This is a genomic window from Eggerthella lenta DSM 2243 (assembly GCF_000024265.1).
Lineage (GTDB): Bacteria > Actinomycetota > Coriobacteriia > Coriobacteriales > Eggerthellaceae > Eggerthella > Eggerthella lenta.
Genome location: NC_013204.1, coordinates 1,438,334 through 1,553,018 on the forward strand (window position 1 = coordinate 1,438,334; position 114,685 = coordinate 1,553,018).

Sequence of the window (114,685 nt, forward strand, 5' to 3'; positions counted from 1 at the left end):
CCGCGTACCGCGACGGCGCAGGGAACCCGGTGGAGAGTCTCGGCGTGCACGAGCACTGGAACAATTCCGTGGAGCGCCTGTACAGCCGCGACCGCGGTGAGTCGGAGGGCATCGAGCTCGTCCGCATCCTGCGTTGAGGTCGCTGCACGCGATCTCCATTTGACTTGGAGCCGACTCCAAGTCGTAGACTCGAAGGACGGAAACGAGAGGAGAATCAGCATGAGGCAAAACGGATTGGACAGGCGCACCTTCGTGATGGGGTCGTTCGGCTTCTGCATGGCGGTGCTCGGCGGCGGCATGCTCGCCGGATGCGTCGCGGCGGAGGAGCAGGTTGCGGAAAACGATGCGCGCGAACAGGGCGAAAGCGGATCGGCCGAGTCCGTGGCGCCCGAATCGGCGCCTGAGCCCGCAGGTCGCGTCGGGCGGGCGCTCGTGGCGGTGTTCTCGTACTCGGGCACCACGCTCTCGGTCGCCGAGCGTATCGCGGAGGCGACGGGCGCCGACCTGTTCCGCATCGAGACGACCGACGCGTATCCCGACGACTACGACGCTATGATCTCTCAAGTGCAGCGCGAGCAGGACGAGGGCTATCTGCCGCCGATCGCGGCGACGGTGCCGGATTGGGACGCCTACGATGCGGTCTACCTGGGCCATCCCATCTGGTGGGGACAACTGCCGCACGTGATGCGGGCGTTCCTGTCGCAGCACGACTTGGCGGGCAAGGTTATCGTGCCGTTCTCCACGAGCAGCTCGAGCGGCAACGCCGAAGCCCTCGACGCCATCCGCGAACTCTGCCCTGCGGCCGACCTGCGCGAAGCTCTCCACCTCACGCGCGGCAGTCTCCCCGTCGCCCTCGATGAGGTGCAGCCGTGGATCGAGCGGTTGGGGCTGTAGCCGTCATGCCAAAGCGGGCTCGATAGGCGCACGCTCCTGGCGGGGTCGGCATTCAAAGGCGCGCTCGTCCCAATTCCGCTATGAACGCATTCTAGCCGGCCGCTCCCGTTTCGTCGCGCTTGAAGACGCCGGTGGATTCAAGCACGGCGGCGAACACCAGGGCGACTTCTTCGCGCATGACGGGGCAGAGCGCGCCGCCCCCGACATCGCCGCCTGCGAGACAGGGGGAGGGGGTTGTCGTCTCATGGTCGAACTCCCCGGCGCGGCGGGCGTAGACGTCGGCGGCCCAAGGGGCGTGGGGCGCGGTGGCCTCGCGGGCGAGCAGGCGCGCCTCCACCTCCTGCGGCGTGCGTCCTTCTCGTGCGGCGCACGCGAGCTCGTCCTGCACGGCCGGCAGCTCGCGGGCGAGGCGGGGCGGCAGGACGGCAAGCCCCATGATCTCGATGAGGCCGATGTTCTCCTTCTTGATATGGTGCAGCTCTTCGCCGGGATGGAAGATGCCCCAGGGATGCGCGGCGTCCGTGCGGTTGTTGCGCAGCACGAGGTCCAGCACGTACTCGCCGTTCTCCCGGTGCACGATGGGGTTGAGCGTGTTGTGGCGCACGGGCGCGCCGTCGGCGTCTCGGCCGCACGCGCGAACGCCGCACGGCTCGAAGGAGAAGCCCTGCCACGCGTCCAGCACCCGCTTGGCGCCGCGCGCGAGCGCATTCCGATCGTGAGAGATCAAACGGAGCACCGATGCGGGCCAGCGCACGACGCCGCCGTGCACCTGAGGACATCCCGGAAGCGCCACAGCGCGCTCGATAGGCGCGCGCATCAGCGGAAACACGTGCCGCCCTCCCTGGAAGTGGTCGTGGGAGAGTATGGAGCCGCCCACGATGGGCAGATCGGCGTTCGAGCCGACGAAGTAGAACGGGAACGCGTCGACGAAGTCGAGCAGCCGCTCGAAGCAGGCGGCGTCGATCTTCATGGGCCGATGCTCCGCGGAAAGCGCGATGCAATGCTCGGGAAAGTACGCGTACGGCGAGAACTGCAGCCCCCACCGCTCGCCGCCCAGCTCGATGGCGGCGATGCGCAGGCCGGGCTTGGCAGGGTGCTCGGGCGTGCCGGGGAATTCCTCGTTCTCCCAGCAGAGGTCGCACTGCGGCCCGCGCGAACGGCCGGCGGCCGGATGCCGTCCCTCGCTTGCCGCAGCCTTCGCGTGCGCCGGCGGTGCGCCAGCCGCCGCGTTCGCGCGCATGCTTGCGGGATCGTCCATGCGCTCCGGCGAGGGCGTGCCTTTCGAGGCTGCCGCCGTGATGGCGCGCGGATCCTTCTCGGGTTTGGCCAGGTTGATGGTGCATTCCAACGTGCCGTAGGCGCTCTCGCCCGTCCAACGGATGGCACGCGCCGCGTCTGCCTTGAGGTAGCCGCTGGCCGTGCCCAGCGCGTGCAGGTAGGCGACGGCCGCTTCCCCGTCGCGCGCGTGCAGGCGGGAGAAGGCGGCGCGCACTTCGTCGGGCGGCGGAAGCGGTGCGCCCATCAGGCCATCCGCTCCGCGTACGCGCCGCGGCCGTCTACCTTCGCGCGCAGGCAGGCGTCGTAGCCCAGCAGCGCATCCATCGACTCGCAGAACGCGTCGATGTCCTCCGCCGGCACGAAGGCCAGCGCGCTGCCGCCGAACCCGCCGCCGTGGATGCGGTACGCGCCGCGCCCGTCCAGGAGGTGCGCGCACAGCGCGAGGACCATCATGGCCGGCTGCCGTGCGCCCAAGCCGTCGCCGCGCGGCGACACGTTCTGCAGGAACTGCGCCGACGACGCGCCCGATTGCCGCACGCCTTCGAGAAACCCTTCGATGTCTCCGGATTCCAACGCCCGCTGCTGCGCGGCAACGCGCCGCGTCTCCTCGAAGTAGTGGAGCGCGCGCAAGGCCGCACGGTCGCCCAGGTGCGCGCGCACGTCGGCCAGCCGGGCGAGGAAGACGGGGTAGGGAACGTCTTCCAGCCGCTCGCATCCGAAGCGCCGCGCGACCGCGCGCATGTCGGCGGGAACGGCCGCGTACTCGTCCGCGTGGACGGAGTGGTCGCATCGGCTGTCCACCAGGCAGAGCGCATAGCCGCACGCCTCCCAGTCGAAGGCGATGGGCTCGACGCGCGGCAGGTCGCCCGCGAAGTCGAAGGCCGCCGCGCCGCCCTGCGCGCTGGCCAGCTGGTCCTGCACGCCGCAGGGCTTCCCGAAGTAGGCCTGCTCGACCTGAGCGCCCTCCAACGCCAGCGCCACGGGGTCGCACGGCACGGCGCCCGTCGGGTCGCACAGCACGCGCAGCAGCACGCCGACCAGCATCTCGAACGCGGCCGACGACGAGACCCCGGCGCCTGCGGGGATGTCGGAGCAGGTGGCCGCATCGAACCCGGAAAGCCTTCCGCCCGCGCGCACGAAGGCGGCCGCCATGCCGCGCACGAGCGCAAGCGACGTCCCGCGCTCGCTTTCGCGCGCGTCCAAGTCGCCGCAGCTCAGCGCGATGTCGCCGAAGCTCTCCATGCTCACGCGCATCTCGTCGGTGCCGTTCGGGGCGGCGAGCGCGTAGATGCGGCGGTCGATGGCGGCCGAGATCGTGCGCCCGCCCTGATGGTCGGTATGGTTGCCGGCCAGCTCCACGCGCCCGGGAGCGGATGCGAATGCGAGCGGCCGTGCGCCCGCGTTCCCGAAGCGCTCGGCGAACCGCTTGCGCAGGCGCGCCGGCGCAGGAGTGCGGGCATCCTCCAGGGTCGTCATCGCGCATCCTCCTCCGCCGGATCGGCCAGCTTGTTGACGCGCCGGTCGTAGGTGAGCAGCCCGTTCGTCTCCTCTTCCACGTCGGACAGCTGCGTGTACACGTAACCCGCAAGCCCTTCCGCCTCCAGCGCGTCCGCCTGCGCGAGCGTCTTGTGCACGGCATCCCGAAACGATGCCGGGTCGGGGCAGGCGGCGTATCCGTACGATGTGGCCAGCGAGCTGTGGTCGGCCAGATGGCACGACGATCCGCCGAACTCCGATATGACGAACGCTCGCGCCGGGCGCGCCTCGTCCCGGTACACCTCGAGCGGCCGGAAGTAGTTATGCACGCTCAGGAAGTCCCCGCAGGCCTGGTCGTACCAGCCGCTGACCGCGTCGACGGGCCGCGAGGGGTCGATCGCGCGCACCCGCTCCACGGCCCTGCGCGCGTCGAACTGCCCCCAGGCCTCGTTGAACAGCACCCAGGTCACGATGGACGGATGGTTCCCCAGGTAGCGCACGGTGTCCTCGCATGCTTCGGTCCACTCGGCGCGAAACGCCGCGCTGTCGGAGGCGAGCCCGGGGAAGTGGCGCGGGTCGTCGTCGGCGTAGCGGCCCCACGAGCCGCGGAAGAAGGTGGGCTTGTAGCTGGAATGCCAGGGGCTGGGCGCCGCGCCGCCGCTCACCATGTCCTGCCACACGAGCATGCCCAGCCTGTCGCAGTGGTAGTACCAGCGATCGCTCTCCACCTTGATGTGCTTGCGCAGCAGGTTGAACCCGAGGTCCTTCATCGACCGGACGTCGAAGGCCAGCGCCTCGTCCGACGGCGCGGTCATGAGGCCGTCGGGCCAATACCCCTGGTCCAGCACGCCGCGCAGGAAGAGGGGTTCGTGATTGAGGAACAGCCGCCTCGCGCCGTGCTCGTCCGCTTCCACGCTCACCGTGCGAAACGCGCAATAGCTGGTCACGCGGTCGCTTCCGTACGTCAGCTCCAGATCGTACAGATGTGGGTCGTCGGTGCTCCACCGGTGCGGACGCGCCACGTCGAGGATCGGCTCGCACGTCCCGTCGGCTGCGGGCGCCGCGGATGCGCGCGCAACTTCCGCGCCTTCGTCGAACACCCGCACGGTCAGCTCGCCGCCGTCCACCGCCGCGCCGCGCACCACCGCTCGCAACGTGAGCCGCCCTTCGACGCTCGCGTCGACGGCCAACCGTTCGATGCGCGCTTCCGGAACCGCTTCCAGCCACACGCTCTGCCAGATGCCGCTTTGCGCGGTGTACCAGATGCCCCCGCGCTTCAGCCGTTGCTTGCCGCGCAGCTGCACGCCCGCGTCGCTCGGGTCCCACACGCATATGGACAGCTCGTTCTCGCCGGAGACCAGCGCATCCGTGACGTCGAACGCGAACGGCAGGTAGCCGCCTACGTGCTCGCCTACGCGCACCCTGTTCACATAGCATGCGCATGCGTAGTCCACGGCTTCGAAGTGCACAACGAGGCGCCGACCGCCCTCCACGTCCATGCCGTCCGGCACGGCGAACGGCCGTCGGTACCACAGAAGCTCGTCCGGCTGCAACTGCCGCTCCGCGCCCGACAGGGGCGCTTCCGGCGAGAACGGCACGAGGATGCACCCGTCCCAGGCGTTCGGAGGGGCGGCATCGCGCCAGGCCTGCGCGGCGCTGTCGGCGTCGACGATGGCGTAGTCCCACCAGCCGTCGAGCAGCTCGAACCCCGCCCGCGCGAACTGCGGATGCGGATGCAGCCCCGCACGGCCCTTGCCTGCGGCCGCCTGCTCGCTCCACGGCGTGGTCAGCGGCCGCAGCTCCGCTTGCTCCGGCTTGCGCGGAGCGCTCGCGATGACGCGCTTGATGTCCAGCATGGCCGCTTGTCCTTCCTTGTCTTCGAAGCGCCCTAGAAGCGCTCGTCCTTTCAGGACGCTTCCCGATGCTCGCGTTCACGCTGCGCGCGGACGAACGGCAGCACGGCGAACGTCAGCGCTCCCACGACGGCGCCTCCCAAAAATATCAGCGACGACGGCGTGAACCCGTCGCCCACCACGCCGAACCCGACAGCGCCCGACGTGGCGCTCAGAGTCGACCCGATCCACGGCCCCACGAGCATGGGGACGAGCACCGCCATGAAGATGCGCACGCCCTGAAACATCCCCACGTGCCCGGCGGGCGTGTTGTTGCGCACCTCGGCGCCGAAGCACGCCACCGCGCCCAGGTAGCCGCACAGCATGAGCACCGATCCCGCGAACACGCCTGCGGCGCTGGTCAGCAGCGTGAGCACGAGGCATCCCGCGACGAACAGCGCCAGCGGCACGATCACCGAGCGCAGGAAACCGCGGCGGTCCACCCTCTTGCCGTACAGGATGGTGAACACGGCGGCAATGACGATGCCCGGTGCCATCACGAACACGTAGCTCTCTCCCAGGATGTAGGGAAGCCGCAGGTACAGCACGTAGCAGGGCATGAACACCTGCAACGCGGTGGCGAACACGAGGTAGGCCAGCAGCACCAGGTACAGCATCCGGTTCTCGGCCACCGCGCGCGGCCGGAAGCCGTACAGCACGCTTGCCAGGTAGCCGCCCTCCTCGCGCCGCTCGGGCGCGGAGTCGTCCATGAGCAGCAGCACCGCGATGCCGAGCGCCACCACGGCGGCTCCGATGACGATGAAGAACAGCGGGTAGTCGTAGGTCACCGTGCCGTCAGGCCGCACGATCATGAGGAACATCGCGCCGCCGAACACGGCCAGCATCGCCAGCAGCGGCATGGCCGAGTTCACGCCCTCCACCTTGCCGCGGTTCTTCTCGGTGGTGATGTCGGTGACCCAGGCGTTGAAGCACGAGTCGTTCGCCAGGCTGCCGAAGAACGTCATGATGCAGTCGAACACGATGGTCAGCGTCACGCCGAACGCCATGGCCGCCGCAGTCGAGCCGGCCAGCGCCAGCGAGATGGTCTGCAAGTAGGCGAACACGATGATGGACAGGCCCCAAAGGACGGTGCCGATGCCGATGAACGCCTTGCGCTTGCCCGCGCGGTCCGACCACGCGCCCACGAACAGCGTGGTGGCCGCCGCGGTCAGCGCCGAGGCCGATACCATCAGCGCCACGTCGGACAGCGACGCGTCGAACACGTCCTGGATGAACAGGTTGAAGAAGTTGTTCTCGAGCGCCCAGGCCACCTGCCCGAAGAACGACAGCAGGATGATGAGCGCCCACGACTTCTTCGTCAGGCCGGGGCGGGGAGGGGCAGCAGGTTCGGCAAGCATGGCCACGTCGATTCTCTCGAGGAAACGCAACCTGCTGCCATCCTACCGGATTCCCGCCCGTCGCGCACGCGTCGAAGCGCCGCGTTTCGCTTTCAGCTCATGAGCAGGATCCCTCGCGATCGGCGCTTTGCCGGCCTGATCGGGGAGGCGAGCCGAAGGACCCTGCTCTACCTGACCGAGGCGCATGCGCTCGGCACCGTGTTTTTGGCAGAGATTTAGAGGTGTGTGATTATTCGTTCGGCGAGGAGTCATCGAAAAGAGGGATACGTGTGCAAAATGCCAGGTTGCTCTTCGCCATCCGAGCGATTCTGACTGAATGCGTCGAACGGAAAATCACACACCTCGAAATCTCTGCCATTTTCGAGATCATTGCCGCAGATGTCTCATGCGCCCTTAAGAGGGCGGCCAAGTCGAAGATCCGCCGCCTTACTTCCACCATCCTCGGCCGCTTGGCCGACGACGACCTGTTCGCAGCCTCGGTGGTGCTGAACACGCAGCTCATGCTCGAGCAGGGGCAAGGGCGAGACGGCCGTCCGGCACCGTACGGTTCCGAGCTGTACGCGCTCACGGCGCGCATCGTCGAACAGGGTCAGCGCGAGGGCAGCGTGGTGGAGGGCGATCCGCTCAAGCTGGTCGACTACTACTGGGGCGTCGCGTACCTGTATGCGCTGAAACGGCTGTTCACTTTCGGATACGACATGATCGACGCGGCCGATATGGAGCGAACGTTGCTGAAAGGCGGGCGCTAGCATGGGCGCGCGCATCGCGCTGGTCACCGGTGCGACCGGCGGATTGGGGCGCGTCTTCGTGGATCAGCTGCTCGAGGAGGACGGCCTCGACGAACTCTGGGCGGTGGCTCGCACCGCGCAGAAGCTCGAACGCCTGCGCGACGAGCTGGGCTCGCGCGTGGTTCCGCTTCCGGTCGACTTGGCTAACGCATCGGGACTGCGAACCGTCGCGCGCATGCTCGAGGAGGAGCGCCCGACGGTGGCCTATCTGGTGAACAACGCCGGGACGGCCAAGATGGGCGCATGGGACGAGTTCTCCGTCGGAGAGATCGAGCGCACGGTGGCGTTGAACTGCACGGCCGTCACCGCGCTCTGCCGGACATGCTTGCCTTTCATGGGAAGGGGGAGCCGCATCCTGAACGTGTCGTCGGCTTCGGCCTTCCAGCCAACGCCGTACCTCTCCCTGTACGCGGCGACGAAGGCGTTCGAGCTCAGCTACTCGCGGGCGTTGCGCGCTGAGCTGGCGGGCACCGGCGTGACGGTATGCGGGGTATGCCCCAGCTGGGTGGACACCGACCTGCTCGTGCGCGAGGTCAACGGGCGTCGCGTGGCCTTCCCCGGGCTCGTGCCGCCCGAGAAGGTGGTCGCCCGCGCACTGCGCGACGCGCGGCGGGGGCGGGAGCTTTCGGTGTACCCGCTGTACGCGAAGTACCTTCACGCAGCCGCGAAGGTGGTGCCGCAACGCGTCGTCATGGCCACCTGGCTGCGCATGCTGAAGCGTTACGAAGGTTGAAGATTCGGGGAAGCGATGCTCGCAGCGTTTTCGCTTGCGGCCTTTTTCCTCCTATGGTATAAACGACGGCGTCAACACGACCTGAGGAGCATGACTTCTGTTACACGTACGCACGGAGATTGTCGTAAACCGGGAGGTTTGCGAGCTCTAGTCTCCGCACGAACCTCCCAAACAAGGCAACGACCATCATCGTTTTGGGAGAACCACCGTGGAAAAATTCAAGAGAGGCAGCGCCTTCTATCAGGCTCATGCCTGCATGGACAGTTTCGTCTGCAAACAGTGCGGCCGGATCGTCACGCCCGACGGGGCGGGAAGCCGCCATCGCAACCATTGCCCCCAGTGCCTGCACAGCCTGCACGTCGACGAGCGGCCCGGCGATCGCGCTTCCGTGTGCGAAAGCGTCATGGAGCCTATCAGCGTGTGGGTACGCAAAGACGGGGAATGGGCCATCGTGCACCGCTGCAAACGTTGCGGGCACCTGAGCTCGAACCGCATCGCAGCCGACGACAACCCCTTAAAGCTTATGTCCATCGCCGTGAAGCCGTTGGCCGAGCCGCCGTTTCCCCTCGAAGAGCTCGGGCCGGACGCATGCGGAGGGCAAGCGAGCGAAGGGGGCGATGCGCGATGACGGCCGTCGACTTACGTGCGTACGGTGTGACCGACGCGATCATGCGGCAGGCGCGCGAGGCGTCTGGTATCCACGACCCCGTCGTAGGGCGGATCCTGTCCCAGGCGCACGAGCTGTACCGTGTCGTCGGCGAGCAAGGCGAGCTGTTCGCCGAAGCGTCCGGCAAGCTGCGCCACACGGCGTGTTCGGCCGCCGACTTCCCGGCGGCGGGCGATTTCGTCTTACTGGATCGTGCGACCGATACGGCGGGGCGCGCCGTCATCGCCCAGGTGCTTCCGCGCACGAGCGCCTTCGTGCGCAAAGCGGCCGGCGCGGCGCTCGAGCAACAGGTGGTTGCGGCGAACATCGACGTCGCGTTTCTCTGCATGTCGCTCGTCGGGGATTTCAACCTGCGGCGTCTCGAGCGCTACCTGACGCTTGCGTGGGAGAGCGGGGCGGTGCCCGTCGTCGTGCTGACGAAGGCCGATGCATGCGACAGCCTGGAACGGCGGCTCGCCGCCGTGCAGTCGGTGGCCTTCGGCGTCGATGTGCTGGCTGTGTCGTCGATGGGGGAGTGCGGCTGCGAGGCCGTGCGCCCCTACCTGCGGCCGGGCAGAACCGCCGCCCTTCTGGGATCGTCCGGCGTGGGAAAGTCGACGCTGGTCAACCGCTTGTTGGGCGAGGAAGTTCTCGAGACGCGCGACGTACGCGCCGACGGGCGCGGCCGTCATGCCACCACGCGCCGCCAGCTCGTGCTGCTGCCGGGCGGCGGCCTCGTGATGGACACGCCCGGCATGCGCGAGCTGGGGCTCGGGGAGGCCGCCGGGGGCTTCGAGCAGGGGTTCGCCGACGTGGAGCGCCTGTTCGCCTCGTGCCGGTTCTCGAACTGCACCCACACGTCCGAGCCGGGGTGCGCCGTCTACGAGGCCATCGCGGACCGCGAGCTGTCCGAGCGCCGCTGGCAGGCGTACCGCAAGCTGAGGGCCGAGGCCGCGTTCGCCGAGGACAGGGCGGGCTACCTGGCTCGAAAGGAACGGAAGTTCAAGGATATCTCGAAAGCCGTCAAGCGTCTGCCCGCAAAGCGCTGATACGGGCGGGCGACCCGCCCGCCGCGCCCGCCCCGCCCGGGCGTGCGCGGCGCTTCCGGGCTCCTACATCGTGTCCCAGGGGTGGTCCTGCCTGTACTCGTGGATGTCGGCCCACATGCCCGAGCAGATGGAGTAGCCGCCGTCGCACACCACGGCCTGGCCCGTGATGTTGCAGGCCAGCGGGCTGACCAGGAACAGCACGGTGTTCGCCACGTCGTCGGCCGTGCCGAAGCGCTTGAGCGGCGCGTGGCGCTTCAGCATGTCGAACTGGAACTGCACCGACTCGTTGGTCTTGGCGTATGCGAGGATGCGGTCGTTCAAGATGGAGCCCGGCACCACGGCGTTGCAGCGCACGCCCCGGTCGCCGTACTGGACGGCCACCGAGCGGGTGAGCGCGTTGATGCCGGCCTTGCAGCATGCGTAGGCCGCCGTGGTGTCCTCGCCCACGAGCGAGGCCACCGAGCTGACGTTGACGATGGCGCCGCCCTGCTTCAGCAGATGGGGCAGGCTGTGGTGGATCATGAGGAAGTCGCCGCGCATGTTCACGGCGAAGATGCGGTCCCACGCCTCGACGTCCGTCTCGTGGACGTACCCTTCTTTGAGCTGCATGAATCCGCAATTGACGACGATGTCCAGCGCGCCGTAGCGCTCTGACGCGCCCTCGATCAACGCGACGATCGTCTCCTCCTGCGCAAGGTCGAACTCTGCGAACGTCGTGTCGAAGCCCTGCGCGTTCAGCTCGTCGGATTGCCGCCGTCCCGCGGGGTCGATGTCGGCCATGACCACCTTCGCGCCCTGCTGCGCGAGCTTGGCGGCGATGGCGAACCCCGTGCCTCCCGCGCCCGATCCCGCTGCTCCGGTGACGATGGCAACCTTGCCGTCCAATCCGTAATCGACCATGATCAACGCCTCCTTCTGCAGGCGCGTGCAGCGCCCGACGCGGGTTTGCCGTCCGACTCGCAGTATAGGCGAAAAAAGAACCCGGCGCATCGCGGCGCCGGGTTCGTTACCTGCAGGGAAGGGATGCCGGAGGCGGCGCTGCCTTACAGCGTCTCGAAGTTCCAGGAGCTCATGTACTTGACCTGCTCCTCGGTGAGCTCGTCGATCTCGATGCCCAGCGTTTCCAGCTTCACGCGCGCCACGTGCGTATCGATGGCGGCGGGCACGTCGTACACTTTGTTCTCCAGCTCGCCGGCATGGAGGTACAGGTACTCGGCGGCCAGCGCCTGGTTCGCGAAGCTCATGTCCATCACGGACGCGGGGTGGCCCTCGGCGCACGACAGGTTCACGAGGCGACCCTGCGCCAGCACGATCACCGTGCGGCCGTCCGGCAGCGTGTACTCTTCCACCAGCGGTTTGATCTCCTCTTTCTTCGTGGCGTGGTCTTCCAGCCACTCGAGGTTGATCTCGGAGTCGAAGTGGCCGGAGTTGCACACGATGGCGCCGTCCTTCATGTTCTCGAACGCCGGGCCGTCCACCACCTTGCAGTTGCCGGTCACGGTCACCCACACGTCGGCGAAGCGCGCCGCCTCGGCTGCGGGCATCACCTCGTAGCCCTCCATGTGCGCTTCGAGCGCCTTGAGCGGGTCGACCTCGCACACGATGACGCGCATGCCCATGCCCTTCGCGCGCAGGGCCAGGCCGCTGCCGCAGTAGCCGTAGCCCGAGATCACGATGGTGCGGCCGCACAGGAGGCGGTTCGTGGCGCGCACGATGCCGTCGAGCGTGGACTGGCCCGTGCCGTAGTGGTTGTCGAAGCAGTGCTTCGTGTTCGCGTCGTTGATGTTGAACACGGGGTAGGCGAGCGTCCCCTCGGCGGCCATGGACATGAGGCGCACGACGCCCGTCGTGGTCTCCTCGGTGCCGCCCACCACGTGCGCCAGCTTGTCGGTGAACTTGGTGTGCAACGCGGTGTCGAGGTCGGCGCCGTCGTCCATGACGATCTGCGGGTCGCAGGCGATGACGGCCTCGATGTGGCGGTTGTAGGTGTCGGCGTCCTCGCCGGCGACGGCGAACACGTCGATGCCGAAGTCGCGCACGAGGGAGGCGGCCGTGTCGTCCTGGGTGGACAGCGGGTTGGAGGCGCACAGCGTCACCTTCGCGCCCGAGGCCGAGAGCGCGTGCATGAGGTTCGCCGTCTCGGTGGTCACGTGCATGCAGGCGCCGATGCGCACGCCGTCCAAGGGCTTCTCGCGCTCGAAGCGCTCGCGGATGGACGCCAGCACGGGCATGTCGCGGTCCGCCCACAGGATGCGGGCGAGGCCCTCGTCGGCCAGGGCGATGTCTTTGATATCGTGGTTCAAGGGTATGCCTCCATTGACATATAAGGGAACGTGCGATTCTCGATCTCTCAGATTATCATAGCCGAACCGACCTAGTTATGAAGTTCGTATGCAGAACCTTTGTGAATACCGGTGATTTATGACCTCGAATTCGGAAGAAACGGTAACGAACGGACTCGTTGTTGCCCCGAACGGCTGCTCACCCGCTATAATCTGTCCAGCTTGGAACGCGTTACAGCCAGAGCGCCGCATGGGCGGCGAACAGGCGGCGTTCCGCACAACCCTCAGACGAAACCGAACAACACCAGGGGGGCGGAGCGCGACCCGCAGGACGGGTGCGCGATGGCACGGCCGCAAGGAGCGTTCGCGGCCCGACAAAGGAGCAAAGGTGCTGGACCAGTTTTTTTCGCAGATCTCGTTCGTTGACATATTCAACTTCTGCGTGTTTCTCACGTTCACGATCTGCTACACGTATCAGCTCTACTACGTGTTCGTGGTGCTGACGCGCAAGCCCAAGGAGCTCACGGCGAAGAAGAACCACAAGTTCGCCGCAGTCATCTCGGCTCGCAACGAGAGCGCCGTCATCGGCGACCTCATCCACTCCATCAAGGTGCAGAACTATCCGTCCGAGCTCATCGACGTGTTCGTCATCGCCGACAACTGCACGGACGACACCGCGCGCGTGGCCCGCGAGGCAGGCGCCATCGTCTTTCCCCGCAGCAACGACAAGGAAGTTGGCAAGGGCTACGCGCTCGACTACGGCTTCCAGTGCATTCGCGAGCGCTACGCCGACAAGGGTTACGAGGCGTACTTCGTGTTCGACGCCGACAACGTGCTGGATGTGAACTACTTCCGCGAGATGAACAAGACCTTCGACAACGGAGCGAAGGCCTCGACCAGCTATCGAAACTCCAAGAACTACGACTCCAACTGGATATCCGCGGGCTACGCCGTGTGGTTCCTGCGCGAGGCGAAGTTCCTGAACCAGGCGCGTCTCACGCTGAACACCAGTTGCGCCGTGTCGGGCACGGGCTTCTTCATAGCCGCCGACATCATCGAGAAGAACGGCGGTTGGAAGTGGCACCTGCTCACCGAGGACATCGAGTTCTCTGCGAACAGCATTCTCGAGGGCACGCGCATCAGCTACACGCCCACGGCCATCCTCTACGATGAGCAGCCCATCACGTTCCGCGACTCGTGGAACCAGCGCTTCCGCTGGGCGAAGGGCTTCTACCAGGTGTTCTGGCACTACGGTGCCCGCCTGGCGAAAGGCATCGCCGTGAACCCCAAGGGCGCGCGCTTCGCTTGCTACGACATGCTCATGACCATCGCGCCGGGCATGCTGCTTACCATCGTGTCGGTGCTGTTCAACGCCATCATCGTGTTCCTCAGCCTCACCGGAGCCATGTCCACGGGCATCATGGTTGCCTCCTCGCTGTCGTCCATCTTGTTCTGCCTGCTGAACTACTTCATCTTCATGTTCATGTTCGGCGTGCTGACCACGTTCGTGGAATGGGACTCCATCCGTTCCACCACGGGCAAGAAGGTTCTGTACATGTTCACGTTCCCCGTGTTCATGATGACCTATATCCCCATCGCGCTGGTCGCGCTCGTGAAGAAGTGCAACTGGAAGCCCATCAAGCACAGCATCTCGGTTGATGTGGCCGAGCTCTCCGACGCGGCAAGCGCCGCACCCCAAAAGCAGCGTGAGCGCACCATGTAGCACGCGGTGTCAAGTCGATATGCGAAAGCGGCGGGCCTCCGGGCCCGTCGCTTTTTTGCGCCCGGTTGGCGCACGTCTGCATCCTCGCCCGAAAAACACGCCTCGATGCATGAGGCGTGTTTTTCGGGCGAGGATGGCTTCCGACGGCGCCGATGTGCTTGCGAGTCGGGGGGGGGTTACCACACGCGGGCGAAGGTGAGGCAGCGGACGGTGGCGGCTCCGGCGACGCGGACGGCGTCGGTCGCGGCGAACAGCGTGGCGCCGGTGGTGTACACGTCGTCGACCAGGATGACCGAGGGGAAGGCGCTTGCGCCGGGCAGCGGGATGAAGCGGCCTTCCATATTCGCCAATCTGTCGCGGCGCGCGAGGGCGCGCTGGTCGCGGCTGCGGGGGCGGGCGAGCACGGGCGCGACGGCGAGGCCCAGGCGGTCGGCCAGCGCCTGGGCCAGCTCCTCGCCGTGGTCGAAGCCGCGCCGTCTGCGGGCGGCGGCGGTGGCGGGCACCGGCACGATGCAGGGATGGTCGGCGAGCCAGGAGGGCGGCGCCATCGGCGCCATGAGCGTCGCCATGGCGCCTGCCAATCGCCGCTCGCCGGCATCCTTCCAAGTGCGCACGATGCGGGCGGCGGCATCGTCGAAGGCGACGGCGCTCGTGCAGGCGTCGAAGGGCGGCTCGTCGCGTCCGGCAACGCTCATCAGCACGTCGTTGCACTCGCTGCACTGCACGCGGCCGAACGGCGCGCCGCAGCGCGGGCAGGCGCGCCACCAGTCGATATGGCTCAGGTTGAGGCTGCAAGGCGCGCACAGCACCTCGCCCGGGGTGTCGCATACGGCGCAGCGCGTGGGCCACAGCGTCTCGGCGATGGCCTCGGCGGCTCCGCGCCCGTAGAGGCCCGCCGTCCTCAGCAGACGCTCGCGGCGGGGAACGCGCGGGCATGCGCCTGCTTCCCGTGCGGTCGGGCGTGCGGGGGCGAGGGCGAGGGTTGTGCGGGCGATCGTCATCCTACGAGGATAGCACGGAGCCTTCCACGCGCCGCACACGGCGCTCTCATGTCCGGCACCCGCCGTTCTCGCGCGGATTCCACGCCGATTCAGCGTCGTTTCCACGCGCTTTCCCCTCGTTTCTCGCGCGCTTCTCGCATGTGCGCCGCAGGCCTGGCCGGCATCGCGAAAGCATGCGCGCTTCACAGGGCCTTGCAGGCCTTTCGACCCGCGGAGCCTCGAAGGAGCGGCGTCCCCTCATCGTGTCCGGCGTTCGGGCGGCGTGCCCGCCTGGAGCCTTTTCGGCGGCGTCCGCGCGTTTCTCGCGGATTGTGCGGCTCGGCTTTCAGGCGTTTTCATGATCTGGTACACTGAGTGACGCTTCTTTCGAGTCTGTAGTTGCGGGTTTTTCAACCTCAGTCCACGGCAGATGCGGTCGAAAGGACCCACGTAAGCCGCGCGGTCTCCGCGCGACGATCATGGCGTATCCTAGAGGTAAGCCGCACCGCCTGAGTATCGCGACATCCGGTTGCGACGGGCGAGAGGGCAAGGCGCAAGCTGAGTTCCAGTGCGCGAGTGTGGGGGCAAAGACTAGGTCAGTCGAAAGAGGCAGCATGAACATCAAGCTAGATGGAGGCTCACCGGTTATGAAGCGTTATAAAACGCTCGCGTCCTGCTGCATGGCGGTCGCGTGCATGGCGGCCCTGCTCGTCGTTCTGACGGGCTGCTCATCGCAGCAGAGCTACACTCCCCCCGAGAAGACGCCCACGCTATCCTCGCCGACCATCGGCAAGGACGGTACGCTGCGCGTCGGTGTGAACACCGACAACCAGCCCCTGGCGGGACAGCCTTCCTCCTCGTCCAAAATCGTCGGCATCGACGTGGACGTGGCGGCGGCGCTGGCTGACAGCTTCGGGCTGAAGCTCGAGGTCGTCAACGTGGGATCGGATGCCGAATCGGCTCTCAAAGAGGGAACGGTCGACATCGTCATGGGCATCGACAAGTCCGACAGCAGCACCTCGTTCTGGAAGTCTGACGCGTACCTGCCTACGGCCGTGGCGTTGTTCTCCGCGCCGTCCAACACGCAGGTTCCCACGAACGTCGTCGAGACGAAGATCGCCGCGCAGGTGTCGTCGAAGAGCGCTTGGGCGGTGACGAACGAATTCGACAAGGCAACCTTCTCCACGACCGACGACCTCAAGAGCGCGTTCGCCGAGCTGGCCTCGGGCCAGGTGCAGTACGTGGCGGCCGATGCCATCATCGGGACGTACGCGGCGCACAGCGCGGGCGACGACGTGCATATCGTGGCGCTCATGCAGCAGGCGGGCGGCTACGGCGTGGGCGTGTCGGATGCGAACACCGATCTCAAGCAAGCGGTCTCCGAAGCCCTCGCCACGCTGACCGGCAACGGCACCATCGGCGTCATCGAGACGAAGTGGCTGGGTACCGCGCTCGACCTTTCGTCCACGCCGCTGACTGCCGGCGCCACCAAGTCCACGGACGCGGGCGCGACCGTTGCTTCGAAGGAGCCGAAAGACGAGAGCGAAGGCGAGAACGCTGACGGGGACGCTGCTCCTGCCGACGAAGGCACGGGCGCCGGCGACGAGGTGAACGCGGGCGAGAACGCCGTGCAGCCTGGAGACGTCGCTGCTTAGAGCCGAGATCCTCCCGAACGTTCGAAAGCCCTGGAACGCCGACACCGCGCGTCCGGGGCTTTCTTTATGGCGGGGAAGGAAAGGCGCTTGACTTGGAGTGCGCTCCAAGTGGTTCAATGGTCGACGATCGGTATCATGACGGAGGTTGAACATGGAGCAACGACAACTGCGCGAGCTGCTCGAGCGCGTCGCGGCGGGCGAGACCGCCGTCGACGAGGCCGAGCAGGCGCTGCGCATCGCTCCGTTCACGGAGCTGGGCTACGCGACGGTGGACAACCATCGCGGCATGCGCCAGGGCGTGTCGGAGGTGGTGTACGGTGCGGGCAAGACGGCCGAGCAGATAGCGGGCGTGTGCCGCGCGCTCGTGGAGAACGGGCAGGAGCGCGTGCTGGTCACCCGGCTCGACGCCGAGAAGGCCGCCGCGGTCGAACGTGCCCTGGAAGGCGCGTGCCCTCTCGCGTTCGCCTACCGCCAAGGCCCGCGTCTCGGCATCCTGGGCGAGGCGCCCGAGCCCGACGGCAACGGGCCTATCGTGATAGCCGCCGCCGGCACGAGCGACCTTTCGGTGGCGGAGGAAGCCGCCGTGACGGCCGAGATGCTGGGCAACGACGTGGTGCGCCTGTACGACGTGGGCGTGGCCGGCATCCATCGCTTGCTGGCGCATGCCGACGACATCGCGCGGGCCAGCGTCGTGGTGGCGGTGGCGGGCATGGAGGGCGCGCTGGCCAGCGTGGTGGGCGGTCTCGCGTCGTGTCCGGTGATCGCCGTGCCCACGAGCGTGGGCTACGGCGCCAGCTTCGGCGGCGTCGCGGCCCTGCTGGCCATGCTGAACTCGTGCGCCTCGGGCGTGTCCGTCGTCAACATCGACAACGGCTTCGGCGCGGGCTACCAGGCCCATATGATCAACCATGTGAAAGCGAGGACGGCATGACGACGTTGGTTTGGAACTTGGAAGAGAACGCCACGAGGCGCCACCTGCTGGCCGTGGCGTTGCTGCAGCTGCCCGAAGAGCGGCGCGCGCAGGTGCTCGAGGCCGCCGAGGCGGCCGGCGTTTCCGACGGGCATCATCACGACCTGGGCGAGGTGAACGCCGCCATCGACGCGCTCGCCGCGAGCGAGCGGGCGAAGGGCGACATGCGCGCCGTCTACCGCATCCTCGCCGAGGCTGAGGCCGCGGCGCACGGCTGCACGGTGGAGGAGACGCACTTCCACGAAGTGGGCAACGGCGAGGCGCTGCGCAACGTGCTCGCCATCTGCCTGGCCGTGGAGGCGCTCGACCCGGACGAGATCGCGGCCACCCGCGTGCAGACCGGCAGCGGCACCGTGCGATGCGCCCACGGCGAGCTGCCCATCCCCGCGCCGGCCACCGCCGCCATCATCGCCCGCGGCATCCCCACGTGCGAGCGCAAGCTGGAAGGCGAGCGCTGTACCCCCACGAGCGCCGCCGTCATCCTCCACTTCGTGCAGCGCTACGATGCGTAGCAACCCGCTCCGCCGCTCCGCGTCGTAGCGCTTCGTCAGAGTGTTTCACGTGAAACACTCGTTCGAGCAAACAAATGTTTCACGTGAAACATCCGCGCGGCATTTGGAGGGAGAACAACGCCTCGCGGGTTGGCGTAGTGAGGCAGCGAGAAGGCCCCCGGCGTTCGGAGTTGTCCCGCTGCGCTGCCAAGCGTACTTCGGTACGCGCCGAGCGGCGCACAAGGGGCAACTCCGAACGCCGGGGGCCTTCGCAGTGTCGAGTCGTTCCGCCGGCCGTGAGGCCGACGGAACCGGCTAGTTCAGGAAGTCTTCGAGGATCTCCTGCTCGGCTTCCTCTTCGGTCAGACCCAGGGTCATGAGCTTCGTGATCTGGTCGCCGGCGATCTTGCCGATGGCGGCCTCGTGCACCAGCAGGGCGTCCTCGTGGGCGGCCTCGATGCCGGGGATGGCGGTCACCTTCGCCGTGCCCATGAGGATTGCGTCGCACTGCACGTGGCCGCGGCACTGCGCCTCGCCGATGACCAGCGGGTTGAAGATCTGCTTGGAGTTGTCCTGCGCCACCGAGCGCGAGATTACCTGCACGCTGGAATCGTCGCCCTTGAGCTCCACCTTCATGTTCGAGGTGGCCACCTGGTCGTCGTGGGTCAGCAGCTTCTCGGTCAGCACCAGCTTCGCGCCCGCGCCCAGCTCGGCGTTCGTGTCGCGCACGGTGGACGACACGCCGCGCAGCTGCGTGAGCTCCATCTCGCAGCTGGAATTCTCGTCCATGATCACGTTGGTCACGGGGTTGAGGATGCGCTCGCCGGTGCCGGTGCCTTCACCGTAGTGCTTCTCCACGTACTTCACGTGGCTGTTCTTGCCGCAGTAGAACGTGTGGATGCCGTCGTGCTCGGAGGCCTGGTGGCTCTCGTTGTGGATGCCGCAGCCGGCGATGATGGTCACGTCGCAGTCGTCTTCGATGTAGAACGTGTTGTACACGACGTCCTTCAGGCCCGACTGCGTGACGATGACGGGGATGTACACCGTCTCGCCCTTCGTGCCCGCCTTGATGCGGATGTCGATGCCGGGGTTGTCCGTCTTCGTGGCGATCTCGATGTTCGCCGAGGAGTGGCGCTCGACGAGCTCGCCGTCCTTACGGATGTTAAACGCGCCTTTCGGCATGCCGTGTATGTTGGCGATCTCGGCGAGCAGGCTCTCGTCGATGGGGGAAAGATCAACAGCCATGATGGCCTCCTTCTGGGTTCAAAGCGGCGGCTTCGTGCAGCTGCCGCGTGCGTGAAAGCGAACGAATGTTTCACGTGAAACATTCGCAGCGCGGCGTGGGCGGGTTAGCAGGTGGTGGCGATCTCCGTGAGGTGCAGCTCGGTGGGGGTGCTCAGCTGGCAGCCGGGGATGCCCTTCGCCACGAAGCCCAGCTTCGGCATGAGCTCCTCGGGCGTGCCCGTCTCGGCAACCTTGCCGTCGCGCAGAAGCACGATCTCGTCGGCCAGCTGGATGATGCGCTCCTGGTGCGAGATGATCACGATGGAGCGGCCGTCGCGCGCCTCGTGGATGTCGCGGAACGTCTCGGTCAGGCGGTCGAAGCTCCACAGGTCGATGCCCGCCTCGGGCTCGTCGTAGATGGCCAGCTTCGGGTCGCGCGCGAGGATGGTGGCGATCTCGATGCGCTTCACCTCGCCGCCGGACAGGTTCTTGTCCACCTCGCGCGTGAGGTAGCTGGCCGAGCACAGGCCCACCTTCGCCAGGTACTCGTTGCACGCGAGCATCGGCAGCTTCTTGCCGGCCGCGATGTCCAGCAGCTTCTTCACCTTCATGCCCTTGAAGCGTGCGGGCTGTTGGAAACCGTAGCCGATGCCCTTCTTGGCGCGCTCGGAGATGGACAGGTCGGTAATGTCCTCGCCGTCCAGCAGGATCTGGCCGCTCGTCGCGCGCTCGACGCCCATGATGAGCTTGGCCAGCGTCGACTTGCCCCCGCCGTTCGGGCCGGTGATAACCGTGAAGCGGCCGTCGGGGATGGTGAGCGACAGATCGTCGATGATGCGCTTCGTTTCCTTCGATCCGTCCGCAAGCGGCACCTCGAAGGTGAGGTTCTTGAGTTCCAGCATAACAGCAGCTCTCCGTATTCTTCTCGTCTATTTGATACTGTATTACTATCATTATTGCGGCGCTCGGTCAAGCGCGGCCGCATGCTCGGCGACAGGCGCGTCCGCCTCGGCCGTCAACGGCCGGGACGACCCCCGGATCCAATCGCTTCGCACGCACTCGGTTCCAACCGCTTATTCTAGCTCAAGCGCGAGGACGTGTGCTTCGGAAGTGCGATTTTCAGGGCTTGCCAGGCAAAGGCCGGGCGTGCGAGCATCCGGCAGGGGTTCGGGTGGCGATAATGCATCGAATTCGGAACTCTCAGGGCTGCGTTGCGGAGAGCCCGAGGGGTTCCTTTCGACGGAATACCTGGTCGCAAAATGCGCGACACCATAGCAGGGCCGCTATTCGCGCTTTCGGCCCCCGCGCGTATTCCGAATTCGATGCATTGTTGCCATTCCGGCCTCGGTCCGTGATCGCCGTGACGCGCTGTCGCGGTTGCGTGCGAAAGGGGCTGGGCGCGAGGCGGCCCCGGCGTCTGCGTCGGGGCCGCGGTCGAAGCGCTCTGTTTACGTCGCGGGCCTACTCGTTCAGCAGGTCGATCACCGCGAGGCCGGCATCGGACGCCTCGATGATGTCCTTGCTGCCGAACACGCACACGGCGTCCATCGCGACGGCTTCGGCGATGGGCCCGGCCAGCGCGCGCAGCGCAGCGGCGTCCGCGTCGATCATCTGGGCGCGCGTGGCGGCACGGCTCTCGGGCGTGCGTCCGCCGAAGAAGTCGCCGTCCTGGCGCCGCACGAGGGCGCGCGCCTTGAGCGGGGTGTCGAACCCGGCCACGGTGCTCACCACGTAGCCTTCCATCGCCTCGGCGGCGGGGTCGAACTTGGCCAACCACTCGGAAGCCCTGGCGAAGCGGGCCAGCGTGTCGTCGAGGTGCGGGTCGCGATACGAGTAGAAGCGCAGATTGCCGGTGCGCGCCGTCTGGAAGCCCGCCCCGTACGCGCCGCCCTTCACGCGCACCTCGTTCCACAGGTAGTCGTAGGAAAGCGCCCGCGCGGCCACCTGCCAGGCGCCCGTGTAGCCCGCGTCGAAGGCGCGGCGGTCGAAGCCCTGGGCCGCATAGCACACGTCGGTGGGCACGATGAACGCCTCGTTGAGCGCCACGGGGTCGGGCGCGATCAAGCGCACGCCGTCTTCGGGGCGCGTGCGGCCGAGCGCGGCGCCTGCGGCCAGGAAGCGTTCGTAGTCGTCGTCCGTGCCGGTGAAGCTCAGCGTCAGAGCGTCGTCGGCGAACAGACGCACGGCGAGGTCGGCCAGGCGTGCGGACACCTCTTCGGCGCGCTCGTCGAACGAGGCCAGCAGCTGCTTGAGGAAGCGGTAGAACCCGACGCCGCCCAGCTGCTCGCGCACCACGCCGGCCGGCAGGTAGTACGAAGCCAAGTGCGCCATAGCGCTAGCATGCCCCGCGTTCGCGAAGCCCTGCTCCATGCCGATGCGGCGCTGCTGCAGCACGTCCTTGATCTTGCCCGTGTCGGAGAAGTCGGTCTCCAGCATGATCTCGCGGGGCAGCTCGGCCAGCTCGCGGACGTTCTCGGTCAGAGCGCTCGAGCTGACGACGAACTTCGGAGCCAGGGCAGCGGGGTCGGTCTCGCTCTCGTAGATCTCGGCGAAGAACGTGAGGTTGCCCAGCTTGCCGTTGACGAGCGTGTCCAGCTCGGAGGCGGTATGTCGTGCGGTTCCCAGCTTGCCCAGCACGAGGCCCAGAACGGCCACGTAAGGTAGTTCGTCGAACGCGACGCGGTCGAGGTCGAAGTAGCGGTAGGCGTAGGCGATGCCGTGCGTCGGCACGTCGTGGCGCAGCGTAGGAACGGGCGCGCCCTCCACTAGGCCGTACGCGGGCTCCTCGGGAGCGTCCTTTATGTCGGCTACCGACAGGCGCGGCAGCACGGCCAAAGCTTCGGGCGAGTCGGGCTCCTCCTGCAAGCGGCGCAGCGCGGCCTCCTCGTCGGCCACGCGAACGTAGTCCTCGGGAGTCATGGCGGCTTCGACGGCGGCCAGGCGTTCCTCCTCGTAGGCGTCCTCGTCGCCGTCGACTGGCACGATCTCCACCTCGGCCATATGGTCGCTGTCCAGGAACGCCTCGCGGATCAGCCGCTCGAAATACCCCTCGTCCAGCGCTTTGCGCAGAAACGCGAAGTCGTCCTCGTACTTGAGGTAGGACGTGGCCGCATCGTCGTCGTACAGCCAGCCCGCCAGCGAGCTCATCGCCAGCGCCACGCCGTCGGGCATGCCGTACTCGCGCTCGCGCATGACGAACTCGGCGCGCGACAGCGACGCCTCCACGAGCGCGCGGTCGAGCCCTCCGTCGGCCAGCTTGCGCAGCGTTTTCTCCACGACCGGGCGGAAACGCTCGGCACCGCCTTCCTCCAGTCCGCGCAGCTGGATGACCGCGAACGGCTGCAGCAGCGAGTCGGCGAAGAACGCCGTAGCGTCGGCCGCCAGCCCCGCGTCCAGCAGGGCGCGCTTGAGCGGCGCCTCGTTCGAGCCTGCGATGGCGTCGATGAGGATGTCCACGGCCGTCATGCGCGTGCGCTCGCACGCGTTGCCGATGACGTAGCCCAGCCCGGCGCACGCGTTCTCGGGCGCGGTAGCCATGTTCCTCTTCACGCCCAGCGCGCGTACGGGCGCCTGCTCGCGCAGCTCGTGGGGGCCGAGAGGCGCGCCCTCGGAGCCGATGCCCGTCGCGGCCGCCTGCTCGTCGGCGACGGGGGACAGATAGCGTTCGTCGAGGAAGGCCAGCATGCCGTCCAGGTCGAGATCGCCGTACAACGTGAGGTAGCTGTTGTCCAGGCGGTAGTGGCGGCGGTGCTCCTCCAGGAACTGCTCGTAGGTGAGGTCGGGGATGGCGCGCGGCGTGCCGCCCGACTCGAAGCGGTAGGCCGTGTCGGGGAACAGCGCCGCCTGCAGCTCGTCGTACAGCACCGAATTCGGATCGGACAGCGCGCCCTTCATCTCGTTGTACACCACGCCGTTCAGCACGAGGCGCGCAGACCCGTCGGCGGCTTCCGTGGCGGCCACGGCGTCGCCTGCAACGGAGTCGCCCGCTTCGGCTTCCGTGTCGCCGCCCAGCTCGTAGTGCCAGCCCTCCTGTTCGAAGATGGCGCGTTTACGGTAGATGGCCGGGTGCAGCACCGCGTCGAGGTACACGTCGGCGAGGTTCAGCAAGTCCTGGTCGTTCGTGCTGGCCACCGGATACATCGTCTTGTCGGGGAAGGTCATGGCGTTCAGGAACGTCTGCATCGAGCTTTTCAGCAGGTCGACGAACGGCTCCTTGACGGGAAACTTGTCCGAGCCGCACAGCACCGAGTGCTCCAGGATGTGGAACACGCCCGTGTCGTCGGCGGGCGGCGTCTTGAACGCGATGGAGAACGCCTTGTTGTTGTCGTCGTTTCGCAGGTACAGCAGCTGCGCGCCGCTCTTGTCGTGGTCGAGCACGTACGCCGTGCCGTCGATCTCGGGAAGTTCTTCGCGCGTGCGCACGGTGAATCCGTGCAGCTTCTGCTCGGGAGCAAGGTCCATGCAATGCCGCCTTTCCGGATGAGCTCGATACCGATAATCGGCCGTCGAGCGCGAGTTCGTGTGTCGACGTCTATGATAGCGCGAACAGGTCGCATCGTCGTCAGGGTTCGCCGACGATCCGGAGAATCGTTGCACACCGGTTAAGCCCAAGGCGCTCATGCGGGGCGAGAGGCCCGCCCAAGCAGGCAGGCCTCTCGAAGGGGAGGGGGCGATTGTCCGATGCCGCTAGGCTGCGGAGGCCTCCGCAGCGGCGCTTCGACCCGCGATGCGACCGAGCGTCATCGCGCTGAGTACCGTGGCTCCGGCGGCGCAGTTCCACTCGCATACCACGCCGGCGGCGTACAGGCCGGGGATCGGTTCGGTCAGCGAGCCGCTGGAAGCCAAGGCGAGCCTGAGGGCCTGAGCCTGCTCGTTCGTCTTGAAGCCACCGACGGTGACCGAGGTGCTCACAGCGATAGGAGCTGCGTAGAAGGGGCCGGTCATGGGCACCATCTTGTCGGCGGGAGTTCCGCAGTCCTCGTCCTTGCCCGCTTCGCAGAAGCCGTTATAGCGCTCGACGGTGGCCTTCGCCTTCGCGCCGTCGAGGCCCACCATGCCGGCGACTTCCTCTACGGTGTCGGCGGTGGCCCATTTCAGCGGGTACGTGGCCTGCATGGCGTCCAGCTCGGGCGTGGTTCCCAGCAACGCGATGACCGGCGATCCCTGCTCGTTCTGCTTGCGCACGATGGCGCGGTGCCCGTTGGGGTTTTCGTAGGGGGTCGATTCGTCGAAGAAGCGTTGGCCTTCGGCATCGAGCCAGAGCCCCGGCAGGCGCATCCCGTAGTTGATGTTGACGATGCTGCCCGATTCAAGGCCTGCCAACGAGCTCATCAGCGGCATGTCCGAGACGCGCGTGGTGTAGGCGCCCAGCTCCATGGCCATGACCAGGCCGTCGCCCGTGGCTCCGGGGTTCGAGCCCGGCAGCAGGTTGGCGCATTCGGCGTTCATCTGACCGATCATGGCCGTGCTTCCGGCGAAGCTGCCTGTTGCCATGACCACGCCTTTGTTCGCCTTGATGCGCACGGGGTTCTTCTTCTGAACCGCCTCCACGCCGATGACGCGTCCGTCGGCGTCGGCGACCAGCTTCGTTGCCGAGGTGTCGGTGAGCGTGCCCACGCCGGCTTTTTCGGCCGTCTCGGCGAGCACGCGCACCATCTCGGCGCCCTTGCCATCGACATGGTGGATGACCGGCAGTTCGGTGTACCCGAACAGCGGCCCTACTTCCTTCAGGAAAGGCACGCCCATCTCCTGCAGCCAATCGATCGTCTCTCCGCTCTTGTCGGCCAGCACGCGCGCGATGGCGGGATCCTTCGGTCCGTACCATTCGGGATGACGCGTGAACCAGCGGTACACGTCGTCGGCGTCGGCGTCGATGCCCTGCTCTTTCGCCAGTTTGGTGCCCCAGCCGCCCAAGATGCCGTCGCTCAGCGCGGAGTCGCCTCCGACGGCGCTGGCCTTCTCGAGCAGCAGCACGCTCGCACCCGCGTTCGCGGCTTCGATGGCGGCCGCGAGTCCGGCCCCGCCTGCTCCCACCACCACGACATCGGCTTCCTGATCCCACTCCTGCGAATCGCTCGAGGACGTCGGTGCGCTGCATCCGGCCAAGAACGAGGACGCCGCAACGCCCATAGTCCCGGCGAGCGCCGCTCCTACGAATCCCCTTCGCGTCATGCGCTTTCCATCGCTCATGATCCCACTCCCTTTCATGATGTTGTCGATTGTTCCTCCCTTTCGGCTTGCGCCTGGCGAAAAGGGTACGCGGCCATCGATTTAACTGTCAATATCTGGAAAATTGATAGTTATCTGAGGCTTTCCCGAAGTGCGAAAAGCGGGGAAGCCCCGAAGAAATACCAGTTCAAACCTCTTGCCACCGTTGTCCGTTCCCTTGTTGGCATTCGAACGAGAAGCACGTATCATGAACTATCAAAATCTATCAAATCGAGGAGGGGCGATCTGGTGGAGACGAAGACGGCCGCCATGTCCGATGCGACGGTGCGGCAGATGATCTCGCTTTTGAAGGATCCGGTGTTCTGCGGCCTGCGCGTGTTGGCGGACGAGCGTCCGCTGACGCGCGAAGAGTTCGAAATGCTTGCCATGCCGGAGGGCGTCTCGCGCGAGCAGGCGTGGGACATCCTCAACGCGCTGCGGCGCCAGACGGCCGTCGAACTGCCGTTTCGCGATGGGGAAGGGCGGCGCGGTTGGTACTATCCCACGCGCTCGATCGTGGCGAACCTCGACGATATCGACAAGCGCTGCCATGCAGGGTCGTGGCTCGATTTGGCCGTGCGTTCGCGCAACGCCACGTACTTTCTGGTAGAGGCGCACGTGGACGAGGCCGTTGCGACGCTGAAAGAGGACGGTTTGTCCATCGGTTACGAGAAGGCGCGCGAGGTGCTGCTTTCCGAGCGCGACCCGGAAACCTCGGAAGAGCGCCTCCTTTTGAACTGGCATCGAACCGCCTGGCATCTTGAGGAGCTTGCCGGAAGGCCTTGCACGCCCGAGATCGTCCTCGAGGTGTACGAACGGGTTTCGCGCGGCGTGGAGCGCCAGGTCACCCGTTCGTCGCGACAGGGTTCCCGCTTGTGGAAGCGCAAGCCGCTCGATCGCTCTGCGGCGCTCGCGCTCGTGTCGAAGATCATCGAGGAGAACAGCGAAACGTATGCCGAGCATCCGCTGTTGCTGGCCTTGGGCGTCCGCCACCTGTTCATGAGCGTGCACCCGCTGCCGGATTGGAACGGCGCCGTGTGCTCGCTCATGATGAAGCTGTTGTTCAGGAAGACGGAACGGCCCGTGTTGGCGTACGTGCCCATCGTGAAGCCTATGGGCGCCTGGGAAAGCGGCATCCTTCGCCCGCCCGCCGTCATGTCGCTGGTGAAAGACGCCGCTGTCCTCGTTGACGGCGAGGTCGACTACACCATCCACATCGACGTGGCGACGGGTTTGGTGCGCAAGAAGCTGGACGAGGTCGAAGCGGAGCTCAAACGCATGCTCAAACGTGATGAGGCGTTCGTGCGCGCGCTGCGAAACGACGTAGACGTCAATCATCGGCAGCGCTCCGTGCTGCAGATGGCCCTCAGCAATCCTGAGGCGGTGTTTCGCATCGAGTCGCATCAGAAAACCCACAAGGTCGCTTACGCCACGGCGCGTGCCGACCTGTACGGTCTCGTCGACCTTGGGTTTTTGAAGTGCGTCCGCACGAAGCGCGCCTTTGAGTTCCCCGTGACCCCCGGCCTTCGCCAGCTGTTGACGCGCTCTTGACGTGCATTCGCAAAGAAAGCGCCCGGTCATGAAAAAGCCTCCCATTTCTCATGTCCGAGAAATGGGAGGCGGTTCGATCGCGCGGGGGCGGCGAGGTTCTCGTTGTCAGATCACGGCCGTCCCGGGGCCGCCCTTGTCGTAGCGGTGGCAGGCCACGCAATGATCGGGCTTCACCTCGACCAAAGGAGGCATGACCTCGTCGCAGCCGTTCACCTTCGCGAAGCAGCGGCTGGCGAAGCGGCAGCCCGGCGGCGGGTCGATGGGCGAGGGCACGTCGCCTTCCAGGATGATGCGCTCCTTCTTGGCGGCGGGGTCGACCGACGGGATGGCCGACAGCAGCGCCTGCGTGTACGGCGACAGCGGATCGGCGTACAGCGCCTTCTTGGGGGCGATCTCCATCATCTTGCCCAGATACATGACGCCTACACGGTCGGACACGTGCTTCACCACGTTCAGGCCGTGGGCGATGAACAGGTACGTCAGGCCGAACTGCTCTTTCAGCTCGTCCAGCAGGTTCAACACCTGCGCTTGGATGGACACGTCCAATGCCGACACCGGCTCGTCGCACACGATGAGCTTCGGGTTCACGGCCAGGGCGCGCGCGATGCCCACGCGCTGGCGCTGGCCGCCCGAGAACTCGTGGGGGTAGCGGTTGCGCATGTAGTTCGCCAGGCCCACGCGCTCTAACAGCTCGTTCACGCGATCCTCCACCTGGTCTTTCGGCAGTATGTTGTTCGTGATGATGGGCTCGGCGATGATGTCGCCGATGCGCATGCGCGGGTTGAGCGACGCGTAGGGATCCTGGAAGATCAGCTGGATGTCTTTGCAGTACTGCTTGCGCTCGGCCGGCTTCATCGCCGTCAGCTCTTTGCCGTCGAAGACGATTTTGCCCGACGTGGGCTTCAGCAGGTTCACCAGCATCTTGCCTACGGTGGTTTTGCCGCAGCCCGATTCGCCCACCAGGCCGAACGCCTCTCCCTTGCGGATTTGGAAGCTCACGTCGTCCACGGCCTGCACGTAGGAGGTCGCCTTGCCGAAGAAGTTCGTGTCTGCAGCGAAACGCTTCGTGAGGTGCTGGACGTCGAGCAGGATGTCCAGCTCGACCGCGCCCGCTTGCGCGGACGCGGTCGCGTTGCTCGCGGTGTTCTCGCTCATCGGCTCGCCTCCTCTTCCTTCTCGATCTCCTCGATCTCCGCCTCGCGCAGATCTTCGGCAGCCAACAGCGCCTCGGCGGTCTCCACCTCGCGCGCCGCTTCGACGTCGGCCAGCGCCTCGGCCTCGGCTCGGGCGATGGCTTCCTCGCTCTTCACTTCGCCGTCGGCGCTCTCGTACAGGAAGCAGCGCACCTTATGGCCGTCGACGTCCACAAGCTCGGGAACCTTCGTGCGGCAGATGTCCATGCAGGAGTCGCAGCGGTCTGAGAAATGGCAGCCCGGCGGCATCTCCAACGGGTTCGGCACCATGCCCTTGATCATGTACAGGCGCTTCGAATCGTCGTCCTCCAGGCGGGGGATGGACTTCAGCAGGCCCAGCGTGTAGGGGTGCATCGGGTGGTCGAACAGCGTGCGGACCTCGGCTTCCTCCACCACCTGGCCGCAGTACATGACCACCACGCGGTCGGCCGTCTCCGACACCACGCCCAGGTCGTGCGTGATCAGCAGCACGGCCATGCCCGTGTCGTCGCGCAGGCGGCGCAGAAGATCGAGGATTTGCGCCTGGATGGTCACGTCGAGGGCCGTCGTCGGCTCGTCGGCGATGAGCAGCTTCGGGTTGCAGGCCAGCGCCATGGCGATCATCACGCGCTGGCGCATGCCGCCCGACATCTGGTGCGGGTAGTCGTTGATGCGTGCCTCGGGGCTGGGGATGCCCACCTTGCGCAACAGGTCGACGGCACGGTCCTTCGCCTCGGCCTTCGACACCTTCTCGTGGGTGCGGATGGCCTCCACGATCTGGTTGCCCACGCGGTACACCGGGTTGAGCGAGGTCATGGGCTCCTGGAAGATCATCGCCATGTCGTTGCCGCGCAGTTCGCGGTACTGCTTCTCGGACAGGGTTGCGAGGTCCTTGCCTTCGAACTCCAGGGAGCCGCCGGCCACGTGTCCCGGCTCGGCCAAAAGACCCATGATGGAGAGGCTGGTCACGGACTTGCCGGAACCCGACTCGCCCACGATCGCCAGGATCTCGCCTTGGTCCACGTCGAAGCTCACGTCTTCGACGGCGCGGACGATGCCCTTCTTGACGGGGAACTCCGTTGAGAGGTTCTTCACCGAAAGAAGCACGGGATCACCTCTTCCTTGCTTTGGGGTCGAGACCGTCGCGCACGCCGTCGCCCAGGAGGTTGAACGCGAGCACGGTCAGCGTGATGGCCAGGCCGGGGAATATCATGAGCCAAGGCGCGCGGAACAGCTCGTTGCGCCCGCGGCCCAGCATGTCGCCCCATTCGGCGGCAGGCGGCTGCACGCCCAAGCCGAGGAAGCCGAGGGCGGCTGCGTCGAGGATGGCCGTGGAGATGCCCAGCGTGGCGCGGACGATGATGGACGGCAGCACGTTGGGAAGCACGTGCTTGAACACGATCTTGAAGTTGGAATCGCCGATGACGCGCGCGGCGGCCACGTAGTCGTTCTCCTTGATGGAGAGGATCTCCGAGCGCACGATGCGGGCGTACTCGGGAATGGCGACCAGGCCGATGGCCACGACCGCCTTCTCGATGCCGGGCCCGAGCGCCGCCATGATGGCGATGGCCAGAAGGATGGAGGGGATGGCCAGCATCATGTCCATGATGCGCATGATGACGGTGTCCCACTTGCCGCCCTTGTAGCCGGCGATGGAGCCAAGGATGACGCCCACGGTGAGCGAGATGGCCACGGCGGCCAGGCCCACGGTCAGCGTGATCTGCGTGCCCACGAGCACGCGGCAGAAGATGTCGCGGCCTTGGATGTCGGTGCCGAACCAGTGCTGCGCCGAGGGCCCCAGCAGCGATTCGCCGAGGTTCTGCGCGTACGGGTCGTAGGGCAGGATGCCGGGAGCCAGCTTCGTGACGATGGCGATGGCGGCCAGGATCAGGATGAAGATGCCGCTGACGAGCGACGCCTTGTTGGACACGATGCCCGCGAACACGTCTTTCCAGATGCTCTCGTGCTTCTCCTTGACCGGTTGGCCGTTCAGCAGCGCGGCATCGCCGGCCGGCTCCGTGGCGAGCAGCTTGTTCTTCGCCATGCGGATCACCCCTCTTCCTTCGCGCCGTACTTGATGCGGGGATCGAGGTAGGCGTACACGATGTCGACGACGAGGTTCATGATGACGAAGATGACCGCCACCAGAAGCACGATGCCCTGGACGACGGGGAAGTCGCTCTTCAGCACGCAGTCGACGGCGAACTTGCCGATGCCGGGCCATGCGAACACCGTCTCGGTGAGCAGCGCGCCGCCCAAGAGGCTTCCGAACTGCAGGCCGATGACCGTGGACACGGGCAGCATGGCGTTGCGCAGCGCGTGCTTGATGTTGACGGAGCCCTTCGACAGGCCTTTGGCGCGCGCGGTGCGGATGTAGTCGGCGTTCAGCGTCTCCAGCATGCTGGAGCGCGTCATGCGCGTGATGATGGCCATGGAGTACAGCGACAGCGCCAACGTGGGCAGGATGAGGTGCACCAGCACGTCGGCGAGGCCGGCCCAGTTGCCCTGCATGATGGTGTCGAGAATGAAGAATCCGGTTCCTCCCGACGGTTGCAGGAGGGGGGACACGCGGCCGCTCGACGGCAGCCAGTGCAGGATGCCCGAGAACAGCAGGATAAGCAGGATGCCCGACCAGAAGATGGGCATCGATACGCCGACGAGCGCGATGAGCATGCTCACGTTGTCGGCCGCCTTGTTCTTCTTCACTGCCGCCAGCACGCCCAAGGCCACGCCGACGATCGACGCCACGATGATGGCGCAGATGGCCAGCTCGGCGGTGGCGGGGAAACGCGCCGCGATCTCAGCCGTGACCGGCTGGTGGGTGTAGTACGACGTGCCCAGATTGCCTTGGAGCGCGCCGACGATGAAGTTGATGTACTGCAGCCAGATGGGATCGTCCAGCCCGTTGTCGGCGCGCCATGCCGCCATCGCCTCGGTCGTTGCGTGCTCGCCCAGAACCACCGGAGCCGGGTCCGGGGCCAACACGCGTGTGATGAGAAAGATGATGACTGTCACACCCAGCAAAACGGGAATCACCATGAGGATTCGTTTGAGGATGTATTTGAGCAACTGCTGCTCCTTTCTTTACCGGGATCCGTCCGGGCGGCGTGTCGGCGCCGAGCGAACAGGAATGAAGCCGGAGGCAGTGCCTTCGGCTTCGAGCGCGCGTCCGGTTTCGCCCGAACGTGCAGTCGTGGATCGAAAAAGATCGCATGACAGTGTAGCGCACTTGCTCTCGTTTGACGGCAAGAACGCCATGCCGAGCGGTAATAGAACCCAAAAAAGGGGCCGCTCGACGCCGAGCGGCCCCGTCCGCGCGAAGCGAGAGGCTTACGCTTCCTTGGACACGCCCTTGAAGAAGGCGACGCCCGTCGGATGGTAGTAGAAGTCCTTGACCTTCGGGTTGATGCCCAGCAGGTTCTTGGAGTGGGAGATCAGCACCCACGGCTGCTTCTCGGCAACCATTTCCTCGCACTTGAGGTAGATGGCGTCGCGTTCATCGCCGTCGGGCGTGTCGACGCCCTGAGCGATGAGGGCCTTGTACTCGTCGTCCTGGAAGTGCGCCACGTTCATGGACCAGTTCGTGTCGGCCAAGAGGTTCATGAAGTTGTCCGGATCGCCGTTGTCGCCCGTCCAGCCATAGAAGCAGATATCGTAGGGATCGGTCTGCACCTTGGTCTTGTAGGTGGTCCAGTCGTACTCGGTGATGCTCACGTCGACGCCTACCTCGGACAGGTAACCTTGGATCATGTTGGCCAGCTGGCTGCCGCCCTTCTGGTTGTAGGGGCGCGCGGTGGTGTACGTGATGCACTGCAGCGAGGTGATGCCCTTGTCGGCCAGGGTCTTCTTGGCGGCCTCGGGGTCGTACGCCGTCTGCTTGACATCCTTGGCGTACGGAGCCATCCAGGTGGGCATGACCGAGTTGGCAACGGTGGCGTAATCGCCGTAGATGGCCTGCACCATCTCTTCGACGTTGATGGCCTGGGCGACGGCCTTGCGCACTTCCTGATCGGTGCACTGGCCGGTCTCGGTGTTGAACGCCATGTAGTTGATGGTCATGCCGTCCTCGGAGAACAGCTCGAAGCCGTTGCTGGTCACCTGGTCGGCCGACGAGGGGTCGACGCTCGAGATGATGTCGCACTCGCCGTTCATGAGCGAGGTCAGGCGCGTGTTGCCCTCGGCGATGATCTTGAACACGAGGTTCTTGACCTTCGGGGCTTCTCCCCAGTACTCGTCGTTAGCCACGAGGGTGACCGAAGCGCCCTTCGTCCAGTCGACGAACTTGTAGGGACCCGTGCCCTTGGGCTCGGCGATGGGCTGGCCGGGGGTAGCGGCATCGATTGCCGCAGGGGACACGATGGGGGAGGCCAGCGCCATGGCCAGGTTCTTCAGGAACGGGGTGGACGCGGCGCGCAGGGTGATCTTCACGGTGGTGGGATCGACGGCCTCGACGGTTTCGACGCCGTTGCCCGCCTCCTTCTCGCCGAACACGAACGACGCGTAGGGCATGTCGGAGTTGCGGTTGGGCTCGAGCTGGCGCTCGATGGACTTCTTCACGGCTTCCGCGTTGAACTCGGCGCCGTCGTGGAACTTGACGCCTTCGCGCAGCTTGATGGTGTACACCTTGCCGTCGTCCGAGATCTCGGGCAGATCGACTGCCAGGCACGGGGCGACCTTCGCATCCTTGGCGCCGTACTGGTACAGGCCCTCGTGGATGTTGCAGCTGACCACTGCGGACTCGCCGTCGTCGAAGTACGCCGGGTCGAGCGCGCGCGGATCGGCCGTAAGGCTGTACGTGATGGCGTCGGCCGCGCCGCCGCCCGTCGTGTCGCCGCCGCTCGCAGCCGGCGCGCTCGTGTCGCCGCCGCTGCAGCCCGCCATGCTCACCAGGCCGAAACCTGCGGCAGACACGCCGAGCAGCTCGACGAACTGGCGTCTGCTGAACGTGTTCTTGCTTTCTTCCATTTGTCGTTCTCCTTCCCTCGCACCCCGCGTCGAACGGGGCCCTCCAGCGAGTCGTGCGACTTTGCTGACGCTTTCGCGCATGCTAGCAAAAAAGCGTATCAACATACTCTAGTGCAATAAAGCACTGTGCACCAGGTAATTTACCCCATGGAAACAAATATCGGCCGTCTGCGGCGCGAAAAACCGCCCAAAGGCGCCTGCGGCAGCGCAACAGGCGGGCGCGAGCGGCACGATTATCGGCGCATTCGGGCCAAAATCGCGTTTTGCATTTCGCTGCGCGGCGCGCTATACTGGCGGGCGTACCCGGAAACCGAGCATGAAAGGCTCCCCTTTGCAACCTGTCGCCAACATCGTTTGCGCTGCCAGCGTCCTCGCGACGCCGGGTATCGGCGCATGGTGGTGGAGCAGAACGCATTAATCCCGGGTCCCCTGGCTTCTGTTCACGCACACATACTTGTCAGAAGAGCCCTCGGAGATCCGGGGGCTCTTTTCGTGCGAGCTGCACGAACCGAAGCCGACTGCGAACATCCGCGGCGGGCAAGCCGCGGGACCGACCGATTGGAAAGGAAACGACCATGACCGAACAAGCACCGCATCGTCTGTACCTGCGCGAAGACCAGATCCCGACGCAGTGGTACAACCTGCGGGCCGACATGCCGGAGAAGCCGGAGCCCATCCGGCTGCCGAACGGCCAGGTCGCGGCACCTGAGGATCTGGCACCTGTGTTCTGCGACGAGCTGGTGCGCCAGGAGCTGGACGACGACACGGCCTACGTCGACATCCCCGAACCGGTGTTGGAGATGTACCGCATCTACCGCCCGTCGCCCTTGTGCCGCGCGTACAACCTGGAGAAGGCCCTCGGCACGCCCGCCAAGATCTACTACAAGTTCGAAGGCAACAACACGTCCGGCTCGCACAAGCTGAACTCTGCCATCGCCCAGGCTTATTACGCGAAGGCTCAGGATCTCGACGGCATCACCACCGAGACGGGTGCGGGCCAGTGGGGCACGGCGCTCGCCGAGGCGTCGGCGCATTTCGGGCTCAATCTGGACGTGTTCATGGTGAAGTGCTCCTACGAGCAGAAGCCGTTCCGCCGCAACATCATGGAGACGTTCGATGCGCACGTGACGCCCTCGCCGTCCGATACCACCGAGATCGGCCGCAAGATGCTCGCCGAGCATCCCGACTCCTCGGGCTCGCTGGGCACGGCCATCTCCGAGGCCGTGGAACGCGCGCTCAACATTCCCGGCAACAAGGGCCGCTACACGCTGGGGTCGGTGCTCAACCAGGTGGTGCTGCACCAGTCGGTCATCGGCTTGGAGAGCTACGCTGCCTTCGAGGAGCTGGGCGAGTACCCCGACGTGGTCATCGGCTGCGCGGGCGGCGGCTCGAACCTCGGCGGCCTCATCGCGCCGTTCATGCGCGACAAGATCAAAGGCGTCCGTCCCGACACGCGCTTCGTCGCCGTCGAGCCGGCCAGCTGCCCGAGCCTCACGCGCGGGCGCTACGCCTACGACTTCGCCGACACGGGCCGCACCTGCCCGCTCGCGAAGATGTACACGCTGGGCAACGGCTTCCTGCCCAGCCCCGACCATGCTGGCGGCCTGCGCTACCACGGCATGAGTCCCATCGTGTCGAAGCTCAAGCACGACGGCTACCTGGACGCCGTGGCCGTGAAGCAGACCGACGTGTTCGCGGCGGCCGTGGAGTTCGCGCGGCTCGAGACCATCCTGCCGGCTCCCGAGAGCGCCCACGCCATCTTCCAGGCCGTGGAGGAGGCCAAGCGCTGCGCCGAGACGGGCGAGGAGAAGACGATCCTCTTCGGCCTCACGGGCACGGGCTACTTCGACATGAAGGCCTACGACGCGTACAACCGCGGCGAGATGAGCGACCATGTCCCCACCGACGAGGAGCTGGAGGCGGGCTTCGCCAGCATCCCGCACATCGAGGGCGTGCAGTAGGCCGCTCGCGCATTCCCGCTTCGCGCCGCCCCGCCGCAGGTTCCCGCGGCGGGGCGGCGCGTGCGTCGGGGGCGCATGCGCCCAGCTCGATGGATATTATTTGGACGGGGGCATCCGCCTGGATTATCATCTATAATCGCATTGACGTGAAAGGATGAACCGTGGCTGCAGGCGACCCCAAGTTTTCCCATATAACCGTGACGCCCGATGACGAGGACGATGTCGTCATCCAGGCGGGCGCGCGCCCGGCGCGAACCGCGGCCCCGACGCCGGTCCCGGCTCCGGCTCCGACGGCACCTAGCGCCGACGACGCCGTCGTCGAGCCCGACGACGCTGCGAGCGGGGAGCCCGAGGCGGTCGAGGAGCGGGAGGAGCCGTCCGCCGAAGACGAGGGCTACCAGGGGACGACCTTGGACGACCTCGAGGCCGCTCCCATGCCCATCGCCCAGAAGATCGTGCTCGCGCTCGGCGCGGTGGCCGTGATCGCCGTCGTCGCGTGGTACCTGTTCTTGCGCTAGCCAGCACCTCCGTTCCACCTGTCAGGAAGGCTCTACGATGCCCAAACATGCTCCCAACGTACCCAAAGGCACCCCCTCCGACCGCTCCGACGAGCGCATCGGCCTCACCGAGGCGTTCTCCCCGGTGGGCGACGGCGCGCACGCGGGCGGCTTCAGCTACCGCGGCGACAACGAGGACGAGTACCCCGACGCCATCGAGGCCCTCGAGCCGGTGGACGCGCCGCCCCTGCTGTTCGGCGACGAGGCCGTCCCGGTCGAGCCCGAAGAGCCCCAGGGCCGCCACGGCAAGAAGAAGAAGGAAAAGAAGCAGAAGCAGCAGATCCCCGCTTACCAGCGCAAATCCCGCCGCATGCGGCGCGTGCTCATCGCCATCGTCGTGCTGCTCGTCCTGCTGATCGGCGCGCTGGGCTACTTCGCGTGGCAGTGGTTCGAGGAGAGCCAGCTGATCGCCTCGCAGCAGACCCAGGAGCAGCAGAGCTCCCAGGAGGTCGGGTCCATGCAGACCGACGAGACGAAGGACGCCACCACCGCCACCGCCAAGAAGACCGACGTGCCCGACCTGGCCGCCGTGCTCGGCATGACGAAGGACGAGGCCATCACGGCGCTCAAGCACGGCGCCACCGAGACCACCTCGAAGGAGGTGAACGAGGAGGGCAACCCGGTCAAGACGAACGTGACGGTGGCCCTCACCGACGAGCCGGCCGACACGCGCTCCGGAACGCCGACGGTGTACCTCGGCCTGAACGAGGACGGCGCGGTCGTGCAGGCGGGGTATTCCGCCGCCACCGCCTCGCTCGGCTACGGCTCGCTCAGCTTCGTCGACGCGGTGAAGAACGAGCACCTCATCGAGAAGACGCTGCAGGAAGCCGGCGTCGACGTGCCCGAGGGTTCCGCGGAGCTGCCGGCCGACAAGACCGCGTACTCCGAGTACGCGAGCGACGGCACGACGCTCGTCAAGGAGTCGTACTCGTTCTCCGGAACGGTCGACCTGGACGGCGCGGCGCACGAATGGTCGGCGGTGCTGCTGTACAACTACTCCACCGCGAACACGTCCGGCAACCTCGCCGACACCATCCGCATCGTCTACGTCTACATCAACGCGTAAGGTTCGCCCCCTCCACGGAGGGGGCGTTTTTTTCTCATGGCGCGGCGGAGGGCTCGGGATCCGTGCGTCCTTCTCCGCGCCGGTTCGCGCGCCGCGCGCTGCGCGGATCGGCGCGCGGCGCGCGTTCCCGCCCGCCAGCCCTCTTCGCGCCATGAAACCCGCACGTCTCCTGCCGCCGCCCCGAGGGAACGGCGCTTTTCGCCCATTGACCTTCTCGAACGTTGCGGGTAGAGTTGACCGCGAAGCAATAACCGACGAAAGAGGGGCACCTATGATCGATCGGGGCACGTGCAAGACCATGCTGCGCGAGAGCGCGCGACTCATGCTGGAGCATGCCGAGCGCTTAAGCGACATCGACTCCCGGTTCGGCGACGGCGACCACGGCATCACCGTTACGAAGATCGCCAAGCTCGTGAACGAGCGCATCGAGGCGTGGGACGACGCCTCCATCAAGGACTTCCTCGACGATCTGGGCATGGACGTCATGGCCGTGCGCGGCGGCTCCGCGGGCCCGCTGTACGGCACGCTCATCGGCGGCCTGGGCGCCCAGCTCGGCGACGACGAGAACGAGCTTTCCGCCGACGCCGTGCGCCGCATGTTCGCCGGCTGCCTGGCCGAGATGCAGGATATCACCACGGCGCAGGTGGGCGACAAGACCATGATGGACGCCCTGATCCCCGCCGTGAAGGCCGCGCAGGCGTGCGCCGCCCCGGACGACGGCCCCGTCGACGTGCTCATGGCCGCGGCCGAGGCCGCGGAGGAGGGCGCCCGGGCATCCGAGGGCTTCGCTTCCAAGTTCGGCCGCGCGCGCAGCTACGGCGATCGGACCATCGGAACGCCCGATGCGGGAGCCGTGTCCACCTCGCTGTTCTTGCGCGGGCTGGCGAACGGCGCCTCGCTGCCGCGCTCGTAGGGAACCCGGCCTGCCGCATCGCGCGGCGGGCCTTTCTTTTCCGGCTGTCAAACGACTGAGGAGGAGCACCATGCAGATGAAGAAGTTCATCAACGACCCCGACAACCTCACCGCGGAGCTGCTCGAGGGCCTGGCCCTGGCCAACCCCGACATTCTCGAGCTGGGCGAGGACAACATGGTCATCAACAAGAAGCTGGCCGAGGCCGACCGCGTGACCATCGTGACGCAGGGCGGCAGCGGCCACGAGCCGGCCATCGAGGGCTTCGTGGGCGAGGGCATGGTGGACATCGACGTGGTGGGCGACATCTTCGCCGCGCCCGGCCCGCAGGCCTGCGTCGACGCCATCAAGCTGGCCGACAAGGGCAAGGGCGTGCTCTACATCGTGCTCAACCACGCCGGCGACATGCTGACGGGCAACATGACCATGAAGCAGTGCAAGAAGCAGGGCCTCAACGTGGTCAAGGTGGTCACGCAGGAGGACGTGTCGAACGCCCCGCGCGAGAACGCCGACGACCGCCGCGGCCTCGTGGGCTGCATCCCCACCTACAAGATCGCCGGCGCCGCGGCCGCCGAGGGCAGAAGCCTCGAGGAGGTGGCGGCCGTCGCACAGCGCTTCGCCGACAACATGGCGACGCTGGCCGTGGCCGTGCGCGGCGCCACGCATCCGCAGACGGGCACGCTGCTGGCAGAGCTCGGCGACGACGAGATGGAAATCGGCATGGGCCAGCACGGCGAGGAGGGCGGCGGCCGCCAGCCCCTGAAGTCTGCCGACGAGACGGCCGCCATTATGGTGAACGCGCTCGTGAAGGACATCGGCATCGAGCCGGGCGAGCGGGTCATGCTCATCATCAACGGCTCGGGCGCCACCACGCTCATGGAGCAGCTCATCGTGTACCGCGCCGCGGTCAAGGAGCTGGCGAAGCAGGACATCGAAGTGGTGGCGAACTTCGTGGGCGAGATGCTGACCGTGCAGGAGCAGGCCGGGTTCCAGATGTTCATGGCGCGCATGGACGACGAGCTGCTGCGCCTATGGAACGCCCCCTGCACCACGCCGTACCTGAAGAAGTAGGGGAGGCCCATGCTCGTATCTTTGAGAACCGTCCTCGCCTGGGCGGAAGAGAACGACTGCGCGGCCGCCGCCTTCGACACGCCGAACCTCGAGCTTTTGCTCGCGGCCATCGGCGCGGCCGAGGAACGCGACGAGCCGGTCATCATCCAGCACGCGCAGCTGCACGAGGAGGAGACGTCCATCGACGTGATCGGCCCCATCATGGTGGCGCGCGCCGAGGCCTCGCGCGTTCCCGTGTGCGTGATGCTCGACCACGGCGAGGATATCGACTACGTGCGCCGCGCCCTCGACCTGGGGTTCTCGGCCATCATGATCGACGGCTCGCAGCTTCCCTACGAGGAGAACGTGGCGTTGACGCTGGGCGCGGTGGAGCTGGCCCACGAGTACGGCGCCGACGTGGAGGCCGAGATCGGCTTCACCACGGGCCACGAAGGGCTCGAGAACGCCGACGACGACCGGGAGAACGTGTACACCGACCCCGACGAGGCCGCGCGCTTCGTGGCCGACACGGGCATCGACGCCCTCGCGGCCAGCGTGGGCACGGTGCACGGCTTCTACCGGGCCGAGCCGAACCTCGATTTCAAGCTGATCGAGGAGCTGCGCATCCGCTGCGGCGTGCCGCTCGTCATGCACGGGGGCAGCGGCCTGTCGTGCGAGGACACGCGGGCGGCCATCCGTGCCGGCATCCGCAAGATCAACTACTTCAGCTACATGAGCAACGCGGGCGTGCGCGCCGTCGAGGCGCTCATCGCCGAAGAGCACCCGAAGTACTTCCACGCCCTGGCCAACGCGGCGACCGCCGCCATGCAGGCCGACGCGGAAGCCGCCATGGACATGTTCAGTATGGTTCCGTCGGCCTGACGGCCGTCGGAACCAGCCGACGCTGCGGCTGGCTGTGGCACCCGATCTTCGCGCGATCCCGGATACTCGCGTACCAAAGTACGCTTCGCCTCTGCGATCCCACGAATCTCGGGCACCGCAGCCAGCCTCGCTGACTTACTACGCCAACCTGGAGACGAGAGGAGATCGGTATGACCGCAACCTATATGCACATCGGCATCCCCATCACGGAGAAGAAGCCGAACATGATCTACAACGAGGCCATGAAGTTCTGGGTGTCGAACGTCGACGACTACGACTACAAGGTGGAGTACCTCAAGTTCGAGGAGGGCACGCCCTTCCCCGAAGAGCTGCATCGTCGCTGGCACGTGGCCTACGCGGTGGACGATCTGGACCGGTACGTCGACGATGCCGACCGCGTCATCTGCGACCCCATGGACGCGGGTCCCGGTGTGCGTCTGGCCTTCGTCGAGAAGGACGGCGCCGTGATCGAGCTCTACGAGGACAAGAACTAGCGATTGGCGGTTGAGCGCGGCCCCGAAGACGGGGCCGCCGCTTTTCCGGATCGGCTTGACGGCGAAACCCCCGATCCGCGGCAGGAATCGATCGGTTTGGTAATCCCGCAGATTCGCTTTGTTTTACGCTTTGAACATGCGACCTGGAAAAACGCCTTCGATCACGCTCGGCAGACCCGAAACGCCGCGGCCGGATCCTCTCCAAGATTACCAAACCGGTCGATTATTGCCGTTCGACGACGTTCCCGCTTCCTGGCTGATTCTTACTCGGCCTTTTCGACCTGGCGGATCAGCTGGACGCGCTCGGGGGTGATGGTGGGGATGCGCACGAACATGAGATACAGCAAAAACGCGCTGACGCATCCGAGGATAGCCCAGACGAGGGGCTTCTGCACGAACCAGGCGGACAGGCCCATGAGCGTGAACGACACGGCCAGGATGCGCACCTTCGTGCCGAGCGGGATGCCTCCGGCTTCTTTGAACGCGGCGACGTAGGTGCGGTACACCCGGGTCGAGATGATCCAGGCGTGGCAGCGCGGCGAGGATTTCGCGAACAGGAACGTCGCGAGCAGCAGCAGCGGGGTGGTGGGCAGCACGGGCACGAACACGCCGATGCAGCCGATGATGCAGGCCGTCCAAGCGCCGGCGAGCATGAGGTAACGAACGATGCGATTCATGACGTCCTTTCCGTCGCGTAAGGCGGTACAGGCTGCAGCCAGTATACCGAAGAGGCTCGCATCGCGATCGTGCGATCGTCGGAACATGGGAAATTAACGGGTTTTGCCCACCTTGCTGAAGATGCGGATCCAAAACCCGGACGAAAAACCCTCATGATTTTCTTGCATCTTAAAAATCCCGTGCTACAATAAGCAAGTTGTTTGTTCAAGCGAGGGGAGACCCTCCACCTGGTTCGGCGCTTTGGCTGCTGATGGGTCGCTCGAATACCGGCTACAAAGCCTGAATACGAATGCGAAACCCGTATGCTCCCAAAGCTACGGGTTTTTATTATGGCGCGGAAGCGCGATGGATTGGGAGGTGAGCGCGATAGCTGCTCAGGAGCCTCGGCTCAACGAAGAGATCACGGTTCGCGAATGCCGTTTGATCGGCTTCGATGGCGAACAGATGGGTATTTACGTGACGGCGGAAGCCCAGCGGGTGGCCGACAACCAGGGGCTCGACCTCGTGGAAATCGCGCCGAACGCGGAACCGCCCGTGTGCCGCATCATGGATTACGGCAAGTTCAAGTACGACCAGGCCATCAAGGCCAAGCAGGCTCGCAAGAACCAGAGCAAGGTCGAAACGAAGGAAATGAAGTTCCGGCCGAAGATCGACGTGGGCGACTACACGACGAAGAAGAAGCACGTCATGCGCTTCCTCGAAGCCGGCAACAAGGTGAAGATCACCATCATGTTCCGCGGTCGCGAAATGGCGCACCCGGAGCTGGGTCTCACCATCCTGGAGCGTCTGGCCGACGACCTGAAGGACGAAGCGGTCATCGAGAACCAGCCCAAGATGGAAGGCCGCAACATGCACATGCTCATCGCCCCGCTGCCTGCGGCAGTCGCGGCGAAGAAAAAGAAAGAGAACGAGAAGAAAGAAGAAGGGAACGACCATGCCTAAGATGAAGACTCATCGCGGCACCGCGAAGCGATTCCGCGTTACCGGTTCCGGCAAGATCATGCGCTCGAAGGCGTTCAAGAGCCACATCATGACGAAGAAGAGCCAGAAGCGCAAGCGCAACTTCCGCCATGAAACCGAAGTGGCCACGGCTGACCAGAAGGTCATCGCCCGTAACCTCGGCCTCCGCTAATCGAAAAGGAACAGTGATAGAACATGCCTCGTGTCAAGCGCGCAGTCAGCGCCCATAAGAAGCGTCGTACCGTCCTCAATCGCGCCAAGGGCTACTACGGTGCGAAGTCCCGTTCTTACCGTGCCGCGAAGGAGCAGGTGCAGCATTCGCTCCAGTACATGTACCGCGACCGCCGCAACAAGAAGCGCGAGATCCGCCGTCTGTGGATCACCCGCATCAACGCGGCCGCCCGCATCAACGGTATGAGCTACTCGGTGCTCATGAACGGCCTCAAGAAGGCAGGCGTGCAGCTGGACCGCAAGGTGCTGTCCGACATGGCCATCAACGATCCCGCGGCGTTCACCGCCATCACCGAGGTCGCCAAGAAGGCTCTGTAGGCTTCGCGTCTATGCAAAAACAGCGCCCCGTCGGATAAGCCGGCGGGGCGCTTTCGTTAGGGGAGGATTTTCCTGCCGGCTTTCCTGCTACGACTCGATGGCTCCGAGGACTTCTTCGTCGTTATGCCATTCGTCCGTGCCGATGAGAGTGTGGGCGAGATACGCCTCGGCTGCATCTCGGGCGCTTCCTGCTTGGTTGGACACTACTTCGATATCGGCTGCTTGCAGCGCTTCCACGGCGTCGCGCTCGATGATGCCGGTGATGACCGCCGTCACATCGAGCTCGCGCAGCACCGCGGCGATGCGGGCAGGGGTCTGATGAGGGTTCGGCATGTTCTGGCACTCGACGATGATGCCCCGTTCGATCCTATAGCAGGTGAAGCTTGCGCAATGTCCGAAATAGGGAGATACGGCCAGTCCTTCGCTCGCCACCGCTATTCTCATGTGATTCCTTTCGTCGCTTCGTGGAAATAACGATACCGCGCTTGGCCGATTGTGTATCCGCTCTTTCGCTCAACGGGGATAAATAGTAAGCTGAACGACATGGATACCGAACCTCTGCAGAGCATCGACGTTGCGATCGTGGGAGCCGGCGTTGCCGGCGCGACGACGGCGCGTGCATTGGCGCGCTGGCGTCTGAACGTCGTGGTGCTTGAGGCAGGCAACGATGTGGCCTGCGGCGCGACGCGAGCGAACTCTGGCATCGTGCATGCCGGCTACGACCCTTTGCCTGGAACGCTCAAGGCTCGCTTCAACGCGGCCGGGTCCAAGCTGTTTCCGCAATGGGCCGACGAGCTGGGATTCTCCTACGTCCGCAACGGCTCGCTCGTGCTCGCGTTCTCCGATGAGGAGCTGGCCAGCATACGGCGCCTCGTGGCGCGCGCGGCGGAGAACGGCGTGGAAGGCGTGCGCGAGCTGGACGCCGCCGAAGTGCGCGCGCTCGAACCGCATGCGAGCCCGCACGTGCGCGGCGGCCTGCTGGCCGAGACGGGCGCCATTTGCGACCCGTACGAGGTTGCCCTGTTCTCGGCAGAGCAGGCGGCGCTGCACGGCACGGCGTTCCGCTTCAACGAGCGCGTCGTGTCCGTCGAGCGCCTGGCCGCGGGCTCGCCCTCGTCCGCGCGCTATCTGCTGTCCACCTCGACAGGCGCGCGGTACGCGGCGCGCGCGGTGGTGAACGCCGCCGGCGTGTTCGCCGACGAGCTGAACAATGCCGTGAGCGCGCATCGCCTGCGCATCGCGGCGCGGCGCGGCGAGTACTGCCTGTACGATTCCGAGTACGGCCCGCTGTTCTCGCATACCGTGTTTCAGGCGCCGTCGTCAGCGGGCAAGGGCGTGCTCGTGACGCCCACCGTGCACGGCAACCTGCTGGTGGGGCCGAACGCCGTGGAGCAGGCGAGCAAGACCGACCTGTCCACGAGCGCGGAGGGGCTGCGCTTCGTGCTGGACGCCGCGAAGAAGACGTGGCCCGACGCCGGCGCGCGCGGCATGATCGCGAACTTCGCAGGGCTGCGCGCCTCGAACGCCGACGGCGACGACTTCGTCATCGGCGAACCGGACGACGCGCCCGGGTTCTTCAACATCGCCTGCTTCGACTCGCCGGGGCTCACCTCGGCTCCGGCCGTAGCCGAGCACGTGGCGCAGGCGGTGGCGGAACAGCTGGGCGCGGAGGCGAACGGGGAATTCCAGGCGAGTCGCGAGCGCTGCAAGCCGTTCGCCGAGCGCGACGAGGCCGAGCGTGCGCGCGCCATCGAGGCCGACCCGCGGTGGGGGCACATCGTGTGCCGCTGCTGCGAGGTGACCGAGGCCGAGATCGTGGCCGCGCTGCACGCTCCGCTGCCCGTGCTGTCGCTCGACGCGCTGAAGTGGCGCACGCGCGCGATGATGGGGCGCTGCCACGGCGGGTTCTGCTCGCCGGAGATCGCGCGCATCGTGGCGCGCGAGACGGGCGTGGCGCCCGACGTGCTGGACAAGCGCCTGCCGGGATCGCCCGTGGTGGCCGCTTCGCGCCCCGATTACGCGGAGCTGGCGCGCAAGGGCGAGCGGTCGGAGGCGCAGGACGCGGAGCGCGAGCGCGCGCATGTCTACGACGTGGCGGTGGCGGGCGGCGGGGCAGCCGGCATCGCCGCAGCCCAGGCGGCCGCGCAGCAGGGCGCGCGCGTGCTTTTGCTCGACCGCGAGGAGAAGCTGGGCGGCATCCTCAAGCAGTGCGTGCACAACGGGTTCGGGCTGCACCGCTTCGGCGTGGAGCTGACGGGTCCCGAGTACGCGCAGCGCGAGATCGACGCGCTTGCGGACGCGGGCTCGGTGGACGTGCTGGCGGGTGCCAGCGTGACGTCCGTCGATCCGGGGCGCCCGGACGACGGAGCGCCGCTCACGGTGCACGCGGTGGACGCGCGCGGCGCGCATGCCATCGCGGCGCGCGCCGTGGTGCTGGCCACCGGCTCGCGCGAGCGCGGGCTGGGCGCGCTCAACCTGGCGGGCTCGCGTCCGTCGGGCGTGTTCTCGGCGGGCAGCGCGCAGAACTTCATGAACCTCCAAGGGTGCCTGCCCGGACGTCGCGCGGTGATCCTCGGGTCGGGAGACATCGGGCTGATCATGGCGCGCCGTTTGGCGTCGCAGGGGGCCGAGGTGGTGGGCGTGCACGAGCTGATGCCGCATCCGTCCGGTCTGCGTCGCAACGTGGTGCAGTGCCTGGACGACTTCGGCATCCCGCTGCACCTCAGCTCCACGGTGACGCGGCTGGAAGGGGAGGGTCGCCTGAGCGCGGTGTACGTGTCGCAGGTGGATCCCGAGACGATCCAGGTGATCCCCGGCACCGAGCAGCGCATCGCGTGCGACACGCTGCTGCTGTCGGTGGGCCTCGTGCCCGAGAACGAGGTGGCGAAGTCGGCCGGGGTGGGGCTCGATCCCGTCACCGGCGGAGCGCGGGTGGACAACCGTTTGGCTACCGACGTTCCCGGCGTGTTCGCCTGCGGCAACGCGCTGCACGTGCACGATCTGGTGGACCATGCGTCGCAAGAGGGCGAGCGCGCGGGCGCCGCCGCGGCCGCTTATGCGCGGCAGGCGGCCTCGGGCGCCTCGGCCGCGCGCGATGCGCATGTCGCCGTTCCCGTGATGGCGGGCGAGGACGTGCGCTACGTGGTGCCGCAGAGCATCGACGCCGCCACGCCGCCCGACGAGAAGCTCATGCTGTCGCTGCGCGTCGCGCGCACGGTGAACGAGCCGCGCTTCGTGGTGGAGGGGATCGACGAAGCCGGCCGGGTGCGCGAGCTGAAGCGCGCGAAGACGATGATCGCCGTGCCCGCCGAGATGGTGCTCGTCGTCCTGCCCGCGGGCGCCGCGGCGGGGTGCTCGGCCGTGCGCGTGCGCGTCGAGGGCCGCGACGAGGCCGCGCGCGTGGCCGACGAGACCGGCATGGCCGGAGGAGGCGCCGACTGATGCAGTTCGCTACCGACATCGCCGCCTACACGTGCATCTGCTGCCCGCTGGGCTGCCGTATAGAGGTCGCGCTCGACGAGAACGGGCAGGTGAGCGAGGTTTCCGGCTATACCTGCAAGCGCGGGGCCGACTACGCGGCGCAGGAGGCCGTCGCCCCCGAGCGCATGGTGACCGCCGTGCTGTGCGTGTCCGGCTGCCTGGAGCCGGTCAGCGTGAAGACGCAGCGTCCCGTGCCGAAAGCCGCTATGAAGGACGTGCTGGCCGCCGTCGCCGCGCTGCGGCTCGACGCGCCGGTCGCGGCCGGAGACGTGCTGATCGAGGACGTATGCGGCACCGGCGTGGCCGTCGTCGCCACGAAAAGCGTATGCTGAGCGAACGCGACCCCCGTCGGGCCGTTGTCGATGGGAAGGGCTTCCGATATGAACGATGAATCCGAGCGGATCGAGCAAGGATCCCATCCGGAGCGCGAGGAGGGAAACGGCGCCCGCACGGCCGCTACGGCTCTGGTCGCCTTCGGCACGCTCGTGCTGCTGTTCGCCGCGGCCGTGGTGGTGTTCCTGCTGATCGCGGAGTTGACGCGCGGCCAATGGATGCTGGCCGGCAGCGCCGTCGTCGTGCTGGCGTTCCTGCTGTGGCTGGGCAACCGCCTCGTCCACGTGGCCGCCAACCAGAACAAGAACCCCTTGGGCTAAGAGGTTGCCGCGCGCGGGTGTCGGCCTCGACGAGGCGGCGCTGAGGTTGCAGCCGGCGTTCGGCGGCGCGGACTCAGCGGCGAGCACGGTTTCACGAACCCATATGCGGCAAAATCGGGGTTTTGGCAGTTTTCGCGCCCTTCGCCGAACAGCTTCCAAGCAAACCCCCAGTTCACGGTTTGCCGAAACGGGAACATGGTCGTCATGGGCACCTCGAGACTGCCAAACCCCCGGTTTTGCCGCACGTTGGACCCGAAGTTCGCGCTGCCGGGTCTTCTCGCATGCCTTACAACGCAGAAGGAGTAATGCGGCGGGCGGCGGGAACCGGGGATGCTTCGCTTCCCGCCGTCCATGACGTCTATTTGCGCTTGCCGCCTCTGCTGCGCTGCTGGGCGAGGCTGGCGCGATGAGCGCGGCCCGGACGGAGATCGGGACCGCCCTTCTTCGCCGAAGACTGCGCGGGGCGCGCGCCTCCGGACGCGGGCTTGCCGCTGCGCTGGCCGGGCTGCCCTTGCTTCGCGTTCGCCCGGCCCGGCTGCTGGCGGTTCGGCTGGGCGCCCTTCGACGCGACGGGCTTCTTCGGCGCCTTGCGCTTCGGGGCGTTTTTCGGCGCGTCTTCGGCCTGCGCCTGCTCGCGGGCCTTGGCCTTCTTGCGCTCGCGCGCGGCCATCTCCTTGGCGGCCTGCTTGATCTCGGGGTCGCGGCGCGCGTCGGCGCGGGCGGCCTTGCCCGCGGCCTCTTCGGCGGCCTGCTCGGCATCGAACGAAGGCACCTCCATCTCGGGAATGGGGCGCTTGATGAGCTTCTCGATGTCGCGAAGCGCGTCGGCCGTCTCGGGGCTTACGAACGACACGGCGAAGCCCGCGGCGCCCGCTCGACCCGTGCGGCCGATGCGGTGGACGTAATCCTCGGGCTGGGTGGGCAGGTCATAGTTCACGACGTAGTCCACTTCCTCCACGTCGATGCCGCGCGCCAGCACGTCGGTTGCCACGAGCACGCCCGTCTTGCCGGCGGCGAAGTTGTCGAGCGCGCGGCGGCGCTGCGCCTGGCTGCGGTCGGAGTGGATAGCCTCGGCGGTGTAGCCCGCGCGCTTGAGGCGGCGGCACGTGGAATCGGCGCGGCTGCGCGTGCGGGCGAACACGATGACGCGGTCGGAGCCCTTCTCGGCCAGCACGGCCTTGAGCAGCGCCGGCTTGAGGGTCTGCGCCACGTGGACGATGTACTGCTCTACGGTGTCGGCCGTCTCGCCCTTGTGGGCGATCTCGACGAACGCCGGGTCGTGCAGCAGCTTGCCCACGCTGTTCTTGATGGACGCGTCGATGGTGGCCGAGAACAGCAGCGTCTGGCGCGAGGCGGGCGTGGCGCCGATGATCTTCTTCATGGCCGGCCAGAAGCCCATGTCCAGCATGCGGTCGGCCTCGTCCAGCACGAGCACCTCCACGTCGCCGAGGCGCACGGCGCCCTGTTCCATGAGGTCGACCAGGCGGCCCGGCGTGGCGATGAGGATGTCCACGCCGTGCTTGAGCTTGTTGATCTGCGGGGTGTAGGACAGGCCGCCCACCACGGTGAGGATGCGGTGATGCGTGGAGGCGGCGATGGCGGTGCACACCTCGCCGATCTGCTGGGCCAGCTCGCGCGTGGGGGTGACCACGAGCATGAGCGGGCCCTGCCCGCCCTTGGCATGGCCCAGGCGGTCGAGCGAGGGCAGCGAGAAGGCCGCGGTCTTGCCGGTGCCGGTCTTGGCGGCGGCGATGAGGTCGCGCCCTTCGAGCGCGAGAGGGATGGCCTGCTCCTGGACGGGCGTGGGCGCTTCGTAGCCCAGGCGCGCGACGGCTTCAAGAGCCTGGTCGGACAGGCCGAGTTCGTTGAATTGCTTCATTTGTCTCTGTTTTCTGTGTCGGTGCGGCACGGGTGCCGCTGATTGCAGGTGCGGGGTCGATCCGCCGCGTCATGCATTTCGGAAGATCGAGGCGCAACCGAGCGAACGTCGGGCGCCGAACAACCAGTATACGCTCATCGGTCGACCTCCGGTCCGATGAGCGCATAATGCACAAACCTGGTACCAAGCCGACGCGAAACCCCGTCTGCGCCCTTAGCGGATGTGGGCGGGCTTCTTTCCCCAGTAGAAGTGCAGCAGGTGCTTGCGGTAGCGCGGGTCGTCGGGGTTCTTCGGCGCGGCTATCAGGCGCAGCGTGGCGTTCGCGATGTCCTCGGCGGCGTTCGGGTGGCGCAGGAAGCTGCCGTTGATCAGCATGGCGTGGGCGCTTTCGGGGTTGCGCGCCACGTGGCGCAGCGTGTCCAGCAGCTCGCGCGCCGTGGTCACGTGCATGGCGGCGCCCAGCGAGGTGAGCATCTGCACGTTCACCTTCTCCTGGCCGTACGCTTTGCCCAGAAGGATCATCGGGACCTGCGCGCACAGGCACTCGGTAACCGTGAGGCCTCCCGACTTGCAGATGACCAGGTCGCTGGCCGCCATGAGCGCAGCCATGTCGTCCACGTAGTCGAGTACGGTGGCGTTGGAGAGCCCCAGATCGTCGCATTCCTGGCGCAGGTGGCGCGCGTAGTCGGCGTCGCTTCCGGCCACGAACACGAAGTGCAGCGTGTCGTCGAAGCCGTGCAGGTAGGGCAGCAGCTTGTCCAGCGCGGTGCGGAAGTGCACGTAGGGGCGGGGCAGGTACGCGCCCGCCAAGGCCAGCACGATGCGCCTATCCTGGGGCAGCTCCAACTGCTCGCGCACGGAGGGGCGGTCGTAGGCGCGGCGGAAATCGTCGCGCGTGGGGATGCCGGTGATGAGGATGCTCTCCTCGGGCACCTTGCGCGGGCGCAGCGTCTCGGCCATCGACTCGTTCGCGACGCAGAACAGATCGGCGGCCTTGTGCGGCCAGAGGCCCTCGGTCTCGTAGTCGGTGGGAACGCACACGATGGGGTAGTGCTGGCCGGTCAGCATGCGCGCCGCCACGGCCACGTTGGCGGCGGTGATGTGCGTGCACACGATGGCCAGCGGCTGCCTGTCGCGCACGTAGTCGGTGAACTTCGAGTACATGAGGTGCGACCAGATGGAGCCGCCGCCCCACAGAAGCCGTCCGGTGAGCGTGAAGCGCCAGGTGAGGTCGTAGATGGGACGCGTGGCGCCCGTGAACAGCGACGCAGCGTTGTTTCCGTCGAACACGATGCGGCCGTAATCCAGCACGTCGATCACCTCGATGTCGAGGTCGTCGGGGATGGGAGGCTGGCCGTCCGTCCGCTCGCCGTCCGCGTCGCGCATGAGCTCGAACGCCTGCGCGACGGCGTAGGCAGCGCTGCGGTGGCCGGAGCCCACCGATGCGTGCATCACGATGACCAGGGGCTTCTTCAGCTCGTCTTCGGGAGGCGCGAGCGCGCCGTCGTCGGCGTCCGCCAGCTCGATAGAGGCGGGTTCGTTTTCCGGCGCGAGCGGGCGCGCAGTGTTCTCGTCGGTGTCCATGTCATAATCATACCGCAAACGGGCGGCGTTCGGTGCGAGCGTGCGGGGCGCCCATCGCATCGCCGCATCTGGGAGCGGCTCGACGGCGATGCGCGGGAGCGGGTTGATCCGGCAGGCTCTCCGGCGTCCGACGTTCGCCGGCTCGCCCACGCGGCGGCGGGTCCGATGAAGCGCGAACATGTCGATTGCGGCACATGTTGGCACACGAAAGACGCAGGCAAAGAAAAAGGCCGGAAGCGATGAGCTTCCGGCCTGGCATTTCGTGGTGCCCCCAACGGGAATCGAACCCGTGTCTCAGCCTTGAAAGGGCCGCGTCCTGACCTCTAGACTATGGGGACGGCTTGCGCGATTCCTAGCTGGAAAAGCAGCCTGAACATTATTACAAAGCGAGCGCGTCATTGCAAGCGTTTTTTTCGAAAGCGAGCGGACGCGCCTTGCGGCAGCAGGTTGGGCAGCTGCGATACCGCCACGCCCAGCATGATGACGGCTATTCCGGCCGTCTGAAGCGCGTCCACGGGTTCGGACAGGACGAGCACCGATATCGCTATTCCGCATGGCAGCTCCGACGATGCCATGATGGTGGACAGCCCCGCCGAGAGGTGCGGCGTTCCGATGCCGAACAGCACCACGGGCACGAACAGCCCGAATACGCCCAGGATCAGCCCGTACTTCCAAATGCCGGCCTGCAGCGCGCCGCTTGAGAAGTAGTCGGGGCACACGGCGAAGCCGAGGATGCACGCGCCCAGGCACACGACGAGTCCGCGCTCGATTGGCGGCAGGTCGCAGCCGACGCGCGCCGACAGGAACATGAACGTCGCGCAGCTGACGGCCGACAGCAGCGCGCAGAGGATGCCGAGCGGGTCGAGATGACCCACCGTGTTCGAGAACAGGCCGCTCGCCAAGAGGGTGCCTCCGAGGATGACGGCCGCCGCGACGATTTCAGCGAGGCGGGGTTTGCGACGGGTGGCGACCACCTGGAATACGATGCCGATCCAGGTGAATTGGAACAGCAGCGTGATGGCCACGGACACGGGCAGCATGGTGAGCGCGAAGTTGTACAGCACGCAGGTGGTGCATGTGGCGAGGCCCAGCCCCAGCAAGGACAGCACGCGCTTGGGCGACAGCGGTACAGGGCGCTTGCCGAGGACGGTCAGCGCGGCCAAGGCGACGGCGAACAGCAGCGCGCCGAAGAACGCCTGGCTGGCGGCGGTTTGGGTCCACGAGAACCCCTCGGCGAGCGCGCATTTGATCGTGGCGGCCATCACGCCGTAGCTGGCGCCGCCGAGGAACACGACGGCGGAGTATTTCAAGGTGTTCTTCTGCATGGCGGCCATTGTAGCGCACGCCCGCGCGGCGGGCGAGTACAATAGGCGGCATGCCTTTTCAACATCACATACTCGACCATGCGGGCGACGTGCTGGACGCCGCCCGCGCATATCTGGAATCGTGGCTGGCGGCGGGTCTCGCGCCCGTGCTGCTGGTTCCCAGTCCCGCCGCTGCCGACCGCGTGCGCCGCGCGCTCGCGGAGGGGCCGTGCGCGCTGGGAGCGCGCGTGGAGACGCCTATGATGTGGGTGCGCGACAGGTGGGATCTGTTCGGCGACGGGCGCCGCATCGTGTCGTCGTTCGATCGCGCATTGCTCGTGCGCCGCGCCTGCTTGGAGACCGAACGGACGGCGCTTGAAGCCACGCCGGGCGTCGTCGGCCTGCTCGCGCGCTTGGCGCGCGAGGCGTTGCCGCATCTGACGGCGCCGGTCGCCGCAAACGCCGGTCTGAGCGCGGCCGAGCGCGATGCGCTCATGGTGCTCGAGCGTTACGCGGAGCTTCTGCAGGAGGCGGGGTGCTGCGAATCGTCGCAGGCGGCGGCTCTGCTTCCCGAGGCTATGGAGGCGCCCGCGCCCCTTGTGCTGGCCGGGTTCGACGACCTTGACTGCGCTGAGGAGCGGATGACGGCCGCGCTCGCGCAGCGGACCGACGTCGTTCGCCTCGATGACGGCTGCCGCGCCCCGTCGGGTGCCGACGGGCGCGCCTCCGAGCTGCAAGGGCTGTTGGAGCGTCTGTTCAAGCCCGCGATGCCCGAGCCTCTGCGCCCGACGGGGCGGGTGCGCTTCTTGCTTCCGGCGGGACGCTACGCCGCGCCGACCCTCGTGGCGAGCACGGTGGCGCAGGCCGTGGCCGACGAGCGCCTCCGCGCGGTCGAGGAGGGGCGCGATCCGCTGCCCGTTGCGGTGACTGCCCGCGATCCTCGCGCGTTGTTCGACGACGTTGCGGGCGCGCTGCTCGAAGCGGGCGCCGCCTCGGCCGTGAGTGCGAGCCGGGCGTTCGCCGACACCGCGTTCGGACGCGCGTTTCTCGCTCTGCACGCGTTCGCCTGCGGCGCATGGAGCATCGCGCAGGCGTCCGACTTCGCGCTCGGACCGTTCTCGGGCATCGGGATCCGAACGGCCTGCGAGCTGGATGCCGCGTGGCGCGGGGACCGCACGGTCGAGCGCGCGCGCATCGCGGCCGATCTCGCCCGCGAAAGCGAGGCGGCGGCCGACGCGCTGACGGCGCTGGAGGCGGGCGACGCGGACGGCGCGCTCGCGGGGTTCGAGGCGCGCCTGCGCGCACGTACGGACCTCGATCCGGCGTTTCGCGCGGAGCAACTGGCGGCCGTGTCGTGCGCGCGCAGGTTCGCGGCGGCATGCAGTCGCGCGAACGCGGTGTTCGACGGCGCATTGCCGTTGCTGGAGCGCATGCCGGTTTCCTCAAGCGCTCGGTCGGCGCGCGACGAAGGCGCGCGCCCCGACGCGCTGTTCATGTCGCTCGACGAGGCGGCCGAGCTTCCCGCGTGCTCTTGCGCCGCGCTCGTGCTGTGCGATCTCGACGCGGGCTCCTACCCGGTGCGGCTCGTCGAGGACGGCGGCACGCTGCTTCTGGAGAAGCTGGGCCTCGGCCGCCCCGCAGACGCGCTCGCCGCCTCCCGCCGCCGATTCTTCCGCGCGCTTTCGAGCGCCTGCGAGACGGTGGTGTGCGAGCGCGTGCTGAACACCGAGGATGCGAACGAGGCGTATCCGTCGGTTATGTTCGAGGAGCTGCTCGACTGCTACCGGGAAGCGGATGCGGGCGAGGACGACCGGGCGACGGGGCTTCCCAAGCCGCTCGTCGCCTTCGCCATGCTGGCAGGGGAGGACGCGCTCCACGACAACCTCGCGCTCGTCTGCGAGGGTGTGCAGCCGCGCGTAGGCAAAGGAGGGGCGACGCTGTCCTGGGAGCTGTCGGCCGCGGGCGCGGTGTCGCCCGAGCAGCGCCCGCGCATCGTGCTGCCGCGCTCGCCGCGCGAGGGGCTGCGCGGCGCCGACGCCGCGTTGGCGCTGTCGCCGTCTGCGCTGGAAAGCTACCTTGAATGTCCCTACAAGTGGTTCGCTCTGCGCCGTCTTCGCCTGTCGGAGCCGGACGCCGGGTTCGGGCCTCTCGAGATGGGCAGCTTCTCCCACAACGTGCTGCGTAGCTTCTACGAGCATTTCCGCGAGGCGGGGCATGCGAAGGTGGACTCCGCGACGCTTCCCGAAGCGCGCGCGCTTCTAGGCGAGACGTTCGACCGCCATCTGGAATCGCAACGCAACCTCAAGCGCTCGGTCAACCCGTTGATCCCGCGCACCGCCTTCGAACGCGCCGAGACGGCCGATCTGAGGAAGAGGCTCGTCCGGTTCCTCGACCGCGAGGCGCTGCTGCTGCCGGGCTTCGAGCCCGTGCGCTTCGAGTTCGATTTCGGCTCGAGCGAGCCGTTCCCGTACGCAGGATGCCTGCTGCGCGGCAGTGTGGACCGCATCGACGTGAACGGGGCCGGCCAGGCGGTGGTTATCGACTACAAGGGGTCGCTCAATGGCGACTACGCGCTGGATTCGGCATCGCCCGCCGCGCAGGCGGGCGGCGCGGTGCTTCCCCATAAGGTGCAGACGCTCATGTACGCTCAGGTGGCGCGCAAGGTGCTGGGTCTCGACGTGGTGGGTGCGCTGTACGTGTCGTACGGCCGCGATCGGCGCGTCTCGGGCGCCTTCGACCGCACGGTCGTGGGCGAGCGAGACGTGCCCGGCATCGACGTCGAGCGCTGCGGCGTGCCGGGGCCGGCAGGCGAGGCGCTGGGCGTCTCGTCGTTCGGCGAGCTGGTGGACGCGGTGGAGGATCGCATCGCCCGGGCCGTGCGCACGCTGGCCGACGGCTGCATCGGTCCCGATCCGCGCGGGGGAGACCCGTGCGGGTATTGCCCCGTGCTCGCCTGCGAGAAAAGGATGGGCGCATGAACCTCTCAACCTGCACCCCTGGTCAACGCCAGAGCATCGAGCACGTGCGCGGTCCCTTGCTCGTGTCGGCCGGCGCCGGCTCGGGCAAGACGTTCACGCTCACGCAGCGCATCGCCTATGCGCTTCTGCCCGAGAGCGGCCCTGCGGCGTCCGGCGTCGACGAGGTGCTGGCCATCACGTTCACCGAGAAGGCGGCCGCCGAGATCAAGGCGCGCGTCAAGCGCACGCTGCGCGCCGAAGGGCTGGCCGAGGAAGCGCTGCGCGTGGACGGCGCCTGGATATCCACCATCCACGGCATGTGCGCGCGCATCCTGCGCGCCCACGCGCTCGACCTGGGGCTGGATCCTGCGTTCGGCATCATGGGCGATGCGGAGCGGGCCGAAGCCGTGGCCGACGCCATCGACGGCGCGCTGGGCGACGACAACGATATCATCGCGCGCGGCTCGTACGCGGCGCTGTTCGACGAGTACCCCGCACGCTCGACGATGCCGCTCGCTCCGTCGGTGGCCTCCATGCTGCAGGCTCTGATGGACAAGGCGGCGGGGCTGCGCGGCGGCCTCGACGCGCTCGATTTCGGGCCGTCGCCCGCGCAGGCCTCGACGCTCGCGCGCGAGCTGCTGCTGGCCTACGAGGGCGTGCTGCCCGCGCTCGAGCGGGCGGGGAAGAGCGCGTCCGCCGAACGGGCGCGCGCGGCCGCGGCCGACGCGGTGGAGGCGCTCGGGGCGTTTTTGGCCGACGCGTCCGCGGCGAGCGACGCGCGTGCGCTGGCAGCTGTGGTCGACGGCTGCGCCTACCTGCCGTGCACGTTCGGCGGCGCCGACGTGAAGGCCGAGGTCAAAGCGTATCAAGCTGTGCACGCGCGCGTGGCTCAGAACGTCGCGCTCGCGCTGGCGCACCCGCTGGCCTCCGAGCTCATGGCGCTCGCGCGCGAGGTGACCGCGCGCTTCGAGGGTGCGAAGCGCGCCGCGTGCAAGCTGGATAACGACGACCTGCTCGTGCGCACGCTCGACGCGTTCGAACGCTGCCCGGACATCGCCGCGCGCTACGAACGCCGCTTCAAACTGGTGATGGTGGACGAGTTCCAGGACACCAGCCAGCTGCAGATCGACATGATCGCGCGCCTGGCCGGGCCGCGGTGCGCGCACCTGTGCACGGTAGGCGATGCGCAGCAGTCCATCTACCGCTTCCGCGGCGCCGACGTGAACGTGTACGAGGCTCATAAGAAGGCGATGCGCGCCGACGAAGTGGGCGCGCTCTACGTCGAGCTCACGAAGAACTTCCGCAGCCACGGCGACGTGCTGTCGTTCGTCGACCGCGTGTTCGAGCAGTCGACGGTGTTCGGCGAGGCGTTCATGTCGCTGGAGCCGAACGAGCAGCGCCCCTCCTGCTATCGGGGCAGCGCGCCGCGCATCGACCTCGTGCTGTCGGTGCAGCCCGCGGGGCGCGGCACCGGCGTGCGCACGGCCGATGCGAAGCGCGCCGGCGCCGAGGCCATCGCCCGCCGGTTCGCCGCGCTGCGCGAGGACGGCCACGCTCCCGGCGACATGGTGGTGCTGCTGGGCAAGATGAGCCGTGCGGGCATGTATGCCGAGGCGCTGCGCGCCGAGGGCTTCGAGTGCGTGGTGACGGGCGGGTCGCTGTTCGCGTCCGCGCCCGAAGTGCGCGTGGTCGCCCGCTTCGTGGAGGCGCTGGCGAACCCGGCGAACACGGCTGCGCTGTTCGAAGTGCTGACCAGCGACATGATGCGTCTGTCGGCAGACGACCTCCTCGTGCTGACCACCGAGGAGGATCCTGAGACGGGATGCGTGCGGCGGCGCGATCTCGACCGGGGCTTCGCGCGCCTCGCATCGCGCGCCGACGGACTGCCGCCGCGGCTGGCGCACGCCGTGCGCCTGTTCGAGCGGGCGCGTGACGAGTCGCGCACGCGCCCGGTGGCGACCGTGGTGCGCGATGCCGTGGTGCGTTCGGGGTGGATGGCACGGCTCGAGGAGGAAGGCGCGGCGGGCACGGCGCGAGCCGCGAACGTGCTGAAGGCCGTCCGGCTCGTCGATCGCCTCGAAACCGAGCGCCACCTGGGGCTGGCCTCCACGGCGCGCGCGCTGGCCGACGAGCTGGCCGTAGGATTGAAGGAGGCGCCCGGCGCGTTGTCGGGAGCCGGCGGCGACGTGGTGAAGATCATGACCATCCATGCTTCGAAGGGGCTGGAGTTCCCCGTCGTGGCGTTGGCCGACTTCGCCGACGCGCGCGCGGGAAGCGGCAAGCTTCTGGTGGAGACGTGCGGTGCCATCGCGCGCGCCTCGTTGGCGCCCGCAGCGTCGTTGGAGGCGTTTCCCCAGCTGGCGAAGCGCTCGGGCGCGGCTGCGGCCGGCGACGGCGAGGATGATGCCGATCTGCTGGCCGCTCGCCGTCTCGTAGAAGGGGAGGATGGGCCCGCGTGCGCTCTCGGCGCTTCGTCGTGCACGCAGGCGGCCTACCGCGCCCAGCTCGCGCGCCGTGCGGCCGACGAGGAGCTGGCCGAAGCGCGTCGCAAGCTCTACGTGGGCCTCACGCGTGCCAGCGAGGCGCTTGTGGTGGCGATGGACGCGAAAGCTCCCTCGGCGGGCAAGCCTCCGGCGTACGCCCCGCTCGTCGACGATATCCGCAGCGCGCTGTGCGGCGACGGCGATTTTCCCGAGGGCGTTGCCGAGCTTCCCTACGGCGGCACCGCGCCGGCCCGCTTCGAGCGCATCCTCGTGCAGCCGCCGGAGCCGCGCGCCGAGGAGGGTGTCGAGCCTGCGCCCGAACCGCGGCTGTTCTTCGTGCCCGTCGTGGACGACGCTTCGCGGTCGACGCTCTTCGCGGGAGGCTTGGCGCGCGACGATGCGTTCTCGTACTCGTCGATCGCCCCGAACCCGCTTCCGGCTCCGGCGGACGAGGGCGTGCCTTTCGCCGCGGACGCGGACAAGGCGACGGATCTGGGCAGCGCCTTCCATCGGGCGGCGCAGCTGGCCGTCGAGACGGGAAGGGTTCCCGGCGCTGCGCGCCTCGGCGTGCTCTCCGAGGCGTACGCTCTATCGACGGGACAGCGCGCGCGGCTGGCCGATGCCTGCGAGCGCTGGTTCTCCAGCGCGACGTACGCCGAAACGCTGCAGTGGGGGCTGCGGCGCGCCGAGGTGCCGTTCTTCGTGCCGATATCCGATGCGTTCGTGGAAGGGGAGATCGACCTTCTGTGCACCGACGACGCGCAGCTTGCGGGCGCTCGTGCGCTCGTGGTGGACTACAAGACCGGCGGTTCGGACGGCGAGGCGCCGGAAGCGCTGCGCTCCAAGCACCTCCTGCAGGCGCAATGCTACGCCTATGCACTGCTGCGGCAGGGCTGCGTCGAGGTGGAGCTGCGCTTCGCGCGCGTCGAGCGCGAGGATTCGGCGGGGGGCATGCAAACCGTGACCTACCGCTTCACTGCCGAAGATCTCGACGGGCTGGCCGTCCGCATCCTAAGCGCCCGAAGGGCGTAGCCTCTTCCGCCTGCTCGGCTTGACAGCAGGTTATCGTTGCCTAGAATGTAACCGAACAGATACACGATGCTTTGATAAAGCGACGGTCTAGCAGGTAAAACAGCGAAAATGTATCAAAAGATTATTCTCTCAGCAAAAAGGTCATAAATCACGACTGAACATTGTTCAAGGCATTTGCTAGGATGATTGACGGGCAGGGGCGCGGTGTGATGGAGTGCGTAGCGAGTATTGTCAACACCCGCGCCCCTCGAGGCGTTTCCGGGGCTTACGCCCTGCGCCTGCCGTAGCGCTCGTAGGCCTGCGTCACCTGCAGCTCGTACTCCTTGCGAGTGCCCTTGACCACCGTGTCCAGGATGAGGCCGCTGGCGAATGCGAGGATGCCGACGAACACGAGGGCCACGGCCAGCAATGCGGAGGGCAGGCGCGGTACGAGGCCCGTTGCGGCGAACTCCCAGATGACGGGGATGCCGGCGATGAGGCCCAGCAAGCAGAACAGAAGCGCGAGCCAGCTGAACAGCGCGAGCGGGCGATAGTCCTTGAACAGCGACATGATCATGGCCAGTACCTTCATGCCGTCTGAGAACGTGTTGAGCTTGCTCTCCGATCCTTCGGGGCGGTCGCGGTAGTCGATCGGCACCTCGGCGATGCGCCAGCGCTTGTCCACGGCGTGGATGGACAGCTCGGTCTCGATCTCGAAGCCGGGCGAGAGCACGGGCATGGTCTTGGCGAACACGGCGTTGAAGGCGCGATAGCCGGTCATGACGTCGGAGAACTCGAATCCGTAGATCCACTTGATGAGCGTGCGCACGAGGTCGTTGCCGAAGCCGTGGAAGGCGCGGTCGTTCTCTTCGCCGTACGTGCCGTTGGACAGGCGGTCGCCTACGCTCATATCGGCCTCGTCGGCCATGAGCGGAGCCAAAAGCTCCGGTGCGGCCTCGGCGGGGTACGTGTCGTCGCCGTCCACCATGACGTAGTAGTCGGCGTCGATATCGCGCAGCATCTGGCGCACGACGTTGCCCTTGCCCTGGCGGCGTTCGGCCCGCACCACGGCGCCGTGCTCGGCCGCGATGGAAGCGGTGCCGTCGGAGGAGTTGTTGTCGTAGACGTACACGGTCGCTTCGGGCAGCACGCGCCTGAAGTCGTCGACCACCTTGCCGATGGTTACGGCCTCGTTGTAGCAGGGGATGAGCACGGCGACGGTGCCGCTCTGGGCGCGCGGCGTATCGATCTTCTGATCCACGAATCACTCCTCGGTTCTGTATAGGTGAGGTTCATCCTACTCGAAACGTCGGGCTTGCGCCAGACGGCTCCGTTGTTTTCCAGATGAAACCCGGTAAGGAAGCCGTTTTCGACCGGTAATATTGTGCCCGGCGCCTCCTGCTACAATGAAGAACGCCCGCTACGACTGGAAGAGGGGCGTCCTCCCTATGGAACTGATTACCCGCTCGCGCGAGCGGCGGCGCATCGCCATCATCGTGGTCGCGCTCGTCCTTGCGCTTCTGATCGCGCTCGCGTACACGATCGTCTCGTCGCGTCAGGCGACGGCGGCCGCGGTGGAAACCATGAGCGAAGTGTACTTGCAAGAGCTCAGCAACCAGGTCATCTCCCATTTCAACACCGGCATCGACGGCAAGTTCTGCCAGCTGGAAACCGTGGGCAGCTCGCTTGAGCTGTACGACCCGGAGAATCTCGACGAGGTGAGGGATTTCCTCGCCTGCATGGAGGCGGACGATGACGAGTACGCCTACCTTGCGCTGCGTGGCAGCGACGGGCTCTACTACACGTCGTGGGGCTCGGACGCCGCCTCGGATGAGGAGCTTGCCGCCCGCAGCGAGCTGGGGCTGTCGTATCGGGACGCGCACGGCCACGACGTGATGCTATACAACGGAACCATCGCGCTCGTGGATTCCTTCGAGCCCGTTACCTGCGGAGGCGTCACGTTCACCGCCGTCGTCGCCGGGTTCGGCGTCGACACCGTTTCCGGGAAGCTCAACCTCGATCTGGTCAATGGCAGCGCGCGGTCGAGCGTCATCGGCTTCGACGGCACTTGCATCGCAGGATGCGATGCCGAGGGGCTGTGCAACGGCGAGAACCTGTTCGACGCGTTGGAATCGAGCGCTCGCCTCGACAAGGGGTACAGCATGGACCAGGTGCGAGAAGCCGTGGAGAACGGGGAGACGTTCCTGCTTCCCTTCTGGTACGGGGGTCATCACGAGTACCTGTACTTTCGGCCGATGAGCAATCAAGACTGGTATCTGTGCACCGCCATGCCCTACGGCGTGGTGGACGAGGACGTGGCGGGACTCAGCTGGGTGCTCATGCAGAACGCCGTTCTCATGGCGACCATGATCATCGCGGTCATAGCCATCTTCTTCTCGATCTACTATCAGCTGGTCAAGCGCAACACGCGTCTGCTGTCGGACGAGAAGAACCGTGCCGAGCGCGCTTCCGAGGAAGCGCGGCGCGCCAGCTTGGCGAAAAGCGAGTTCCTCTCGCGCATGTCGCACGAGATTCGTACGCCGATGAACGGCATCATGGGCATGACCGCCATCGCGCTCGAGAATGCGCACGACGAGGAGAAGGCGCGAGCCTGCCTCGAGAAGATCGACGTGACGTCCGAGCATCTCATGGCGCTCATCAACGACATCCTCGACATGAGCAAGATCGAGAGCGGCAAGATCGACATCAAGCGCGAGACGTTCGATTTCGGGACGTTCGTAGGGTCGCTCGACGACGTGTTCGGAACGCAGGCTCTCGAACAGGGGATTCGCTACAAGACGGAAGAAGTGGGCGCGCTGCCCTCGCTGCTCGTCGGCGACGGGCTTCGGCTGAACCAGATCGTTTACAATCTCGTTGGCAACGCTTTCAAGTTCACTCCTCGCGACGGCAGCGTCACGCTGCGCATAGAGGAGCTTCCCGCGCCGCCGGAAGAGGATGCTGCGCACGACGACGCGATCTGGCTGCGCTTCTCGGTGACCGATACGGGTTGCGGCATCAAGCCGGAGAACCGCGAGCGGATATTCTCGTCTTTCGAGCAGGGCGACGAGTCTTCATGCAGACGCGGAGGCACGGGTCTGGGCCTTGCCATCACGAAGCGGTTCGCGGAGATGATGGGCGGCCGTATATCGTTGTCGAGCGAGGTGGGGAAGGGGTCGACCTTCACGGTGGACGTGCCGTTCGGGCGAGCCTCGGGCGAAGGGGCCGCCACGTGCGACGATGCGTTCGCCGCGCGGTCCCGAACGCACGGCGACGGAGTTTCGTACGATTTCTCCGGCAGGCGCGTCATCGTCGCCGAAGACAACGAGCTCAACCGCGAGATAGCCACCGAGGTGCTGGCCATGGCGGGTGCCGAGGTCCTGGCGGCATCCACGGGCGCCGAGGCCGTGCGCGCGTTCGAGCGCTCGCACCCGGGCTCCGTCGACCTGATCTTCATGGACATCCAGATGCCCGAGATGGACGGCTACGAGGCGACCCGCGTCATTCGCTCGCTCGATCGCGACGACGCGCGTTCGGTGCCCATCGTCGCGATGACGGCCAACGCGTTCGTCGAGGACGAGGAGCGCAGCCGCATGAGCGGAATGGATGGCCATCTGAGCAAACCCCTTGATATCCATCTCGTATATGCCACAATGGACAGGTTTTTGAGAGGGCGCTCGCGGGGAGGGGGCGCGTAGAGCGAAAGGACGCGCGCGGTGAAGAAGCTCGTTGCTCAGATCATGAAGTTCGGCGTGGTGGGCGTCATCGCTTTCGTCATCGACTACGGCTTACTTGCCCTGCTCACCGAGGCGTTCGGCGTGAACTACCTCGTCAGCGCCACCATTTCGTTCACGGCCTCGGTCGTGTTCAACTACGCGGCGTCGATGCGCTACGTGTTCACCCATAAGGAGGGCATGAGCCGCCGGCGCGAGTTCGCCATCTTCGTCGTGCTGTCGGTTATCGGCCTGGGCATCAACAACGGCTGCATGTGGGCGGGCGTGGAGTTTTTGGGCATCCACTACCTCATCGTGAAGATAGGCGCCACGTTCATCGTGATGGTGTGGAACTTCGTGACGCGCAAGATCTTCCTCGACGCGGGCGATGCGCCCGGCGAGATCCTTTCGGACATCGAATAGCCGTCTCGGCCGAAGCTGCCCCGAACGGGGCGTCGGCGCCGCCTGTCATCCTGCTCGCAGCGCGCCAGCGCGGAGCCGAAGGAACCCGCGCAGCGTTAGCCGGGGTGCTCCCTGCTGGTGTTAGCGCGGGATGACGGCGAAAAGGGCGTGACCGGGTAAAAACGAGGCGGTTTGGTAATCGGTTGCAACTCGCGACGGGATGCCGAAAAAATCGACCTGGGCTGATGTCGGGCTTCCGCTTCGGCGCGCCGGCGAATTGGGAAGCGGAAAGGTTTTGGGGTTACCAAACCGCCCCGTTTTCGCCATGGCGCGGCGATCTCGGCGTCATCGCCGTCTCAGCGTCGAATCAGACGATGCGCCGACAATAAAAAACGAGGCCGGGAACGGATTCCGGCCTCGTATCGTTTACCTGGCGCCCTTGACAGGATTCGAACCTGCGGCTTTCTGCTCCGGAGGCAGACGCTCTATCCCCTGAGCTACAAGGGCACGGTGGAGGAGATTATACGCTATCATGGACGAAACGGAAAAACAAAAACGAGATTTGGGCGTATTCATGGAAGAAACCATAACGATTGAGCGCATGGGCTACGGCAGCGAGGCGGTCGGCCGCCTGGAGAGCGGCAAGGCCGTGTTCGTGGAGGGCGGCGCGCCCGGCGACGTGGCCGCGCTGGAGATCGTCGAGGACAAGCCGACGTTCGCCCGCGCGCGCATCGCGCGGCTCGTCAAGCCCTCCGAGCTGCGCGTCCGCCCGCGCTGCGAGGCGGGCGCGGCCTGCGGAGGATGCCCCTGGCAGCACCTGTCCTATGACGCGCAGCTGGAGGCCAAGCGCGCCAACGTGGCGGCGGCGCTCGAGCGCACGGCGAAGTTCGGCCGCGAGCGCGCCGAGGAGCTGGTGCGCCCCTGTCTGCCGAGCAAGCGCCAGTGGGGCTACCGCAACAAGCTGGAGCTGGGCGCGGCCATGGACGAGCGCGGCACGTTCCAACTGGGGTTCCACCGCGAGGGCGCGCACGACATCGCCTCGCCGGGCGCCTGCCCCCTCGCTCACGACGCCATCGCCAAGGCGCCCAAGGCGCTGCGCGGCGCGCTGCGCTTCGCGCAAGGGTCGGCCGACCTCGGCATCTTCCGCGTGGGCGTGCGCCACAGCCTGCACACGGGCGATCTGGAAGTAGCCCTGTGGACGAGTCCCGGCTCCTTCCCGCGCGGACACATCGCCAAAACCGTCAAGAGCGCCGTCAAGGCCACCAGCATCGTGCGCGTCATGGCCGACCCCGGCAAGGCCCGCAAGATCAAGGGCGTCGAGACGCTCGACGGCAAGGGATGCTGGGAGGAACAGCTGGGCGACGCCCGCTACCTGGCCAGCGCGCCGTCGTTCTTCCAGGTGAACACCGCGCAGGCCGAGAAGCTGATCGCCTGCGTGATCGAGGGCTTGGGCGGACGCATGGGCGAGGACGGGCCCGAAGGGCTCGACGACCTGCTGATCGCCGACCTGTACGCTGGCGGCGGCACGTTCTCGGTGCCGCTCGCGCAGGCGGGCGCCGAGGTGTTGGCCGTGGAGGCCGCGGGCTCGTCGGTGCGCGACTTGCGCCGCAACGCCGACATGAACCGCGTGGATCTCGAGGTGATCGGCGGCGACGCGGCGCGCGAGCTTCCGGAGCTGGGCGGCCTCGACGCGCTGGTGGTGGATCCGCCTCGCGCGGGCCTGGCCGACGGCGTGGTGGAGAGCATCGCCGCCGCCGCGCCGGAACGCGTGGCCTACGTCAGCTGCAACCCCGCCACCTGGGCGCGCGATGTCGCGCGCTTCGAGAGCCAAGGGTATCGCCTGACTAGCGTCCAGCCCGTCGACATGTTCCCGCAAACCTACCATGTCGAGGTGGTCAGCGTCTTCGAACGCCTCTAGCCCCGCTGTCGCCCCCGACTCGTCCCTGAACGCACGAACCGCTCGCGAAAGGAAAGCCCATGATCCTGTCTGACAAGACCATAGAGAAGCTCCTCGCCGAAGGAAGCCTTGCCATCGAGCCCCTCGAGCCGGAGCAGATCCAGCCCGCCAGCGTGGACATCCGCCTGGGCGACACGTTCGGCATCGTCGAGGACACGCCGAGCGGCATCGTGGGGCTGGAGGACGAGATCGCCTACAAGACGATCCGCACCGACCGCTACATCCTGCTGCCGGGCCAGTTCGTGCTGGCAACCACCATGGAGTACGTGCGCCTGGGCGCCGACCTCACCGCCTTCGTGGAAGGGCGCAGCTCGCTGGGGCGCATGGGGCTGTTCGTGCAGAACGCCGGTTGGGTGGATCCGGGCTTCGAAGGCGAGATCACGCTGGAGCTGTTCAACGCGAACCGCTGCGCGCTGGAGCTGCGCTCGGGCAGGCGCGTGGGGCAGCTGGTGTTCGCCCAGCTGGACGAGGCGGCGAAGAACCCCTACGCCGGCAAGTACCAGGGCCAGCGCGGCGCTACGGGCTCGCGCGTGTACCTCGATCCGGAGGCAGCGCGCTAGCGCAGGCGCGCCCTGTCGATCTCCGCGCGCATCGGCGGTTGCCGTGCCGATCCGCCCCCGTTTCCGCAGCGCTTCTGCTCGCCGTGGATGTTCTACGATTTTTCCGGTCTGGCGGACTTGACCTGCTAAACTTCAACCTTGTATGCGATACTTTCGCCCCGTTTCGCGTGGGCGCATGATAGCAAGCAAACGAAAAGGAGCCGACCCATGGCGCAGTACACTCCGGAATACCAGCCGACCGGCGACGAGGTCGCCGTCATCACCACGTCGAAGGGCACCGTCCGCGTGCAGCTGGCGGGCAAGGACGCCCCCATCCACGTGGGCAACTTCGTCGAGCTGGCGCGCAAGGGCTTCTACGACGGCCTGAAGTTCCACCGCCACGTTCCCGGCTTCGTGATCCAAGGCGGCTGCCCGAACACGCGCGACCTCACGCCCGAAGAGGTCGTCAAGAAGGCCGGCAACCCGTTCGCGGGCCTCGGCACGGGCGGCCCGGGCTATTCCATCAAGGAGGAGTTCTCCACGAACCCCAACAACAAGCACCTCGACGGCTCGCTGGCCATGGCGCGCTCCCAGGATCCCAACTCCGCCGGCTCGCAGTTCTACCTGTGCCTGGGCGCCCAGCCCATGCTGGACTCGGGCTACACGGTGTTCGGCCAGACGATCGACGGCATGGACGTCATCGGCCAGCTGCGCGTAGGCGACGTGATCGAGAGCGTCGAGATCGAGAACGCCGCCGAATAGCGATCCGAGACGCCGAGGCGATTCCGCGAAGATACGAAGGAAGCAGATGAACAACGACTTATTCCAGCAAGCCCGGGCGGCGTACGCGCGCAAGGACTTCCAAGGCGCCCTGGCTGCCTACACGCAGTGCTTGCAGGATGCGGGCAGCTCGCTTGCACCCGGCGAGGTGGGGCTGCTGTACCACCAGATCGGCAACTGCCTGGTCAAGCTCAAGAACCCGAACGAGGCCATCCACGCCTACACGCAGGCGACCGCCGATGCGGCCTACGACGCGTGCGGCGCGGTGAACTACAACCTCGGCATGGCCTACGCCTCGCTGCATGATTACGAGGACGCCGTCAAGCACTTCGAGATCGCCGTGTCCGACGCCAAGTACGATGCGTCCTACAAGGCCTACTCGGGCATGGGCAACGCGCTGTTGAAGCTGGGCAAGTCGGCCGAGGCCGGCGTGGCGTTTCGCGAGGCCGCGCTCGACGAGGCCAACCCCGATCCCACGAAGGCGCTGCTCAACCTCGGCGTGTGCTTCATGGCGCTCGACCGTCCGGCCGACGCCGTGGCCTCCTATGAAAGCGCGCTGCAGTTCGACATGCAGCCCGACACGCGCAACAAGCTGTACGCGAACCTCGGCCAGGCCTACGTGGCCAGCGGCCAGATGCAGAAGGCCGTGAACGCCTTCGACGAGTCCATCGCCGACAAGACGTACTTCCTCAGCGACTCGGCCAGCGTCGACTACCAGCGCGCAATCGCCGCGGTCGCCCAGGGCACGTCCGAGATCACTCAGGTGATGGCTCCGGTGGCGCCCGTTGCCGACATGTCGGGGCTCGACGTGGCCGCCGACGGCACGGCCGTGTACGTGGATCAGGATCCGTACGCGGCGGGCGGCCAGGAACCGTACTACTACGCCGATCCGTACGCCCAGGCCGAGACGAACCCCTACGGCGCCCCGGGCGCGGAGGATCATTTCTTCAACGCCAGCGACGAAGAGCTGGAGCAGTGGTCGAAGGGTCTCGCCAAGCAGGATCGCAAGCGCCGCAACGTGGGTCTCAAGATCCTCGTCACCATCATCCTGATCGTGCTGGTCGCTTTCGGCGCCGCCGTGTTCCTGTACACGCAGGGCTGGGGCTATCCGTCGCAGGACCAGGTGGTCGAGCAGCTGTTCTCGGATCCGAAAGCGGCCTTCGCCAGCGAGGTGACCGAGGAGAACGCCGCGTCCATGACCGAGCTCCTCTCGACGGTGGGCAGCCCTGCGATCGACGGCATGGACAAGTCCATGAGCGATTCCACCGTGTACGTGACGGCTAAGACGCCCGAAGGCGGCGACGTGCAGTACAAGGTATCCCTCGTGCGCAACATGATCGGGTGGAAGGTGTCGAACGTGGAGCTGTACTTCCCGAGCCAGAACTGACAAAAGCGGCATACGCCGTTTTTGTCATCCTGAGCGGAGCGACCGAAGGAAGCGAAGTCGAAGGATCCCGTGCGGCGCAAGCCGGAAGCCGTCGGTCGGCGCCATAGGGGATCCTTCGACTGCGGCGGCTTCGCCGCCTCCGCTCAGGATGACACCCTCGTATAAAGAGAGAGAAAGGGCACTACAACATGGCACAGCAGAAGACCTACACGATGATCAAGCCCGACGGCGTGCGCAACGGCCACATCGGCGAGATCGTCAACCGCTTCGAGCGCGCGGGCCTCAAGATCGAGCGCATGGAGCTGGGCATGGTGACCGACGAGCAGGCGAAGGCCAACTACGCCGAGCATGAGGGCAAGCCGTTCTACGACGGCCTCATTTCCTACATCACCAGCGGCCCGGTCGTGAAGATGGTCGTGTCCGGCGACGGCGCGGTGGCCAAGTGCCGCTCCCTTATGGGCGCCACTAATCCGGCAGAAGCTGCCCCCGGCACGATTCGCGGCGATTTCGGCCTCATCATGGACGAGAATGTCATCCATGGCTCCGATTCCCCGGAATCCGCCGAGCGCGAGATCGGCATCTTCTTCGCGTAAAGCACGTTCCGAGCGCGCCGCCGCGTACGAGCCTTTCGCTCGAGCGACGGCGCGCTTTTTGTTTTTCGGAGCTTCGCGCACCGAAGGTTGCGCGGGATACCAGACGAGAAAAGGACGTGAGCATGCTCTATCGAGTCATCGACGCTGCTGAACTTCCCTCGCTCGTGTCGGCGTTCATGGAAACCTACGAAGTGGTGGCTCCGGTCAAGCGCGACCAGGGCTACGCCTTCGAGACCATCGAATCGCCCGACGACATCGAGCTTGCCTATCCTACCACCATGGCTTCGCCGAAGAAGTACTTCCTGCCGCCCGAGGAGACGCTCATGTCCTTCGACGCGCGCACGAACAGCGTGACCGACTTCGCCGCCGAGATCACGCCGCGCGTCATCTTCGGCGCGCATGCCTGCGACATCAACGCGGTGAACCGGCTCGACCTCGTGTTCAAGGACGGCCGCTATCCCGACCCCTACTACGTCGCCCGGCGCAACGCCACGCTCATCGTGGGGATCAGCTGCATGCCCTCCGAGACGTGCTTCTGCCATTTGTGGGGCTCCGACGAGGCGCGTTTCGGCTACGACCTGTTTTTGCAGGATATCGGCGGAAAGTACCTGGTCAGCATATCCAGCGTCGAGGCGGCGAACATCCTCGAGGCGGCGTGCAACCCGCGCGTGGCCACCGACGAGGACCGTATCGAGTTCCGCCACGCCACGCGTCGGCGCCAGGAGGCGTTCAACGACGCTATTCCCGACATCCAGGACGTGGCCATGCTCATGGACGCGTTCCATAAGGACCCGTTCTGGGAGGAGCTGGGCGGACGCTGCCTGTCGTGCACGGCGTGCTCGGCGGTGTGCCCCACGTGCTTCTGCTTCGACATCCAGGACACGTTCGATCCCTCCGGCGAGGCGGGTCGGCGCGAGCGCGTGTGGGACGCGTGCACTGCGCCGCAGTTCGCGCAGGTGGCCGGCGGCCACAACTTCCGCGGCGACGGGCGCAACCGCGTGCGGCATCGCATGTACCACAAGCTCAACGGGTTCCTCGCGAACCATGACCGCATGCTGTGCGTGGGGTGCGGTCGCTGCGTGAAGGCGTGCAAGGCGAACATCAACCCCATCGAGGTGCTCGAGTTCTTCGAGAGGAAGGGGATGCAAGATGCCCAGTAGCTGCGCGGTGTCCACCGTCCAGGTCAAACCGTTCTTCGACGAGGCGGCTCCCCTGTCGGGCGAGCAGATGATGGCGGCGAACCCGTATCGGCCTTGGCCGGCGCGGATCACGTCCATCATCGACCTCACCGAGACGGAGAAGCTGTTCGAGTTCCGCCTTATCGACGAGCGCATCCGCGATGCGTTCTCGCACGAGCCGGGCCAGTTCGTCGAGGTGTCCATCTTCGGGGTGGGCGAGGCGCCTATCTCCATATCCAGCTCGCCGTCCAAGCGCGGCTTCATCGAGCTGTGCGTGCGTCGCACCGGCCACTTCACCGAGGTGCTGCACAAGATGCAGTGCGGCGACATCGTGGGCCTGCGCGGCCCGTTCGGCCGAGGCTTCCCGTTCGAGGACATGAAGGGGCACGACATCCTGCTGGTGGCGGGCGGCCTCGGCATCGCTCCTCTGCGCTCGCTCATCAACAACATCCACGACGAGCGTTCCGAGTTCGGCAAGGTCACCATCATCTACGGTTCGAAGAACCCCTCCGAGGTGATGTTCCGCCAGCAGTTCGAGATGTGGCGCCATCGCAAGGACTTCGACCTGTACCTGACGGTGGATCATCCCGACGACACGTGGGACGGCGAGGTCGGCCTGGTCACAAAGCCTTTCGAGCATTTGGAGATCGATGCCGCCAACACGTTCGGCGCCCTGTGCGGGCCGCCGGTGATGTATAGGTTCGCCATCGACGAGATGCGGAAGAAGGGCATCAGCTACGACCATATCTACGTGAGCTTCGAGCGCCATATGAAGTGCGGCATGGGCAAGTGCGGCCACTGCCAGATCGGGCATCAGTACGTGTGCATCGACGGGCCCGTGTTCAACTATTGGGAAGCCAAGAACATCCAGGGGTCGATGTAGGATGGAGAAGCGCGACATGAACGGAAACTGCATAGCCTGCCAGGAGAAGCCGTCCGCGCCGCGCGTGGTGGTCGTGGGCCTGGCCAGCTGCTTCGGCTGCCAACTGCAGATCACGAACGCCGAGGCGCACCTGCTGGACGTGCTCGGTCAGATCGATCTGCGCTATTGGCAGCTGGCCTCGAGCGATCCCATGCCCGAGGACTTCGACGTGGCCATCATCGAGGGCGCCGTCACCACCGAGGAATCCGAAGCGACGGTGCGCAGCCTGCGCGAGAAGGCGGGCGCGATCATCGCCGTGGGCGCGTGCGCCACGACGGCCGGCATTCCCGGCATGGCCGCAGAGGGGTTCCTCGAGCGTCCTGGGCAGGTGTACGATCGGGTGCCGTCGGCCTGCGGCGACATGGTGGCGCCGCGCGCGGTGGGCGCCGTCATCGACGTGGACTTCGAGGTGCGTGCGTGCCCCATCGACAGCTACGACTTCATCGACGTGCTGCAGCGCGCGCTGTACGGCTCGAACAAGACGTATCCCTCGCGCACGATGTGCGGCGACTGCAAGCGCAACGAGACGAGCTGCTTCTTCGGAAAGGGGCAGCTGTGCCTGGGGCTCGTGACCACGGCCGGGTGCGGCGCGAAGTGCGTTAACCTGGGCCGTCCGTGCAACGGGTGCAGGGGGCTGTCGCCCGACGCGAACCTGGCGTCGGCGCGCGAGGCGGTGGCGCGCTACGGCGTGTCGGTCGCCGACTTCGACCAGGCGCTCGAGATGTTCAACCAGACGAACCCCGCCCTTGCGGGCAGCGAGTGAGGACGCATTCTATGACGAAAACAGCGATTCACGTCGATCATATCGCCCGCGTCGAGGGCCACGGCAACGTGCACGTGGTCATCGAGGACGGGGAAGTGAAAACCGTCGAGATGAACGTCGTCGAGCCGGCCCGCCTGTTCGAGAGCATGGTGCGCGGCCGCCGCTTCGAGGAGATCCCCTACATCTCTTCGCGCATCTGCGGCATCTGCTCGTCGAGCCACGTGGTGACCGACCTCAAGGCCATCGAGCGCGTGTTCGGCGTGGAGGTGACCGACCGCACGCGCGCCCTGCGCGAGCTTCTGGTGTACGGCTCCTATTTACAGAACCATGCGTCGCATCTGTTCGTGTTCGCCGCACCCGACTTCCTCGGCATGCCCAGCGTGTTCCCGCTGGCTCAGACCGATCCCGAGCTGTTCGAGCAGGCGCTGGGCCTCAAAGCGCTGGGCAACGAGCTGTGCACGAAGGTGGGAGGTCGCAGCATCCATCCTATCACCGCCGTGGTGGGGGGCTTCACGCACGAGATAGAGCCGGCCGAGTATCTGGAGCTGGCAGACAAGATGGATGCGGCGATGGACTTCGCCCTTGAGGCGGTGGATCTGTTCCGCGGCTTCGAGGTGCCCGACATCGCTACGGCCGGCGACATGCTGGCCATGGTGGAGGACGACTATTACCCGGTGGAATGCTCCGACCAAGCGTTTTTCCTGAACGCGGGCATCGTCTTCGATGCGAACGAGGTGCAGGAGCATATCGAGGAGCATGCGGTGCCGCATTCGGCGGCTCTGTTGGCGCGCGTGCGCGAGACGCAGAGCCCGTACTTCACCGGCGCGCTGGCCCGCGTCAACGCATCGTGGCAGAACCTGGGGCAGAACGCGAAGGTGGCCGCCGCGAAGGCGGGCTTGCGCCCGCCTGAGGCGAACCCGTTCATGAACAACGTGGCCCAGGCCGTGGAGATCGTGGATGCGCTCGACCGCTGCGCCGACCTGTGCCGCAAGCTTGCCGAGCCGGGCGCCATCGCCAGCTCCAGCCTGCCCGTGCCCTTCGAGGTGAAGGCGGGGCGCGCCGTGGGCTTCACCGAGGCTCCGCGCGGCGCGCTGTTCCACGACCTCACGCTGGATGCCGAGGGACGCGTGACGCATGCGTCCATTCTCACGCCTACGGCGCAGAACGTGGCGAACCTGGAAGCCGACATGCGCCTTTTGGCCGAGAAGCTGGTGGCCGACGGGGCTGCGGAAGACGTCGTGCGCCTCGAGATCGAGAAGCTCGTGCGAGCCTACGATCCCTGCCTCAGCTGCAGCGTGCACTAAACCGAGACAAAGGGACGTGTTAACGTCTCATTCCCTTATGATGGAAAGGCTGGGATCCGTTACGGGTTCCAGCTTTTTTTGGTCTGAGACGAGGGTGAGACAGAGGGGCGGTGAGGCGGAGGCGCGGGTGTGCCCCTCGTGGATTTTCATCATCGCGTCAACGCCTGTGCTAGAATTCGGTTTCACCTGGAATCGAGATTCAAGGGGTTTCCTGTATGTCCTTTTTAGACATGTTCTCGGGTCTGACTGGCCAGATGTCCACGGATATGGCCATCGACCTCGGAACTGCAAATACACTGGTCGCCATCCCGGGCGAGGGCATCGTTGTCAACGAGCCCTCGGTTGTCGCCATCGAGAAGGCGACCCATCGCGTGCTCGCAGTGGGCCACGAAGCCAAGAACATGATCAACCATACGCCCGAGGCGTTCTCGGCCGAGCATCCCCTGCACGACGGCGTAGTGGCCGACTACGACGTGACCGAGGCCATGATCTCGGCGTTCATCAGCAAAGCGGCGCCGCGCAAGTATCCCTGGCAGGCCAAGCCCCGCATCGTCATCTGCATCCCGTGCGGCGCAACCTCGGTGGAGAAGCGCGCGGTGTTCGAGGCTGCCGTTCAGGCCGGCGCTCGTCAGGCATACCTCATCGAGGAGCCCATGGCCGCGGCCATGGGCGCCGACCTGCCCGTCACCGAGCCGACGGGCTCGATGGTCGTGGATATCGGCGGCGGCACCACGGAAGTGGCCGTCATCTCGCTCGGCGGCATCGTCACCTCCTCGTCGCTGCGCCTGGCCGGCAACCGCATGGACGAGGCCATCGCCATGCACCTGCGCGACCTGCTGGGCATCAAGATCGGTGAGCGAACAGCCGAGATCATCAAGATCAAGATCGGCTCCATCCTGCCGTTCGAGGACGGTCGCGAGCGCGACATGATCATCTCGGGCCAGGATGTGATCACCGAGCAGCCGAAGGAGGTCACCATCCAATCCGAGGACGTGCGCTCCGCGCTTGTGCAGCCTTGTGAGGAGATGGTCGTGCATATCAAGGAGACGTTCAAGAAAACGAACCCCGATCTCGCCTCCGACATCATTCAGAACGGCATCCTGCTGACGGGCGGCGGCGGCCTCTTGTCCGGTCTCGACCGCTATCTCACCGACAAGCTGGAGATTCCCGTGTGGACGAGCGAGACGGCGCTCACGAACGTGGTTATGGGCTGCCTCAAGGTGCTCGAGACGCCTACGGCGCTCAAGCAGACGCTCATGCGCTCGAAATAGGGTTGAGCCGGCTTATCGATGGCGCTTAATTTCCAACAGAGAAGCTCGGTGTTTCTGCGCCGAGTTCTGCTCGTCGCATTTCTCGTAGCCTCGCTTGCGCTGGTCACGTTGTACTCGCGCGAAGGCCAGGACGGCCCGCTGCACGCGGTCCAGAGCGGCGTGTCCGGCGCGGTCGCGCCTTTGAAGTTCGTCGGCGCGGCTGCAAGCGCGGGCGTGAACGATGCCGCCGAGGGTTTCGGCAACCTCACGGCCGACGAGAGCACGCTCTCGGGTCTGCGCGAGAGCAACGCCGAGCTGCGCGAGCTGCTGAGCCAGGCCGACGAGTACAAGCAGGAGGCTCAACGTCTCCAGAAACTGCTCGAGCTCAAGGACCTCTACGAGATCGACGGTGTGGGAGCGCGCGTCATCGGCAATCCCGACCAGGCGTGGAGCCAGGCGGTCACCATCGATAAGGGCACGGCCGACGGGGTGGAGACCGGCCTTACGGTCATGGGCACTTCCGGCGTCGTCGGCCAGGTGTACAGCGCGGGCGAGCATACCGCCGAGGTGCGCCTGCTCACCGACCCCGATTCCGGCGCCGCGGCGCGCGTGGAGTCGAGCCGTGCGGAGGGCGTCGTGCGCGGGTCGCTCGAAGGCCTGCTGTATTTGGAGAACCTCGATGCCGACGCGGTGGTCAATCCTGGCGACGTGGTGGTCACGTCGGGTCTGGGCGGCAGCTACGCGCCCGGCCTCATCATCGGCACCGTCGTGAAGGTGGATACCCGCCAGGGCGAGTCCACGAGGCGCGTGATCGTATCGCCGAACGACACGACGGGTGCCCTCGAAGAAGTGCTTGTGGTGTTCGGCGTGGGCGCCGTAGGCGAGGCCGACGGTAACGAAGGAGGCGATGCATCGTGAACCTGGGACGCGAAGGCATCGTCATCGCCGTAGGCGCGGTCGTCGCCTTGCTGCTGCAAATCGTCGTAGCCCCCAACATTGCGCTGTTCTCGGCGCAGCCGAACTTCCTTCTGGCCTACGTGCTGGTAGTCGCTATCGCGCGCCCGCTCGACGCCGGCTCCGCGCTGCCGTTTGCGCTGGGGCTCGTCTGCGACCTTTTGGGCTCGGGCCCCGTCGGCGGCTACGCGTTCTTGTTCGTTATCGTGTCGTTCATCGCATCGCGCGCGTTCTCGGTGCTCGACAACGACACGCTGTTCATGCCGGTGACCATTTTCGTCGTCGCGACGTTCGCCGCCGAGATGCTGTACGGCGCGCTGCTCATCGGGCTGGGTCTGTCGGCAAGCCCCGTTGACGCGTTCCTGTACCGTGCGCTGCCGTGCACGCTGTACGACTGCGTCGTGGGTCTCGTGCTGTATCCGATCATCGCTCGTCTGCTTGCCAGCGGCGCTCAGGACCGCGGACCGCGCACGCCCCGGCTGCGATAGGGGGCGTTTGCCGTGATCGCCGCCATCATCGCCGCCGTCGCCACGCTGGTCGTGGCCGTCATCGTGGTATCCGTCGTGTTCGTCGTGCGCAACAACGCGAAGTCGTCGAACGTGAGCGTGAAGAAGGACGTTCGCTCAATCAGCTCGGTGGGCGTGAAATCGAGCCTCGGAAACGCGGGCGGTCGCGTCAACGGATCCATGCAGGCGCACCCGGGCTCGGCGCAGCGTCCGGCGTCCAACCCGGCCGACAACCTCAAGTCGCGGTTCGTCGCCATGGGCGTGCTGGCGGCGGGCATCTTCGGCACGCTGACGGCGAAGCTGTGGACTATGCAGGTGCTGTCGTCCGAGGCGTATCGCAGCAAAGCGGACGACAACCAGTACGCCACCGTCTCCACGCCCGCGCCGCGCGGCTACATCTGCGACGTCAACGGCGTTCCGCTCGTGAAGAACCGCGTGTCGCTGACCGTGGTGGCCGATGCGGAGGTGGCCAACGACCGCGACGTGGTGCAGCGCCTGTCCGCGGTGCTCGGAGTGCCGTACAACGTGGTGCGCCAGCGCATCCAGGATGCGACGGCCGGCGCGCAGAGCCAGCGCGTCGTGGCGAGCGACGTGCGGCTTCGCGACGTCGCCTTCATCACCGAGCACTCCGACGCGTTCCCTAAGGTCAAGATCGAGGAGCGCTACGTGCGCGACTACCCCTACGGCGCGCTCGCCGCGCACGTGGTGGGGTACACGGGCCCCGTCACCGAAGAGGGTCTGAAAACCGTCGGCGAAGGCCGCGAGGTGGAGCTGGGCGACGACATGGGCGCGTCGGGCATCGAGCTGCAGTACGATCATCTGCTGGCGGGCGAACACGGCAAGCGCAAGGTGGTCGCCAACGCCGACGGCAACGTTGTGCGCGTGGTGAGCGAGACGCAGCCAACCAAGGGCTCGGACGTGCACCTCGCCATCAAGGGGCCGGTTCAGTACGTGGCCGACCGCGAGCTGGCCGCGCTCATCGCCCCTGAGAACGGGACTATCGGCACGGGCAGCGGCGTGGCGGGCTCGGTGGTGGTCATGGACCTTCGCGACGGAGGCATCGTGGCCATGGCGAACTACCCTCTGTTCGACCCGGTCGAATTCATCGGCGCCGTGTCGAGCGACGTGTACGACGTGTACAATTCCAACGAAGCTCAGAAGCCCCTGCTCAATCGTGCGATCTCGGGCACGTATCCCGCCGCCTCGACGTACAAGACGTTCACGGGCCTCGCGGCGCTGGCCAACGGCTTCGCCGACATGAAGCGCACGTGGACGTGCAACGGCTCGTGGGACGGCTGGGGCACGGGTCAGGAGCAGATGTGCTGGAAGCACTCGGGCCACGGCACGCTCGACCTCCGCGGCGGCATCGTGCAGTCGTGCGACGTCGTGTTCTACCAGATCGCCCATGACTTCTTCGAGGCGGCTCGGGACGGTCAGGTCAGCCAGACCGCCCTTCAGGACTACCTCGCGAAGTTCCACTTCGACCGCTACACCGGCATCGATCTCGGTGGCGAATCGGTGGGCGTCATTCCCACGCCGGAATGGAAACTGGAGCATTTCCGCAACACGCCCGAAGAGGCGGTGTGGAAGGGCGGCGACATGACGAACATGATCATCGGCCAGGGTTACGTTCTCGTCACGCCCTTGCAGGTGGCCGTCGCCTACGGCGCCGTCGCCACCGGCAAGCTGCTGAAGCCCCACTTGCTCAAGGAGGTTCGCAACGCCAGCGGCGACGTGGCCGCCTCGGTCAAGGTGGAGACCGCGGGGGAGCTGGACGTTCCCGAAGCCGACCTCGCGTTCATGCGCGACGCCCTCAACGGCGTGGCGACCGACAACGCCGACGTGTCGAAGCTGCTCAACGAGCAGGGCATCGATCCCGCTACGGTGGCGTGCAAGACGGGTACCGCCGAGTACACCAACATGGCCGACACCGCGTGGTTCGCCTGCTACGCGCCGGTGGACGATCCGCAGTACGTGGTGGCCTGCGTGGTCGAGCACGGCGGCGGCGGTTCGGCCGTGGCGGCCCCGCTGGGCGCGAAGGTTCTGGCGGCTGCGCTTGCCAGCGAGTCCGCGGAGGATCCGGGCGCCGGCATGGGCGTGATCGCCGGAGCCACCGGCAAGGTCCTCGAAGGCGCGGGCGCCGCGACGTCCGGCGGCCGTACCGACTAGACGAGGCGAGGAAAGGAGGCGTTATGCCGCAGCTACCGCAGATCGATTCAGTGAAAGCGCCCGACAAGATCGTGGCGCAGGCCACGCGCGCGCGACGCTTCCCGTGGCTCAACATCCCGTTCATCCTCGTGGTGGCGCTGCTGGTGTCGTACGGGCTCGTCGTCGTGATGTCGGCCGTGGCCAACGACCGCGACTACTCGTTCACGAACCAGCTGGCGGGCGTCGCGTTGGGAATCGTGTTCATGGTGCTGGTCTGGAGGTTCGACTACCGCCGCCTGTCGGACTTCACCATGCTGTTCCTCATCGTCAACGTGGCGCTCATCCTCTCGCCCCACATACCGGGGCTGGGAACCGACGCGGGCATGGGCGCGCAGTCGTGGCTCAAGCTGGGCATACAGGTCCAGCCGGGCGAGTTCGCCAAGATCACGGTCATCCTGCTGGACGCCAGCATCATGGCGCGCTACGGCGGCAGGCTGGACGACCCGCGCGAGTACGTCAAGGCGCTCGGCCTCATGCTGGTGCCGTTCGCCTGCATCATGACGCAGCCCGACCTGGGCACGGGCCTGGTGTACCTATGCATCGGCGCGGTCGCCCTCGTGGTAGGCGGTGCGCGTCCGAAGTACCTGCTGATCACCCTCGCGGCCTTCGTTGCGGCCGTCATCGCCGTGTTCGTCGTGGACCAGATCATCTACAACTCCACCGGCGAGTACAAGCTGCTCAAGCAATATCAGCGCAACCGCCTGCTCGTGTTCCTTGATCCCGACATCGACCCTACGGGCGAGAGCTACAACCTCAAGCAGGCTCAGATCGCCATCGGGTCGGGCGGCCTGTTCGGCAAGGGCCTGTTCCAGGGAACGCAGCATACGCTGGGCATCCTGCCCGAGGCTCCCACCGACTTCATCTTCTGCGTGCTGGCCGAGGAACTGGGGTTTTTAGGTGTAATGGCGCTGCTGGCCTTGTATGCCGGCCTGGTTTTGATAAGCTTTCGCATTGCCGGCGCTTCGAGCGATCTGTTCGGCATGACCATCGTCATGTGCGTCGTCGGCATGTGGTTGTTCCAGATTCTTGAAAACATCGGCATGGATTGCGGGCTCATGCCCATCACGGGCATCCCCCTGCCGTTCGTGAGCTACGGAGCGACGGGCATGGTGATGAACTTCATCATGCTCGGCATGATCGGCTCGGTATGGACTCACAACATCCAGAAGCAACGCTAGGAAAAGGGGCGGTTATGCAGCTACCCGTTGACATCAAAGCGGTTATCGATGAAGCCACCAACATCGACGAGGCGCGTCGCACGACGCTGTCGGTGAGCGTCTATCTCGACGACAGCGCGCCGGGCGACGTGCAGGCGCACGTGCGCCAAGCGTTCGCCAGCGCATCGCCGCACGCCCGCGTGTCGCTCATGTACCTCGACGGCCGCCCGTTCGCGCCGTTCTCGGGCGACGACATGGCCGTCATCGTGGCGGGTTTGAACGAGCAGGTGGGGGAGTACGCGGCGCAGGTTCGCGCGGCGGGCGTCCCCGTGATGGTGGTCACCACGCTGCCCGCTCTTGTGGCCGACATCGCGAAGGCGCAGGGCGCGCCCATCCCGCAGGGCGACCTCGTCTTCCCCAAGCCCCCCAAGGCCGAGCCGGCTGTGCTGCCGGCACCCGATGCCGCTGCGGGCGGCGCCGAGGCCGTGCAGGCTCTGGGCGCCGGTTCGCCGAACGAGCCGTACGCTCTCGACGGCGCCGCCGTCGGCTCGCTCAGCGAGCGCATGGGCGGCTGGGTGATCGCCGCATGCAACGACAAGCGCCTCGCGTTCGCGCTGGCGTTCCCGTTCGTGCGCAAGCCCCTGTCGCTGGAAGCCGTGAACTCCACGGCGCTGCAGAACGCGGGCGTGGGCCTGCTGGTCATCATCCCCGGCGCCGACATGCCGGTCATGACGCTCAACCAAGCGAAGATGCTGCTCATGATTGCCGCCGCGTACGGAGAAGAGCTCAACATGGAGCGCGTGAAGGAGCTTGCGGCCCTCGTGGGCGGCGCGTTCGCCTGTCGCGCGGTGGCTCGCCAGCTGGTGGCGTTCGTACCCGCGCTCGGCTGGGCCGTGAAGGCCGCCATCGGCTACACGGGCACCGTCGCTATGGGGCGCGCGGCCATCGAGTACTACGAGGACGGAGCCACGCTGGGCAAGCTCACCGACGCCGTGGCTGCGGCGCGCGACAAGGTGGTGCAGGCCGCCGCGAAGCGCGCTGCGCAGAAGGCGCAGGCGACCGGGGCGAAGGCCGTGGACGCCGTGCGCGACCGCGCCGGGCGCGCGGCACAGGCGGCCGGCGGGGTGCGCGATGCCGCCCTCACGCGCTTCGCTTCCGGCAAAGTCCGCTGATTCTCCCGCTAAAGCAAACCGAAGAAGGGAAACGAGTTCGATGACGGATCTCTGGCCGCGTCTGGAGCCGCTGCTCGCCGCTGCGGAGCGCCCCGCGCGCTACCTCAACCACGAGTTCGGCTGCGTGTACAAGCCCGAAGCGGACTTCCGCTTCTGCATGGTGTATCCCGATACCTACGAGCTGGGGCAGGCGAACCAGGCGCTGCGCATCCTCGTGAACGTGGTGAACGCCGTCGACGGGATGGCCGCCGAGCGCGCGTTTCTTCCTGCGCCCGCCATGTGCGACACGTTGCGCGCCGAGGGCATCCCGCTGTTCAGCATAGAGAGCTGCGCGCCGCTCGCCGAGTTCGACGCCGTGGGCATCACATTGCCGCACGAGCTGGCGGCTACGAACGTGCTTGAGACGCTCGATTTGGCAGGCATCCCGCTGCATGCAGACGAGCGCGTCGAAAGCGACCCGCTCGTGGTGGGGGGCGGCCCCTGCGCCTACAACCCCGAGCCCTACGCGCCGTTCTTCGACGCGTTCAGCATCGGCGAAGGGGAGGAGGCCTTGCCGCGCGGCCTGGCCGTCGTCCGCCGCCTGCGCGCCGAGGGCGCTGCGCGCGCCGACATCCTGCGCGCGCTGGCCGACGAGCCGGGCTGGTACGTGCCGTCGCTGTACCGCTGGCGCGCCGAGGACGAGGCGCAGGAAGCGGGCTCGTGGATCGAGCCTTTGGAAGAGGGCCTGCCTCTGCGCATCGAGAAGAGCCTGTTCGAGGGCTTCGCGGAAAGCCCTGGCTGGGAGCCGTGTATCGTGCCGTTCACCGAGGTGGTGCACGATCGGCTGAACGTCGAGATCCTGCGCGGGTGCGCCCGCGGCTGCCGCTTCTGCCAGGCGGGCATGATGTACCGCCCCGTGCGCGAGCGCTCGGCCGACAACGTGGTGGAATCGGTGGTGCAAGGCCTGGCCGAGACGGGCTACGACGAGGTCAGCCTCACGTCGTTGTCGTCCACCGACCACTCGCAGATCGCCTCTATCCTCACGCGCATCAACCGCGCCTGCGACGGGAAGGGCGTGCGCATCTCGGTGCCTTCGCAGCGCCTCGACTCGTTCGGCGTGGACATGGCCGAGCTGGTGGCCGGCCAGAAGAAGGGCGGCCTCACGTTCGCGCCCGAGGCGGGCACGCAGCGCCTGCGCGACGTCATCAACAAGAACGTCACCGAAGACGACCTGTTCGGCGCGTTGGACGCCGCGTTCAAGGCGGGGTGGCGCCGCTGCAAGCTGTACTTCATGATAGGCCTTCCCACCGAGACCGACGACGACATCAAGGGCATCGCGAGCCTCGCGCAGCGAGCCTACGACCGCATGAAGGCCGCCACGCCGCCCGAGCAGCGCGGATCCTTGCGCATGAGCGTGTCGTGCGCGCTGTTCGTGCCGAAGGCGCAGACGCCGTTCCAGTGGGACGGGCAGATCCCGCCCGAGGAGGCGCTGCGGCGCGTGCAGCTGCTGCGCAACTCGGTGAAGTACCGCGCCGTGGACGTGCACTGGCATGATCCGGCCACCAGCTTCGTGGAGGCCGTGATGAGCCGCGCGGGGCGCGAGGCCGCCGCGTGGGTGGAGGCCGCCTGGCGCCGGGGCGCGCGCTTCGACGCGTGGACCGAGTGCTTCGCAGAGGCCGCTTGGCGCGAGGCGGCGGACGAGGTGGGCATCGACCCGGCCGCCATCGCGCAGACGGCGTATCCCACGACCCGCGTCATGCCGTGGGAGCATATTTCCACCGGCGTGTCGACGCGGTGGCTGGCGCGCGAGCGCCGCTTGGCCGACGAGGGTCGCACGACGCCCGACTGCACGTTCGAGAACTGCTCGGCCTGCGGCGCGTGCCCGACGCTCGGGGTGGACAACGAGCTGGCCCAGCCCCGCGTGGCGTCCGGCTCGAACGCGGTCGAGCCCTCGTGCCGTCCTGGACGAAGCGCCGAATCCGAGCTCCTTCGCCATCCCGGGCAAAGCGGCGAAGCCGACGCCTCCTCCGTCATCCTGGGAGAGCGAAGCGAGACGAAGGATCCCGCGCGGCGCGAAGGCGCCGGAAAGGAGGCGACCCATGCCTGATCCGAACCTGTTCCGTCTGCGCATGACGTTCTGCAAGCAGGGACGCCTGGCGATGCTGTCTCATCTCGAAGTGGCGCGCGCTCTCGAGCGCGCGGTGCGCCGCGCAGGCCTGCCGTTCGCAGTGAGCCAGGGCTTCTCGCCCCATATGAAGATCGCGTTCGGCGCGGCGTTGCCCGTGGGTGTGGGCGGCACGCACGAGCTGGCAGACCTGCAGATGACGCGCTACGTGCCTGTCGACGAGGCGCTTGAGGCGCTGCAGCGCGCAAGCGTGCCCGACCTGATGGTGAAGGCGTGCGACTACATCGAGCCGCATGCGCCGGCCGCATCGGCGGCGTACCCTATCGCCGTCTACCGCGCGCTGCTGTCGCACCCTCCCGCAACCTTTCCGGTGCCAGACGAAGTTACGGTGGTGCGCAAGAAGAAGGAGAAGGTGCTGTGCACGGCCGATTTCCTCGTGGGGGAGCTGGAGCTGTCCGGCGCCGTGGCCACGTTCTCGCTGGAATCGAAGCCGACGGGCTCGCTACGTCCCGACGTGCTGCTGCGCGCGTGCTGCGAAGCAGCCGATGCCGTAGCCCCCGAAGCCTCCGCGCCGTTGCGCGTGCTGTCGGTCATGCGCACCGAACAGCGCGCCGCTCGCTGACGGGGAGGGGTCGCATCTTCCGCGCCCGCTTCGAGCAAGAAAAAAAGCCCGCCGATCGGCGGGCTTTCTGTATTCAGATGGCGGGATGTACGAGACTCGAACTCGCGACCTCCGACGTGACAGGCCGGCGCTCTAACCAACTGAGCTAACACCCCGTGCTTTGCAGCGAAAGCTATTCTACCGGAAGAACCTTCGCTGTGCAATCATTATTATGACGAATTTCCCCGATACGAAAAGAACCCGCCGAAGCGGGTTCTTAGCATTCAGATGGCGGGATGTACGAGACTCGAACTCGCGACCTCCGACGTGACAGGCCGGCGCTCTAACCAACTGAGCTAACACCCCGTGCTTTGCAGCGCGGAATATATTACCGGGTGTCGCCGATTCGCGCAATACCCCAATTTGAAAAAGTTTGGGAAAGCGTGCGCCGGGTTCGCATGCAGGTTCTGTGATGAGGGAAACATTTTGGTGTGAAATTTCACAGTAGTGATAAAGTTTAGCGACTAAATTGTATACGACAGGAATCGAAGGCAAGGAAGATGAGATGACGGATTCGTTCAATGAGACGAAACGCGAGCTGTACGAGCTTATGCAGCGCTCACGGCGCGAGCGGTTCACGCCGCCAACGCCCGAAGGCGTGACGCCGTCCGAGGCGCGCACGATGATGACGGTCAGCGCTCTTCAACATACGTGCGAGGACGTCAGGCCGGGTCGCGTCGCGGAGCTGACGCACACGACGCCGAGCGCGTTGTCCCAGACGTTCAAGACCCTCGAGGAGAAGGGCCTCATCGAGCGGCACCGCGCAAGCGGCGATTACCGCGCCGTGTCGGTAAGCCTCACCGAAGAGGGCGAGCGCTTCGCCGCCGAGGGCAGACGTTTGCGCGACGAGCACATGGACGCGGTCATGGAGCACGTGGGTATCGAGGACATGCGGCATCTCGTTCGCATCCTGCGCAAAGTGGTCGAGTTCCACGAGCTGGATCCTGAGGCGACGTGCAAGAGCCGCGCGGAAGGAGATGAGGCGCCGTGCGCATAATTCGCTATCTGAAGAACTGCAAGGTGGCCGTGCTGCTCATCGTGTGCCTGCTCGTCGTGCAGGCGTTCACCGACCTGGCGCTGCCGCACTACACGTCCGATATCGTCGATGTGGGCATCCAGCAGTCCGGCGTGGAGCATGCGGCCACCGACGAGATGACGGCCAAGACCCATGACGAGATCGCTATGATGCTTCCGGTCGACGACGAGCAGACGTTCCGCGACGCTTACACCGAGACGGACGACGGCACGTACAAGCTCAACGACCAGGGCAAGAAGGAGCAGGAGGAGCTCGACCGCATGGTGGCCCTGCCGCTGGTTGCCATCCATTATTCCAGCCAGATCCCCGACCTCGACCTCGGCCAGGTGATGCAGGCCTACGAGGCCGGCGCTATCGACAAGCAGAAGATCCTCGATATGCTGGACGAGGCCAAGCAGCATATGGGGGACATGGGCGACTCCATCGTCGACCAGCAGGCCATCGCCGCCGCCAAGGCGGAGTACGAGTCGCTCGGCTACAATCTGTCCGACATGCAGATGGGCTACCTCGTGCGCATCGGCCTTTTGATGTTGGGGCTTGCCGCCCTCGGCATGGTCGCGGCCGTGCTCGTGGGCTTCATCGCCTCGCGCACGGCCGCGAAGGTGGGCGCCACGCTGCGCTCGAAGCTGTTCCGCCGCGTGGTGTCGTTCTCGGACGCCGAGGTGCAAAGCTTCTCGGCCGCCTCGCTCATCACGCGCGGCACGAACGACATCCAGCTGGTGCAGATGGTCACCGTCATGCTGCTGCGCATGGTGCTGTACGCGCCCATCCTCGCCATCGGCGGCATCATCATGGTTTCGCGCACGAACCTCGCCATGAGCTGGATCATCATCTTGGCCGTGGCGGTCATCTTCGTGCTCATCATGGTGCTGATGCGCGTGGCGCTGCCCAAGTTCCAGATCATGCAGACCCTCATCGACCGCGTGAACCTCGTGTCGCGCGAGATCCTCACGGGCCTGCCCGTCATCCGCGCGTTCGACCGCCAGCCCTACGAGGAGAAGCGCTTCGACGAGGCTTCCACCAAGCTCATGAAGACGCAGCTGTTCACGAACCGCGTCATGACGTTCATGATGCCCCTGATGATGCTCATCATGAACGGCGTGTCGGTGCTTATCGTATGGGTGGGCGGCAGCTACATCGACAACGGCACCATCCAGACGGGCGACCTCATCGCGTTCATCACCTACGCGATGGTCATCATCATGGGCTTCCTCATGATCGGCATGATCTCCATCATGCTGCCGCGCGCCGACGTGGCGGCCCAGCGCGTGAACGAGGTGCTGGAAACAAAGCCCACCATCTGCGACCCGGCCGCCGACAAGGCCCGCGACGCCGAGCTGCGCCGCTCGGACGAGGGCGCGACCATCGCCTTCAACGATGTGAGCTTCCGCTACGGCGATTCGAAGGAATGCGTGCTCGAGCACATCGACTTCACGGCCGAGTCCGGCAAGACCACGGCGCTCATCGGCTCCACCGGATCGGGCAAGTCGACGGTCATCAAGCTCATCGAGCGCTTCTACGACGTGACGGAGGGCTCGGTCACCATCGACGGCGTGGATGTGCGCGACGTCACGCAGCAGGCGCTGCGCGAGCAGCTGGGCTACGTGCCGCAGAAGGCGTTTCTGTTCTCAGGCACCATCGAGTCGAACGTGGCCTACGCGGACGAGGGGATGCCCGTCGACCGCATCAGGGAGGCCGTCGACATCGCCCAGGCGTCGGAGTTCGTCGCCTCGAAGGAGGAAGGCCTGGGCACGCGCGTGTCGCAAGGCGGCTCGAACGTGTCGGGCGGCCAGCGCCAGCGCCTGGCCATCGCCCGCGCGCTGGCCACCGAGGCGCGCGCCTACCTGTTCGACGACAGCTTCTCGGCGCTCGACTACAAGACCGACGCCGCGCTGCGCCAGGAGCTGCACACGCGCCTGGGCGGCAAGACCGTGGTCATCGTGGCGCAGCGCATCTCGACGGTGCTGCATGCCGACCGCATCGTGGTGCTGGACGACGGCCGCATCGTGGGCCAGGGCACGCACGAGGAGCTGATGGAAACCTGCGAGGAGTATCGGGAGATCGCGATGTCCCAGCTGTCGGAAGCCGAGCTGAACGGAGGTGATGCGGCATGAGCGCGCAGGAGAACGCCCAGGCGCAGGAACCTCGCCGCGGACCCATGGGCCACGGTCCCGGCGGGCGCATGATGCCCGGCGAGAAGCCGAAGAACCTCAAGGGAACGCTTGCCAAGCTGATCGCCTTCATGGGCCGTTTCAAGGCAGCCATCGTGGTGGTGCTCGTGTTTGCCGTGGGCTCCACCATCTTCAACATCGTGGGGCCGAAGGTGCTGTCCACGGCCACTACCGAGCTGTTCAACGGCATCGTGGCGAAGATCGACGGCTCGGGCGGCATCGACTTCGACGCGATCGCGCGGATCCTCGTGTTCACGCTGGGTCTGTACCTGCTGTCCGCGGCATGCTCGTTCGTGCAGGGCTGGATCATGAGCTCGGTTTCGCAGCGCACGTGCTACCAGCTGCGCGGCGCCATCGCCGACAAGATCGACCGCATGCCCATGGGCTACTTCGAGCGCACGAGCGTGGGCGACACCCTGTCGCGCATCACGAACGACGTGGACACGCTGGGCCAGAGCCTGAACCAGGGCGTCACCCAGCTCATCACGTCGGTGACCACCATCATCGGCGTGCTCATCATGATGCTGTCCATCAACCCGCTCATGACGCTGATCACCGTGGTCATTCTTCCGGTTTCCGTCGTGCTCATCATGGTGGTGGTGAAGCGCTCGCAGAAGTACTTCGTGGCGCAGCAGCGCACGCTCGGCAAGATCAACGGCATCGTGGAGGAGACGTTCTCGGGTCACGCTATCGTGAAGGCGTTCAACCGCGAGGACGGCACGGTCGACCGCTTCAACGAGACGAACGCGAAGCTGTACGGGTCGGCGTGGAAGTCGCAGTTCTTCAGCGGCCTCATGCAGCCTATCATGACGTTCGTCGGCAACCTGGGCTACGTGGCCGTCGCCATCGCCGGCAGCTTCCTGGCCGTGCAAGGCGTCATCACGGTGGGCGACATCCAGGCGTTCATCCAGTACGTGAAGAACTTCACGCAGCCCATCACCCAGCTCACGCAGGTGTCCAACGTGCTGCAGCAGATGGCCGCGGCCGCCGAGCGCATCTTTGAGTTCCTCGACGCGCCCGAGGAGGAGCCCGACCATGCGACCGCCCGTACCGCCGACGTGGAGTGCAACGTGCAGTTCGACCACGTGCGCTTCGGCTACGATCCGGAGAAGCCGGTGATCAAGGACTTCTCGGCCCAGGTGTCGGAAGGCCAGACCGTCGCGCTGGTCGGCCCCACGGGCGCCGGCAAGACCACCATGGTCAAGCTGCTCATGCGCTTCTACGACGTGCAGTCGGGCTGCATCAAGATCGGCGGCACGGACATCCGCGATTTCGCGCGCGACGATCTGCGCAGCCTGTTCGGCATGGTGCTGCAGGACACGTGGCTGTTCCACGGCACCATTCGCGACAACATCCGCTACGGCAAGCTGGACGCCACCGACGAGGAGGTGGAGGCGGCGGCGAAGGCGGCCTACGTCAACCACTTCATCCAGACGCTGCCGCAGGGCTACGACACCGAGATCAACGAGGACGCCAGCAACATCAGCCAGGGCCAGCGCCAGCTGCTGACCATCGCGCGCGCCATCCTGGCCGACCGCCGCATGCTCATCCTCGACGAGGCCACCAGCTCGGTGGACACGCGCACCGAGGAGCGTATCCAGAAGGCCATGGACAACCTCATGGCCGGGCGCACCTCGTTCGTCATCGCGCATCGCCTGTCCACCATCAAGAGCGCGGATCTCATCCTCGTCATCCGCGACGGCGACATCGTGGAGCAGGGCACGCACGAGGAACTGCTGGCGCTTGGCGGTTTCTACGCGGAGTTGTATAATTCTCAGTTCACCGAGACGATTGACGAGGTGGAGGACTAGCGCATACGGGCGCGTCTTCGCCCCCTCGCTCAGGGAATGGGAACAGCGACGTATGCCCGCAACGGGAACTGAGAGCGCATCAGCGCAGATGCAAGGCGCGCCTGAAGGCAAGGCGCGCCTTGCCGTGTTCGACTTCGACGGCACCAGCATCGCGGGCAACTCGCCCGTGCTGCTGGTCAGCCACCTTCTGCGTCGCAAGATGCTGAAGAAGCGAGTCGTCTTCCGCATCCTTCTGTGGGCGGCCGCCTACAAGCTGCGCCTGCCGCAGAACGAGGCGGCCGTGCGCGGTCTCGTGTTCACGGCGTTCGAGGGCAAGCCCGCCGCCGAGGTGGACGCCTTCCTCGCCGAGTTCTACGACGAGCGCATCGCGCCGCTGTTCAGGCCCGAGGCGGATGCCGCCATGCGCGCCCACGCCGAGGCGGGGGACACCGTGGTGGTCATCTCGGCCACGTTCGAGCCTATCATCCTGCGCGCCATGGAGCGCCATCCGTTCGACAACCAGATATCCACGCGCATGAGCGTGGCCACCGACGGCACCTACACCCGCGCGGTGGAGGGTCTGCCGGTGGAGGGGGAGGAGAAGCTGGCTGCCGTGCGCCGCTTCGGCGACAGCCGTTTCGGGCCGGGCAACTGGGAGCTCGCCTACGCGTACGGCGACCATCATTCCGACCGCGCCGTGCTGTCGGCCGCGGAGCACCCCCGCGCCGTGTCGCCTGATCGGCCGCTCGCCCGCACCGCGCGCGAAAAGGGCTGGGAGATCCTCGACTGGTAGAGCCTTGCGCTCATACCCTTCGGGTTGCTTACGTTTTGGGGTTTTTGCGGTTCGGCCTATGCGGGGGCTTTCTTCTTGGGTAAAATGTGACCTGGACATAGTCATTTTCTCGCGACGTGCGATCACATCGAAAAGGAGGTTGGGTCCATGTTTGAGAACGATGCGAACAGCTCGCCCAGCCAGAACGACGAGCATAGCAATTCCTCGACCGAGTACCTGCGGCTCGCTTCCCAGGCGTGCGCTTCGGGCGACGCGGTCCTCGGCATGCATCTGTACCTGGCGGCGTTCGAGCGCGCGCAGCACGGCGAAGGCTCCGCCGTCGACGAAGCGGCGCTCGAGGGCCTGAAGCAGGCCTGGCAGCTGGCCTGCAAGCTCAAGGAGCGCTCCATCGCCGAATACGCGTTCGAGCGCCTCGAGCCCTACCTGTCCTCGGACGAGGCCGCGGCTTGCGCCGAGCAGCTGCAGAGCCTCGCGCTCGACAAGCTGGAGGAGTACGGCCTTTCGCGTGAGGACCTGGAGGACATGACCGACATGATCTCCCAGGACTTCCTGGGCTTCGATGCCGCGCGCCTCATGCGGGTGGAGCACGTCACCGAGCCGTCTTCGGCGTGCGTCGCCGAGGCTGCGCCGCAGGCCGCTCAGAGCGCCGCGGCGGACGAGGGCGGCGAGGAGGGCGAAAAGGCTCCGTCCGTCTCCGAGGTGCAGAAGTCGCTCGCCGAGGCCATCCAGGCATGCGGCGACGATGCCGACGCTCATGCGGTGGTGTCGTCCCTCGAGAACATAACGTATCGCGAGCTCGTGGGCTACGACGAGACCGTGAAGCTCATGCGCGACTTCGGGGTGGGCATGCAGCACGACGAGCGCTTCCAAGAGCTGGTGGAGCTGCTGAACGCGCGCCACGGCTTGGACCGCATGCCGGCCTCCGACGCGCTGCTGTTCCGTTCTCCGGCGCGCGAGGACGCGAACCGATTCATGGCGGCCACGCTGGGCGAGCTGGGGCTGCCGGCCATCCGCATGCACATGGAGGAGAACCTTCAGGGGATGCCGGTGCTGTGCGTCATGGCGCAGGCCGACCGCCAGCCGAAGCTCAACGCGGCGCGCAACGCCTTCGAGGGCGCGGGCGTGCTCATGCTGGAGGACCTGGATCTGTGGATGTCGCCCATGGTGGAGTCGGCCGGCGACGATCTGGGCGGGTTCATCATGGCCAGCCTGTCGCGGGGCGCGCGCGAGGCCATCAGCCTCATCCGCTCGGCGGTGGAGAACCCCGACGTGTTCGTGCTGGCCTCCTCGTCCGAGGCGGGGGAGATCGACCCGTTCTTCTTCGACCTCCTGGAGCCGCTGTCGGTGATCGACATCGACTTTCCCACGGTGTCCGAGCGCGACGACATCTGGATGGAGATAGCCCGCGAGCATCCGTCCCTGCGCGGCATCGACCGTGCATCGCTTGTGCGCTATTCGGCGCAGATGCCGCGCTACGACATGTACATGGCCGCCCGCGAGGCCATCGAGGAGGCTTACAAGGCCAGCCTCGTCGCGCGCCGCTACCTGCCGGTGACGGCGGACAACCTGTACGACAAGCTGGCGGCCTACCAGCCGCTCGATTCCGACGAGTACCGCGCACTCGAGGAGGCGGTCGTCAGCGACTTCAGGCGCGAGCTGGAGCATCTGGAAGACCTGCTCGACAGGGAAGAGGGGAACTGATGGACGTCACGCGCCGCTGCGACTATGCTTGCCGGATACTGAGGGCCGCCTACAAGAGCGGGGAGGCCTATGTTTCGGTGTCCGACATCGCCGAGCAGGAGGACATTCCCTACGCCTTCGCGCGCAGCATCCAGCACGACCTGGTGAAGGGCGGGCTCATCAAGACGGTACGCGGAGCTCGCGGCGGGCTCGCGCTCAACTGCGATCCGGCCGCCGTGACCCTGCTGGAAGTGCTCGAGGCGGTTCAGGGGCCGGTGAGCATCTCGCTGTGCGTGATGGATCCCGCTTACTGCGACAAACAGAAGGACTGCGCCTACAACAAGCTGTGGCAGGGAGCCGATCGGCTGCTGAACGCCTACTTCGGCGCTATCACGCTCAAGGACCTCATCGAGCAGGGGGCGTCGCATCCGGTGGTGGAAGCCGCTATGGCGAAGGCGAAGGACTCAGACGCGGTTCCGGCCGCCGTCCGCTGCGCTGCGCAATGCGCCGCGCCCACGCCGCGCATTGCCGCGGAAGCTCCCGAAGCCGACGACGCGAGCGCGTGCGAATCGTGCGCATAGCGGGTTCCGGCTCGGTTGCGTGGCCGTCCGAGGCGCTCGGGCGCGACGAGTTCGTGGAGCTTGTGCGCCGCGAGGGCGCTCGGCTGCATCGCGACCTGCCCTGGCGTTACATCGACGACCCGTACGCCGTGCTGGTGAGCGAGGTCATGCTGCAGCAGACTCAGGTGGCTCGCGTCGAGAAGCACTGGACGCGCTTCCTGTCGCTGTTTCCCACCATCGACTCCCTGGCGGCCGCAGGCACGGCCGACGTGCTGGCGCAGTGGCAGGGGCTGGGGTACAATCGCCGCGCGCTCGCGCTCAAGCGGGCGGCCGAGACGTGTTCGGCCGAGCGGGGAGGGCTGCTGCCCGACACGGCTGAGGAGCTGGAAACGCTTCCGGGCATCGGTCCGGCCACGGCGGCGGGCGTTATGGCGTTCGCCTACAACCGCCCCTCCGTGTACATCGAGACGAACGTGCGCACGGTGTTCCTGCACGAGCTGTTCCCCGACCGCGACAAGGTTTCCGACCGCGAGCTGGCGCCGCTTGTTGCGTCCACCTGTCCTGAGGACGACGCCCGGGCCTGGTACTACGCGCTGCTCGATTACGGCGCGCACCTTAAGACGCTCGTGGCGAACCCTTCGCGGCGCAGCGCCCACTACGCGCGCCAGTCGGCCTTCGAGGGCTCGCGGCGGCAGAAGCGCGCCGAGCTCGTGCGCGTCGTGCTGGCCGAGCCGGGCATCGGCGCCGACGAGCTGGCCGAGCGCCTCGACGCCTTCGAGCGCGCCGCCGGGCGCGACGGCGTGGACGCGGCCACGTTCGAGTCCATCGTGGCCGACCTCGTGTCCGAAGGCTTCTTCCGCCGAGAGGGCGGCGCGTTCTTCGCCTGACGGGGCCCGCTGCGGCGGGAGGTTGCATTCTTTGCCCTCCTCCGGTTCCGGTCCGCGCTTGGGATGGCATGCGGTCGAATCCTTTTGGTAGCGTCCCGAAAGTTGGTGTATCAATCCGTTTCTGGAGGGCGGGCGAAGCCTGCCCGAGAAAAACGGACATCGTCTAGAATCGTCAATCACCACAAAAGACAGATTCGAAGGAAGGCGATGCCCGCTATGGACACTCTACTATTCAACGACCCCGAAGTGAAGGGGCTCGCGTTCGCGATCCTCGAGGAATGCACCGACCTGCAGGCCTTCGGGCGCAGGATGCTCGAGCTCCTGGCGAACGCCGCGATGTCGGCGAAGGCCGACGAGGCGTGCAACGCCCCCTACGGGGAGCGCGACGAGGGGCGCGTCAACTCGCGCAACGGCTACCGGGAGCGGGGGCTCTCGACCGCCGCGGGCGACGTCACCCTCAAGATTCCGAAGCTGCGCCGAGGCTCGTTCTTCCCCGAGGACCTGATCGAGCGCTACTGCAGGGTGGACCGGGCGCTCGTCGCGGCGGTGGCCGAGATGTACGTCATGGGGATATCGACGCGCAAGGTGGAGGCCGTCGCGGGCGAGCTCGGCGTGAGGTCGATGTCGAAGTCGCAGGTGTCGCGCCTGTGCGAGTGCCTGGACGCCGAGGTGGACGCGTTCAGGAGGCAGCGCTTCGACGGGGTGCGCTTCGCCTACCTGTGGCTCGACGCCACCTACGTGAAGTGCCGCGTGGAGGGGCGCTCGGCGTCCCAGGCCGTCGTGACCGCGATCGGGCTCGACGACACGGGCCACAAGCGCTTCGTCGGCGTGGACTGCGTGGACACGGAGAGCCACGCCGGGTGGAAGGCGTTCCTCTCCGGCCTGAGGGCGCGCGGCGTCGACGGCGTGCGCCTCGTCGTCTCGGACGCCCACGAAGGGCTCGCGAAGGCGATAGCCGAGACGTTCCAAGGAGCGGCCTGGCAGCGCTGCGTCACGCACCTCATGCGCAACGTGGCGGGCCGCATCCACAGGAAGGACGACCAGAGAAAGGCGCGCGAGGCCATGAAGGCCGTCTTCGCGCAGAAGAGCCCCGTCCTCGTGCGGGCGTGCTACCAAGAGGCGACCGAGGAGGTGCTGAAGATCTCGAGGGCGGCCGGAAACGTGCTCTTGGAGGCCGAGGAGGCGGCGCTCGCCTACCTGGCGTTCCCGGCCACGCACCGCACCAAGATCCGCACCAACAACGTCCAGGAGAGGGCCAACCGCGAGATCAAGCGCAGGACGCGCGTCGTGCAGGGGTTCCCCTCGCGCGAGTCGCTCATCCGCCTGGTGGGAGCGGCGCTCATCGAGGCCGACGAGGAGTGGTCGGCGCGCTGCGTCATCTCCAGGCCCTCGCTCGCGCACGCCTGGAAGGCCCAGGAGCGCGAGGCCCCCGGCGAGGCCGAGGTGCTCGCCGCCCGCGAGGCGGCGCGCAAGATCATAGGGAGCGCCATTGACCCGAAGGAGGACGAAGGCTAAGATTCACCTCGCAAGGGTGCCGGCGATTCTCCGGCGATGGCCCTGATACACCACGATTCGGGACGCGGCCATCCTTTTCTTGCAGGGCGGCGTTTTCGAGCGCTTTGGACGCAAAACGGTACCCATGGCAATCCTGACGGCGGAATCAGGTTACGAGAAGCTCGCTGAATAGTACCCACCTGGGGTTTTGCACGTGATCCTGATCGGACGGCATGCAAAACAGGTCTCGAGATTGTCATGGGGGCTGATTCGCGCCCAATCTCGCCGGGCTTCCCGCCGCGATCGGAGCGCATGGTCGAGCGAGCTGAATCTATGCAGCGCGCCGCGCGACCTACCGAGTGCCGCCGGGCGGACTCTCCCTATTCAATCGCGTACGCATTGCTCCTCGATAGTTTCTTGTGCGCGAAATAGCGTTTCTTGCATGATTCTTGCATACGATTCTTGACTTTCATGTGTTAGAATATGCCGCATCCCGTGGGGGAGTAGTCGGCCTTGAACGAGGCGGCTGCGTCAACATGCTGCTTCCGCTCGAAGCTGGCGCAACCTTAAACGACAAGACTCGCGGTGTGGCGCACGCGTCGCACCGCTCATCATGCAGCCGGCGCGCACGCCGGTATTTTTATGCCCAAACCGTGGAGTGCGGGGCGGCCAGGGGAGCCGCAAGCGGACGAGAGGAAAACCCATGGGATTCGTGGAGCTGTTGTTGCTGGCGATCGGTTTGTCGATGGATGCGTTCGCCGTGTCGGTATGCAAAGGCCTGTGCATGAAGCGGCTCAACCTGCGCCAGGCGACGGTCGTCGCGCTGTTCTTCGGCGGCTTCCAGGCGCTCATGCCGCTTGTCGGATGGGCGCTGGGCACGCAGTTCGAGCAGTTCATCACGCCGGTGGATCATTGGATCGCCTTCGTGCTTTTGGCCCTCATCGGCGGGAAGATGCTGTGGGACGCCTTCCATGAGGACGACGAGGAGCTGTCCTGCCCGGCTGACGGCAAGCTCGACCTGCGCGAGCTCGTGATGCTCGCCGTCGCCACGAGCATCGACGCGCTGGCCGTGGGCATCACGTTCGCGTTCTTGCGCGTGGACATCCTCACGTCCGTGGGGCTGATCGGCGTCACGACGTTCGCCCTGTCCATCGTCGGCGTTGCCGTGGGCCACCGCTTCGGCGCCCGCTACGAGAAGCCCGCCACCGTCGCCGGCGGCATCGTCCTCATCCTCATCGGCCTCAAGATCCTGCTGGAACACCTGGGGATCATAGCCTTCTAGAAGCCGGACGAGACGTAGACTCCGTCTTTTACCTTCTTCGTCTCGCTTTTCTCGCCGAACTCAGGACGCGAAGCGGCGCGGGGCTCCCACCAAGCGAGTTCCGCAGCGAAGCGAGGACTGTTTGAGCGACTGGGCGTCCCGCGCCGCTTCGCGCCGCGCAGGTTGGCTACATAATAGGATAGCTTCCCAGCACCTTGACCTCGCGCAGCTTGAGGCGCAGGCAGTTGAGCGCGGTCTGCACGGCAAGGTCGTTCACGTTCTCCTTGAACTCGATGAAGAACATGTAGTCGCCGAGCGCCTGCTTGGTAGGGCGCGACTGGATCATCGACAGGTTGATGCCCGCGTAGGCGAACTCCGACAGGATCATGTTCAGCGTGCCGGCGCGGTCCACCTGCAAGAACAGCGCGAGCGAGGTCTTGTAGCGATCGCCGGTGAACACGGGGGGATGCCCCTGGCGGCCGATGAGCGCGAACGACGTCTGATTCCCGAAATGATCCTCGATCTCGCGCTCCTCGACGCGCGCGCCGTACAGCTCGGCCGCGAACGCGTTGGCGATACCCGCGACGCGCGGGTTCTCCATGACCAGCCGCGCGCTCTCGGCGGTGGACGACGTGGTGATGGTGGACCTGCCCGGTAGGCGCTCGCTCAGGAAGCGGCGGCACTGCGCGAGCCCCTGGGCGTGCGAGGCCACCGTGGCAACGTCCTCGATCTTCGCGTCGGGGTGCATGACAAGGCAATGGTGGATGTCGATGACCTCTTCGCCGAGGATGGTGGCCGAGCTTTTGAAGGAGAAGTTGTCCAGCGTGGCCGTGACGGACCCTTCGAGCGAGTTCTCCTTCGCCACCACGCCGAACTCGCATTTGCCGCGATCGACGCAGTCGAACACTTCGTCGAACGAGGCGCACTCGAACAGGTTTGGCTCGTCGATGCCGAGGCGGGCTGCGAACGCGCGCGCGGCTTCGTCGGTGTAGGTTCCGGCAGGGCCGAGGTAGGCGAATACGGGTTCGGTTGAAGCCATGGGTCCAATCCTTCTATCGGGGTTCTCGGTTATTCGTGCTTGTGCTATCATACCCGTCTTCACGACAAGATGAACGGCGGTGAACGAGAAACCAACGGGAGTTCTCACCTGTTAGCGGTATGCATAGAGAGGGGCGAAAAAAGTATCCCCCTGCATGAAAATGCATAAAGTAGCTAATCAAGTGTATAACTCATGTTACGTGGATGTTGATGCGTAACATTTTTCAGCCACTTGCGGGTCAAACGTTGCGCTCGCGCCCTCGCTGTTCGTTTTAATTCTGGAGTCGTGGAAAATACTGAATCAGCAAGCATTGGAAGACGAGAGCACCTGAGGAGGTGTGCACATGGAAACAGAGGCCACAGTTTCAGAGTTTCAGAACATGCTTTCCGCGCGCGGCGTCAGCCGCCGCAGCTTCATGAAGCTCTGCGGCGCCGTTGCGGTCGCGGCCGGATTGTCCGAGCTCGCTGCGCCGCGCGTGGCGCAGGCCCTCGAGAAATCTGTGATCGGCGCAACGAAGGGCAAGCTGTATCCGGTTATCTGGATCGAGGGCGCGTCGTGCACGGGTTGTACCGAGTCGTTTGCGCAGGTCGAGACGCCGGATGCGGCTTCGATCGTGCTGGACATGATCTCGCTCAACTACTCCGAGACCCTGTCGGCGGCAGCCGGCTGGTCGATGGAGGAGGCCAAGGAGCAGACGATCGAGGCCGGCAATTACATCCTCGTGTACGAGGGAGCTGTGCTGGAAGGCTGGGGAGGCCAGGCTCTGCGCGTCGCCGACAAGCCCGGTACGGAGCATCTGATCGAGGCTGCCGAGAAAGCCAACGCCGTAGTCGCGCTGGGTTCCTGCGCGGTCAACGGCGGCTGGATGGGCGCTCATCCCAACCAGGCGGGTGCGCTCGGCGTGCAGGCGTTCCTGAAGAAGGCCGGCATCAACACGCCGGTTGTGAACGTTCCCGGTTGCCCGGCCAACCCCGAGTGGCTCGTGGCCGTGCTGGCGGACGTGATCTTCCTTGAGAAGCTTCCCGCGCTCAACAGCGAGGACAAGCCTGCCGGCATCTTCGACCAGACGATCCACGACAACTGCGAGCGCCGCGGCCACTTCGAGAACGGCGAGTTCGTGTACAAGTTCGGCTCCGAGGAAGAGGCCAAGGGATACTGCCTGTACCCGCTTGGCTGCCGCGGACCTCAGACGAAGGCGAACTGCGGCGTGACCATGTGGAACAACCGTCGCAGCTGGTGCGTGCAGTCCGGCGCTCCCTGCATCGGATGCTGCGAGGCCAACCCGAACGATCCCGGCCATAACTGGGTCGAGGTCAACACCCCGTTCTACAAGCGTCATCGCGACCTGCGCATCGGCGACTGGATGGTTCAGCCCGGCACTATCGCGCTCGGCATCACCGGCATTCTTGCCGCGGCCCTCGTGGTGCACGGTTTCGGCATGAAGATCACCGGCCGCATGGACGGCGGCGCCGACTTCGAGAAGGTGCGCGGCTGGGACGCGAAGCATCCCGACAAGTCCATCGGCAAGTACGACGAGGCCGACCTTAACAACGACGACAAAAAAGAAGGGAGGTAAGCCCTTATGACTCGTTCAGTCATCGACCCGATTACCCGTATCGAAGGCCATCTCCGCGTCGAGATGGAAGTGACCAACGGCAAGGTTTCCGATGCCTGGGTGTCCGGCGGCTGCTTCCGCGGCATGGAGATGGTCGTCGAGAACCGCACGCCCGAGGATGCTGCCCAGATCGTGCAGCGCATCTGCGGCGTGTGCCCGGTGTCCCACGCCCACTCGTCCGCTATCGCGGCCGAAAAAGCCTACGGCATCAAGATCTCGAACAACGCGCGCATCATCCGCAACCTGCTGGAAGGCGCGCAGTTCCTGCACAGCCATATCCTGTGGTTCTACAACCTGGCTGCCCTCGACTACGTGAACCCGCTGAACGCCCTCAAGGCCGATCCGGCGGACGCTTACGACCTTGCTCAGGCTGCAGGCACCTCCATGAACAGCGACTTCGTCGCGCTCAAGGAGCGTCTGGCGAATTTCGCCGACAACGGCCAGCTGTCCATCTTCTCCGGCAACTGGTTCGACGCGGAGGACGGCACGGCTTACCAGCTGCCGCCCGAGCTCGACCTCATCTGCACGGCTCACTACCTTGAGGCGCTGACGATGCAGGCCAAGGCTTCGCAGATCTCCGCTATCATCGGCGGAAAGATGCCGCACGTCATGACGCTGGTACCGGGCGGCACGGCCTTCGTGCCCACCGATCAGAAGCTTGACGAGTTGAAAGCCCTTGCCGATGAGATTTACGACTGGGTCGAGTCGACCATGATCCCCGACACCCTTGCTATCGCGCCGTACTACATCGATGCGTTGAACTGGGGAAAGGGCTGCGGCCGCTATGTGGCTTGGGGCGTGTTCGAGGGCCCGGGCGACTACGCCAGCTACACCGAGCAGATGGCGAACCGCTACCTGCCCATGGGCGTCATCGACGACAAGCTCAACCTCTCCGACGTGCAGGAGAATCTCATCACCGAGTACATGGGCCGCTCCTGGTACAAGGGCGATGCCACGTACACGTCGCCGTACTTCGTCACCGAGCCGGAGTACACCGAGTACAACGTCGAGGACCGCTACACGTGGGTCAAGTGCCCCGCCTACGACGGCAAGCCTTACGAGGCTGGCGGGCTTTCCCGCGTCTTGGCCGCGTACAAGCGCAACGTGCCGTTCGTGGTCGAGCAGGTTGACGGCCTTCTGGAAGCGCTCGGCGCTCCCGGGCAGATCGGGGTCGCGCAGTCGACGCTCGGCCGCACCGCCGTTCGCCAGATCGAGACGCTCTACATCGCCGGCCTCATGAAGGACTGGGTTGCCGAGCTCATCGAGGCGCTGAAGAGCGGCGACAGCGAGTACTTCCGCGAGCCGTCCACCATCACCGGCGCCGGCACGGGCTTCTGGGAGGCTCCGCGCGGCGCGCTCTACCACTCCGAGAGCATCAAGGACGGCAAGATCGAGGGTTATCAGATCATCATCCCGACGACGTGGAACCTCGCTCCCATCAACGAGAGCGGCGAGCACGGCCCGATGGAGCAGGCGCTTATCGGCAACCCGGTGGGCGACATCGAGAAGCCGATCAACGCGCTGCGCACGGTGCACAGCTTCGACCCCTGCACGGCCTGCGCGGTGCACATCACCGAGCCGGCGACGGGCAAGAGCTTCGAGACCGTCACGAGCCCTTGGGGGGTGAAGTAACATGGCGCACTTGGCACATTACCGCGAAGCGCATCCGATGCCCTTCGTCATCACGCACTGGATCAACCTTGTTGCGATGATCCTCCTGATCATCACGGGCTTCAGCATCCACTTCCCGTTCTGGGGCGGCTTCATGGGCATAGCCCGCGGAGTTCATGTGTTCCTGGGCTTCGTGCTGTTCATCAACTGCATCGTCCGCGTGATCATGGCTTTCTTCGTGAAGTCCGCGCCGGATGGCGGCACCCGCTACCAGGTCACGGACTACAAGACGTGGCTGCCGCAGGCTGACAACCGTCACCAGCTGGGCGCGTGGATTCGCTACTATCTGTTCTTCAAGAAGGATCACCCGCTGGGCGCCAAGCTCGGCGTGCCTCAGAAGATCAGCTACCTGGCCATCCCCATCCTCATCATCGTGATGTTCTACACGGGTCTCGCCCTGTGGGCTCCGACGATGAACTGGGCGTTCTTTGCGGCAGGCACTGATCTGGTGGGCGGCCTCATGTCGATGCGCATCATCCACTACTTCATGATGTACATCTTCATCTGCTTCATGCTCATCCATATCTACCTGGCGAACATCGAGGGCATCTCTCCGACGCTGCTCATGTTCTTCTGGAAAGAGCACGGCGGTCTGGTGTACGACCCCGAGAAGCACACCATCGTGGGCGAGGACGACCTCAAGCACGGCGAAAAGGCGTAAGCTTCCAGCTTCGGCACTGACGAAAGGACCCGGGAAACCGGGTCCTTTCACGTCCGGAGTGGGGCGGGGAATCGCGTGCCAGGGGTGTGTGGAGGGGACGGGGGATTTGACGCACCAGGGGACTTCGTGTGTCAAATCCCCCGTCCCCTCGACACGCGCTCAAGATGAGGGAGGTCCTCGCTAGCCCTGTTCGCGCTCGACGAACCTGACGAAGGCGTCGGCTTGGGCTTCGAGGTAGGGTGCCGAGGATTCCAGCTTGAGGCGCCCCTGCTCGTCGGCCTGCGTGGCGATATGGGGGATGCACAGGCGCGGCTTGTTCATCACGTGCGCGTCGAGGAAGCTCAGCATGCCCACGAGCTGATCTTGAGCATGCGAGGCGCCGCTCATGCCGATGCTCGCGCCGGCCAGCGCGACGGGCTTCTCCGCCAGCACCTGCGCTTCGGTGGCGCTTACGGGGCGCGACAGCCAGTCCAGGAGGTTCTTCAGCGGTCCGGGGATCGCGTGGTTGTACTCGGGGCTGAACAGCCACAAGCCGTCTGCTTCGCGAACGGCCTCGCGCACGCGCATCACCGCTTCGGGGGCGGGATGCTCGATATCCTGGTTCATGAACGGCACGTCTTCCCAGCGGAGAATGCCGTATCCGACCTCCGGGTGCTTCTCGCGCATCAGGGCTCCGGCCGCTTCGGCCAGTTGCCGGTTATAGCTGTTCTCGCGCAGGGATCCTGCGATTGCCAGCAGCTTCATGACGTCTCCTTCCGCTCGGCTAAAGCCCCCTCATGTGCGGGACTTCCTCGTCTATAATGGCAGACAATCGACGAAGGCACGAAAGGGATAACGAATTGTGACTGAATTGACCGACGAACAGATCGCTCGCGAAGAGAAGTTCCTCGAGGGTATTCCCCGGCTCAACATCGGCGCGCTGTTCCTGCCGCCTATCTGGGGCCCCGCGCACGGCATGTGGGCCGCTATCCTGTTCTATCCCATCTGGCTGTTCGCCGACAACACGTTCTATGCGGCATTCACCGAGCGCACGCCGCTGGCAATAGGCATCGCGTTGATCGTATTGCTCACGCTGACGGTGGGCACGGTGGTGTTCGCCATCCTGGGCCAGCCCTTCGCGGCGCATCGCGCGGCGAGCCTCGGTCAGGACAAGGAGACGTACCTCAAGCGCGAGCGCATCTGGACGATAGCGAGCGTGATCGCAGGCATCGCGATGATCGCGGCGGCGACGTACTACAACTTGGTCATCCGCCCGACGGTGGGGGCGTAAGGTGGGTGCTGCCCGGCGCATCGCGGTGTTCTGCGTTGGCAACAAGCTTATGCTCGACGACGGCGTAGGCCCTGCCGTGTACGAGGAGCTGCTGACGCGATACGATATTCCCGACAATGTGGAGCTGTTCGATTTGGGTTGCCTCTCGCTCAACATGATCGAGCGCGTGCGCGAGTACGACGTTATCATCACGGTGGATGCGGTTGACGGCACCGATGCCGATCCTGGCACGGTGTTTCGCTTCGAGCCCGATGCCATGGCGCGCCATTCGGGAGCAACAGCGTCGCTGCACGATCTCAAGCTGGTCGACCTGTTCGACGCCGCTGCGCTTTTAGGCTACGAAGCCGAGGGCCTGTGCCTGGGAATGCAGGTGGAGAACCCATCGCCTGCCGTGGTCACCGTGGGGCTGACTCCGAAAGTGGATGCGGCGCTGCCCCTGTTGGTCGAGACGGTGGCAGGGGAGCTTGCGCGCCTGGGCTCGCCTTTGCGAGCGCGGGCCTAGATCGATCTGATGCGCTGGAAGACGCGGGACTAAGAGGCCGTCTGCGGCGTGATGAACCGTTCCTCGAAGCTATGCGCCGGAATGGGGCACGAGACGAAGAAACCCTGGATGCTGTCGGCGCCGATGGCGCGCACGGCGTCGAGCTCGGTGGGTTCTTCCACCCCTTCGACCGTCACCTCGATGCCCACGCTATGGCACAGCTCGATGACCGCATCTATGAACGCGCGGTTGAACGCTTCCCGGTGGATGTCCTTGATGAACAGGCGGTCGATCTTCACGATGTCGGCGGGCGACTGGGCCAGTAGGCCAAGCGACGAGTAACCGGTGCCGAAATCGTCCATGGCGATGCGGATGCCGATGGAGCGCAGACGGTCGAACGTGGCGCGCAGCGCGTCCATGTCGGTGACGAAGTAGCTCTCGGTCATCTCCAGCACGATGGACGCCGGGTCGACCCCGGTGCGCTCGACGAGCTGCTCCACGAACGGCACGAAGTCGGCGTCGAGCAGCTGCAGGTAGGAGATGTTCACGTCCATGATGAAGCCGGGATGCGTTTCCGACCAGCGCTTGCACTGTGTGAACGACCGCTCCAGCACCCAGCGGCCCACCTGGCCGATGAGCCCGTACGACTCCAGCACGGGAATGAACTCCACCGGCGAGAGCTGGCCGTGCTCCTCGGAATTCCAACGTAAAAGCGCTTCCGCTCCGGCGATGTCCATGGTTTCCGCGCATACGAGCGGCTGGTAGTACAGCTCGAAGTTCTTCATATCGTCGAGGACGGAAGACTGCATGTAGTCGCTGATCTCCAGGCGGCGAAGTTTCGTCGCGATCGTCGCGGACGAGAAGAACGTGGAAGTGTTCTTGCCGCGCTGTTTGCTCTCTTCCAACGCGTTCTCCGCGTTGCGCAGCAGATCTTGGGCGCTCTGGGCGTCTTGGCCGATCATCGCGATGCCGGCCGACACCATGCAGAAGAAGCTCAAGTCGTCGATGGTGTGTTGGCGGTTCGCAACCACGTGGATGGCGTGGTAGAGCTCTTCCATGGCGGCGCAGCCGGCGCCGTCCATCACGATAGCGAACACGTCGCCATCGAGGCGGAACATGGACGCTCCTTCGGGGATGAGGCGTTGGGTGGACTGGGCGAACATTCTGAGCACGGTGTTTCCGAAAGCGTGGCCGTTCAGCAGGTTGATGCGAGAAAAGTCATCGAGCCCCAACAGCATGACGCCGCCCTGCGATTCGCAGGCGATGAGCCGATCGATGAGGTTCATGCATTCGTCGTGCGTGAACAGCCCGGTGACTGAGTCGATTTTACCCTTGCGCTCCAGACAGGTGACCACGCCGGCGAACATCGTCGGCTGGCCGTTCTCGTCGCGCTTCAGAAGTCCGCGGCACATCACCCAGATACTTTCTCCCAAGGCGTTCTTCACCTGGTATTCGAGATCGTGGCAGTCGGTTTCCCCTGAGAGCATGCTGTCGATCGAATCATCGAAGCGCTTCCGATCGCGTTCGACGATGAGTTCTCTCCAGAGAGGGATGAGGCCGGGAACGAGGCTGTCCGGCAGGTCGAAGTCGTCGCGCATGTTGTCGGAGACGAGCGCGATATCGCGTTGCATGTCGATGATGTACAGGTAGTCGTCCGTGCTGAACGCTATAGCGTCGTAGAACAGTCGCGCGTCGAGCTCGAACGACTTCAGCGCTTCTTTCGTGTCCAAGAAGTGCGCTCCGTTTCAATGATCCGTTGAGCATGCCTTCTGTATTGTAAACGCAATCGGTGCGTTTTCGAGCGTAAATGCTTATCGAAGAGGGGGAGATTTTCATCGATGGGAAAATGTGCCGGATGGCGGCGCAATGACGAAGGCTTCTCGTTTTGTCCACAGTGCGCCGTTGCGACCGCGCACCGGCATAACTTGGGGTAACGTACCGGAGGAAACGATTGACGCGAAGGAGCATCCGCTCATGCACATCCACACCATCAGCGCTTACGAGACTTCGGCAGAAGAGTTCTTCAAGCGCCTCGTCGACTGGAAGGTCGACCTCGTGGTGGACACGAGGCTGAAGAACACGAACCAGCTGGCCGGCTTCACGAAGCGCGACGACCTGGCCTATTTCGTCGAGGAGCTCGTCCATGCCCGTTATGTGCACGACAAGCTGTTCGCCCCGGCGCCCACCATGATGGAGCGCTATATCCACGGCAACATCGGGTGGGACGCCTACGCCGATGCCTACCGCGAGGATATGCGCGAGCGTGAGGCCGTGCCGCAGTTCTTCGACCGTTACGGGGACTGCGAGTCCGTGGCGCTGGTGGGAACCGCCACGCGCTCTCGCCGCTCCCATGTAGAAGTGCTTGCCGAGATGTTGGAGGAGTTCCAGAAGGAGTAGGGAGGCAACTCCCCTGTCGTCCTGATCGAGCGCAAGCATTCGACAGTCCGGTGTACTGTCGAACTCCCGAGCACACGAAGCGAGCGCAGGGAGGCACCGCGAAGCGGGGACGCGAAGGATCCCGTGCGGCGTTAGCTGTTAGCGTTACGGCTGTCGCCACGCGGGATCCTTCGACTACGCGCCTGCGGCGCTCCGCTCAGGATGACAAAGGGAATGAGCGACATCCCTTGAAAAACTAGCGATCGTTAGTTAATATACTAGCAGTCGCTAGTTTTGTAGAGGAGAGACCATGCGGGGGAAGGACACGAAGGAACGCATCGTCGAGGAGGCGTTCGCGCTGTTCGCATCGCGCGGCTTCCATGCGGTGTCGGTGCGCGACATCGCGGCTGCCGTCGGCATCAAGGACGCGTCGCTGTACAATCATTTTTCCGGCAAGCAGGCCATATTCGACGCCATCGTGCGCGATGCGCTGGAGCGGACGCGTCGGTTCTTCGGCGAGCGCAACATCCTGTTCGACGTCTCCGACGACGCGACGCCGTACGAGGAGATGAACGCCGAGCGCATGCACGAGATGGTGCTGCCGTCGTTTCGCTACTTCTTCGAGGATCCGTACATGGTGCGCCTGCGCCATTTGCTGGTGATCAGCCAGTTCGAGAGCGAGGAGGCGGGGCGCGTCTACCGCCTCGTGTTCGTCGAGCAGCCCATGGCGCTGCAGCGCACCATCTTCGAGCACCTCATGGCCACGGGCGAGTTCGTCCGCGACGACGCCGCGCAGATGGCCGTCGAACTGCAGGGCGTCCCGTTCATGCTCATGCATGCGGGTCTGACATGGGAGGAAGCCGAACCGCGGCTCGCCGCCCACGTCGAGCGGTTCGCGCGGGCGCATACGGCGGCGGGGCGGGGCATTCGAGGAGGGGAGCGGGCATGAGCACGGTGGTTGTGTATTCGTCGCAGACGGGGTTCACGAAGCGCTACGCGGAGTGGCTTGCGGAGGAGCTGGGGTGCCAGGTGGTGTCGCTCGGCGACGAGCCGCGGTTCGACGCAAGCGGTTTCGACGTGGTGGTGCTGGGCGGATGGCTTCATGCGGGAGGGCTCGCGGGCAAGAAGTGGCTTGCGCGCGCCCGTGAGAAGCATCTGCAGACGCGGTTCGTCGTGTTCGCAGTGGGCGCGACGCCCGTGGAATGGACCGACATGGTGGAAGAGGCGCTTGCCAAGGAGCTGCCGTCGCCGGAGTTCGATGACGTGGAGCGCTTCTACCTGCGCGGCGGGTTCGCCTACGAGCGCCTGGGCTTGCCGGACAAGCTGGCCATGAAGCTGTTCTTCAAGATGCAGGAGAAGAACGCCGCCGCCGACCCGCGCGCCGCCGAGATGCTCGAGGGCATGCGCGGCGGCTTTGACGGCACCGACCGCGCCGCCATCGCGCCGGTCGCGGCGCGCGTCCGCGCGCTTGACGCCGCCGCGGTGTCGGCGGGAAGCGCGGAGCGCGCATGAACGCGGCGCGCCGCATCGTGCGTGTCATCTGCGTGTTCAACGGGGTGTGCGCGGTGGTGTGCGGCGGCTTCATGATGGCGGGCGCTGCGGGCATCCTGCCGCCCGCGTTCGGCGAGCTCTTCGGCTTCTTCGACCTCATGGTGCCCTTGATTCAGCGGATGCCGCTGCCTGCGTATATGACGGCCGATCTGTTCTGGCCGGGGCTTGCCCTTGCGCTCGTGAACGGGGTGGCAAACCTCGTGGCCGCTGTGCTGTTCGCGCGCAGCGATGGGCGCGCGCGTTCGTGGGCGCTGCTGGCCGGCGCGCTGCTCATCGTCTGGTGCGTGTTCGAGCTCGTGTACCTGCCGAATCCGGTCTCGGTGATCTACCTGGTGATCGGCCTCGTGCAGACGGCATGCGCGGTGGTGATGCGTCCCGCGCGCTAGCGGCGCGCGGGTTCGTGCCGCATGAGGCCGTGGGCCGTGCAGTACGTGTAGAGCTTCGCGCCGGCGAGGCGGGGCAGGCGCGCTTCGGCGCCCTGCTCGGGGTAGAGTTTTTCGACGGCCATGCGGTCGAAGCCCACGACGGCGACGAAGCCGAGGTGGTGCTGCTTGTTCATCTCGTGGTCGAAGGTGACGTACCAGTCGTCCTCGATCGGCTCGACGTGCACGGCGTGCGCCTCGTCGGCTGGCAAGGCGACGAGCGGGGGCAGCTTCCTGCCGCAGCAGGACACTTCGGCGTCGCCGGTGGTGACGATCACGTTGTCGCAGGCGGGGCAGACGCGGAATGCGGCGCGTTTCATGGTTCCTCCCGTTCGGACATCGACGGCCAGGCGGCCGTCGAGCAGCGTTTCCACGGGAGTTCCCAAGCGTTCGGACAGGCCGGGCAAAAGCTCGATGTCGGGACAGCCGCCTCCGCGCTCCCATTTGGACACGGCCTTGTCGGTGACGCCGAGCGCGTCGGCGAGCTGGCGCTGGGTGAGCCCGCGCTCCTCGCGAAGCGCGCGGATGAGCGTGCCGGTGTTTCTGGCGTCCATGGCGATCCTCCCTGGTTTTTTCGGACGGCGTCTACGATACGCGCGCGCCGCGGCCGGCGCAATGAACGCTCCGTAGAGTCGCGTCTCCCGGCGTAGCGGAGGCGGCGGACAAGCCCGTCAGCGCCGGAGCGCCTCGGCTCGCTTCACGCGTTCGACGAGCACGTCTTTCACGTTCTCGCGCGGAACGGCCAGCGACACCGCAAGCTCGTCGCACAGCAGGCCTTCTGCCAGGTCGAAGTACTTCTTGTCCGTGGCGGTGATGCGGCGGCCCGAATCGACGCGCCGGACGGTGCGCTCGTGGACGGACTTCATGATGGGAACCAGATCCTCGGGCGCGAACGTTCTGAGGCGCTTGTCGTATTCTTCCTTCATGCGGCGCTCCAACAGGGTGGGCGTGGGCGCGTCGGGCTTGAGGGCATTCTCGTCGATGGTGTCGGCATCCACGATGGAATCGATCAGGGCGAGTGCCGCGCGCTTCGACATGATGGGACGCAGGTTGTCGGGCGTGGCCTCGTCGACGGCAACGAACAGCTTGAGCGAGTTCTCGAACAGCGCGCGCAGCTCGAGGTAGTCCTTTCCTTCGAAGTAGTTCTCGCGCAGGGCGGCAACTTCGCAGACATGATGACGGTAGACGACCGTATCTCCGCATGCGTACATGGCAACCTCCGATGATGGGTGGGAGCGGTAGGTGCGGTTCAGTCGCGTCGCGGTGACGTCGCAGAATCAGCACTTCGATTGTACCACTTCGCGGGAAGCGTGCGCGCATCCCGCTTCGGCGAGCGGCGGAGCCTGACTCCGTCCAGTTACGGGTAGCGGCTGACGCGCTGTCGCTTGGAACAGACGATTCTGCGGGAAAAGCGTCCGCTTCGGGCGACAGCGCGCTCCCGCGGGCCACGGCCTCTGCAGGAGCGCGGCAAAGCCTGCGCGCTACGCGAACAGCTCGGCCGCCTTCTCCATGCGCTCGGCTATCGGCACGCCGAAGGGGCAGCGCGGCTCGCAGGCGGCGCAGGCCGTGCAGTCGTCGGCGGCCGCGTCGAGCGCGCGGTAGTGCTCGCGGATCGAGGCGGGCACCTCGCTTTGCATGACAGCCAGGTCGTAGAACTTGTTGACGGCGGCGATATCGATGCCGGCCGTGCAGGGCGCGCAGTGGCCGCAGTAGGTGCACTGGCCGAAGTAGGCGTGTTTCGGCGCTCCCGCCAACACGCTCGCGTAGTCCTTCTGCGCTTCGGTCGCCGTTTCGTAGGCCACGGCGTCGTCGACGTGCGCCGGCTCGTCGAAGCCCGCCAGGATGCTAGCCGCGGCGGGGCGGGTGAGCGCGTAATGGATGCACTGCACGGGCGTCATCGCCGCGCCGAACGGAGACGCCTCGGCGCTGAACAGACGCCCGCCGGCATACCCCTTCATCACCGTAAGGCCCACGCCCTCGCGTTCGCACAGCGCGTACAGCTCGGCGCGGGTGGGATCCATGCCTTCGAGCGCGTCGTCGTAGGCGAAGGTGAATGCGTCGTCGAGGCTGGCCGTGGCCGGCAGGAGGTCGAAGGCGGGGTTCACGCTGAACATGACGGCTTCGATCTCGCCGGACAGCGCGGCTCGCTTCGCCACCTCGGGCGCGTGGGTGGACAGCCCGATGTGCCCGATGACGTCGGCGGCTTTGAGCGCGCGCACGTATTCGATGAACTCCCCGGCCATGATGCCCTCGTACTCGTTGATGTCGTCGACGTAGTGGATCATGCCCAGCTCCACGTGGTCGGTGCCGAGGCGCGCGAGCAGGTCCTCGAACGCGGGACGCACGAGATTCATGTCGCGCGTGCGCACGTACTGGCCGTCTTGCCAGGTGGAGCCGATGTGGCCCTGGATGATCCAGCGGTCGCGCGTGCCGGCCAACGCAGCTCCGAGGTTGCTGCGCACCTCGGGTCCCGCCATCCAGCAGTCGAGGATGTTGATGCCCGCTTCCTCGCAGCGCTCGACCACGGCGCGCACCTCGGCGGCCGATTTCTTCTCCATCCATTCAGCTCCGAAGCCGATCTCGCTGATTTCGAGCCCCGTCCTGCCCAGTTCGCGGTAGCGCATACAAACCCCTCTCGCGATAGTCCTTCGCGTTCGCATGCAGCACGCTTCCGTACTGCTTCTTGGAGCGAACTCTAATCCAAGTTTTTTCTTCTTACGCCTTTCCGCAGCTGGGGCAGAGGTCGCACAGGAAGCACGTCGCGCACTTCGGGTTGCGGGCGATGCACGTTTCGCGGCCGAACAGCACCCATTGATGGTTGATGGGACCCCAGTATTCGCGCGGGTACAGCTTGAGCAGGGCGGCCTCGGTCTTCGCTGGCGTGTCGGCCGAGGGGCCGGCGAACTTCAACCGATGCGCGATGCGGAACACGTGCGTGTCCACCGCGATGCCCTCCACGATGCCGAACGCCTCGTTGAGCACGACGTTCGCCGTCTTGCGCCCCACGCCCGGCAGCTTCTGCAGCTCGTCTATGTCGCGCGGGATCTCGCCGCCGTAGTCGGCCACTACCATCTGAGCGCACTTGATGACGTTCGCCGCCTTCGTATGGAAGAAGCCGATGGTGCGGATGATGCCTTCAACGTCGCGGACATCGGCCGCTGCGAGGTCCGCGGGCGTGGGGTAGCGCTCCCACAGCGCGGGCGTGACCTTGTTCACGCCTTTGTCGGTGGTTTGGGCGCTCAGCAGTACGGCGATGGTCAAGCGGAACGGATCGTCCCAGTAGTGCAGCGCGCACTCGGCGGCGGGGTAATGCTCGTTCATGCGCTCCGCCACCGCAAGGGCGCGCTGGCGTTTGGCGGTCATGGTCTCGCGTGGCATAGGATCTCCTCGGGATGCGGTTTTAGCGAAACTCCTCCCAGTATAATGAAGTTCTTCGTCCGTGTCCCGCTTTCGAGGACGGCGAACGGCGGATGCGCGCCGCGATTGCCGTTCGCCGTCCGATTGCTGGTACCGCTCTTGCCGTCGGTGTCGTGGGGCTAGCCCTCGTGCACGATGCGGCCGTCGGAGATCGTGTAGCGCACGGTGCTGTCGGAGATCTTCTTCGGGTCGCAGGTCAGGATGTTCTGGTCGAGCACCGCGAGGTCGGCCTTCTTCCCGACCTCGATGGTTCCCACGAGGTCCTCCATGAAGTTCTCGAACGCGACGTTCTTCGTGTAGGCTTCCAGGGCCTGGTACGGCGTGATGGCCTGCTCGGGCCAGCGATGCATATCGGTGTCCTCTTCGCCGGGATAGGGGCTGTTGCGCGTGACGGCGACCTCGATCTCCTCCAGGGGCGCGAACGGGGTGACCGGGCCGTCGCTGGCACCGCTCACGATGCAGCCGGCTTCCAGCATGTTCTTGACCGGGTACATGGCCATCGCGCGCTCTTCTCCGATGTAGGCGATCTCGAGCTCGCACAGCGGGTCGCGGTACATCCACAGGAACTGCAGCGCGCTGATGACCTCGAGGTCGGCGATCCTCTTGATGTCCTCGTCGGCTACGGCGCACACATGGGTCATGGTGTAGCGGCGGTCGGCGCGCTCGCCGTTCTCCTTGATCGCGTTCTCGAAGGCGTTCAGCGTGTTGCGGACGGCACCGTCGCCGATGGCGTGGACGTGCACCTGCACGCCCGCCTTGTCGAGGGCGGCCACCATGGCGTCGAACTCCTGCTGATCCCATTCGGATTCGCCGTACCAGTCCGACCCCTTGCCGGCGGCTTCGTTGTACGGTTCCAGCATGACGGCGCTGCCGCCTTCGGTGACGCCGTCGGAGAACATCTTCGCGGTGCCGGTGGATATCATCTCGCTGTCGTAGCGTGCCAGTCCCTTGACTGTTTTGACCGCTTCGCTCGGATCGGTGCCGGGGATGATGGTGGGCAGGATCCTCATGCGCAGGTTGAGCTCGCCGGCCTTTTCCAGTTCGGAGAAGAAGCGCGCGTCCACGGCGGAGAGGTTCGTGATGCCGGTCAGGCCGAAGCGCGACGCGTCCTCCTGGTACTTTGCGATGGCCTGCTCGTACTCTTCGTCGGTGTGCTCGGACACGACGAGGGCGGACACTTCGGTGGCGGCGCCGTCGATGAGATATCCGGTGGGCTCGCCGTCCTCGTCCCTCGTGATGATGCCGCCGAGCGGGTCGGGCGTGTCGCGCGTGATGTTCGCCATCTCGAGCGCCTTGCTGTTGACCCAGGCGGAGTGATGCGAGACGTCCAAAAGCAGGATGGGCTTGTCGGGGCAGATCTCGTCGAGCAGCTTCTTGTTCGGCCCGGGGTTGCTGCCGTCCTCCAGCTGGAACGCGTTCACCATGAACGGGTTGCCCGTGTACGCCTCGCGCTCGGGATGCGCCGCGACGAAGTCGGAGATGATCTTCACGTACTCGTCGACGGTGGTCGCGTCGCCGAGGTATATGTCGTAGAGCTTGGTGACCCAGTCTCCCGGGGCGTGGATGTGACCGTCCATGAAGCCGGGTACCACCATGCCGCCCTCGAGGTCGATCACCTTCGTGCCGCTTCCCACGAAGGCTTCGAGCCCCGCTTCGTCGCCGACGTAGACGATCTCGTTGCCGTCGACGGCCAAGGCTTCGGCGACGTCGTTCTCGGACGTCATGGTTTGGATCGTGCCGCCGCGAAACGCGAGGGTGGCCGTTTTCTGCTGGGCGCCGGCGCCTCCCTCCGCCTCGTCCGTTTGCGCTTCGCCGTTTTCGCTTCCGCAGCCCGAAAGCGCCGGCAAGATGAAGAGCGTGGCCGCTCCTGTCGCGCCGATTTTGACGAACTTCCTACGGGACAACGTGTTCGATGGTTGGTTCGTATCCATGGCGTGCTGCTCCCTTCCTCGTGCGGCGGGTCGTGTCGACCGCGTTCCAGCCGCTTCCTGATGCAGGTATACAGGCGGATTCGCCCTGTCCGGAAGTCCTATTTGCGTTTATACGAGGCGAACGGCTCCTATACCCGAAATAACCCCGGGTTGGTATTGCGCTTCGAGCGGCGGAGCCGTACCCTGGCGAGGAGCTTAGGGGAGTCTTCGCCAGCGCGAATGACGGAGGGTGGTTCCGATGACGTATCCGGTATTCCTGTACAACATGCTCCTTGCGGCGACGTACGTCGTTCTCGCGGTCGTGTTCTTCTGGCTGCACCGTTCGCGGTCCAGCCGTCTGGCGTGGTGGCTCATGATCCTGTTCGCCTGCTCGTTCGTGGACAACGGAACCTATTTCATGAAAGAAGTGTTCACGGCGCTAGGCCATCCCGATCCTCTGTTCGCGACGTTCTACCAGGCTGCGGAAGCCCTGTTCATAGCCTGCTACCCCTTCATCATCCGCATGATCAGCGGTTGCTTTTACGATGATATGCCGTCGAAGCGATCGATGGTCGTGCTCGGCGCGGCTTGCGCCGTCGCGACGGCGCTCGGCGTCGCCGCGCCCGTCGTGCCTTACTCGGTGTTCGGCACGGTGTACCCCCTTCTGTACGCGTGGGTGTTCCTGCGGCTGATTCCCAAGATGGACGGCGTTTGGCCGAAGGCGGTGGTCGTCTCGCTGGTGGTGCTGCACGTGATCGACGCGACGTGCCGTGTGCTGGGGGTGGAGGCCGTCCTGTTCTGGGAGAACCGCGACCTTCTGGTGGAAACGTGCTGGGCGATCTACGTCGGATGCGCCGTCTATATCGCGTGGACGCTGCTGCACACGGTGGAGCAGCCGTACCTGCCGAACGTCGACATGTCGTTCCGGCGTTTCCTCGACGCTTACGGTCTGAGCGGCCGCGAGGGAGAGATCGTGAAGCTGCTCATGGAGGGCGAGACGAACCAGGGCATCTGCAACAAGCTGTACATCGCGGCGGGCACGGTGAAGGCGCACAACCACAGCATTTACAAGAAGCTGGGGATAGAGAACCGCTCGCAGGTTTTGCTCAAGTACACCGATTATCTGGAGCGTAGCGCCCAGGAAGCGCGATTGTTCTGCTGAGCGCTGGCGGTTCCCCGTCCCCTTGTGGTTTCTCCTTCATGGTGCGCTGTCGGGCGTCGCGCGAGAGCTTATCGGATGGTAGAATCGGCAGCGCCGTCCGCGCGTGCGCGCAGACGGCGACCAGAAACCTTGCATGAAGCCGCCGATCGCGGCTTTTCGTGCTGTTCGCATACGGAAGAGGACGCGCCATGCTCATCGATTCATTGACGTTCACCCTGGAGAAATCGGGCTGCCTCGACGCGTTCTGGGGCAAGCTGGACGCGGGCGAGGACGGCACGCTGGGCGTGGCCTCGTCGGCGCGCCCGTTCCTCGTGGCGGCGCGGTTCGCGCACAGGCCCCAGCCGACGCTCGTCGTGGTGGCGGGCGAGGACGCGGCCGTGGCGTTCTCGCGCAGCCTGGCGGCCTACCTGGGCGACGAGCGCGTCATGCGCTTCCCCGAGCGCAGCGACTACCCCTTCGTGCCGAAGCCCAGCGACCCTGCGCAGGTGGCACGGCGCATGGAGGCCGTGCACGCGCTGGCCAGCGGCCGCGAGGTCGTGGTGGTAGCCAGCGCCCGCGCGCTCGTGCGCGCGCTGCCGCCGGCGGGCTCCGACGTGCACGTGCCGGTGGCGCTTTCGGCGGGCCGCGAGCTGGCGGCCATGCCCGGCGCTCAGGCGGCGAGCGTCACCGAGTTCGAGGATTTTGCCCATGCGCTGGAGGAGCGCGGCTACCGGAACACCGGCGAGCTGGACGGCCCCGGCACCTTCGCCGTGCGCGGCGGCACGATCGACGTGTTCCCCGGCAACCTCGTGTACCCGGTGCGGCTGGACTTCTTCGGCGACGAGCTGGAGGAGATCCGCCGCATCGTGCCCACCACCGGGCAGACCATCCAGGCGCTGCCGGACGTGAGCATCTACCCCGTGGTGGAGTTCTCGTGCTCCAAGCGGGGGCTCGCCCGCGCGCGCCAGAAGCTGGAGCGGCCGGCCGCGACGAACCCCGTGCTGCGCGACGTGCTGGAGAAGCTGGACGGCGGCCTGCGCTTCGACGGTTCCGACATGCTGCTGCCGTACCTGTACGCGACCACGTCCACGTTGGGCGATTACGTGCGCCCCGGCGCGCTGAGCGTGCTTTTGGAGCCGCGCTCGCTGTTCGACGACATGAGCCACGCCTACGACGACGCGGCGGGACGCGCGAAGGGATCGAGCATCCCCGTGGACGGGCTGTACGCCGAGCCCGGGGCCGTGAGCTTCGGCGAGGGGCAGCGCGCAACCTACGTGTCCATCATGCGCGTGGGCGGGCACGTGGACGACGAGCTGCCGGTGAAGCGCGTGGAGGTGGCGGGGCATCCCGACAAGCTGTTCGGTCGGCTGCGCAGCCTCGTGGACACCGACTACACGGTGGTGTTCAGCGCGTCGAACTTCCGTGCGCGCCAGGACATGAAGCTGGCGTTCGTCGACCACGGTCTGCCGATCCAAGAGACGCTGGACGCGGAAGAGGACGCCGACGAACTGGAAGGTATCGCCAAGCGCCGTCTGCGGCGGGGCGTGGTTAACGTGGTGGACGTGGACGTCCCCCTGGGCATGATCATCCCGAAGGCGAAGCTGGCCATCGTCAGCCTGTCGGACACGCAGGGGGCGTCCACGTCGCGGCCGTCGCGCCACGTGGACATCACCGAGATCACCTTCCCGTACCAGCCGGGCGACTACGTGGTGCACGCCGCTCACGGCGTGGCCTACTTCAAGGAGCTGGTCCGCCGCGACGTGGACGGCACCGCGCGCGACTACCTGCTGCTGGAGTACTCCGAGGGCGACAAGCTGTACGTGCCGGTGGAGCAGCTCGACCGCGTGACGCGCTACGTGGGGCCGGAGGGCGCGAGCCCGCGCCTTACGCGCCTGAACACGGCCGATTGGTCGCGAGCGCTGGCCAAGGCGCGCAAGGCCACGAAGAAGCTGGCGTTCGACCTGGTGGACGTGTACGCGCGCCGCGCGTCCGTGCAAGGCTACCGCTTCGGGCCCGACACCGCGGCCCAACGCGAGATGGAGGAGGCGTTCCCCTACCAGGAGACGCCCGACCAGCTGGCCGCCATCGCGGACGTGAAGGCCGACATGCAGTCGGCGAAGCCCATGGACCGCCTCGTCTGCGGCGACGTGGGCTTCGGCAAGACCGAGGTGGCCCTGCGCGCCGCGTTCAAGGCGACGCAGGACTCCAAGCAGGTGATGGTGCTGTGCCCCACCACCATCCTCGCGCAGCAGCACTACACCAACTTCAAGGAGCGCTGCGAGCCGTTCGGCGTGCGCGTGGAGGTGCTCTCGCGCTTCCGCACGCCCGCGCAGCAGGCCGCCGCCCTCAAGGGCTTCCAGGAAGGTGACGTGGACGTGCTGGTGGGCACGCACCGTTTGCTGTCGCGCGATGTGAACCCGCACGACCTGGGGCTGGTCATCATCGACGAGGAGCAGCGCTTCGGCGTGGGCCACAAGGAGCAGATGAAGAACCTGCGCGAGTCCATCGACGTGCTCACGCTGTCGGCCACGCCCATCCCTCGCACCATGCAGATGTCGCTGTCGGGCGTGCGCGACATGAGCCTCATCCTCACGCCGCCCGACGAGCGCCGTCCCGTGGAAGTGCACGTGGGCGAGTGGGATCCCGACGTGGTGAGCGGCGCTATCAGGCGCGAGCTGGCGCGCGGCGGCCAGGTGTACTACGTGTCGAACCGCGTGCGCTCCATGGAGGAGGCGGTGCGGCGCGTCACCGCGGCCGCGGGCGAGGCGCGCGTGGGCGTGGCGCACGGGCAGATGTCGAAGGAGCAGCTGGAGCGCGTGATGGAGGACTTCAGCGCCGGCGAGCTGGACGTGCTGGTGGCCACCACCATCATCGAGAGCGGCATCGACAACCCGCACACGAACACGCTCATCATCGAGGACTCGCAGCGCTACGGATTGGCGCAGATGTACCAGCTGAAGGGCCGCGTGGGCCGTTCGTGCACGCAGGCGTACGCCTACTTCATGTTCCCCGAGCACATGGAGCTCACCGAGGAGGCGGCCGCGCGCCTGACCGCGCTGAACGAGCATACCGATCTCGGCAGCGGCATGCGCATCGCCATGCGTGACCTGGAGATCCGCGGCGCGGGCAGCCTGCTGGGCGCCGAGCAGTCGGGCAACATGTCCGCAGTGGGCTTCGACCTGTTCGCGCAGATGCTGAACCAGGCCGTGAGCGCCACGCGCGAAGGCGACCTCAAGGCCATGGACGCGCTGCCGCCCGCGCTCAGCGATATCACGGTGAACGTGCCGGGGCACACCTACCTGCCCGAAGAGTACGTGCCGGACGCCGACGAACGCGTGCTGTGGTATCGCAGGATAGCCTCGGCCGCCACCGAGCAGGCCGTGGAGGACGTGCGTGCCGACTTGGCCGACAAGCGCCCCGACATGCCGCAGGCGGCGAAGAACCTGTTGGAGAAGGCGCGCATCAAGGCCTACGCCAACGAGCACCATATCAAGACCGTGTCGGTGACGGCGGGCAAGCTGGTGGTGGAGCCCATCGACGTGCCCCGCGACAAGATGACGGGTCTGCGCCGTGCTGGCGGCCGCTACCTGGCCGACAAGCGCAAGCTGTCGCTGCCGCTGCGCTACTTCAAGCTGGACGAAGGCGACAACCTCCTGGCCCCCGTAGCCGAGTTCCTGGAGGAGCTGGCGAAATGAGGGAAGGGATCGCTGAGGGCGCGGCGGTGTTTCGGCGGCGGCATCTGCGGGGCGTGCTGTGCGCGCTCACGGGCGCGGGGCTGTGGGGGTTCTCGGGCGCGTGCGCCCAGTTCCTGCTGGCGAACTACGACATAACGCCCTCGTTCATCACGGCCGTGCGCATGCTGGGCGCCGGGGCGGTGTTCCTCCTGGTGCTGCTCGTGCGCAACCGCGCGCAGCTTGCGGCTATGCTGGGCGACCGGCGCACGCTCGGTCAGCTGGCCGTGTTCGGCGGCGTGGGGCTGTTCCTGTGCCAGATCACGTACACCATCGTGATCGGCTACACGAACGCGGGCACCGCAACCGTGCTGCAAACCACCGGCATCGCCTTCGTCATGCTGTTCACCTGCGTGCTCACTCGACGGATGCCGCGGGGGCGCGAGGT

General features: G+C 66.2%; 96 protein-coding genes and 4 tRNA genes (2 of these 100 cut by a window edge). 66 read left to right on the forward strand and 34 right to left on the reverse strand.

The annotated features are described in order from the left end of the window. Together ELEN_RS05965 and ELEN_RS05970 are read left to right on the forward strand one after the other, a co-directional pair. Positions 1–137, forward strand: the 3' end of a protein-coding gene (locus ELEN_RS05965) for a DUF362 domain-containing protein (RefSeq protein WP_015760458.1). Its footprint begins 1,276 nt before the window's first position; 137 of the gene's 1,413 nt are visible here — the last part of the coding sequence; its start codon lies off the left edge, out of view; the stop codon is at positions 135–137. A gap of 82 nt (positions 138–219) precedes the next feature. Continuing rightward, the gene (locus tag ELEN_RS05970; RefSeq protein ID WP_015760459.1) at positions 220–894 is read left to right on the forward strand and encodes a flavodoxin; all 675 of its coding nucleotides are present in this window, start codon (positions 220–222) and stop codon (positions 892–894) included. Between the two features lie 91 nt (positions 895–985). On the opposite strand, the gene ELEN_RS05975 is transcribed toward ELEN_RS05970, so the two are convergent. The 4 genes from ELEN_RS05975 to ELEN_RS05990 are packed head-to-tail and all read right to left on the reverse strand — an operon-like array spanning position 986 to position 6,898. Further along, positions 986–2,416: a UDP-glucose--hexose-1-phosphate uridylyltransferase gene (locus ELEN_RS05975; RefSeq protein ID WP_015760460.1), complete on the reverse strand. Its 1,431-nt coding sequence runs from the start codon at positions 2,414–2,416 to the stop codon at positions 986–988. Then, positions 2,416–3,648: a galactokinase gene (locus tag ELEN_RS05980; RefSeq protein ID WP_015760461.1), complete on the reverse strand. Its 1,233-nt coding sequence runs from the start codon at positions 3,646–3,648 to the stop codon at positions 2,416–2,418. Before ELEN_RS05980 ends, ELEN_RS05975 begins: the two co-directional genes overlap by 1 nt. Next, positions 3,645–5,504: a glycoside hydrolase family 2 protein gene (locus ELEN_RS05985; RefSeq protein WP_015760462.1), complete on the reverse strand. Its 1,860-nt coding sequence runs from the start codon at positions 5,502–5,504 to the stop codon at positions 3,645–3,647. The genes ELEN_RS05980 and ELEN_RS05985 overlap by 4 nt, the downstream gene beginning before the upstream one ends. 50 nt (positions 5,505–5,554) lie before the next feature. Beyond that, positions 5,555–6,898 (reverse strand): MFS transporter, encoded by a 1,344-nt coding sequence (locus tag ELEN_RS05990; protein ID WP_049760245.1) that lies wholly within the window; start codon positions 6,896–6,898, stop codon positions 5,555–5,557. A 269-nt stretch (positions 6,899–7,167) separates the two neighbouring features. On the opposite strand from ELEN_RS05990, the gene ELEN_RS05995 reads away from it, so the two are divergent. From ELEN_RS05995 to rsgA, 4 genes are all read left to right on the forward strand, one after another. After that, positions 7,168–7,647, forward strand: a complete 480-nt coding sequence (locus ELEN_RS05995) for a hypothetical protein (RefSeq protein ID WP_015760464.1) — start codon at positions 7,168–7,170, stop codon at positions 7,645–7,647. A gap of 1 nt (position 7,648) precedes the next feature. After that, positions 7,649–8,419 carry an SDR family NAD(P)-dependent oxidoreductase gene (locus ELEN_RS06000; protein ID WP_015760465.1) on the forward strand — a complete coding sequence of 257 codons (771 nt, stop codon included), beginning with the start codon at positions 7,649–7,651 and terminating at the stop codon, positions 8,417–8,419. Between the two features lie 208 nt (positions 8,420–8,627). Then, positions 8,628–9,047 carry an RNHCP domain-containing protein gene (locus tag ELEN_RS06005; protein ID WP_015760466.1) on the forward strand — a complete coding sequence of 140 codons (420 nt, stop codon included), beginning with the start codon at positions 8,628–8,630 and terminating at the stop codon, positions 9,045–9,047. After that, entirely contained in the window at positions 9,044–10,114 is a 1,071-nt protein-coding gene (rsgA, locus tag ELEN_RS06010; protein WP_015760467.1) for a ribosome small subunit-dependent GTPase A, read from the forward strand. Before ELEN_RS06005 ends, rsgA begins: the two co-directional genes overlap by 4 nt. A 63-nt stretch (positions 10,115–10,177) precedes the next feature. Here rsgA and ELEN_RS06015 read toward each other — a convergent pair whose 3' ends face one another. Both ELEN_RS06015 and ahcY read right to left on the reverse strand, forming a co-directional pair. Further along, positions 10,178–11,014, reverse strand: coding sequence for an SDR family oxidoreductase (locus ELEN_RS06015; RefSeq protein WP_015760468.1), 837 nt, complete (start codon positions 11,012–11,014; stop codon positions 10,178–10,180). A gap of 143 nt (positions 11,015–11,157) precedes the next feature. Next, complete coding sequence (ahcY, locus tag ELEN_RS06020) at positions 11,158–12,417, reverse strand: adenosylhomocysteinase (protein ID WP_015760469.1); 1,260 nt, start codon at positions 12,415–12,417, stop codon at positions 11,158–11,160. A 367-nt stretch (positions 12,418–12,784) separates the two neighbouring features. On the opposite strand from ahcY, the gene ELEN_RS06025 reads away from it, so the two are divergent. After that, complete coding sequence (locus ELEN_RS06025; RefSeq protein ID WP_009304670.1) at positions 12,785–14,119, forward strand: glycosyltransferase family 2 protein; 1,335 nt, start codon at positions 12,785–12,787, stop codon at positions 14,117–14,119. A 176-nt stretch (positions 14,120–14,295) separates the two neighbouring features. Here ELEN_RS06025 and ELEN_RS06030 read toward each other — a convergent pair whose 3' ends face one another. Then, a complete protein-coding gene (locus ELEN_RS06030) occupies positions 14,296–15,225 on the reverse strand; it encodes a ComF family protein (protein ID WP_226844463.1) in 930 nt (309 codons plus the stop codon). Positions 15,226–15,746: 521 nt separating this feature from the next. On the opposite strand from ELEN_RS06030, the gene ELEN_RS06035 reads away from it, so the two are divergent. From ELEN_RS06035 to larC, 3 genes are all read left to right on the forward strand, one after another. Further along, positions 15,747–16,754 (forward strand): substrate-binding periplasmic protein, encoded by a 1,008-nt coding sequence (locus tag ELEN_RS06035; RefSeq protein WP_015760471.1) that lies wholly within the window; start codon positions 15,747–15,749, stop codon positions 16,752–16,754. A gap of 151 nt (positions 16,755–16,905) precedes the next feature. Beyond that, positions 16,906–17,685, forward strand: a complete 780-nt coding sequence (gene larB / locus ELEN_RS06040; protein WP_015760472.1) for a nickel pincer cofactor biosynthesis protein LarB — start codon at positions 16,906–16,908, stop codon at positions 17,683–17,685. Continuing rightward, the gene (larC, locus tag ELEN_RS06045; RefSeq protein WP_015760473.1) at positions 17,682–18,236 is read left to right on the forward strand and encodes a nickel pincer cofactor biosynthesis protein LarC; all 555 of its coding nucleotides are present in this window, start codon (positions 17,682–17,684) and stop codon (positions 18,234–18,236) included. The genes larB and larC overlap by 4 nt, the downstream gene beginning before the upstream one ends. 294 nt (positions 18,237–18,530) lie before the next feature. On the opposite strand, the gene ELEN_RS06050 is transcribed toward larC, so the two are convergent. From ELEN_RS06050 to ELEN_RS06065, 4 genes are all read right to left on the reverse strand, one after another. Beyond that, positions 18,531–19,460, reverse strand: coding sequence for a SufB/SufD family protein (locus tag ELEN_RS06050; protein WP_015760474.1), 930 nt, complete (start codon positions 19,458–19,460; stop codon positions 18,531–18,533). 104 nt (positions 19,461–19,564) lie between these two features. Continuing rightward, complete coding sequence (locus tag ELEN_RS06055) at positions 19,565–20,341, reverse strand: ABC transporter ATP-binding protein (protein ID WP_009304664.1); 777 nt, start codon at positions 20,339–20,341, stop codon at positions 19,565–19,567. Between the two features lie 559 nt (positions 20,342–20,900). Continuing rightward, positions 20,901–23,900 carry an insulinase family protein gene (locus ELEN_RS06060; RefSeq protein WP_015760475.1) on the reverse strand — a complete coding sequence of 1,000 codons (3,000 nt, stop codon included), beginning with the start codon at positions 23,898–23,900 and terminating at the stop codon, positions 20,901–20,903. Between the two features lie 225 nt (positions 23,901–24,125). After that, positions 24,126–25,610: an FAD-dependent oxidoreductase gene (locus ELEN_RS06065; RefSeq protein ID WP_227110416.1), complete on the reverse strand. Its 1,485-nt coding sequence runs from the start codon at positions 25,608–25,610 to the stop codon at positions 24,126–24,128. Positions 25,611–25,895: 285 nt separating this feature from the next. Between ELEN_RS06065 and ELEN_RS06070 the strand changes: the two genes are divergently transcribed. Beyond that, positions 25,896–27,197: a Fic family protein gene (locus ELEN_RS06070; protein ID WP_009304661.1), complete on the forward strand. Its 1,302-nt coding sequence runs from the start codon at positions 25,896–25,898 to the stop codon at positions 27,195–27,197. Positions 27,198–27,302: 105 nt separating this feature from the next. On the opposite strand, the gene ELEN_RS06075 is transcribed toward ELEN_RS06070, so the two are convergent. The 5 genes from ELEN_RS06075 to ELEN_RS06095 all read right to left on the reverse strand — a co-directional run bounded on the left by ELEN_RS06075 (position 27,303) and on the right by ELEN_RS06095 (position 33,334). Beyond that, entirely contained in the window at positions 27,303–28,352 is a 1,050-nt protein-coding gene (locus ELEN_RS06075) for an ABC transporter ATP-binding protein (RefSeq protein ID WP_015760476.1), read from the reverse strand. Beyond that, entirely contained in the window at positions 28,349–29,476 is a 1,128-nt protein-coding gene (locus tag ELEN_RS06080) for an ABC transporter ATP-binding protein (protein WP_009304659.1), read from the reverse strand. The genes ELEN_RS06075 and ELEN_RS06080 overlap by 4 nt, the downstream gene beginning before the upstream one ends. A 4-nt stretch (positions 29,477–29,480) precedes the next feature. Further along, positions 29,481–30,413 carry a nickel transporter permease gene (gene nikC, locus ELEN_RS06085; protein ID WP_015760477.1) on the reverse strand — a complete coding sequence of 311 codons (933 nt, stop codon included), beginning with the start codon at positions 30,411–30,413 and terminating at the stop codon, positions 29,481–29,483. Between the two features lie 5 nt (positions 30,414–30,418). Then, positions 30,419–31,438: an ABC transporter permease gene (locus ELEN_RS06090; protein ID WP_009304657.1), complete on the reverse strand. Its 1,020-nt coding sequence runs from the start codon at positions 31,436–31,438 to the stop codon at positions 30,419–30,421. A gap of 261 nt (positions 31,439–31,699) precedes the next feature. Beyond that, positions 31,700–33,334 carry an ABC transporter substrate-binding protein gene (locus ELEN_RS06095; RefSeq protein ID WP_009304656.1) on the reverse strand — a complete coding sequence of 545 codons (1,635 nt, stop codon included), beginning with the start codon at positions 33,332–33,334 and terminating at the stop codon, positions 31,700–31,702. Positions 33,335–33,909: 575 nt separating this feature from the next. Between ELEN_RS06095 and ELEN_RS06100 the strand changes: the two genes are divergently transcribed. From ELEN_RS06100 to ELEN_RS06130, 7 genes are all read left to right on the forward strand, one after another. Beyond that, positions 33,910–35,295, forward strand: coding sequence for a TrpB-like pyridoxal phosphate-dependent enzyme (locus tag ELEN_RS06100; protein ID WP_015760478.1), 1,386 nt, complete (start codon positions 33,910–33,912; stop codon positions 35,293–35,295). Between the two features lie 161 nt (positions 35,296–35,456). Continuing rightward, on the forward strand, positions 35,457–35,813 hold the full coding sequence (locus ELEN_RS06105) for a hypothetical protein (protein WP_015760479.1): 357 nt from the start codon (positions 35,457–35,459) through the stop codon (positions 35,811–35,813). A gap of 37 nt (positions 35,814–35,850) precedes the next feature. Next, the gene (locus ELEN_RS06110) at positions 35,851–36,918 is read left to right on the forward strand and encodes a hypothetical protein (protein ID WP_015760480.1); all 1,068 of its coding nucleotides are present in this window, start codon (positions 35,851–35,853) and stop codon (positions 36,916–36,918) included. A 271-nt stretch (positions 36,919–37,189) separates the two neighbouring features. Beyond that, positions 37,190–37,831 carry a DAK2 domain-containing protein gene (locus ELEN_RS06115; RefSeq protein ID WP_015760481.1) on the forward strand — a complete coding sequence of 214 codons (642 nt, stop codon included), beginning with the start codon at positions 37,190–37,192 and terminating at the stop codon, positions 37,829–37,831. Between the two features lie 70 nt (positions 37,832–37,901). Next, positions 37,902–38,900 (forward strand): dihydroxyacetone kinase subunit DhaK, encoded by a 999-nt coding sequence (locus ELEN_RS06120; RefSeq protein ID WP_015760482.1) that lies wholly within the window; start codon positions 37,902–37,904, stop codon positions 38,898–38,900. A 9-nt stretch (positions 38,901–38,909) separates the two neighbouring features. Beyond that, complete coding sequence (locus ELEN_RS06125) at positions 38,910–39,761, forward strand: class II fructose-bisphosphate aldolase (RefSeq protein ID WP_015760483.1); 852 nt, start codon at positions 38,910–38,912, stop codon at positions 39,759–39,761. A gap of 170 nt (positions 39,762–39,931) precedes the next feature. After that, a complete protein-coding gene (locus tag ELEN_RS06130) occupies positions 39,932–40,255 on the forward strand; it encodes a VOC family protein (protein WP_009304646.1) in 324 nt (107 codons plus the stop codon). A gap of 263 nt (positions 40,256–40,518) precedes the next feature. On the opposite strand, the gene ELEN_RS06135 is transcribed toward ELEN_RS06130, so the two are convergent. After that, complete coding sequence (locus tag ELEN_RS06135; RefSeq protein WP_009304645.1) at positions 40,519–40,932, reverse strand: YbaN family protein; 414 nt, start codon at positions 40,930–40,932, stop codon at positions 40,519–40,521. Between the two features lie 346 nt (positions 40,933–41,278). On the opposite strand from ELEN_RS06135, the gene infC reads away from it, so the two are divergent. Genes infC through rplT form a run of 3 tightly spaced genes read left to right on the forward strand, consistent with a single transcriptional unit; the run spans position 41,279 to position 42,442 of the window. Beyond that, positions 41,279–41,875 (forward strand): translation initiation factor IF-3, encoded by a 597-nt coding sequence (infC, locus tag ELEN_RS06140; RefSeq protein WP_009304644.1) that lies wholly within the window; start codon positions 41,279–41,281, stop codon positions 41,873–41,875. Next, positions 41,868–42,065: a 50S ribosomal protein L35 gene (gene rpmI, locus ELEN_RS06145; RefSeq protein ID WP_009304643.1), complete on the forward strand. Its 198-nt coding sequence runs from the start codon at positions 41,868–41,870 to the stop codon at positions 42,063–42,065. Before infC ends, rpmI begins: the two co-directional genes overlap by 8 nt. Positions 42,066–42,088: 23 nt before the next feature. Further along, entirely contained in the window at positions 42,089–42,442 is a 354-nt protein-coding gene (gene rplT, locus ELEN_RS06150) for a 50S ribosomal protein L20 (RefSeq protein WP_009304642.1), read from the forward strand. An 87-nt stretch (positions 42,443–42,529) separates the two neighbouring features. Here rplT and ELEN_RS06155 read toward each other — a convergent pair whose 3' ends face one another. After that, on the reverse strand, positions 42,530–42,886 hold the full coding sequence (locus ELEN_RS06155) for a NifB/NifX family molybdenum-iron cluster-binding protein (RefSeq protein ID WP_009304641.1): 357 nt from the start codon (positions 42,884–42,886) through the stop codon (positions 42,530–42,532). A 99-nt stretch (positions 42,887–42,985) separates the two neighbouring features. Between ELEN_RS06155 and ELEN_RS06160 the strand changes: the two genes are divergently transcribed. The 3 genes from ELEN_RS06160 to ELEN_RS06170 are packed head-to-tail and all read left to right on the forward strand — an operon-like array spanning position 42,986 to position 46,575. After that, entirely contained in the window at positions 42,986–45,883 is a 2,898-nt protein-coding gene (locus ELEN_RS06160; protein ID WP_009608397.1) for an FAD-dependent oxidoreductase, read from the forward strand. Continuing rightward, positions 45,883–46,254, forward strand: coding sequence for a DUF1667 domain-containing protein (locus ELEN_RS06165; protein ID WP_009304639.1), 372 nt, complete (start codon positions 45,883–45,885; stop codon positions 46,252–46,254). The genes ELEN_RS06160 and ELEN_RS06165 overlap by 1 nt, the downstream gene beginning before the upstream one ends. Positions 46,255–46,302: 48 nt before the next feature. Next, the gene (locus ELEN_RS06170; protein ID WP_009304638.1) at positions 46,303–46,575 is read left to right on the forward strand and encodes a hypothetical protein; all 273 of its coding nucleotides are present in this window, start codon (positions 46,303–46,305) and stop codon (positions 46,573–46,575) included. Between the two features lie 358 nt (positions 46,576–46,933). Here ELEN_RS06170 and ELEN_RS06175 read toward each other — a convergent pair whose 3' ends face one another. From ELEN_RS06175 to ELEN_RS06190, 4 genes are all read right to left on the reverse strand, one after another. Next, entirely contained in the window at positions 46,934–48,454 is a 1,521-nt protein-coding gene (locus tag ELEN_RS06175) for a DEAD/DEAH box helicase (RefSeq protein WP_009608372.1), read from the reverse strand. Between the two features lie 213 nt (positions 48,455–48,667). Continuing rightward, complete coding sequence (locus tag ELEN_RS06180; RefSeq protein ID WP_009608374.1) at positions 48,668–50,038, reverse strand: glycosyltransferase; 1,371 nt, start codon at positions 50,036–50,038, stop codon at positions 48,668–48,670. Between the two features lie 263 nt (positions 50,039–50,301). Next, positions 50,302–50,376: transfer RNA gene (locus ELEN_RS06185), tRNA-Glu, on the reverse strand. Between the two features lie 57 nt (positions 50,377–50,433). Beyond that, positions 50,434–51,363 carry an EamA family transporter gene (locus ELEN_RS06190; RefSeq protein ID WP_226844467.1) on the reverse strand — a complete coding sequence of 310 codons (930 nt, stop codon included), beginning with the start codon at positions 51,361–51,363 and terminating at the stop codon, positions 50,434–50,436. A gap of 50 nt (positions 51,364–51,413) precedes the next feature. Between ELEN_RS06190 and ELEN_RS06195 the strand changes: the two genes are divergently transcribed. Both ELEN_RS06195 and ELEN_RS06200 read left to right on the forward strand, forming a co-directional pair. After that, entirely contained in the window at positions 51,414–54,320 is a 2,907-nt protein-coding gene (locus tag ELEN_RS06195) for a PD-(D/E)XK nuclease family protein (RefSeq protein WP_009608306.1), read from the forward strand. After that, entirely contained in the window at positions 54,317–57,814 is a 3,498-nt protein-coding gene (locus ELEN_RS06200) for a UvrD-helicase domain-containing protein (RefSeq protein ID WP_015760485.1), read from the forward strand. The genes ELEN_RS06195 and ELEN_RS06200 overlap by 4 nt, the downstream gene beginning before the upstream one ends. A gap of 265 nt (positions 57,815–58,079) precedes the next feature. Here the strand turns inward: ELEN_RS06200 and ELEN_RS06205 are convergent, their stop codons facing one another. Then, complete coding sequence (locus tag ELEN_RS06205) at positions 58,080–59,054, reverse strand: glycosyltransferase family 2 protein (protein WP_009304630.1); 975 nt, start codon at positions 59,052–59,054, stop codon at positions 58,080–58,082. A gap of 187 nt (positions 59,055–59,241) precedes the next feature. On the opposite strand from ELEN_RS06205, the gene ELEN_RS06210 reads away from it, so the two are divergent. After that, positions 59,242–61,488, forward strand: coding sequence for an ATP-binding protein (locus ELEN_RS06210; protein ID WP_229065446.1), 2,247 nt, complete (start codon positions 59,242–59,244; stop codon positions 61,486–61,488). Positions 61,489–61,506: 18 nt separating this feature from the next. After that, positions 61,507–61,926, forward strand: coding sequence for a GtrA family protein (locus ELEN_RS06215; RefSeq protein WP_015760487.1), 420 nt, complete (start codon positions 61,507–61,509; stop codon positions 61,924–61,926). 410 nt (positions 61,927–62,336) lie between these two features. Here the strand turns inward: ELEN_RS06215 and ELEN_RS06220 are convergent. After that, a tRNA-Arg gene (locus ELEN_RS06220) sits at positions 62,337–62,412 on the reverse strand. Between the two features lie 25 nt (positions 62,413–62,437). On the opposite strand from ELEN_RS06220, the gene rlmD reads away from it, so the two are divergent. The 17 genes from rlmD to ELEN_RS06305 all read left to right on the forward strand — a co-directional run bounded on the left by rlmD (position 62,438) and on the right by ELEN_RS06305 (position 81,301). Beyond that, positions 62,438–63,823, forward strand: a complete 1,386-nt coding sequence (rlmD, locus tag ELEN_RS06225) for a 23S rRNA (uracil(1939)-C(5))-methyltransferase RlmD (RefSeq protein ID WP_009304625.1) — start codon at positions 62,438–62,440, stop codon at positions 63,821–63,823. 59 nt (positions 63,824–63,882) lie between these two features. Continuing rightward, the gene (gene dcd, locus ELEN_RS06230; protein WP_009304624.1) at positions 63,883–64,422 is read left to right on the forward strand and encodes a dCTP deaminase; all 540 of its coding nucleotides are present in this window, start codon (positions 63,883–63,885) and stop codon (positions 64,420–64,422) included. Positions 64,423–64,629: 207 nt separating this feature from the next. Further along, positions 64,630–65,163: a peptidylprolyl isomerase gene (locus ELEN_RS06235; RefSeq protein ID WP_009304623.1), complete on the forward strand. Its 534-nt coding sequence runs from the start codon at positions 64,630–64,632 to the stop codon at positions 65,161–65,163. A 46-nt stretch (positions 65,164–65,209) separates the two neighbouring features. After that, a complete protein-coding gene (locus tag ELEN_RS06240) occupies positions 65,210–66,568 on the forward strand; it encodes a tetratricopeptide repeat protein (RefSeq protein WP_009608342.1) in 1,359 nt (452 codons plus the stop codon). Between the two features lie 188 nt (positions 66,569–66,756). Further along, positions 66,757–67,161 carry a nucleoside-diphosphate kinase gene (ndk, locus tag ELEN_RS06245; protein ID WP_009304621.1) on the forward strand — a complete coding sequence of 135 codons (405 nt, stop codon included), beginning with the start codon at positions 66,757–66,759 and terminating at the stop codon, positions 67,159–67,161. A gap of 122 nt (positions 67,162–67,283) precedes the next feature. After that, entirely contained in the window at positions 67,284–68,321 is a 1,038-nt protein-coding gene (locus ELEN_RS06250) for a 4Fe-4S dicluster domain-containing protein (RefSeq protein WP_009304620.1), read from the forward strand. Further along, a complete protein-coding gene (locus ELEN_RS06255; protein WP_009304619.1) occupies positions 68,311–69,222 on the forward strand; it encodes an FAD/NAD(P)-binding protein in 912 nt (303 codons plus the stop codon). The genes ELEN_RS06250 and ELEN_RS06255 overlap by 11 nt, the downstream gene beginning before the upstream one ends. Positions 69,223–69,238: 16 nt before the next feature. Beyond that, on the forward strand, positions 69,239–70,024 hold the full coding sequence (locus tag ELEN_RS06260; RefSeq protein ID WP_015760488.1) for an NADH-quinone oxidoreductase subunit B family protein: 786 nt from the start codon (positions 69,239–69,241) through the stop codon (positions 70,022–70,024). Positions 70,025–70,035: 11 nt separating this feature from the next. Further along, the gene (locus tag ELEN_RS06265; RefSeq protein ID WP_015760489.1) at positions 70,036–71,328 is read left to right on the forward strand and encodes a Ni/Fe hydrogenase subunit alpha; all 1,293 of its coding nucleotides are present in this window, start codon (positions 70,036–70,038) and stop codon (positions 71,326–71,328) included. A 215-nt stretch (positions 71,329–71,543) separates the two neighbouring features. Beyond that, positions 71,544–72,599: a rod shape-determining protein gene (gene mreB / locus ELEN_RS06270; protein WP_009304616.1), complete on the forward strand. Its 1,056-nt coding sequence runs from the start codon at positions 71,544–71,546 to the stop codon at positions 72,597–72,599. Between the two features lie 18 nt (positions 72,600–72,617). Beyond that, positions 72,618–73,496, forward strand: coding sequence for a rod shape-determining protein MreC (gene mreC, locus ELEN_RS06275; protein WP_015760490.1), 879 nt, complete (start codon positions 72,618–72,620; stop codon positions 73,494–73,496). Beyond that, positions 73,493–74,020 (forward strand): rod shape-determining protein MreD, encoded by a 528-nt coding sequence (mreD, locus tag ELEN_RS06280; RefSeq protein ID WP_015760491.1) that lies wholly within the window; start codon positions 73,493–73,495, stop codon positions 74,018–74,020. Before mreC ends, mreD begins: the two co-directional genes overlap by 4 nt. Before the next feature lie 12 nt (positions 74,021–74,032). Beyond that, complete coding sequence (mrdA, locus tag ELEN_RS06285; protein WP_009304613.1) at positions 74,033–76,207, forward strand: penicillin-binding protein 2; 2,175 nt, start codon at positions 74,033–74,035, stop codon at positions 76,205–76,207. Positions 76,208–76,230: 23 nt separating this feature from the next. Next, positions 76,231–77,424, forward strand: coding sequence for a rod shape-determining protein RodA (gene rodA / locus ELEN_RS06290; RefSeq protein ID WP_009304612.1), 1,194 nt, complete (start codon positions 76,231–76,233; stop codon positions 77,422–77,424). Between the two features lie 14 nt (positions 77,425–77,438). Then, positions 77,439–78,575: a YcjF family protein gene (locus tag ELEN_RS06295; RefSeq protein WP_015760492.1), complete on the forward strand. Its 1,137-nt coding sequence runs from the start codon at positions 77,439–77,441 to the stop codon at positions 78,573–78,575. A gap of 40 nt (positions 78,576–78,615) precedes the next feature. Then, complete coding sequence (locus ELEN_RS06300) at positions 78,616–80,661, forward strand: TIGR03960 family B12-binding radical SAM protein (RefSeq protein WP_015760493.1); 2,046 nt, start codon at positions 78,616–78,618, stop codon at positions 80,659–80,661. Further along, positions 80,654–81,301 (forward strand): TIGR03936 family radical SAM-associated protein, encoded by a 648-nt coding sequence (locus ELEN_RS06305; protein WP_009608313.1) that lies wholly within the window; start codon positions 80,654–80,656, stop codon positions 81,299–81,301. The genes ELEN_RS06300 and ELEN_RS06305 overlap by 8 nt, the downstream gene beginning before the upstream one ends. Positions 81,302–81,379: 78 nt before the next feature. Here ELEN_RS06305 and ELEN_RS06310 read toward each other — a convergent pair. Together ELEN_RS06310 and ELEN_RS06315 are read right to left on the reverse strand one after the other, a co-directional pair. After that, positions 81,380–81,456: transfer RNA gene (locus ELEN_RS06310), tRNA-Asp, on the reverse strand. Positions 81,457–81,569: 113 nt separating this feature from the next. After that, positions 81,570–81,646: transfer RNA gene (locus ELEN_RS06315), tRNA-Asp, on the reverse strand. Positions 81,647–81,845: 199 nt separating this feature from the next. Between ELEN_RS06315 and ELEN_RS06320 the strand changes: the two genes are divergently transcribed. From ELEN_RS06320 to ELEN_RS06360, 9 genes are all read left to right on the forward strand, one after another. Then, complete coding sequence (locus ELEN_RS06320) at positions 81,846–82,337, forward strand: MarR family winged helix-turn-helix transcriptional regulator (RefSeq protein WP_009304608.1); 492 nt, start codon at positions 81,846–81,848, stop codon at positions 82,335–82,337. Continuing rightward, the gene (locus tag ELEN_RS06325) at positions 82,328–84,490 is read left to right on the forward strand and encodes an ABC transporter ATP-binding protein (RefSeq protein ID WP_015760494.1); all 2,163 of its coding nucleotides are present in this window, start codon (positions 82,328–82,330) and stop codon (positions 84,488–84,490) included. Before ELEN_RS06320 ends, ELEN_RS06325 begins: the two co-directional genes overlap by 10 nt. Further along, on the forward strand, positions 84,487–86,358 hold the full coding sequence (locus ELEN_RS06330; protein WP_015760495.1) for an ABC transporter ATP-binding protein: 1,872 nt from the start codon (positions 84,487–84,489) through the stop codon (positions 86,356–86,358). The genes ELEN_RS06325 and ELEN_RS06330 overlap by 4 nt, the downstream gene beginning before the upstream one ends. A gap of 52 nt (positions 86,359–86,410) precedes the next feature. Next, complete coding sequence (locus ELEN_RS06335; RefSeq protein WP_015760496.1) at positions 86,411–87,130, forward strand: HAD family hydrolase; 720 nt, start codon at positions 86,411–86,413, stop codon at positions 87,128–87,130. Between the two features lie 147 nt (positions 87,131–87,277). After that, complete coding sequence (locus tag ELEN_RS06340) at positions 87,278–88,831, forward strand: hypothetical protein (RefSeq protein ID WP_015760497.1); 1,554 nt, start codon at positions 87,278–87,280, stop codon at positions 88,829–88,831. Continuing rightward, positions 88,831–89,391: an RrF2 family transcriptional regulator gene (locus ELEN_RS06345; protein WP_015760498.1), complete on the forward strand. Its 561-nt coding sequence runs from the start codon at positions 88,831–88,833 to the stop codon at positions 89,389–89,391. The genes ELEN_RS06340 and ELEN_RS06345 overlap by 1 nt, the downstream gene beginning before the upstream one ends. Then, a complete protein-coding gene (locus ELEN_RS06350; protein ID WP_009304602.1) occupies positions 89,382–90,257 on the forward strand; it encodes an HhH-GPD family protein in 876 nt (291 codons plus the stop codon). The genes ELEN_RS06345 and ELEN_RS06350 overlap by 10 nt, the downstream gene beginning before the upstream one ends. Before the next feature lie 216 nt (positions 90,258–90,473). Continuing rightward, positions 90,474–91,772, forward strand: coding sequence for an IS256 family transposase (locus tag ELEN_RS06355; protein ID WP_227101377.1), 1,299 nt, complete (start codon positions 90,474–90,476; stop codon positions 91,770–91,772). Between the two features lie 682 nt (positions 91,773–92,454). After that, a complete protein-coding gene (locus tag ELEN_RS06360; protein WP_009304601.1) occupies positions 92,455–93,033 on the forward strand; it encodes a manganese efflux pump MntP in 579 nt (192 codons plus the stop codon). Between the two features lie 166 nt (positions 93,034–93,199). Here the strand turns inward: ELEN_RS06360 and pheA are convergent, their stop codons facing one another. Then, on the reverse strand, positions 93,200–94,051 hold the full coding sequence (gene pheA / locus ELEN_RS06365) for a prephenate dehydratase (RefSeq protein WP_009304600.1): 852 nt from the start codon (positions 94,049–94,051) through the stop codon (positions 93,200–93,202). Between the two features lie 343 nt (positions 94,052–94,394). On the opposite strand from pheA, the gene ELEN_RS06370 reads away from it, so the two are divergent. From ELEN_RS06370 to ELEN_RS06380, 3 genes are read left to right on the forward strand one after another with little or no spacing between them, the layout of a single operon-like run. Next, complete coding sequence (locus ELEN_RS06370) at positions 94,395–95,627, forward strand: hydrogenase small subunit (RefSeq protein WP_009304599.1); 1,233 nt, start codon at positions 94,395–94,397, stop codon at positions 95,625–95,627. 6 nt (positions 95,628–95,633) lie between these two features. Then, positions 95,634–97,298: a nickel-dependent hydrogenase large subunit gene (locus tag ELEN_RS06375; protein WP_009304598.1), complete on the forward strand. Its 1,665-nt coding sequence runs from the start codon at positions 95,634–95,636 to the stop codon at positions 97,296–97,298. Between the two features lies 1 nt (position 97,299). Next, complete coding sequence (locus tag ELEN_RS06380; RefSeq protein ID WP_009304597.1) at positions 97,300–97,998, forward strand: cytochrome b/b6 domain-containing protein; 699 nt, start codon at positions 97,300–97,302, stop codon at positions 97,996–97,998. Positions 97,999–98,178: 180 nt separating this feature from the next. Here the strand turns inward: ELEN_RS06380 and ELEN_RS06385 are convergent, their stop codons facing one another. Next, entirely contained in the window at positions 98,179–98,742 is a 564-nt protein-coding gene (locus ELEN_RS06385) for an NADPH-dependent FMN reductase (RefSeq protein WP_009304596.1), read from the reverse strand. A 97-nt stretch (positions 98,743–98,839) separates the two neighbouring features. Between ELEN_RS06385 and ELEN_RS06390 the strand changes: the two genes are divergently transcribed. Together ELEN_RS06390 and ELEN_RS06395 are read left to right on the forward strand one after the other, a co-directional pair. After that, positions 98,840–99,268: a hypothetical protein gene (locus ELEN_RS06390; RefSeq protein ID WP_009304595.1), complete on the forward strand. Its 429-nt coding sequence runs from the start codon at positions 98,840–98,842 to the stop codon at positions 99,266–99,268. Position 99,269: 1 nt separating this feature from the next. Next, on the forward strand, positions 99,270–99,770 hold the full coding sequence (locus ELEN_RS06395; RefSeq protein WP_009304594.1) for a hydrogenase maturation protease: 501 nt from the start codon (positions 99,270–99,272) through the stop codon (positions 99,768–99,770). A gap of 29 nt (positions 99,771–99,799) precedes the next feature. Here ELEN_RS06395 and ELEN_RS06400 read toward each other — a convergent pair whose 3' ends face one another. After that, complete coding sequence (locus ELEN_RS06400; protein WP_015760499.1) at positions 99,800–101,479, reverse strand: putative bifunctional diguanylate cyclase/phosphodiesterase; 1,680 nt, start codon at positions 101,477–101,479, stop codon at positions 99,800–99,802. Positions 101,480–101,723: 244 nt separating this feature from the next. On the opposite strand from ELEN_RS06400, the gene ELEN_RS06405 reads away from it, so the two are divergent. The 4 genes from ELEN_RS06405 (at position 101,724) to ELEN_RS06420 (ending at position 104,062) form a co-directional block, all read left to right on the forward strand. Next, positions 101,724–102,146 carry a DUF488 domain-containing protein gene (locus ELEN_RS06405; protein WP_009304592.1) on the forward strand — a complete coding sequence of 141 codons (423 nt, stop codon included), beginning with the start codon at positions 101,724–101,726 and terminating at the stop codon, positions 102,144–102,146. A gap of 289 nt (positions 102,147–102,435) precedes the next feature. Next, positions 102,436–103,074, forward strand: coding sequence for a TetR/AcrR family transcriptional regulator (locus ELEN_RS06410; RefSeq protein WP_009304591.1), 639 nt, complete (start codon positions 102,436–102,438; stop codon positions 103,072–103,074). Further along, positions 103,071–103,637, forward strand: a complete 567-nt coding sequence (locus ELEN_RS06415) for a flavodoxin domain-containing protein (RefSeq protein WP_015760500.1) — start codon at positions 103,071–103,073, stop codon at positions 103,635–103,637. The genes ELEN_RS06410 and ELEN_RS06415 overlap by 4 nt, the downstream gene beginning before the upstream one ends. Then, the gene (locus tag ELEN_RS06420) at positions 103,634–104,062 is read left to right on the forward strand and encodes a hypothetical protein (RefSeq protein WP_009608308.1); all 429 of its coding nucleotides are present in this window, start codon (positions 103,634–103,636) and stop codon (positions 104,060–104,062) included. Before ELEN_RS06415 ends, ELEN_RS06420 begins: the two co-directional genes overlap by 4 nt. On the opposite strand, the gene ELEN_RS06425 is transcribed toward ELEN_RS06420, so the two are convergent. The 5 genes from ELEN_RS06425 to ELEN_RS06445 all read right to left on the reverse strand — a co-directional run bounded on the left by ELEN_RS06425 (position 104,059) and on the right by ELEN_RS06445 (position 109,446). Next, complete coding sequence (locus ELEN_RS06425) at positions 104,059–104,652, reverse strand: helix-turn-helix domain-containing protein (RefSeq protein WP_015760501.1); 594 nt, start codon at positions 104,650–104,652, stop codon at positions 104,059–104,061. The two genes, ELEN_RS06420 and ELEN_RS06425, sit on opposite strands and share 4 nt — an antisense overlap. Positions 104,653–104,769: 117 nt before the next feature. Beyond that, positions 104,770–105,309 (reverse strand): CarD family transcriptional regulator, encoded by a 540-nt coding sequence (locus tag ELEN_RS06430; protein ID WP_009304587.1) that lies wholly within the window; start codon positions 105,307–105,309, stop codon positions 104,770–104,772. Positions 105,310–105,579: 270 nt separating this feature from the next. After that, a complete protein-coding gene (locus tag ELEN_RS06435) occupies positions 105,580–106,722 on the reverse strand; it encodes an aldo/keto reductase (RefSeq protein WP_009304586.1) in 1,143 nt (380 codons plus the stop codon). Positions 106,723–106,813: 91 nt separating this feature from the next. Next, the gene (gene nth, locus ELEN_RS06440) at positions 106,814–107,476 is read right to left on the reverse strand and encodes an endonuclease III (protein WP_015760502.1); all 663 of its coding nucleotides are present in this window, start codon (positions 107,474–107,476) and stop codon (positions 106,814–106,816) included. 158 nt (positions 107,477–107,634) lie between these two features. Next, entirely contained in the window at positions 107,635–109,446 is a 1,812-nt protein-coding gene (locus tag ELEN_RS06445) for an amidohydrolase (RefSeq protein WP_009608343.1), read from the reverse strand. Between the two features lie 238 nt (positions 109,447–109,684). On the opposite strand from ELEN_RS06445, the gene ELEN_RS06450 reads away from it, so the two are divergent. The 3 genes from ELEN_RS06450 to ELEN_RS06460 form a co-directional block, all read left to right on the forward strand. Further along, the gene (locus ELEN_RS06450; protein ID WP_009608299.1) at positions 109,685–110,587 is read left to right on the forward strand and encodes a helix-turn-helix domain-containing protein; all 903 of its coding nucleotides are present in this window, start codon (positions 109,685–109,687) and stop codon (positions 110,585–110,587) included. A 188-nt stretch (positions 110,588–110,775) separates the two neighbouring features. Then, complete coding sequence (gene mfd / locus ELEN_RS06455) at positions 110,776–114,261, forward strand: transcription-repair coupling factor (RefSeq protein ID WP_015760503.1); 3,486 nt, start codon at positions 110,776–110,778, stop codon at positions 114,259–114,261. After that, on the forward strand, positions 114,258–114,685 hold the start of the coding sequence (locus tag ELEN_RS06460) for a DMT family transporter (RefSeq protein ID WP_009304581.1). It continues 568 nt past the right edge of the window; only the first 428 of its 996 coding nucleotides appear in the window; the start codon lies at positions 114,258–114,260; its stop codon lies beyond the right edge, outside the window. Before mfd ends, ELEN_RS06460 begins: the two co-directional genes overlap by 4 nt.

Bases quoted from the DNA above. Each gene is read 5' to 3' on its own strand.
- ELEN_RS05970 (WP_015760459.1), top strand. From the start codon at position 220: ATGAGGCAAAACGGATTGGACAGGCGCACCTTCGTGATGGGGTCGTTC.
- ELEN_RS05975 (WP_015760460.1), bottom strand. From the start codon at position 2,416: ATGGGCGCACCGCTTCCGCCGCCCGACGAAGTGCGCGCCGCCTTCTCC.
- ELEN_RS05980 (WP_015760461.1), bottom strand. From the start codon at position 3,648: ATGACGACCCTGGAGGATGCCCGCACTCCTGCGCCGGCGCGCCTGCGC.
- ELEN_RS05985 (WP_015760462.1), bottom strand. From the start codon at position 5,504: ATGCTGGACATCAAGCGCGTCATCGCGAGCGCTCCGCGCAAGCCGGAG.
- ELEN_RS05990 (WP_049760245.1), bottom strand. From the start codon at position 6,898: ATGCTTGCCGAACCTGCTGCCCCTCCCCGCCCCGGCCTGACGAAGAAG.
- ELEN_RS06000 (WP_015760465.1), top strand. From the start codon at position 7,649: ATGGGCGCGCGCATCGCGCTGGTCACCGGTGCGACCGGCGGATTGGGG.
- rsgA (WP_015760467.1), top strand. From the start codon at position 9,044: ATGACGGCCGTCGACTTACGTGCGTACGGTGTGACCGACGCGATCATG.
- ELEN_RS06015 (WP_015760468.1), bottom strand. From the start codon at position 11,014: ATGGTCGATTACGGATTGGACGGCAAGGTTGCCATCGTCACCGGAGCA.
- ELEN_RS06035 (WP_015760471.1), top strand. From the start codon at position 15,747: ATGAAGCGTTATAAAACGCTCGCGTCCTGCTGCATGGCGGTCGCGTGC.
- larB (WP_015760472.1), top strand. From the start codon at position 16,906: ATGGAGCAACGACAACTGCGCGAGCTGCTCGAGCGCGTCGCGGCGGGC.
- larC (WP_015760473.1), top strand. From the start codon at position 17,682: ATGACGACGTTGGTTTGGAACTTGGAAGAGAACGCCACGAGGCGCCAC.
- ELEN_RS06050 (WP_015760474.1), bottom strand. From the start codon at position 19,460: ATGGCTGTTGATCTTTCCCCCATCGACGAGAGCCTGCTCGCCGAGATC.
- ELEN_RS06055 (WP_009304664.1), bottom strand. From the start codon at position 20,341: ATGCTGGAACTCAAGAACCTCACCTTCGAGGTGCCGCTTGCGGACGGA.
- ELEN_RS06060 (WP_015760475.1), bottom strand. From the start codon at position 23,900: ATGGACCTTGCTCCCGAGCAGAAGCTGCACGGATTCACCGTGCGCACG.
- ELEN_RS06065 (WP_227110416.1), bottom strand. From the start codon at position 25,610: ATGACGCGAAGGGGATTCGTAGGAGCGGCGCTCGCCGGGACTATGGGC.
- ELEN_RS06075 (WP_015760476.1), bottom strand. From the start codon at position 28,352: ATGAGCGAGAACACCGCGAGCAACGCGACCGCGTCCGCGCAAGCGGGC.
- nikC (WP_015760477.1), bottom strand. From the start codon at position 30,413: ATGGCGAAGAACAAGCTGCTCGCCACGGAGCCGGCCGGCGATGCCGCG.
- ELEN_RS06095 (WP_009304656.1), bottom strand. From the start codon at position 33,334: ATGGAAGAAAGCAAGAACACGTTCAGCAGACGCCAGTTCGTCGAGCTG.
- ELEN_RS06100 (WP_015760478.1), top strand. From the start codon at position 33,910: ATGACCGAACAAGCACCGCATCGTCTGTACCTGCGCGAAGACCAGATC.
- ELEN_RS06110 (WP_015760480.1), top strand. From the start codon at position 35,851: ATGCCCAAACATGCTCCCAACGTACCCAAAGGCACCCCCTCCGACCGC.
- ELEN_RS06115 (WP_015760481.1), top strand. From the start codon at position 37,190: ATGATCGATCGGGGCACGTGCAAGACCATGCTGCGCGAGAGCGCGCGA.
- ELEN_RS06120 (WP_015760482.1), top strand. From the start codon at position 37,902: ATGCAGATGAAGAAGTTCATCAACGACCCCGACAACCTCACCGCGGAG.
- ELEN_RS06125 (WP_015760483.1), top strand. From the start codon at position 38,910: ATGCTCGTATCTTTGAGAACCGTCCTCGCCTGGGCGGAAGAGAACGAC.
- ELEN_RS06130 (WP_009304646.1), top strand. From the start codon at position 39,932: ATGACCGCAACCTATATGCACATCGGCATCCCCATCACGGAGAAGAAG.
- ELEN_RS06135 (WP_009304645.1), bottom strand. From the start codon at position 40,932: ATGAATCGCATCGTTCGTTACCTCATGCTCGCCGGCGCTTGGACGGCC.
- infC (WP_009304644.1), top strand. From the start codon at position 41,279: ATGGATTGGGAGGTGAGCGCGATAGCTGCTCAGGAGCCTCGGCTCAAC.
- rpmI (WP_009304643.1), top strand. From the start codon at position 41,868: ATGCCTAAGATGAAGACTCATCGCGGCACCGCGAAGCGATTCCGCGTT.
- rplT (WP_009304642.1), top strand. From the start codon at position 42,089: ATGCCTCGTGTCAAGCGCGCAGTCAGCGCCCATAAGAAGCGTCGTACC.
- ELEN_RS06155 (WP_009304641.1), bottom strand. From the start codon at position 42,886: ATGAGAATAGCGGTGGCGAGCGAAGGACTGGCCGTATCTCCCTATTTC.
- ELEN_RS06160 (WP_009608397.1), top strand. From the start codon at position 42,986: ATGGATACCGAACCTCTGCAGAGCATCGACGTTGCGATCGTGGGAGCC.
- ELEN_RS06165 (WP_009304639.1), top strand. From the start codon at position 45,883: ATGCAGTTCGCTACCGACATCGCCGCCTACACGTGCATCTGCTGCCCG.
- ELEN_RS06170 (WP_009304638.1), top strand. From the start codon at position 46,303: ATGAACGATGAATCCGAGCGGATCGAGCAAGGATCCCATCCGGAGCGC.
- ELEN_RS06175 (WP_009608372.1), bottom strand. From the start codon at position 48,454: ATGAAGCAATTCAACGAACTCGGCCTGTCCGACCAGGCTCTTGAAGCC.
- ELEN_RS06180 (WP_009608374.1), bottom strand. From the start codon at position 50,038: ATGGACACCGACGAGAACACTGCGCGCCCGCTCGCGCCGGAAAACGAA.
- ELEN_RS06190 (WP_226844467.1), bottom strand. From the start codon at position 51,363: ATGCAGAAGAACACCTTGAAATACTCCGCCGTCGTGTTCCTCGGCGGC.
- ELEN_RS06195 (WP_009608306.1), top strand. From the start codon at position 51,414: ATGCCTTTTCAACATCACATACTCGACCATGCGGGCGACGTGCTGGAC.
- ELEN_RS06200 (WP_015760485.1), top strand. From the start codon at position 54,317: ATGAACCTCTCAACCTGCACCCCTGGTCAACGCCAGAGCATCGAGCAC.
- ELEN_RS06210 (WP_229065446.1), top strand. From the start codon at position 59,242: ATGGAACTGATTACCCGCTCGCGCGAGCGGCGGCGCATCGCCATCATC.
- rlmD (WP_009304625.1), top strand. From the start codon at position 62,438: ATGGACGAAACGGAAAAACAAAAACGAGATTTGGGCGTATTCATGGAA.
- dcd (WP_009304624.1), top strand. From the start codon at position 63,883: ATGATCCTGTCTGACAAGACCATAGAGAAGCTCCTCGCCGAAGGAAGC.
- ELEN_RS06235 (WP_009304623.1), top strand. From the start codon at position 64,630: ATGGCGCAGTACACTCCGGAATACCAGCCGACCGGCGACGAGGTCGCC.
- ELEN_RS06240 (WP_009608342.1), top strand. From the start codon at position 65,210: ATGAACAACGACTTATTCCAGCAAGCCCGGGCGGCGTACGCGCGCAAG.
- ndk (WP_009304621.1), top strand. From the start codon at position 66,757: ATGGCACAGCAGAAGACCTACACGATGATCAAGCCCGACGGCGTGCGC.
- ELEN_RS06250 (WP_009304620.1), top strand. From the start codon at position 67,284: ATGCTCTATCGAGTCATCGACGCTGCTGAACTTCCCTCGCTCGTGTCG.
- ELEN_RS06255 (WP_009304619.1), top strand. From the start codon at position 68,311: ATGCCCAGTAGCTGCGCGGTGTCCACCGTCCAGGTCAAACCGTTCTTC.
- ELEN_RS06260 (WP_015760488.1), top strand. From the start codon at position 69,239: ATGAACGGAAACTGCATAGCCTGCCAGGAGAAGCCGTCCGCGCCGCGC.
- ELEN_RS06265 (WP_015760489.1), top strand. From the start codon at position 70,036: ATGACGAAAACAGCGATTCACGTCGATCATATCGCCCGCGTCGAGGGC.
- mreB (WP_009304616.1), top strand. From the start codon at position 71,544: ATGTCCTTTTTAGACATGTTCTCGGGTCTGACTGGCCAGATGTCCACG.
- mreC (WP_015760490.1), top strand. From the start codon at position 72,618: ATGGCGCTTAATTTCCAACAGAGAAGCTCGGTGTTTCTGCGCCGAGTT.
- rodA (WP_009304612.1), top strand. From the start codon at position 76,231: ATGCCGCAGCTACCGCAGATCGATTCAGTGAAAGCGCCCGACAAGATC.
- ELEN_RS06295 (WP_015760492.1), top strand. From the start codon at position 77,439: ATGCAGCTACCCGTTGACATCAAAGCGGTTATCGATGAAGCCACCAAC.
- ELEN_RS06300 (WP_015760493.1), top strand. From the start codon at position 78,616: ATGACGGATCTCTGGCCGCGTCTGGAGCCGCTGCTCGCCGCTGCGGAG.
- ELEN_RS06305 (WP_009608313.1), top strand. From the start codon at position 80,654: ATGCCTGATCCGAACCTGTTCCGTCTGCGCATGACGTTCTGCAAGCAG.
- ELEN_RS06320 (WP_009304608.1), top strand. From the start codon at position 81,846: ATGACGGATTCGTTCAATGAGACGAAACGCGAGCTGTACGAGCTTATG.
- ELEN_RS06330 (WP_015760495.1), top strand. From the start codon at position 84,487: ATGAGCGCGCAGGAGAACGCCCAGGCGCAGGAACCTCGCCGCGGACCC.
- ELEN_RS06335 (WP_015760496.1), top strand. From the start codon at position 86,411: ATGCCCGCAACGGGAACTGAGAGCGCATCAGCGCAGATGCAAGGCGCG.
- ELEN_RS06340 (WP_015760497.1), top strand. From the start codon at position 87,278: ATGTTTGAGAACGATGCGAACAGCTCGCCCAGCCAGAACGACGAGCAT.
- ELEN_RS06345 (WP_015760498.1), top strand. From the start codon at position 88,831: ATGGACGTCACGCGCCGCTGCGACTATGCTTGCCGGATACTGAGGGCC.
- ELEN_RS06355 (WP_227101377.1), top strand. From the start codon at position 90,474: ATGGACACTCTACTATTCAACGACCCCGAAGTGAAGGGGCTCGCGTTC.
- ELEN_RS06360 (WP_009304601.1), top strand. From the start codon at position 92,455: ATGGGATTCGTGGAGCTGTTGTTGCTGGCGATCGGTTTGTCGATGGAT.
- pheA (WP_009304600.1), bottom strand. From the start codon at position 94,051: ATGGCTTCAACCGAACCCGTATTCGCCTACCTCGGCCCTGCCGGAACC.
- ELEN_RS06370 (WP_009304599.1), top strand. From the start codon at position 94,395: ATGGAAACAGAGGCCACAGTTTCAGAGTTTCAGAACATGCTTTCCGCG.
- ELEN_RS06375 (WP_009304598.1), top strand. From the start codon at position 95,634: ATGACTCGTTCAGTCATCGACCCGATTACCCGTATCGAAGGCCATCTC.
- ELEN_RS06380 (WP_009304597.1), top strand. From the start codon at position 97,300: ATGGCGCACTTGGCACATTACCGCGAAGCGCATCCGATGCCCTTCGTC.
- ELEN_RS06385 (WP_009304596.1), bottom strand. From the start codon at position 98,742: ATGAAGCTGCTGGCAATCGCAGGATCCCTGCGCGAGAACAGCTATAAC.
- ELEN_RS06405 (WP_009304592.1), top strand. From the start codon at position 101,724: ATGCACATCCACACCATCAGCGCTTACGAGACTTCGGCAGAAGAGTTC.
- ELEN_RS06410 (WP_009304591.1), top strand. From the start codon at position 102,436: ATGCGGGGGAAGGACACGAAGGAACGCATCGTCGAGGAGGCGTTCGCG.
- ELEN_RS06415 (WP_015760500.1), top strand. From the start codon at position 103,071: ATGAGCACGGTGGTTGTGTATTCGTCGCAGACGGGGTTCACGAAGCGC.
- ELEN_RS06420 (WP_009608308.1), top strand. From the start codon at position 103,634: ATGAACGCGGCGCGCCGCATCGTGCGTGTCATCTGCGTGTTCAACGGG.
- ELEN_RS06425 (WP_015760501.1), bottom strand. From the start codon at position 104,652: ATGGACGCCAGAAACACCGGCACGCTCATCCGCGCGCTTCGCGAGGAG.
- ELEN_RS06430 (WP_009304587.1), bottom strand. From the start codon at position 105,309: ATGTACGCATGCGGAGATACGGTCGTCTACCGTCATCATGTCTGCGAA.
- ELEN_RS06435 (WP_009304586.1), bottom strand. From the start codon at position 106,722: ATGCGCTACCGCGAACTGGGCAGGACGGGGCTCGAAATCAGCGAGATC.
- nth (WP_015760502.1), bottom strand. From the start codon at position 107,476: ATGCCACGCGAGACCATGACCGCCAAACGCCAGCGCGCCCTTGCGGTG.
- ELEN_RS06445 (WP_009608343.1), bottom strand. From the start codon at position 109,446: ATGGATACGAACCAACCATCGAACACGTTGTCCCGTAGGAAGTTCGTC.
- ELEN_RS06450 (WP_009608299.1), top strand. From the start codon at position 109,685: ATGACGTATCCGGTATTCCTGTACAACATGCTCCTTGCGGCGACGTAC.
- mfd (WP_015760503.1), top strand. From the start codon at position 110,776: ATGCTCATCGATTCATTGACGTTCACCCTGGAGAAATCGGGCTGCCTC.